Consider the following 112,094-nt stretch of genomic DNA (forward strand, 5'->3'; position numbering starts at 1 on the left):
TCTCGGCGTTCTCGCGTGGCTCTGGCGCCCCCTGCTCGCGGGCACGGTCAGTCCGGAAATCGCGCAGGCGGAAGGTTTGAACCCCGAGCGCAACACGCTGATTTTTACCGTGCTTCTGGCAGGATTGATCGCGATTGCGATGAAAATCCTCGGGGTCCTTCTGATCACGGCGATGATGATCATCCCCGCGACGGCTGCACGGAGGCTGGCGCGCACACCCGAAGCCATGGCACTATACGCCGTCCTCGGCGGAATCGCGGCGGTGCTCGCCGGATTGTGGGCGTCGTTCCATTTCGATACCCCATCCGGACCGACCATCGTCGTCGCGGCGCTCGGGGTTTTCGCAGTGACTTCGATGATACCGCTCGATTGGCGCAACAAGGAACTCAAGTCGTGACTCAGGAACTGACCCGCAATCAGGCACTGGTACTCGGCCAGCTCGAAAAGGCCGACGCGCCGATGAGCGCCTATGCCATTCTCGACGAGTTGCGCGATGACGGACTGCGGGCGCCTCTGCAGATCTATCGCGCGCTCGACAAGCTCCTCGACATGGGCCTTGCCCATCGGCTCGAAAGCCTCAATGCCTTCGTCGCCTGCGCGCATCCCCATTGCCACAGCTCGGGGCTCATCGCCTTCGCCATCTGCGAAAAATGTGGTCAGGTCTCGGAGTTTTCCGACGACGTGGTGCGTGACCGGCTCGCCCAATGGGCGGACCGCGAGGGCTTCGTTACCAGCCGCACCACCATGGAAATCCGTGGCGCGTGCAAGGCCTGTGCCGCTCAAGCGGCCTGACGCGCCACCGCATCCCAACCAGCAGGACGCCCGCGCGCGATTTCCTCTACCGCGCGCCATTTTGTCCTGCAAGGCTTGGCCAATGGTATTTTATTGGTATTATAGCGCGCAAGACCACAATGAGCCGGCCATCCCCACTGGAGACACGTAATGGAGGATACGATAGGCGACATCTTCCGGCGCAGCGCCGGCGGCGGCCCGCTCTATCTGCGCCTGCGCCGCGCCATTGCGGAAACCGTTGATGCCGGCCTTGCCGCGCCCGGACAGGCGCTGCCATCGGAACGTGAACTGGCCGCGAGCCTCGGCGTTTCCCGGGTCACCGTGCGCAAGGCGGTCGAAGATCTCGTGCGCGAGGGCGTGCTCGTCCAGCGTCACGGCTCAGGGACCTTCGTCGCCCCGAAGGTGACCCATGTCGAGCAATCGCTTTCGAGCCTCACTTCGTTCACCGAGGATATGGCACGGCGCGGGCTGGAGCTGCGCTCGACCTGGCTCGACCGGGGCCTTTACCCACCTTCGCCGGAAGAAACCGTCGTGCTGGGACTTTCCAATGACGAACGTGTCGCGCGCATCGCGCGGCTGCGCATCGCCGACGGCACGCCGCTGGCGGTCGAGCGTGCATCGCTTTCCGCCTCGATCCTGCCCGATCCGTCGATTGTCACATCGTCGCTCTATGCGGTGCTCGATGCGTCGGGGAACCGCCCCGTGCGCGCCATCCAGCGCATCGCCGCAATGAATCTCGGCGCGTCCGACGCCAGAATGCTGGAGACGGCGCCCGGCGCAGCGGCGCTCAGGATCGAACGCACGTCCTACCTCGCCTCGGGGCGGATCGTGGAGTTCACCCGCTCGATCTATCGCGGCGACGCCTACGATTTCGTCGCCGAACTGAGATTACAAAATTTGTGACCCACGGAGGCAATCCTTGTCCGAACACATGACCCATATGAAGCGCGAGATCACGGAAATCCCTGCTGTGACCGCCCGGCTGCTCGAGACTGGAGCGGACGCTTTCAAAGCCGCCGCCGGCGCGCTTGACTCTGCCGATCCACGGCTCGTCGCGACCATCGCGCGCGGGTCGTCCGATCACGCAGCGAGCTATCTCAAATATGCGTGCGAGCTGACAGCGGGCATCCCTGTCGCCTCCATCGGCCCTTCAATTGCCTCGATCTACGGTGTGGACCTCATACTCGAACGCGCCGGCGCCATTGGTATTTCGCAGTCGGGCAAGAGCCCGGACATCGTCGCGATGCTTGAAAGTGCAAAACGCAGCGGCGCGGTCGCCATCGCGATCACCAACACGCCCGCCTCGCCCTTGGCCGATACCGCCGATCATGTCATCGATATTTGCGCGGGCGAGGAAAAATCCGTCGCCGCGACCAAGACGTTCGTGACCTCCGCTGTGGCAGGGCTCGCGATTCTCGCGCAGTGGAAAAAGGATACGGCGCTGCTCAACGCCCTCGCCGCATTGCCCAGGGCGCTCGAAGCTGCGCTTGCGTGCGACTGGTCGGACCTTGTTGCTGCGCTCGAGGGCTCCAACTCGCTCTATGTCGTTGGCCGTGGACCTGGGGCGGCCATTGCCGCCGAAGCGGCGCTCAAATTCAAGGAAACCTCGGGGCTGCACGCGGAAGCCTATTCGGCCGCCGAGGTGCTGCACGGTCCCGCGGCCATCGTCCAGAAAGGGTTCCCTGTGCTGGCGCTATGCGCCAACGACAAAGCCCGAGCATCGATCCTCGAAACCTGCGGCAAACTTGCCGGCCAGGGCGGACAGGTGTTCGTTACCGATGATGCGCCGGATGCCGGAACCGCGCTTCCGGTTGCACGCACGCGCCATCCGCTGACGGACCCGATCGCGCTCGTCGTGAGCTTCTACGGCTTCATCGAAGCGCTGGCGCGTCATCGGGGCTTCAACCCCGATACACCCCCGCATCTGCGCAAGGTCACATCCACGCTATGAGTACCGGCAACATTCTTTCTGGCGCCGCGATCTTCGACGGCGAAAGCTGGCATCAAGGCCGCGCGCTCGTGCTGCGGGACGGAACCGTGGATCAGATCGCCTCCGACGAGGACGATTTCGGCAACTTCCTCCGAACCGAATTCGACGGCGGCATGATCGTCCCCGGGTTCGTCGACCTGCAGGTCAATGGCGGGGGAGGCGTGCTCTTTAACGAGCACACCGACGCCGACGACATCGCAACGCTCTGCGCGGCCCACTTCCCCTTCGGCACCACCGCACTTCTGCCCACGCTCATCACCGATACGCCCGAGGTAACGCAGAAGGCGCTGGAGGCTGGTATGGTAGCCCAGAAGCAGGGTGTTCCGGGCTTCGCCGGGTTGCATATGGAAGGCCCGCACCTTTCGGTTGCGCGCAAAGGTGCACATAACCCCGATTTCATTCGCCCCATGGCGCCTGAGGACGTTGCACGGCTGATCGCCGCCAAAGCAGGCCTCTCGACGCTCCTGACCACAGTCGCTGTGGAATCCGTCACGCCCGAACAAGTCATGGCGCTAGCCGAATCCGGGATTGTTGTCAGCATTGGCCACAGCGATGCGCGCCGCGACGATGCCCTTGCGCTTTTTTCCGCCGGCGCAACGATGGTGACGCATTTGTTCAACGCCATGAGCCAGTTAGGCAACCGCGAGCCCGGCCTCGTCGGCGCGGCGCTCATATCCGGCGTCTGGGCGGGACTCATCGCCGACGGCATCCATGTCGACGCTGCAAGTATCGGTATCGCGCTACGCGCCAAGGCCGGGCCGGGCCGCATCTTCCTCGTCACCGATGCGATGTCGACCATAGGAACCGATCTGGGTAGCTTCACCTTGAACGGGCGCGAGATCGTCCGCGCCAACGGCGCATTACGGCTCGCGGACGGCACGCTGGCAGGCGCGGATCTCACCATGATCGATGCGGTACGCTACTTGCATAAAATGTTGGATTTACCACTCGACGAGGTATTCAGAATGGCATCGCTCTATCCCGCCCAGGCTATCGGACGGCAGGGCGAAATAGGGCACTTGAAAGCCGGTGCCCGAGCGAACCTCATACATCTTACTGAGGATCTCGATATCACCGGCGTCTGGATCGATGGAGACAGGGTGGTCGGCTAGAGCTCTTCCTGTTTTGATAGAACCAATCTAGGAGCTCTAAGTCCTTGTTTTGTCGCCTTTCCGAACCGACTAAGTGGTACCCGCTTATTCTGGAAACGCTCTAGAGAGTCGTAACCCGATCCATCTTCGCGATCAGATCGATCTCACCCACCGCGTCGGCAAGCGTCGTCCGGTCGAGCACCGCGCGGGTCGCGTCGGTCACCTTAGCGAAGACGTGCCGGATTTCGCACTCGTCCTCGTCCTTGCAGTCCTTGCAGCGGCGGTAGGCGATCTTGGATAGGCACGGTAGCGGCGCAATGGGGCCATCGATGATGCGCAGGACTTCCCCGAAACTAATGTCCGCAGGCTCCTTGAGCAGAAGGTAGCCGCCGGATTTGCCGCGCTTGGACATGACGATCCCGTTGCGTTTCAATTCGAGCAAAATCTGCTCAAGGAACTTCTTGGGAATATCCTGGTCCACCGCGATCTCCGAGATCATGAGGCTGTTCCCGTGCCCGGCCCGCGTCAGCGCCACGAGGGCACGTAAAGCATAGCGGGACTTTTGGGAAATCATCGACACGCGCGGTCACCGATCCGGATGCATGGCAGGATGTAAGGCGTTTTGTCATACTCATAGACAGGACAGGGTTCAACTCCAATCCTTCCCGCCACGCCGTTGCTCCCTCCATGGGGGGGCACCGTATTGACGCGATCAACCGCTTGTGCGCCAAATAGCTTTCCTTCACCCACAAAGGGAACGACGATGGCCACAGTATCAGGCCTGGGTGGGGTGTTTTTCAGGGCCAGCGATCCAAAGGCCCTGGCATCCTGGTATCAGGACCATTTGGGCGTGACCGAGTTGTGGAGCCAGCAGGCTGGCCCCACGGTCTTTGCGCCCTTTAGGAAGGACACCGACTACTTCGGGCGCGACAGCCAGCAGTTCATGCTCAATTTCCGCGTTACCGATCTCGATGCGCTGATTGCCGATCTCGTCATCGCCGGAATTCCGGTGGAGACACGGGACGAGTGGGACTCGCCAGAAGTGGGCCGTTTCGCGCGAATCCATGACCCCGAAGGTAATCCGATCGAGCTTTGGGAGCCTGCAAATCCTGGCGGACTCCCATAATGAACCTGGCCCGTAGCGCCTCCTTCCATTCTCGCGAAAAGAGCGCACTGCAAAACGCCGGTACTGAACACACCTAGCACGCAACGTACAGGATATCTGACCGATCCCGTATCAATTCTCGGTCGGGAACGGCCACCCAGTTGCCCAAATTTACCTACAGCCCACTGCCCACCATACGTTCAACGAAAAAATCATGCCCTAATTTTCGGCAAATCGTACCGCACGGTACGCCGAACTTTCCCAGAAATCCTTGGCATTTTTGACCACACGGTCAAGAAAGGGCAGGAAAGTTGACGCAAAGGTCGCCCACATACCCATTGCGCAATTACAAAAAAGTCGCTTTGTTGCGGGCTCGGCATGCAACGTCGGATTCCCGGCGTTGCCGGCCCCAAGTCGCAGGGAGGATCATCATGCACAACGACTATCCCTGCACGTCGATCAAGAGAGCGCGTCTATTGGACTGACCGTACCGTCGACATCGCTGGCTCGTTGACACGGACCATTGAATTTCGATTTGGCCGGGCACACCGATAGCGTGCTCTTTTCGATTAACCGCCACCCGAGGCATGGGCAAACATGTCCGGGTGGTGGACCATCGGAAGGGGAAACATCATATGCAAATCAAACTGACCGGCATTGCGGCAGCGCTGCTTGCCTCGTCCATGCTCGTATCGGCCGCGAGCGCGGAGACCGTCCGCTGGGCGCGGGCCGCCGACGCTACAACGCTCGATCCGCACGCCCAGAACCTGGGCACCAACCACACCTTCAACCACCACATCTACGAAACGCTGCTGATCCGCGACCTCGAGGGCAACCTTATCCCGCGGCTAGCAACCGACTGGTATTTGAAGGACGGTGACGACACCGTCTGGGTGTTCGAATTGCGCGAGGGTGTCACCTTCCATAACGGGAATGATTTCACCGCCGAAGACGTTGTCTTCTCGCTTAACCGCGCGCGGTCGGAAAACTCCAACATGCGCCAGTTGCACGCCGATATCGCCGATGTACGCGCCGTCGACGACTACACCGTCGAAGTTCAGATGAACGGGCCGTCTCCGCTTTATCCCAATAACGTCACCAACACGTTTATCATGGATCAGGACTGGTCCGAAGAGCATGACGTGGTCGAGGTGCAAAACTATAGCGCGGGCGAAGATAATTACGCCGTCCGTAACACCAACGGTACCGGCCCTTATAAACTCGTCTCGCGCGAGGCGGACGTCGAATCCGTGCTCGAATATTACGAAGGCTGGTGGGGCGAAACCCCGGAGGTCACGGAGGTCGTCTATCTGCCCATTGCCGAGGCGGCGACCCGCGTTGCTGCGTTGCTTTCGGGCGAAGTTGACATCGTCCAGGACGTTCCTGTTCAGGACGTCGAGCGGCTTTCGTCTTCGGATGGGTTCAAGATCGTAACCGGCCCGGAAAACCGGACAATCTATTTCGGCTACAAAATGACCGACGAGCCGCTGGCTTCCTCGAACATCACCGACGCCAACCCGTTCGCAGACACGCGCGTGCTCGAAGCCATGTCGCTCGCTGTCGATCGCAATGCCATCCAGCAGGTGGTAATGCGCGGCCAGTCGATCCCGACCTGCGTCAACGTCCCGCCCTTCGTCAACGGCTGGACCGAGGAACTTGACGCCTGCCCGCCGACCGATCTCGATCACGCCCGCGAGCTGATGGCTGAAGCCGGTTATGCGGACGGGTTCTCGGTCACCCTCGATACCCCGAACGACCGCTATGTCAACGACGAAGCCATCGCGCAAGCTGTCGTCGGCATGCTCGGCCAGATCGGCATCGACGCGACGCTCGCCAGCCGTCCGATCGCCCAGCACGCGGAAATCATCCTCAATAACGAGACGGATTTCTATCTCCTGGGCTGGGGCGTACCGACCTTCGATTCGGCCTATAACTTCAACGATCTGGTGCACACCAAGGGCGAGGAGTATGGCGACTACAATATCGGGCTCTATTCCAATCCCGAACTCGATGAGAAGATCGAGCAGCTCGGCACGATGACCGATCTCGAAGCGCGCGATGCGCTCATCGCCGAGATCTGGGCGCAGGTTCAGGAGGACCACGTCTTCCTGCCGATTCACAACCAGGTATTGGCCTACGCCATGCGCGACGACATCACGCTGCCGGTGCATCCGGAAAACCAGCCTTCGATGACTTCGGTCACGTTCGAATAACGGCCTTGTCGCATTGAGCCGCCGCGCGCGCTGCTGCGCGGCGGTTCTTTTTTTCACGGAGACCACATTCCATGCTGGCCTTCATCCTGCGGCGGCTCGGGCAGTCGATCCTTGTCATGCTCGTCGTCGCGCTCATTGCCTTCATGATGTTCCGTTATGTCGGCGATCCCATCGCTTCGATGGTGGGGCAGGAAGCCTCCATCGCCGACCGCGATGCTCTGCGGCAGCAACTCGGGCTCAACGATCCGTTCTACGTCCAGTTCTTCCGCTTCATCGCCAATGCGGTGCAGGGGCAGTTCGGCATTTCCTACCGGCTCCAGCAGCCGGTGACCGAACTCATCCTCTCGCGCCTGCCCGCGACGATCGAGCTGGCCTTCGCCTCGGCGCTTCTGGCGCTCGTTTTCGGTCTCACCTTCGGCGTCTTCGCCGCGCTCCGGCCCAAGACACTCTCGACCGCCGCGATCATGACCGGGTCGCTGGTCGGCGTCTCACTGCCGACCTTTCTGATCGGCATCGCGCTCATCTACATCTTTGCGGTCGAACTGCAATGGCTACCCTCGTTCGGGCGCGGCGAGACCGTGCAGATTGGCTGGTGGCGAACAGGTCTCCTGACCGAATCCGGGCTGCGCTCGCTCATCCTGCCGGCGATCACGCTCTCGCTTTTCCAGATGACGCTCATAATGCGGCTTGTGCGCGCGGAAATGCTCGAAGTTTTGCGGACCGACTACATCAAATTCGCCAAGGCGCGCGGACTTTCGAGTCGCGCCATCAATTTCGGTCACGCGCTCAAGAATACGTTGGTGCCGGTCATCACCATTACCGGACTCCAGCTTGGCTCGGTCATCGCGTTTGCGATCATCACCGAGACGGTTTTTCAATGGCCGGGGGTCGGTTCGCTCTTCATCAACTCTGTCGCCGTCGTCGACGTGCCGGTGATGGCAGCCTATCTCATGTTCATTGCCTTCGTCTTTGTGGTGATCAACCTCACCGTGGATATCCTCTACTACGTCGTCGACCCGCGCCTGAGGATCGGCGGCACGGCACGGGGGCACTAGGAACCGCAATGACCTCTCCTTCGCCCACGCATTCTGAACCGACAGGCCTTTTCGCAAGGGCTCTCGATTCGGACATCTTCTATTCCTACCGCACCTCGCCGGTGACAATCGTCGCCTCGATCGTTCTGGCAGCACTTATCCTTGCTGCCGTCCTTGCACCTTGGGTCGCGCCCTACAATCCGTTCAACCCCGCCTCGCTCAACCTCATGGACGGCTACACGGCACCGCTCTCGACCTCGATGATGGGCAACTACTTCATTCTGGGCACGGACCATCAAGGCCGTGACGTCCTTTCGACCATCCTTTACGGCAGCCGCGTCTCGCTGTTCGTCGGCGTCTCGGCCACGCTCTTTGCGATGGTGCTCGGCGTGACGCTCGGGCTCTTTGCGGGTTATCGCGGCAAGACGACCGACGCAATCATCATGCGCATCGCCGACATCCAATTGACGTTTCCGGCGATCCTGATCGCACTTCTGATCTTCGGCTTCGCACGCGGCATCATTCCACCCGCGCAACAGGAAGCCGCCGCCGTCTGGGTGCTGATTTTCGCAATCGGGCTTTCCAACTGGGCGCAGTTCGCCCGCACCGTCCGTGGAGCGACCATGGTCGAGCGCCAGAAGGAATATGTCGCCGCCGCGCGCATCATGGGCGTGCATCCAGTGATGATTCTCGTCAGACACATTCTACCCAACGTCACCGGGCCGGTGCTGGTCATCGCAACCATCGGGCTCGCGCTCGCGATCATCGAGGAGGCAACGCTGTCGTTCCTCGGCGTCGGCGTGCCACCAACTCAGCCCTCGCTGGGCACGCTCATCCGTATCGGTCAGCAATTCCTCTTTTCGGGCGAATGGTGGATTCTGTTTTTCCCGGCCGTCACGCTGGTGCTGCTGGCGCTTTCGGTGAACCTTCTGGGCGATTGGCTGCGCGACGCGCTCAACCCGAGGCTGCGCAAATGACCCAGCCTGTTCTTTCGGTCGAGCACCTCACCGTTCAGTTCCCGACCCGTCGCGGTATCCTCACTGCCGTTGACGACGTATCGTTCGCCATCAACCCTGGTGAAGTCCTTGGCGTCGTTGGGGAATCCGGCGCGGGCAAGTCGATGACCGGGTCCGCGATCATCGGACTCATAGAGCCGCCCGGCCGCATTGCTTCGGGCGAGATCAAGCTTCACGGTGAGCGGATCGACACGCTCTCCACTGACCGCATGCGGAAGATCCGGGGCCGCAAGATCGGCATGATCTTTCAGGATCCTCTCACGAGCCTCAATCCGCTCTATACGATCGCCCAGCAGCTCATCGAGACCATCCGCACCCATCTGCCGCTCTCGCATGAGGAGGCGCGCAAACGCGCGATTGCACTGCTCGACGATGTCGGTATTCCCGACGCCGCGCGCAGGATCGACGATTATCCGCATCAGTTCTCGGGCGGCATGCGCCAGCGCGTGGTCATCGCGCTCGCGCTGTGCGCCGATCCGGATCTCGTCATCGCAGACGAACCTACGACCGCGCTCGACGTTTCAGTGCAAGCGCAAATCATCGATGTGATGAAGCGGCTGTGCGCCGAGCGCGGCGCGGCAATCATGCTCATCACCCACGATATGGGCGTGATCGCGGAAACCGCCGACCGCGTGGCGGTGATGTATGCGGGCCGGGTGGCCGAGATCGGCCCGGTCGAAAAAGTCGTCCGCCGCGCAGCGCATCCCTATACACAAGGCCTGATGGGCTCAATCCCCACGCTTTCGACCGACGAGGACCGCTTGACGCAAATCCCCGGCACCATGCCGCGCCTTTCGGCCATCCCGGCAGGATGCCCCTTCAATCCGCGCTGCCCTAAAGTGTTCGACCGCTGCTATCACGACCGCCCCGATCCCCTGGCTTACGAAGACCGTCGCGTCGCGTGCTGGCTTTATGACAAGGCGGAGGCCGAGGCATGAGCACGCCCCTTCTCGACGTCAAAAACCTTTCGGTCGCTTTCGATGTTTCCAAGCCATGGCTCAACCGGGTGATCGAACGGCAGGACAAGCTCTATCTCAAGGCCGTCGACGATGTCTCCTTTTCCATCAACAAGGGCGAGACCTTTGCGCTTGTGGGCGAATCGGGCTCGGGCAAATCGACCATCGCGAGGTTGATCGTGGGGCTCCTGAGCCCCTCGTCGGGCGATGTTCTCTTCGAAGGCAAGTCGCTTTCAGCCGGGCTCGAAGGTGCAGAAGCCCGCCGGCTGCGCCGCCGGTTTCAGATGATCTTCCAGGATCCCTTCGCGAGCCTCAACCCGCGCTGGCATGTGGGTGATATCATCGCCGAGCCCTTGCGCGTCTTTAGGACAGAGCGCGGCGCCAGCCGCCGTGAGCGCGTTGCCGAACTCCTCTCGCTCGTCGGCCTGTCCCCCGAAGATGCCGCGCGCTTCCCGCACCAATTCTCGGGCGGTCAGCGCCAGCGCATCGCGATTGCGCGCGCGCTTGCTGCCAATCCCGATTTCATCGTCTGCGATGAGCCGACCTCGGCACTCGACGTCTCGGTGCAGGCGCAGATTCTCAATTTGATGAAAGACCTGCAAAAGCAGCTCGGGCTCACCTACCTCTTCATCAGCCATGACCTCTCGGTCGTCCGGCACATGGCCGACCGGATCGGCGTGCTCTATCTAGGCCGCCTCGCCGAAGTCGCCGACGCCAAGACGCTCTTCACCGCCAAGCAGCATCCGTATACGCGGATGCTGCTCGATGCTGTGCCTGACCTTGAAATGACCGGGCGCAAGCGCAGACCGGTCGAAGGCGAAATCCCCTCGCCGCTCAACCCGCCCTCCGGCTGTGTCTTCAACCCGCGCTGCCCCCTTGCGAACGACCGATGCCGGATCGAACGGCCGGAACTGCGCGAATATGGCCCGACATGGTCGGCATGCCACGCGGTCGAAGAGGGGCGGGACAAGGCGGCTTAGGGTTCGAGCGAGAAAGACCATAATGCTTCCTTCCTCGCCCCCCCTCATCACCCCGCCTGTGTAGCGCAGCGGCGAAACACGCGGTGGGCGAGAGTGTGCTGTCGCCCTCAGATCTCTCCGCGAATATGCGGCCTAACCTCATTTTCGTAGTACGCCGCCACCTGCGCATGAATCTCGCCCTCAAGCGGCGGCACGCTGGCGGCCTCGACATTGGCGCTAATCTGCTCTGGCCGGGACACGCCGGTGATGACCGTCGAAACTGCCGGATGGTCCAAAATCCATCGCAGCGCGAAATCGGCCATGCTCATCGAGCCAGGAATGAATTGCCGCAGCCCCTCGGCCAGCTCGACACCCTTTTCGAACGGAATGCCCCCGAACGTCTCGCCGACCGAGAACGCGGTGCCGTCGCGGTTATAATTGCGATGGTCGGTGGGCTGGAATACCGTCTCTTTGGTGAATTTGCCCGAGAGCAGCCCCGAGGCGAGCGGCAGACGCACGATGATGCCGACATCCTTTTTTGTGGCAGCCTCGAACAATTCCTTGTTCGCGTCCTGCCGAAAGAGGTTGAAGATGATCTGCAGCGTTGCGAGCCCGTCATGCTCAAGACAGACGAAAGCTTCCTCTATGGTCTCGACGCTTGCACCATAGTGTCGGATGAGCCCCTCGGACTTGAAATCATCAAGCCAGTCGAAAATCTCGCCATCCTTGAGGATTTCGGGCGGCACGCAATGAAGCTGCACGAGGTCAATCGTTTCGACGCAAAGCCGGCGCGCGGACTCTTTGAGACATTCACGGACGCCAGAACAGGTATATTTATCCGGAAATAGCGCGCCTGATCGCCCGACCTTGGTGGCAATGACGAGCCCGTCGGGTTTGCCGTAATAGGTCCCGATCCGATGTTCGGACAATCCACCACCGTAAACGTCGGCGGTATCCCAGAAGGTGACGCCAAGCCGCGCGGCGTTGGCGAGGATCGCTCCGGCGTCCTCGTCGTCCATAGGTCCGAAGTCGCCTCCGAGCTGCCAGCAACCGAGCCCGATTTCGGTCACTTCGTATCCGGTTTTCCCCAGCCGCCGCATTTTCATCGCTGATGCCTCCAGTGCCGCAATGGTCTCTTGTCCTTGATAGGCAACCCAGGCGCACCATGCAATTGACTTGGTCCGCTGGCTCTGCCAGAGATTTAACCGTGTTGGTTCCCCAATCGTTGCAAGAAACGGGAGGGGACGCAAAAGGGAACACGGTGCGGACAACCTCTAGCAAGGGCCAAAGCCGTGGCTGCCCCCGCAACTGTAAGCCGCGATGGCTTTGCGCATAACCACTGGTCGAACAAAAGACCGGGAAGGCGCGCGAAAGACCGCTCGAGCGGCGAGCCAGGAGACCTGCCGGCACATCGGTCCGTTCCCGTGAGGGAGCCCTGTTTGTTCGCACACGGAGGGTGTTGCAATGACTTCAGCAAGCATTTCCGCGGCCAAGCCGCTTTCGATCTCCCAGCGCCTCGTTCTCGGCGCCGTGTTCCTTGTCCTCGGTTTCGTCTTCGTTGCGGGAACCGGTTTTGCGGGCGACTATCGCGCCCATAACGGTGCGCACGATTCGCGGCATGCCATGGGCTTCCCCTGCCACTAGTCCGGCGCAGGCAAGGATACTCCAATGTTTAAAAATCTATTTTTCGCTGCGATTCTCGCAGCCCTTTGTGCTGGGCTTTTGACCTCGGTTCTCCAGCAAGTGCGACTCACGCCGCTGATCCTTGCGGCGGAAACCTATGAGATCGATGAAGGCCATACGCATACCCACCAAGAAAGCGAAGCGATCGCGCCGCATAGTCATGACGAAGACGAATGGATGCCCGCAGACGGGCTCGAACGCACCGCGTACACGGTTCTCGCCAACCTGCTGCTGGCGGTCGGCTTTGCTTTCGTGATCGCGGCGGCATCCCTGATCTTCAACCTGCCGATTACGCCCGCAACCGGCCTTCTTTGGGGCCTGGGAGGGTTCGCAGCCTTCTCGCTCGCCCCCGCCTTTGGCCTGCCCCCCGGATTGCCAGGCATGCCGATCGCCGAGACCGGCGCGCGGCAATTCTGGTGGGTGTTCACCGCTGGTGCTACCGGCGCGGGCTTTGTGCTCGTGGCCAAGCTGCGGACATGGTGGGCCGCTATCATAGCCATCGCCCTCATCGCCCTGCCGCACCTTGTCGGCGCACCCCAGCCGCCGCTTGAGGAAACCGGCGTGCCCGCCGGCCTCGCGGCGGCCTTCGTTTCTGCGGTGCTGTTCAACGCTGCGGTCTTCTGGACCGTCCTCGGGCTGGCCTATGGCTATTTCAACCAGCAGATTTCGGGAGGTGCGCAATGAGCACGAAGATCCCAACCACCGTCATCACAGGCTTCCTCGGCGCGGGCAAGACGACGCTCGTGCGGCACCTGCTCGCCCATGCCAAGGGGAAGCGCATTGCCTTGATCATCAACGAGTTCGGCGATATCGGGGTGGATAAAGACGTCCTCGCCGGCTGCGGGGACGAGACCTGCCGCGAAGACGATATGATCGAACTCGCCAACGGCTGTATCTGCTGCACGGTGGCCGACGATTTCATCCCGACGATGAAGGCGTTGATCGCCCGTGAGGAACGCCCCGACCACATCGTTATCGAGACCTCCGGGCTCGCCTTGCCCCAGCCGCTGATCCGCGCCTTCAACTGGCCCGAGATCAAAGCCGAGGTCACAATCGACGGCGTGGTAACAGTCGCGGACGCTGCCGCGCTCGCGGAGGGCCGGTTTGCCGCCAATGAGGACGCCGTCGACGCCCAGCGCCGTCTCGACGCCATGCTCGACCACGAAACCCCGCTCGGGGAATTGTTCGAAGACCAGATGGTCGCTGCCGACATGATCGTTCTCAATAAGACCGATCTTGTGACAGAGGCCGATCTCCAAGCGGTAGAAACCCAGTTGCGCACCCAAATGCGCAAGGGTACGAGCATCATCCGTGCCGCCAATGGCGAGGTCGACGCCGCCGCGCTTTTGGGCCTCGGGATCGGCACCGAGGACGATCTTATGGGCCGCGAAAGCCATCACGAGCTCGAGCACGCGGGCGAGCCGCACGAGCACGACGATTTCGACAGCTTCTCGGTTACACTGCCCGCTGGCCCGGCCCGCGACACGCTGCTCGCCACCATCACCGAGACCATCGCCGCCTACGATGTGCTGCGCCTGAAGGGCTTCGCCGCCATCCCTGGTGCCAAGGCCCGCCTCGCTATCCAGGCCGTCGGTCCGCGCGTCAATGCTTACTTCGACAGGCCCTGGCGCGAAGGAGAGGTGCGCGAAACGCGGCTCGTCGTCATCGGCGAAAGCCCGCTCGACAGAGCCGGCATCGAGGCGCGGCTCAAGACGCTGGCCGAGGCGGCCTAGGCGCCGGGCGGGGATCATGGCCCAGCCCAATACACCAGCAGTGCGCCGGCGCCGTGTATCGGGCCAGCGGTTCGTGCTGATCGTTCTGGCCGGCCCGGTGGTGGGGATCCTCGTCTATCTCGCCGCGGTCCTCGCCCTCGATCCGCCGGACGATTTCGCGCGCGAGGCGCTGCCCGTCGCCGTGCTGGCGCTTTTCCTGGGCTGGCCAGTGGGCGCGATCCCTGCGCTTATCGCCGCGATCGCATGGCGCCTGCTGCCCCAGCCCGGCGGCATATGGTCCCGAACGGGGCTCGCGGCCCTCGTTGGCGCGTTGGCCGGGCTTGCGGGCGCCGCCGGTGCGATCGTCCTTTTCGACCTCAGGTTCCCGCCGCCATTTGTCTATCCCGTGATTGCCGCCAGCGGCGCCATTGCGCTTGTTGCAACTGCCATCCCCCTGAGCGCGAGGAGCAAGGACTGATGCACCTACTCGCCGCACAGGCCGGTGCCCTGCAGCAGGACGGCGAGGCCATCGACCTTGCCCAATCCCCCGGACGCATCGCCTTTGCATCCTCGGCGGACAGCGAACTGGCCATGCTCGCCGCCGCCGCCGACCGCGCGGGGGAAGACGGCTTGCGGCTCGCCAACATCATGCGGCTGGCGCACAATTTCTCCGTCGACCTCTGGTGCGAAAATACGCTGTGCCACGCAAAGCTCATCGTCCTCCGCCTGATCGGCGGGGCGGGCTATTGGCCCTATGGCTGCGACGAGATCGAAACCCTGGCGCGCTCCAAAGGCATTCCGCTCGCCTTCCTGCCCGGCGATGCACAGCCGGACCCGGTCCTTCTGTCGCGCTCGACGATCTCTGAAGACGATTGGCACAAGCTGCACGCCCTGTTCTTAACCGGCGGCCCGGACGCGGCGGACGCAATCCTAGGCGCGTTCAACGCGTTGGCGGGGGGCCGAGCCGTGCCAGAGATCGCACCGGACCCGCTGCCGAAATTCGGATTCTGGAGCAAGAAGGAGGGGATGGTACAAGACGCTCCCACCTCCCCGTCACCCGTCGTCCCCATTCTCTTTTACCGCGCCGTTCTCGAAGGCGCAGGCACGGCGACGCTCGAGGCGCTCATCGCGGCACTGAGTGACGCCGGTCTCACCCCCGTCCCCATCGTAATCTCCTCGCTCAAACAAGCCGACTGCGCGCAATTCGTCCGCGAGGCCCTCGGCGCCCTGCAACCCGCAGCGGTCTTCAGCCTCACCGGCTTCGCTCTCGGCGTCGGCGAACTTGCGCCCGAGGCCAACCCTTTCGCGCTCACCGACGCGCCGATCATCCAGCTCGTTCAAGGCTCGCGCCCGCCCGCACTCTGGGAAACCGACCCACAGGGGTTGACGCAGAAAGACCTCGCCATGCAGGTCGTCCTGCCCGAAATCGATGGGCGGATCGGCGGGCTCATCGTCGGGCATAAAGCCGAAGCGGTCTGGCACGCGCGCACCGAGTGCCCCTTGACCGCCTTCACCCCCGAGCCCGAAGGCATCGCCCGCGCGGTCAAGCTTGCAAAGAACTACGCAAGGCTGCGCGCTACCCCGCGCGCCGCGCGCAAGATCGGCATCGTGCTCGCCAACTATCCCCTGCGCGACGGCCGGCTCGCCAACGGCGTTGGATATGACGCGCCGCAATCGACTGTGGAGATACTACAGAGGTTGAGGAAGGAGGGCTACACGACAGGCACCTTCAGCGACGGCACCACGCTCGTAAACCACCTCCTCACTGGCCCCACCAATGCGCGCCCCCAAAACGGCACATCCGACGCCGTCCTCCCCCTCGCGCACTACCGCGAGCTCTTCGCCAACCTCCACCCCTGCATCCGCGAGGACGTTCCCGCACGCTGGGGCGTGCCTGAGGCCGATCCTTTCGTGCGCGGCAACGCCTTCCACCTCCCGGTCAAAATCCTCGGTAACACCGCCATCCTCCTCCAGCCCGCGCGCGCCTACGACCTTTCCGAGGAGGAAAGCTATCACGACCTCAACCTCGTGCCCCCGCATGGCTATGTCGCGGCCTATCTCTGGCTTACCGAAGCGTTCGGCGCCCACGCGCTCATTCACAACGGCAAGCACGGCAACCTCGAATGGCTGCCGGGCAAGGCCAATGCGCTCGACGGGGAATCCTACCCGTTGATCCTTTCGGGCCAGCTCCCCAACCTCTATCCCTTCATCGTCAACGACCCCGGCGAGGGCACCCAGGCCAAGCGCCGCACCGCCGCAACGATCATAGACCATCTCGTCCCGCCACTCACCCGCGCGGAGACCTACGGGCCGCTCAAGGAGCTCGAAGCGCTGCTCGACGAATATTACGCCGCTATGGGCATGGACCAGCGCCGGCTCGACACGCTCAAGCGCAGGATCCTCGATTTCACGCGCGATACCCGGCTCGACGCCGATATCGGCCTGCCTGAGGACGAAGCGAGCGCGCTCAACCAGATCGACAATTTCCTCTGCGAACTCAAAGAAGCCCAGATCCGCGACGGCCTGCACGTCTTCGGCCAATCTCCCACAGGCGACTATGAACGCGACCTCGTCGTTGCCTTCGCCCGCGTGCCGCGTGGTGAGGGGCGGGGCGGCGACGCCTCGCTCATCCGTGCGCTCGCCGAGGACCTCAAACTCGGTGCCGATCCGCTGGTGCTCGACCTCGGCGCGCCGTGGACCGGTCCCAAGCCCGAGGCGCTCGATACCGGCGGGGTCTGGCGCAGCTGCGGAGACACTGTCGAGCGGCTCGAAACGCTTGCCACCGAACTTGTTTCAGGGCACGCGCCCGGCCCTAGTTGGACCGCAACACGCGCCGTCCTCGACACCATCGACCGCGACATTCGTCCCCGTGTCGCAGCCTCCGGCCCCGCCGAAATGAACGCGCTCGTCGACGGGCTCGACGGCAAGTTCATCGCCCCGGGTCCTTCCGGCGCCCCCACGCGCGGGCGTCTCGACACGCTGCCCACGGGCCGCAATTTCTACGCCGTCGACAACCGCGCCATTCCCACGCAAACCGCATGGGCGCTCGGTCAGCGGGCGGCCGAAAGCCTCCTCACGCGCCATTTCCAGGACACAGGCACCTGGCTCACCTCGGTCGCCATGTCCGTCTGGGGCACGGCCAATATGCGCACCGGCGGCGACGACATCGCGCAAGCACTCGCCCTCATCGGCGCAAAACCCACCTGGCAGGGGGCATCGCTCACGATTTCAGGCTACGAAATTATCCCGCTCGCCAAGCTCGGTCGTCCGCGTGTCGATGTCACCCTGCGCATCTCGGGCTTTTTCCGCGATGCCTTCCCGGCGCAGATCGCGCTTTTCGATAAGGCGGTCCGTGCCATCGGCGCGCTCGATGAGCCCGAGGAGGACAACCCCATCGCCGCGCGCATGCGCACCGAGGCGCTTGGGATGATGGCCGAAGGGATCGCCAAGGACGACGCGGCATTGAGGGCCGGCCACCGTATCTTCGGTGCTGCGCCGGGCGGCTACGGCGCGGGAGTTGGCAAACGCATCGAAACCGCACGTTGGCAGGATCGCTCCGAACTCGCGCAAGCCGTGCTCGATGCCGGGCAATACGCCTATGGCGCACACACTCAGGGCAACGCCGAGCGCGGGTTGTTCTCCGATCGACTCAAGGCGTCGGATGCCGTACTGCACGTCCAGGACAACCGCGAGCACGATCTTCTCGATTCCGACCAGTACTACCAATTCGAAGGCGGGCTTTCCGCCGCGGTCGAAGCCCTCTCGGGCACACGCCCGGCGGCCTATCACACCGACACCTCTCGCCCCGAGCGTGTTGCCGTGCGCACGCTCGAAGAGGAAATCGCGCACGTGATGCGCGCCCGCGTCGTCAATCCCAAATGGATCGCCGGGGTCAAGCGCCACGGCTATCGCGGCGCCTTCGAAATCATCGCCACCGTCGATTACATGTTCGGCTTCGCCGCGACCACCGGCGCAGTCAAGTCGCATCATTTCGACCTCGCCTTCGAAGCCTATGTCGAAGACGAGGGCACGCGGGCATTTCTGATCGCCAACAACCGGTTCGGCTATGATGAACTGATCGCGCGGTTCAACGAAGCCCGCGAGCGGGGCCTGTGGTCGCCACGGTCGAATTCGGCGTATAGATTCCTCTCAATGAGCGACAAGGACACCTGATCATGCCCAAAGCCGTCAATCTTGCAGATAAGCTCCGCCTCTTTTCAGAGCACTGGTCGCCGAAGATCGTCTCGCAGTTCAACGGCCACGACGTGATGGTCGTGAAAATCGAAGGCCCGTTTGACTGGCACCATCATGACGATACCGACGATTTCTTCCTCGTGCTCTCGGGATCGCTGACCATCGAAACCGAAGACGGTGACGTCGATCTCGGACCGGGCGAGCTTTACGTCATTCCCAGAGGCGTCCGTCATAGACCAGTCGCGCATGGGGAGGTTCACGTGCTGCTGATGGAAGCCGCCGGCACGCCGAACACCGGCGACGAGACGACCGCCGCGACGAAGGAATGGATTTGATGGCAAAAAAAACCGACACGATGACCGACGACGAGCGCAACGCCTATCACGCGGAAAAAATGCGCAAGAAGAAGGCCGCTCGCGACAAGCTCGTCGCCGCCAACCAGGGCGAAAAAGGCCTCATCATCGTCCATACCGGCAAGGGCAAGGGCAAATCGACCGCCGCCTTCGGCATGGTCTTTAGGGGCATCGCGCACGGGTTCAAGGTTGGCGTCGTTCAGTTCGTCAAAGGCAAATTGACCACCGGCGAGCGCGATATCCTTGGGCACTTCCCCGATCAGGTCACCCTCAAGGCGATGGGCGAAGGCTTCACCTGGGAAACCCAGGACCGCCAGCGCGATCTTGCTGCCGCGCGCCAGGCCTGGGACGCCGCTAAAGCGATGATCATGGACGAAAGCTACAAGATGGTGCTCCTGGACGAGCTCAACATCTGCCTGCGCTATGACTATCTGCCGCTCGAGGAGGTCGTCGAGACGCTCAAGACGAAGCCGGCGGACACCCACGTGATCATAACGGGCCGTAACGCCAAGGACGAACTGATCGAGATCGCCGACCTCGTCACCGAAATGACGCTTGTCAAGCACCCCTTCCGCGAACAGGGCATCAAGGCGCAGGCTGGGATCGAGTTTTGATCCACTCAGCTGCCATTATCGCCATCGAGCCAAACGAAGAAGCACTCCTTCTCAGAGCTCATTTCGAGCATCTCGGGCTCGATGTGCGAATGTGGAGACTTGGTAAACCTAGCGATCTATTCAGAGCGCTGGATAATAAAATCAATTCGGTCGACTTAGCCTTGCTGTGCGGCCATGGCGACGAGCGCGGCTTCATCTTCCCAGAATTAGCGCCTGACATAGATTGGGTCAAGCTCGCTAACAATCGCCTGACAGCCCAAGATCTTGATCGGGCGGTAGAGAGCGTCCCACCAACGATCATTTCGACAGCCTGCGGAACGGGCACGAGCGCCATCGCAAATGCTTTCGCTAAAGCGGGTGCCGAACGTTTCATCGCTCCCGATGGTTATCCGAATGGTGCCGATATTCCCTTGGGCATTACTGCCCTCGTTCATGGTGTTGTCCGCGCGCAACTGTCTTGGAAACAGGCCATTGCCCGCGCCAACAGCCTTGTCGGCGCGGACAGCCAGTTCCGCCTTTTGGCCCGACCGGTTTAAGACAAACCACGGCCTTGGTCGCGGATATCCCGGAGGTGATCCCGGATCGAGAAAATCACGAGCCAGAATTCGACGACCACGCGCCATGCAATGATCGCGATAACACCGCCGACGAGAACAAACAGGAAGCCAAGGCCGCCCATCTGATTGCCCATCACATCGCTCCTGAACAGTGCGCCGAACGCGGAAGCCAGCGTTCCCAGAACGATCAACACGAGACCGATCCAATAGATGACGGTAGCGATTTTTGGAAAAATGAACGTATCGAAATTCAGAAATGACTTGATCATGTCTTGTCCCTAATCGCGGTGACAGACCGCGCTCCCGCCCCCCTGAGGACAAGACGACCACCATCGTGTGGCATTCTCATGGCCTGCTCTATGCCCGTACAATCCTGCATGTTAACATTACTGTGGGCATGATCAGGGGCTGACACTTATGCAATCGCCGTCCAATATCATTGCCGGGTTGTTCATCGCGCTCGGGGTTGTCGCCGCCTCCTGGCTCGGGGGGCAGGCATTGATCGAGAGCCGCTGGCCGGTCAGGACCGTTACGGTCAAAGGGCTTGCCGAGCGCAACGTCATGGCCGACCTCGCTAACTGGCCGATCAAGTTCGTCGCTACAGGTGCAACACTCGAAGAGGCACGCGCTGCGCTCGAGCAGTCGGATGCGGCGGTCCGCCGGTTTCTCGCTGACGCGGGCTTCTCCGAAGATGCAATGAACGTGCAGAACATCTTCGTCGAGGACAGATTGGCCGGCTATAATGCGTCGGCGACACCCGAAGAAGCGCGATTTGTTGTGACGGAAGAATTTCTTTTGACCTCGACCGATGTCGCGGCGGTCGCCGAAGCCGCCCGCAATATTGGGGATCTCCTGCGCGCGGGCGTCGTGTTCTCCTCGGACAGCTACAACGCAGGCCCGAGCTATATCTTTACCGGTCTCAACGATCTCAAGACCGACATGCTTGCCGAAGCCACCCAGCGCGCGCGGGATGCCGCCGCGGAGTTTGCGGTGCAGGCCGATGCGATGGTCGGTACCATACAAACCGCCAATCAGGGCGTCTTTGAAATCCTCGCGGCGGTCGATATTCCCGACCAACGGCCCGAAAAGCAGATCGAAAAGAAGGTGCGCGTCGTGACGACGATCACCTATTTCCTCCAATAGATCACAACAGCGCCTCGAGCTCCTGCCGCTGCGCGTGAAGCTTGAGAAACACCGCATAGTCCTTCTCGTAGCGCGCCGCGCGCGCCGGGTCAGGTATCCGGGTGACACTTTCTGCGCACATTGCGGTACCGGCGGTGGCGAGGTCAGGATAAAGCCCTGCCGCGGTGGCCGCACCGATGGCGCTACCGAGGATCATCGCGTCGGCGTGGGGTAATTCGCGCACGACGCAGCCGGTTACGTCGGCGTAAAGCTCCATGAGGAGCGGATTGCGCGTGTGCCCGCCGGTAACGTGCAGCGTGTCGATGGTATAGCCGGCGGTGCCGAGCGTTTCGAGGATTTGCCGCACCCCGAGCGCGACAGACACCGCTGTGCGCCAATAGAGCCGGCATAACCCGTCAAAGGAGGTGTCGAGGCTCAACCCCGAAATCACCCCCAACGCATCGGGGTCGGCATACGGCGTGCGGTTGCCGTGAAAGTCGGGCAGCACATGCAGGCGCGGCGCGATATCGGCAGCCCCTGCGGCCGCCCTCATCTCCGCGATACGGTCGATGACACTCGCATGCGTTCCTGCTGCACCGTGGGTCGAGAGGAGATAATCAAGCGCCGCACCCGAAGCCGATTGCCCACCCTCGTTGAGCCAGAACCCCGGTGCTACCGCGCCGCAATGCGGTCCCCACAGCCCTTTGGCGCGGCGCGGCTCATGCGATAGCGCGACGACCGCGCTCGAGGTGCCAGCAACGAGCCCCATATGCCGGTCGACACTGTCAGAATCCTTCGTATAAGGCCCGAGCACACCCAATGCACCTGCGTGCGCGTCGACCATCCCCGATGCAACCCGGCAGGTTCGCGGCAGATCGAGCGCATCCGCGGCTGCGGAGGTGAGCGTTCCGAGGTCGCTTCCGATCGGCACAGCGGTTTCGGGCAGTCTTGCCTTCACAACGAGGTCCCCAAGCCCCGCCATACGCAGGAAGTCCGGATCCCACCCGCATTCCTCGTGCGCGAGAAAACCCCATTTGCTCGTCAACGTCGATTGTGAGCGCGCCGCCGACCCACACGCTTTAAACGTCAGAAAGTCGGCGAGATCGTACATCGCCCCGGCACGCGCCCAGACTTCGGGCAGGTGGCGCTTGAGCCACATAAGCTTGGGAATTTCCATCTCCGGGGAAAACGAGCCGCCGAAATATTCCCGTACGTGCGTGCCTGACGCCGTGAGCGCCCGCGCCTCTTCGCGCGCGCGGTGATCAAGCCAGACGATGGTATCCCAGCCCGGCGCACCGTCGGGTGCCACCGAAAGCGGAGCGCCGGCCTCATCGCGCACCACTAGTGAACAGGTTGCGTCGAACCCGATGCCGGCGATCGTTGCAGGGTCAACATCGGCCTCGGTGACAGCTGTCCGCACCGCGGAGCACACCGCAGCCCAGATATCCTCGGACTGGTGTTCGGCCCTGTCTGCTCCCACCCGCTGAAGCTGGATCGGGTGCGTCGTACGTGCAAGCATGACGCCGTCGCGCGTCACCACACCGGCGCGCGCACTCGTCGTGCCGACATCGACCGCGATGAGATTCATGCCCTTGGACCGATCGATCTTTTTGTTTCTAGCGAGCTTAAAAGATCGGGAAGCGTATGCATATCGTCGAATATCGCATCGGGCGAAAGTTCGGCAACGAGCCGGTTGAGACCGGCCGGCCCGGCATGACCGCCCCCAGTAAACGCAAAAACCGCCATCCCCGCCGCTCGCGCCGCAGCGATGCCAGCCGGACTATCCTCCACAACAAGGCAGCGGTCCGGCGAAACGCCCATTTGCCGCGCAGCATAAAGGAACAAGTCCGGTGCGGGCTTGCCCTTTTTGACCATGGTGGCGGAAAAGACGTTTGGTGCAAAGCGTTTATAAAGCCCCGTCAATTCGAGACTGAGCTTTATGCGCTCGGGCTGGCTCGACGACGCAACGCAGACGCGTGGTTTCAGCCTGTCGAGCGCTCCAGCAATACCTGGAACGGGCTCGAGGGTTTTCCGGTAACGCGCGTATAGCGCGTGGCGCATGTCGTTGAGACGCTCGGGCGCGATATCAAGTCCGTATTCGGCCTGCAGCCGCTCACAGATCGCGCTCAGCGAGCGCCCCAGGAAGTCGCGGTAGGCTGCTTGCAACGGCACGTCTATGCCGTATCCGGAAAGTGTATCGCAGAGAACTTCGACGGCCAGAGGTTCGCTGTCGACGAGCACGCCGTCGCAATCGAAGATGACCAGCGCAACGTCCGTGTCAGGCGCGGCAGTGGCCATCACAGTGCATCATTAAGATATCGCGTCAGCGTTTCGCGGGCGCCTTCGGCCCATACGGTCTGGAGCGCGCGAGAGAAGGTGTCGACATAGGCCGGGCTCTTGGCGGCGGCGCCAAAGATATCGTCCATTGCAAGGAACGCCCGTGGATCGTCTTTGGCCTTGATCGAAGCCCGCTGAATACGGTCCCAATTCGGATCGTTAGGTGCGATGGTTCTGCCCGTATCGGTGACCCCGTAGCAGTAGCGACACCAGAGCGCGGACACGAGCGCGAGCCCTGTAACGGGTGCACCAACCGCCAGCCGGTCATGAGCTGAGGGCAGGATGAATTTCGGCTGGCGGTTGGAGCCATCCAGGCACAGGCGCTGGATGGTGTCTCCGATCTTGGGATTGGCGAAGCGCGATGCGATCAACGCGCGATAGGCATCCAGGTCGGTGCCGGGAACCGGCGGGACGACGGGAATGATCTCCTCTTTGGTGAGCTTTTCGAGGTAAGCTGAGATCAGCGGCTCCTCCATCGCCTCGTGGACGAAATGGATGTCCATCAGCGCCGCCGGATAAGCGATCGCAGCGTGCCCGCCATTGAGGATGCGCAGCTTCATCAATTCCCAGGGCGCGACGTCGCCAACGAAGGTGACGCCGACCTTTTCGAGCGCGGGACGCCCGAGCGGAAAAGTGTCCTCCATCACCCATTGGGTGAACTTTTCGCAAAACACCGGCCATCCGTCGGCAACCCCGAAATCCTTTTCCAGGATTGCGCGCTCGCGGTCGGAGGTCGCGGGTGTGATACGATCCACCATCGAATTGGGAAACGCCACGCTCTCGCGCACCCATTGCGCAAGTTCCGGATCGATCAGTTCTGCAAGCCCTGCCACCGCGTTCTCGGTGACGTGACCATTGCCCGGAATATTGTCGCAGCTCATCACAGTAAAGGGCGCGAGCCCTTTTTCCCGGCGCGCGACAAGCCCGGCAACGATCAGCCCGAATACGGTTTTGGGGATTTCAGGATCGGCCGCATCGGCGACGATCTCGGGATGGGTCGGGTTGAAATGCCCCTCCGAGTCGAGGAAATACCCGCCCTCCGTAATCGTCATCGAAACGATGCGGATCTCGGGGCTGGCCAGCGTTTCGATAAGCCGCGCGGTATCTCCGGGCGCAATATAATCGATCATCGGCGCGGTGACGTGGGCGGTCGTGCCCTGGGCCTCCTGCTCGACAATGGTTGTCAAAAAATCCTGACGCGCGAGCACCTCGCGCATCTGCGCATCCGCAGGCCGCACCCCTGCGCCGATCAAGCCCCAGTCGCGGTCCTCGCCCAGATTGAACAGCGCGTCGAGATAGGCCGCCTGATGCGCGCGATGGAAATTACCCACGCCGAAATGGACAATGCCGGGCGAGAGGTCGCGATGGCTGTATTTGGGCACGGCCACCGAAGGCGGCAGAGTGCGAAGCGATGATGCGGCCAGTTTGATAGTCATGGAATATTCCGAACCTTGGAAGGTATACGCACGCGTCCCGTCCCCTCAGATCGCCAGCCCTCTGGCGTCGAACTTATAGATGCGGCCTTCCTGCGGGGTGAGGTGTACCGTTTCACCATGCGTCACCGGCATGTCGCCAGGTAGCCGGGCGGTAATCTGCCCCACGCCCGCGACATTGACGTGCACGAAGGTGTCCGATCCCAGGTGTTCGGCGACCCCGACCGTGCCGGTCAGCATCCCGCCCTCGCGAGCAAGTTGCAGATGCTCGGGCCGCACGCCGATGGTTGCGGCGCCTTGCCCTTTAGCGATCTCGCCTTCGATGAAGTTCATCTTCGGGCTGCCGATGAAGCCGGCAACGAAAAGGTTGGCAGGCTTTGTGTAGAGCTCAATGGGCGAGCCCACCTGCTCGATTTTACCCGCGTTCAGCACCACGATCTTGTCGGCCATGGTCATGGCCTCGACCTGGTCGTGGGTGACGTAGACCATCGTCGTGTTGAGCTTTTTGTGCAGCTCGGAGATCTCGAGCCGCATGTTGACCCGCAAAGCCGCATCGAGGTTCGAAAGCGGTTCGTCAAAGAGGAACGCCTTGGGCTGGCGGACGATGGCGCGGCCGATGGCGACGCGCTGGCGCTGGCCGCCAGAGAGCTGGCGCGGCTTTCTATCGAGATAGTCGGTCAGGTTCAGGATCGACGCCGCGTTGGCAACGCTCTGCTCGATCTTTTCCTTGGACGCCTTCTCCATCTTCAAGGGAAAGGCAATGTTGCCGCGTACGCTCATATGCGGATAGAGCGCGTAGCTTTGGAACACCATCGAGAGCTTGCGCTGCGCCGGCGCGGTCTTGGTGATGTCGTCGCCATCGATGCTGATTTTGCCGCCGGAGACGTCCTCGAGCCCCGCGATCAGCCGCAAAAGCGTGGACTTGCCACAGCCCGAGGGGCCCACGAAGACGACGAACTCACCGTCCTTGATATCGAGGCTGACGTCGGGGATGACGGTGACGCCGCCGAAGCTCTTGTTGACATGGTCGAGTGTGATCGAGCCCATCTTAGTCTTCCTTTATTTGACGGCGCCGAAGGTCAGGCCACGCACAAGCTGTTTCTGGCTGAACCAGCCCATGATGAGGATCGGCGCAATGGCCAGCGTCGAAGCCGCCGAGAGCTTGGCCCAGAACAGTCCTTCGGGCGACGAATAGGACGCGATGAACGCTGTGAGCGGTGCGGCCTGGGTTGTCGTGAGGTTGAGCGTCCAGAACGCCTCGTTCCAGGCGAGGATGATGTTCAACAACAGCGTCGACGCGATGCCGGGCACGGCCATTGGGGTGAGCACGTAGATGATCTCCTCACGCAACCCCGCGCCGTCCATGCGCGCGGCCTCGAGGATGTCGTTGGGGATTTCCTTGAAATAGGTAAAGAGCATCCAGACGATGATCGGCAGGTTGATCATGGTCAAAACTATGATGAGTCCGATATGCGTATCGAGCAGCCGGAAATCCCGGAACAGGAGGTAGATCGGCACCAGGACGCCGACGGCGGGCAGCATCTTGGTGGAGAGCATCCACATCAAGACGTCCTTGGTGTGCTTGGTGGGTGAGAATGCCATGGCCCAGGCTGCAGGCACCGCGATCACGAGCCCGACCAGTGTAGAGCCGACCGCCGTAATTACCGAATTGGAAAAGTGCCGGAAATAGTCCGAGCGCTCCTGAACGGTGAAATAGTTCTCGAGCGTCCAATCGAAAAAGAGGAATTTGGGTGGCACGGAGATGGCCGTCCCCTCAGTCTTGAAGCTCGTTAGGAACGTCCAGAGGATCGGAAAGAAGATGATCAGTCCGATCGTCCATGCGATGATGGAAACGGTCACCTTACGGCGGGTGGAAATAGCGCGGGCCATCGCTTACGCCTCCAGGTTCTTACCGACGATGCGAAGCAGGAAGATGGCAACGATGTTGGCGAGGATGACCGCCACGATGCCGCCTGCGGATGCCAGGCCCACGTCGAATTGCAACAGGCTCTGGATGTAGATGAGGAAGGTCAAATTGGTCGTCGATGTCCCCGGCCCGCCATTGGTGGTGACGAGGATTTCCGCGAAGACCGAAAGCAGGAAGATCGTCTCGATGAGCATCACCACGGTGATCGCGCGCGCCAGGTGCGGCAACGTAATATAGAAGAACATCGAGAACGGACCGGCGCCATCAAGGCTCGCGGCCTCGCGCTGGTCCTCATCGAGCGATTGCAGCGCAGTGAGGATAATCAGCGTCGCGAACGGCAGCCATTGCCAGGCGACGATGATGATGATCGAGACGAGCGGCAATTGCGCCAGCCAATCGACCGGCTGAAAGCCGAAGACACGCGCGAGCCAGGCGAAGAAGCCGTTGACCGGGTGCATCAGCATGTTCTTCCAGACGAGAGCGGAGACAGTCGGCATCACGAAGAAGGGCGCGATAACGAGAAGGCGCACGATGCCCTGTCCGAAGATCGGCTGGTCGAGCAGAAGCGCCAGAAGCGTCCCGCCGACGAGCGTGATGATCAAGACGCCGCCCACGAGATAGAGCGTATTAAAGAGCGCCGTCCAGAAACTGGGGTTGGCAAAGAAATAGCGGTAGTTCTCAAAGCCGGTGAAATACTCCATCCCCGGCATCAAGAGATTATAGCGCTGGAAGGAGAACCACAGCGTCATCGAAAGCGGGACCAGCATCCATGCTAAAAGCAACAGAACCGCCGGCGCCATCATGAAGCGTGCCGCTGTTTGGGTATGAAGCGTTGCCATTTTTCTCCCTCGCGCCGCTCGTTGTTGTTTGAGGACAACTTTGACTGGCGCCGGTTGTCACGTTTGTTGGTCGGATCGGCTTCGCCGGTGCCCCGTCCTCACCCCCACATGGTGAGAGGGCAGGCCGGCGTGGGGCCAATATCGATTGCCGCCCGAAACAGCTAGGGGCCGGCACGGCGAACGCGCCGGCCCCTGCGGAGGAGCATGCCACCACTTACTCGTAGTAGCCGCTGCGTTCCATTTCCATGCGGGTCACCTGCTGGGCCGTCTGAAGCGCCTGCTCGACGGTTGTCTGCCCGGCAAGCGCGGCGGAGAAGGCTTGGCCGACCGCCGTGCCGATACCCTGGAATTCAGGAATGGCGACGAACTGACCGCCGGTATAGGGCGTTTCCTCCACCGAGGGGTGCTCGGGCGTTGCAGCGTTCATCGCCGCAAGGGTTTCGTCGGCAAAAGGCGCTGCTTCGAGATAAGTCGGGTTCTCGTAAAGCGAGGTTCGCGTTCCCGGAGGAACGTTGGCCCAGCCTTCTTCCTCGGCCACCATCTCGATATAGCTCTTGGACGTCGCCCAGTTGAGGAACTGCTTGGCTGCATCGACATTCTCTGAACTCGAGGGAATGGCGAGCGACCAGACCCACAGCCAGTTGCCGTGGTTGTCGAGATCCTCATAGGTCGGGAAGAGTGCGTAGCCGACGCTGTCGGCGACCTGCGATTCCTCGGGGTTGGAGACGAACGAAGCCGCGACCGTGGCGTCGATCCACATGCCGCATTTGCCCTGCTGGAAGAGGGCTAGGTTCTCGTTGAACCCGTTGGACGAGGCGCCCGGAGGGCCCGCATCGTTCATCAGGTCGACGTAGAATTGCAACGCGTTGCCCCATTCCTCGCCGTCGAATGTGGGCTCCCAATCCATATCGAACCAGCGGGCGCCCATCGAGTTGGCGAGCGCGGTGATAAACGCCATGTTCTCACCCCAGCCAGCCTTGCCACGCAGGCAGATGCCGTAAAGTTCGTTATCCTTGTCGGTGATCTGACGCGCCGCGTCGGCAATGAAATCCCACGTAGGTTCAGCGGGCATCTCGAGCCCGGCGCCTTCGAACAGGTCCGTGCGGTACATGATCATGGCACTTTCGCCATAGAACGGCGCCGCATAGAGCGTGCCCTCTACCGAAAGCGCGTCGCGCACGGCGGGCAGCAAGTCGTCGGTATCGTAGTCGGCGCCCATGTCGTCGAGCGGGGCGAGCCAGCCCTGCGCGGCCCAAATCGGCGTCTCGTAGGCACCGATGGTCATGATGTCGTATTGACCGCCCTGGGTGGCGATGTCGGTGGTGACGCGCTGGCGCAGAACGTTCTCTTCAAGCGTGACCCATTCGAGTTCGATGCCGGTTTCCTCGGTGAAGCGGTCCGAGAGCCCCTGCATACGGATCATATCGCCGTTGTTCACCGTCGCAATGGTGAGCGACTGGGCCTGCGCCGTCGCCGCCATAGCCACGAGCGACACCGACCCGAAAACGAGTGTGCGTAGTTTCATCAGGTAAATCCTCCCATATGCCCAACTTGAGCATTTGCTATACGCATGAGCAATTACTCAACATCTGCGCACGAATGTCAAGGGCATTTTCTCAACGCATGGGCAAATGCGCACCTTTGGCGTACAGGTCACCGGTCACCGGACCTGCAAATCGGATATGCCAATCCCGCGAGATCTGAAGAAAATGGACCTTATGCGAGCAGCGCCCGCGCGGTGTCCTCGTCGGTGATGAGCCCGTTGACCAGGCGCCTCCGCAGGGCGGCCCGGATCGCTTCCACCTTGCTCTCGCCCTTGGCGGCGGCGATGACGAGCGCATGCGCACGATCCGGTAGTGGCGCGCTGGCGACGCGCTCATTGATCATCCCGTCAACGAGTTGTCCGTCGGCATCGTAGGTCCACCCCAGAATCTCCCCTACGGCACCGACCTTCTGGAGTGCGGCGAGTTCGTCGTGGGTGATGAAGCCGTCATCGTAAAGCGGCGCGTCAGGCCCCAGATCGCCGACACCGACAATGGCAATCTGCACATTACCTGCGCGCTCGAGCGTACGTCCGATACCGGCCTGTTCATGTAAAAGCGCCCGCTCACCAGCACTTGCGGCGATCACCGGCAACGGCATCGGGAAGCTCGGCGCACTGACCTTGTCGGCGAGGGTGAAAACGACGTTATAGAAGGCCGCAGAGCCATCCGGCGCAATATTTCCGGTCAACGAAACGATGCTATGATGGGGGCAATCGATGAAGGGCAGTTGCTCGACAGCGGCCTTGAGGGTTCTGCCGGTACCGATCCCCATAGTCACCGGTTCGCTAGCGGAAAGCACCTTCTCAATCCGCGCGGCAACCGCTTGAGCAATGCCGAGCGTCGTATCGGGATGACCAGGATCGGAAGGAACGACCTCAACCTCATCGAGGCCGTACCGCTCCTGAAGCCTCGCAGCATAATCCATGCACTGGGCGATGGGATGATCGAGCCGAACCTTTACCAATTTCTCGCTGACCGCAAGCGACACCAGCCGCTGGGCGGTCTGGCGCGACACGCCGAGCTTCGCGGCGATTTCGTCCTGCGTGTTGCCAGCCACATAATAGAGCCAGCCCGCACGCGCCGCGTCGTCGAGCTTGGTTTTATTGACGTCTTTCGTCTTGCCGGAATCGGGTCGGCGGGCCATTGGCGATCCTCCAAGCCGACCTTTATACATCGCCAAGGTGCTTTGACCAGACGGCAAGGCTATCGCCGGCGCTTCCCCGTTCTCGTCAAGCCCAACGCCTCACAGATGGCAGCGCGGGCAATTGCGGCATCACGTGCAAGCGAAAAATGCTCGATATAGTCGAGGTCCAGGGCTCGCTGCGCTTCAGCGATTGGTGCCTTTGGCGTAAAGAGCCCTGGCCGCATCGTATGCGGCGCGCCCGGATCGCGGTTCGGTCGTGGGCCGATGAGGGACAGCTCTCCGCGCAAGACATTGAAAAGCAGCGGCATATCCTCCAGACCGGATTGGGCAAGAAATACCGAGAGCCGCCGCGCGAGCGGCGAGCGTGCCGCGGGCCTACCGAAACGGTATAGCCGGATCATACGCCCACTCTCGCCCATGCATGCCTCGCTCCTTATTGCCTGACCGCCAGTTATGAGAATGGCGATAATGACAAGAAGGATAAACGGGGCGAATGAGATGAGCGCCAAAAGGCTTACAACGCGGTCGAAGCCGTGTTTGATCAAGAGCTCCAACGCCCTTTGCCGTTTGGATTTCGCGGATAAAATACCGGCCGGTTGATTTCGGTCGATTGCCGTGCGCGCCCAGGCGCCAGAGTTTTCGTTTAGCATGCCCCCCGCCCGCGTTTTATTGCGAACTATTCAGCATGGAAGACCCCATGCTTCATACCAAAAAAAGTCTGCCACGAGTTTAATCAGAGAAACATATGTATCGGGCCGACCCATACAATCCCGAACCCTTTACACAACTCAATGGGCGCCAATTACCCTCACGTATATGATTGAAATAAAATACAAAACTTCACCCATACGGCATGTTATCCCCATAGTTATCAACAGGTCGTATTTGCACCAATAAGAATGCTTGCAAGCGGCGTCAGCTACGCCAGCGGCATTGCCGACCGCCATATGAACGCCTATTGATATCAAATAAAGCGGGCCGGAAAGACCCGATATACCGGAGAGATTTCGTTGGCCGAACCTCACATCGCCGAAGCCGACATCAGCATCATCGCCGAAACATTCAGGCTTTTAGGCGATCCTACTCGCCTACGGATCCTCCTCGTTTGCCTCGACGGGCCGCGCTCCGTGGGCGAGATTGCGCAGACGGTGGATGCATCGCAATCGCTGGTCAGCCACCATCTGCGGCTTTTGCGCGCCGCGCGGCTCGTGGTGGGTACACGCAAGGCAAAACAGGTCATCTATGAGGCGGCGGATGAACATATTCGGCACATGTTGACCGATATGATCGCGCACAGCGCGGAAGAGCCGGATCACTAAGCAGGTATTCTCGGCTTCACCAACGAATACCTGCTTAGAATACCCTTCGACACTTCCTCCGGCGGAGCTTTCCGCCGCGATCCAGGAGTTTTGCGACGTGGCAACAGCGAACGACAATATTGCACACCTTGATCTGGGCAACGGGTTCGCCCTGCGCCGGGCGCGGCGGGACGATCATCACACACTCAAGGAGATCTGCCTCAAGACGGGAGACTCGGGCGCCAACGCGAGCGAAATTGAAGACGACCCCGATCTTCTAGGGTTGATCTATGCCATACCCTATCAGGTTTTCGAGCCCAACTATGCCTTCGTCCTGGAAGATGTCGAGGGCGTATGCGGATATGTCCTTGGGACACCCGATACCGAGCGGTTCGAAAAGCGCCTGCTTGCCGAATGGTATCCGCCATTGCGGGCGCATCTACGCGATCCCGGGCCCGACCGGTCGGCGTGGCAAGGCAGTGATTGGGCGCGATATCACATCCACCATCCGCCCAATCTTACCCATCCCGCGCTCGCGGCCTATCCCGCGCACGGGCATATCGACCTGCTGCCGCGCGCGCAGGGGGCCGGGCTGGGTGCGCGAATGATCGACATTCTGACCGACCGGTTGCGCGCGGCCAATGTCGAGGGCATTCACCTGGGGGTCGCTCCGACGAATGCGCGAGCGGTCCGGTTTTACGAGAAGATCGGGTTTACACGCCTGCGGGGCACGGACGTGCCGGATGACGCGCTCTGGATGGTCAAACCCTTGCGATAACACGCGCGACCGAACATTCCCTCGAATGACCCGCCGCCCATTCAACATCGCACAGTACTTGCAAATGGTTCGCATTTGCATTGACAGACGCATACGAGTTCCGCTAAGCAAGCACCATTGACGACGAACCCGACAGAGGAAAAAAGCGCCGCCATGTCCCTTGCACGACCCCTTCTCGCCTCCGCTCTTCTTGCTAGTACGACTGCATTGCCGTTAACGGCCGTTGCGCAAGACGCCCCGCTCAACGTGGTCTCGACCATCGGCATGATTGCAGATGTGGTTGCCAATGTCGGCGGAGAATGCGTGGAGTCCATCGCGCTCATGGGCCCCGGCATCGATCCCCACCTTTATCAAGCCACGGCACGGGATGTTCAGACCTTCCAGGACGCCGAGTTGATCCTTTATTCGGGCTATTCGCTGGAAGGCCAACTCGGCGATGTGCTTGAAAGGTTCTCCGAACGCACGCCCACCGTTGCCGTATCGCCCGCGTCGATCCCGCCGTCGGACCTGATCTCGGTCGAGGATATTTACGGGATCGATCCCCACCTTTGGATGGACGTCTCGCTCTGGGCGAAGATCGCGCCGACCATTGCCGGAAAGATCGCGGAGTTGCGTCCGGGTTGCGCCGATGCGGCAAAGGCCAACGCCGAAGCTTACGTCTCCCAACTCGCGGCACTCGATGGTTGGGTCGAAGAAAGCATCGCGTCGATCCCCGAGGAGCAGCGCATTCTTGTAACCGCGCATGATGCGTTCAATTATTATGGACGCGCCTACGATATCGAAGTGGCTGGCATCCAGGGCATCAGCACCGAGTCCGAGGCCGGTATTGCCGATATCCGTGAGATGGCCGAAACCGTCGCAGAACGGGACGTGCCGGCCGTCTTTATCGAAAGCACGATTAATCCACGGACCATTCAGGCGGTGATCGATGCGGCGGCGGAACAAGGCCATACCATCGAGATCGGCGGCGAGCTTTATTCGGACGCGATGGGCGCAGCCGGGACCGCCGGCGGGACCTATATCGGGATGATCTATGAGAACACGCGGCACATCACCGAAGCCCTCGGTGGAACGCCCGCGCCCTTGCCCGAGGTGCTTTCGGACTGGGCCGAAACGTGGGGCGTTACCGAGTAGCGATGTCCGGCGCCATTTCAAGCCAATCGGAAGCGCAGGGCCCGTCTCTGCGCTTTCGTGTGAACGAAAAGGTACCCTCACCGTGACCCAACTGCACGAACCCGATCTCGCCGTCCATGTCGAAGACCTGACGGTCAGCTACCATTCCAAGCCGGTTCTCTGGGACATCGATTTCGACGTGCCCCCGGGGGTGATGGCGGCGATCGTGGGGCCGAACGGGGCAGGGAAATCGACGCTCATCAAATCGATCCTCGGGCTCGTACAGCCGACGGCAGGGCATGTGACGATCTTCGGACGGCCGTACAAAGCGCAACGTCGGCGGGTGGGGTACGTGCCGCAACGGTCGAGCGTGGACTGGGACTTTCCCACCACCGCACTCGATGTGGTGACGATGGGGCTTTACGGCCAGCTCGGCTGGCTCAGGCGTCCGGGCAAAGCCGAGCGTGCCGAAGCGCTCAATGCGCTGGAGATGGTCGGCATGCAGGATTTCGCTGACCGGCAGATCAGCCAGCTTTCGGGTGGCCAGCAGCAGCGGGTGTTCCTGGCGCGGGCGCTCGTGCAGCAGGCGGATGTCTATTTCCTCGACGAGCCGATGGCGGGGGTGGACGCGACGACGGAACGGGCCATTGTCGATATCTTGAGGACGCTGCGGGACCAGGGCAAGACCGTGATCGTGGTTCACCACGACCTGCAGACGGTCAAGAGCTATTTCGACTGGCTCTTGATCGTCAATGTGCGCGTCGTGGCGCAGGGGCCGGTTTCGGAGGTCTATACCGCAGCCAATCTGCGCAAGGCTTATGGCGGGCAGATCGCGCTTCTGGAGGCCGAGAGCTTTCTGGCGGACACGCCGCAGGCCGAGGTGGTGCCGATGAGCGGCGAGCGCCCGTGATGGACCTCCTCTTCGATTATACGATCCAGAACGTCGCCATGGGGGCCGCGCTTCTTGGGATCATATCGGGGGTTCTGGGCAGCTTTGCCGTTTTGCGCAAGCAAAGCCTTTTGGGCGACACGCTCTCGCACGCGGCGCTGCCGGGCGTATGCCTGGGGTTCATCATCGCCGGGACACGGGATATGGGCGCGATCCTTGCAGGAGCGCTCATAACCGGGGCGGCGGCGGCGCTCTTTATGTTGCTTTTGACCCGCAACAGCCGATTGAAGACCGATTCCGGACTCGGTACGGCGCTCAGCGTCTTCTTCGCGCTCGGGGTCGTGCTTCTGACCTTCATCCAGAATTCCGGCAATGCTTCGCAAGGCGGGCTCGACTCGTTCCTCTTCGGGCAGGCCGCGGCAATCCTAAGGAGCGATCTTTGGGTCATGGGCGGGGTGACGCTTGTCGCGTTGGGGCTGGTTGCCGCGTTCTGGAAGGAGTTCAAGCTCGTGTCCTTCGATCCGGTCTTCGCGCGTTCGCTGGGTTTTCCGGTCATCGCGCTCGAGGTAACGCTGACGGTGATGATCGCGCTTGCCGTCGTGGTCGGGTTGCAGATGGTCGGCGTCGTCCTGATGGCGGCGATGGTGATCGCACCGGCGGTCGCGGCGCGGCAATGGGCGAGCCGGCTCGAAACCATGGTGCTGCTCGCCGCGGCGATCGGGATGGCGTCGGGGATTTCCGGCGCAGTGATCAGCGCGATGGGGCGCGGGCTTGCGACCGGGCCTCTGATCATTCTCGCAGCGTCGGCCGCCGTCGTCGTCTCGCTTCTGATCGCGCCGGGGCGCGGGCTCCTCTGGGAGGCGATGCGGCAGGCGCAGAACCGCAAGACATTGCGCGGACAGCGCGTGCTCACCACGCTCTACCGCCTCGCCGCGCATCACGACAACCCGGACTATCCGGCGGAAGAAGCCATGGTCGACGCCTATCACGGGGTGGGCACGACGCGAGCGCTCAAGCGGCTCGAAGCGCGGGGCCATATCAAAAAGGTCCAACACGCGCCGGAAGCAACCCCGCACTGGGCGCTGACGCCTTCGGGAATCGCAGAGGCCGAACGGGTCCTCGCCGATCTCGGCAAGCAGGAGGGGTAGACGATGCTCGCAGCATTTTTCGACAACGTCCCCCTGATGATCATGCTCACCGGCGCGCTGGTGGGGATTGCGGCAACGCTTGTCGGCACCTTCCTGGTTCTGCGCGGGAACTCGATGCTGTCGGACGCGATCAGCCATTCGATCGTCTTCGGCATCGTCGTCGTCTGGCTTTTGACCCGCCAGCAAAGCGGGCCGGTGCAGATCCTCGGCGCGGCGCTGACGGGTGTTCTCACCGTGTTTCTCACCGAACTTCTGGCCAATACGCAGAGGGTCAAGAACGACGCGGCGATCGGGATCGTGTTTCCGGTGCTGTTTTCAATCGGCGTGCTTTTGCTCAACCTCTACGCGCGGGACATCCACATCGATGAACATACCGTGCTTCTGGGTGAGATCGGCTTCGTCTGGCTCGACACCTTCGACGTCTGGGGATTGCACATTCCCCAATCGCTCGTCTGGATGGGCGCGATGACGCTGGTCAACCTCGCCTTCGTCACGCTCTTTTACAAAGAGCTCAAGCTTTCGACCTTCGATACGGCGCTGGCCAAGGCGCTGGGGTTCGCGCCGGGCGTGATCTTTTATGCGCTGCTGGCTTTGACGAGCGCAACGGCGGTCGCGGCGTTCGACTCGGTGGGCGCGGTGCTGTTCATCGCCTTCGTTATCGTGCCGCCCTCGGCTGCCTACCTTCTGACTGACCGGTTGTGGCTGATGCTGGTCTACGGTTCGCTCGTTTCCATTCTTTCGAGCGTTTCGGGCTATTATCTGGCTGTCGTTCTCAATGTTTCGATCGGCGGGATGATGGCGGTGATGACGGGGGGTTTCCTCACCCTCGCCTTCCTCTTCGGACCGCGCTACGGGCTCATTGCGCAGGTGATGCGGCGGCGAAACCAGGCGCTCGTCAACGAATGCCGCACGTTGGCGGTACACCTTTTCAACCACGAGGGCCGGCCTGAAGCGGAAGAGGAGAACGTCACTGCGGCGTTACGCGAGCACCTTTTGTGGGGCGAAGCCAAGGCGCGCGCCGTGCTGATGCGCAGCTACGACCAGAAGCTCATCGAGCGGCAGGGCGAACTGCTTGCGCTTACCCCGCGGGGACGCGCGCTGGCGCGGGACATTCTCGAACCCTGGGCGCAAGGGACAGGCACGCAGACAATGCGATAAACGCCAGCGTTGGCCAGGCGCGCCGAAGCGCCCTCCGGCGGTTGCCTCGGGTTCAATCAGAATGGGCGGTATGCGGCGAGACGTGGCCTCATACTGTGTAGATATATAGATGCGAGGCACGCCTCGCCGCATACATCCGGGATTTTCGGCTTATGGGTACCCCGCCGGGGACGATCCCCTCCCTCTTTCGAGGGTATGGCGCGCTGAACTGACCGGGCGTCCCGGGGTCGTGTCGCCTTGGCGCGAGTGAGCACCCTTTGGGCCTCCGCTGGAGCGACCTCCATCGGACCCGAACCGGCCTACGGACACACCCGGAGCGCCGCGGGACCAAATGAGACCTTGGCCCGGCCCCACGCTTCCCGTCTCTCCGTTTCTGCCCTCACCGGAAGCTCGTATGCATCCTCGCCCTTGGTGCGGCCGTGAGAGGAAGTATGGCAGAGGTTTTAGGGGCGGGGATAAGTTTGGGGTAAAAATTTGAAATTTAAGGGATTTTTTTTGTTTCTCTAACTTGATGAAAAGGGGACCGGTGGCCGGCACAGCTGCTTGTGGTGCCCCACAGAGGATTTGACGGATTCACACGGCAATCGTAGCTGACGGGTCGGTCACAGGCACGGTCTTTCCTTCTCCCCTTGAGGGAGAAGGTGGGCCTTGCGCCGCGAGGGTCGGATGAGGGGTGCGCGCCAGCGACAAGGCACTGACGCCTATGTTTTTTAAAGCGCCGCAAGCACCCCTCATCCGACCGCTTCGCGGCCACCTTCTCCCTCAAGGGGAGAAGGGAAGCCGTGCGTGGGGCAAGCTCGTACCTCAAGGAGGCGGAAAACGTGCTATCCACGGGATCAGTCGAATCCGGCCCGCCAAAGGATACTGCCATGGCCAAGCCTTCCATCCGCTCCGTTCTCGCACGTCAGATCGATCGACCGGATATGGTCGTGATCGCGGCGAGCCGGATCGGTTTTCTTGCGGTTCTCGTCGCGCTGTGGTGGCTCGCCTCGATCAATGTCGCGCGCAATATCATCCCCTCGCCGGCCGCGACGCTGGAGGCGGCGGGGCGGCTTGTGTCAGACGGGGCATTGCAGAGGGCACTGTTCGAAAGCGTGTCGATCTATCTTTCGGGCTATGCGCTCGCTATCGCTGCCGCCATCCCGTTGGGGGTGGCGATGGGCGGGTTCAGACTTCTGGGCAGGACGCTCGAGGTTTACGTCTATGCATTGTCGGCAACCCCGCGGGTCGCGTTCATCCCGTTGATCATCGTGCTTCTGGGGCTCGGGGGCGAAGCCAAGATATTCATCGTGTTCCTCGGGGCGGTAATGCCGATCCTCATCAACACCTATGCCGGCGTGCGGCAGGCGGACCGCGACCTCGTCGAAATGGCACGGTCGGCCGGGGCGGGGCGGATGCGCATCTTTACCGCCATCGTGCTGCCCGGCGCGGTGCCCTACATCATCGCCGGGCTGAGACTGGGGGCGACGATCGGGCTGATCAATACCGTCGTTGCCGAACTCTACACGGCGGTTCAGGGGCTCGGCGGATTGCTGGCGATCTATGGCAACAGTTTTAGAATGGCGGAGTATTTCGTCATCGTAATCGCGCTCGCCGGGCTCGGCGTGATCGTGACTGAGGCGCTGCGCTACGTCGAATTGCGGTTCGCGCGCTGGCGGCGCCAAGAGCCTGACTCAAAAGTCTGACGGGTCGGCTTGGCGGGCCTTTATTGCCCAGAAGCAGGGGGGAATTTTAGCCAATATGTCCAATATTGCCCAAAATTCCCCCCTGCTTCTGACCAAAAATACCTCGCCAATCCTCAACCGCAGACTTTTGGGTCAGGCTCTAACGGCACATACAAAAAGGAGACAACCGCTCATGCTCAAACTCAAGCTCTTGCCGATGGTCACGGCACTGGTGCTTTTCACCGGCACCACGCAGGCGCAATCGGATGCGCCGTTCCGGCTGATCGTCACCCATCTCGAACCGCCGCTCGTGCCCAATTCGGTGATGGATCTGGCCGAGACGCTGGGCTATTTCGACGCCGAGGGGGTGGATGTGGAGCTGGTGCGGGTCCAGCAGACGCCCTCCGCGCTCGCCGCGCTGCAAGCCGGCGAGGGCGAGATGGCCAATGTCGGGGTCGATGCGCTCCTGCAGATCATCGCCGGCGGCGCCACGGATTTCCGCGCGGTGATGTCGCCCAACACATCCCTGCCCTTCCTGATCGCGGCCAAAGAGGAGATCGCAACGCCCGAAGACCTCGCTGGCGCGGTCTTCGGGGTCGGCCGCGTGGGAAGCCTCGACCATGCGCTTTCGACACTCGTGCTCGATAGCCTGGGCGTCGATATCGACGAGACCGAGATCGTCACCCTCGGCCAGCCCAGTGTTCGGGCGCAGGCGCTGGCGGCGGGCCAGGTCGATGCGACGACCATGTCCATCGGGGTGTGGAGCGAATTGCCCGACACCTCCGGCCTGCATGTGCTTGTCGATCAGGCGACCTATTTCGCGGGCGCGCCGGTGGTGAACAAGGTCAACGCGGTGTCCGGCGACGTGCTCGCGGAGCGGCCCGAGGATGTCGCGGCGGTCATTCGCGCGATCACCAGGCTCAGCCGCGATTTTGCAAACGACCCGCAGCTATGGGTCGATGCCATGGCCGAGGCGCGGCCCGATGTCGACCGGGACGTGCTCGCGATGTTGGCCGAGGCCTTTACCGGAAGCTGGCGCGTCAATGGCGGGATGAGCGCGGACGACCTCGCCTATACCGCCGATTGGCTGTATGAGACCGAGGATTTCGCCGGCCTGCCGCGCCTCGAACTGGACCAATGGGTGGCGTTCGGGCCGGTGGACGCGGTGCTCGAGGAGCTCGGCGTCGACGATGCCATGGACCCCGCCGACCGATGAGCGGCGGGCTGACCTTCGAGGGCGTGACCAAGCGCTTTGCCCGGCCCGATGGGGAGATGGTGACCGCGCTCGACGCGGTCTCGCTCACGGTTGAAGCGCAGACTTTCGTGGCGCTGATCGGACCGTCGGGGTGCGGCAAGACCACCGCGCTGCGCATGGCCAACGGGCTGATCCAGCCTGACGCGGGAACGGTGACGGTCGGCGGGGCGGCGCCCGAACCGGGTCCAGGCATGGGCTTCGTCTTCCAGGAATTCCGGCTGATGCCCTGGGCGACGGTTTTGGCCAATGTCGCATTCGCGCTTGAAGCGCTGCCGCTCTCAAAGCCCGAGCGGCGTGACCGGGCGCGGCACTATCTCGCGCTCGTGGGGCTCGGGCGTGTGGCAGAAAGCTATCCCGGCCAGCTTTCGGGCGGGATGAAGCAGCGCGTGGCGCTGGCGCGGGCGCTCGCGACCGAGCCGGGGGTGCTGTTGATGGACGAGCCCTTCGCCAGTCTCGACGCGCAGACGCGCGAATTGATGCAGGGCGAGCTTTTACAGATCTGGATGCGGCGCAAGCCCACCGTTTTGTTCGTGACCCACAGCGTTGACGAGGCGCTGATGCTGGCCGACAGCGTGGTTCTCTTGGGCCAGGGCCGTGTGCTCGAACGCTTCGATGTCGATTTGCCCCGGCCGCGCGGGCTGGCGGCGACACGGGCCGATGCGCGGTTCATCGCCATGCGCGACCACCTCTGGGCCCGCATCCGCGATCTCGTGCTGACCGATCCAAAATCGGAATTCTTCGGACGGGATCTCACGAGTTGATCCGCCCCGCCGTCTCGGCAGCGAGACGGCCCTCGATCCATTTGCGGAACTGCCTGATTTTTGCGGACTGGCCTTTGACCTCCGAGTGAACCAGCCAATAGCTGTACTCGCGTGTGGCGAGGATGTCGAAGGGCTGGACGAGGAGGCCCGAGGCAAGTTCTTCGGCGCAGGCCACTGGTTCGAGCCCGGCGGGATTGCGCCCCGGTCGCAGGACGGTAGACTCTGTGGGAATCACTTCGCCTCCCGGATGCTGCGCCGAACCATGTTTCACGCCGATCTGCATGTGCATTCGAAATATTCCCGCGCGACCAGTCGGAACCTCGATCTCGAGCATCTCGCCCTCTGGGCGGCGCGCAAGGGGATTGGCGTTGTGGGCACGGGCGATTGCGTGCATCCGGCCTGGCTCGCGGAAATCCGCGACAAGCTCGTGCCTGAGGGCAACGGGCTTTTCCGGCTCAAGCCGGAGATCGAAGCGGACATCGCGGCGCGGCTGCCCACAGCCTGCCGGGCGCCTGTCCGCTTCATGCTGTCGACCGAGATCTCGACCATCTACAAGAAGGGCGAGAAGACGCGGAAAGTCCATCACCTGATCTACGTGCCCGATTTCGACGCAGCCGACAGGCTGGCGGCGCGACTGGGGGCGATCGGCAATATCGCGTCGGACGGGCGGCCGATCTTGGGGCTCGACTCGCGAGACCTTCTCGAGATCGCGCTTGAATCGGGGCCGGATTCCTATCTCGTTCCCGCGCATATCTGGACGCCGTGGTTTTCCGCGCTCGGTTCGCAATCGGGGTTCGATTCGATCCAGGAGTGCTATGGCGATCTGGCCGAACACATCTTCGCGGTCGAGACAGGGTTGTCGTCAGACCCCGAGATGAACTGGCGGGTATCGTTTCTCGATAAATACCGGCTCACCTCGAATTCGGATGCACACTCGCCGGGCAAGCTGGGCCGCGAAGCGACGCGGTTTTCCTGCGCGCCGGATTATTTCGCGATTAAGCGCGCGCTCGAGACCGGCGATGGGTATGAGGGGACGGTGGAGTTCTTTCCCGAGGAGGGGAAGTACCACATGGACGGGCACCGCAATTGCGGGGTGCGCCTCGACCCCAAGGAAACGCTGGCGCGCGACGGGCTGTGCCCGGTCTGCGGCAAACGGGTGACGATCGGCGTGGCGCACCGGGTGGAGGTGCTCGCGGACCGGGACGACGCGGTGCGGCCCGATACGGCGGGCGCGGTCGCGAGCCTCGTGCCACTGCCTGAGATCCTTTCGGAAATCGTGGGGAGCGGGGTCGGCTCCAAAGCCGTTGCGCACGCCTATGAGCGTACGACAACGGCGCTGGGGGCGGAGCTTGCTATTCTCGACGACGTGCCGGTCGAGGACATCGCGCGGGCGGATGCGCTTTTGGGCGAAGCGGTAACGCGGCTACGCGAGGGCACGGTGATCCGGCACGCCGGGTATGACGGGGAATATGGCGTCATCCGGCTGTTTGCCGATGGCGAGCTCGACCGGTTCACGCGCGGCGACCTGCTGTTCGACGCGCCGGTGCAGCGGCGAGGGACGAAAACGGCACAGGTGGTTGGCCTGAGCGTGGAGGCCGCTACACCGCCCGAAGTGACGCCGAGCCCGTCGGAACCTTCGGGACGCACAGGCATTCTCGCGGCGCTCGATGCCGATCAGGCGCGGGCTGCAGAGATGACAGCAGGGCCGCTGACCGTCGTGGCCGGACCAGGGTCGGGCAAGACGCGGATGCTGACGCACAGGATTGCGCATCTTGTCGCCGAAATTGGCGTTCCGGCGGCCTCGTGCCTCGCCATCACCTTCACGCGCAAGGCGACCGAGGAGTTGCGGGCGCGGCTCGATGCGTTGCTTTCGGACGCGGGGCGCGATGTCGCGGTGCATAGCTTTCATTCGCTCGGGCTTGCGATTTTGCGGGCGCATGGACCGGAGCTCGGACTGGCGCAGGATTTCCGTATCGCGGGGGAAGCCGAGCGCGCCGCTGCGTTGGCGGAAGCACGAACGATCAGCGGACGCAAGGCGGCGCAGCTCATCAAGGCGGTCTCGGTGCTCAAACGGACCGGCGGCACGGATGATGGCGACGTGCGGGAAGCGCGGGTGCTGCTCGATAAACTGGGGCGCGAGCAGAACTGGATCGATTTCGACGACCTCGTGGCCCGGTCCGTGGAGCTGTTCGAGACGCATCCGGAGATCGTGGCGGTCTGGCGGGAGCGGTTTTCCCATATCGTTGCGGACGAATTTCAGGATGTCGACGAACAGCAATACCGCTTGCTGCGGTTGATGGCGGGGAAGACCGGCAACCTCTGCGTCATCGGCGATCCCGATCAGGCGATCTATGGGTTCCGCGGGGCGGATGCGCGCTGCTTTGCGCGTTTCGGTAGCGATTTCCCGGCGGCGCAAACGGCCAAGCTCGCTCGAAACTACCGCTCGAGCGGCACCATCGTCACGGCCTCGGCCCAATTGATGGGGCGGACTGCGGAGGGAATCACGCAGCCCATGGCCGAGCCGATCGTCTTGCACGCCGCACCCGACGAGAAGGCCGAGGCGGCCTTCGTCGCCGAAACGATCGAAAGCCTTTTGGGCGGCCACGATCTCCTGACCACAAAGAGTGGCGAGACACGCAAGGGCGGCCCCTTGAGCTTTGCCGATTTCGCCGTGCTCTACCGCACGGATGCGCAGGCCGGCGCATTGCGCGAAGCGCTCGATGCGGCAGGCATTCCGTTCAAGAAAAGCACGCCGGCGCCACTCGCGGGGCATGAAGGGGTCAAAGCGCTGCTGGCCGAGTTGGCGGAACAAGACGCTTCGGACGACGATCTCGCCGCGCGGATTGCCACGGCTGCGGAAACCGCGCGGCAGGCCGAGGATGCGGATAAGGCGGCGCTCGGCGAAGCGCGCAGCTGGCTTACTGCACTCGCTGCAGCGCGAACGGTCGCCGGCAATCTCGCAGCTTTGCGAGAGCAGGTTGCGCTTTCCACCGAAGCCGACTTCCGCGACGCGCGAGCCGACCGCGTCTCGCTTTTGACCATGCACGCCGCCAAGGGGCTGGAATTTCCCGTGGTTTTCATTGTGGGACTGGAAGACGGGCTGACGCCCTTTTCCTGGGGCGGCGATGACGCGCGCGACGCTGCCGCGCTCGCCGAGGAACGCCGGCTTTTCTACGTCGCGGTGACCCGGGCAAAGGACCGCCTGATCCTCTCGCGGGCCAACGAACGGCACTGGCGCGGCGCTGTCCGCACGCTGCCGCCATCGCCGTTCCTCGCCGATATCGCACCGGAACTCGTGACGCACCGTGCGCCGCGCAAACGCAGCCAGAAGCCACCGCAGCAGTACAGTTTGTTTTAGGGCGAAAAGGCCTGGCGCGAACGCGGCGAGCTCAATGCGTCTCTTTCCACACCTCATAGAGCGTGGAATGCAGCAATTGCAGGCCCTCACCGGCGCGATAGACGACAAGGTTCCGCTCGGGCATCAAATAGAGCGTCTGCCCGTTCTGTCCCAGGAAATAGCTGAAAGCCCCTTGCAGCGCTTCACCGGGGCGATCGAGGATGTTTTGGCGGACGTGATAGCCGTAATGATCCTGCCGGAGTGCGGATGCGTCGAGGTCAAGACCGAGAAATTCACGCCAAAGCGCCTCGGGGAGGAATACGCCCTTCGCATTCTCACGTCCAAGACGAATGCTGCCAGCCGGTATGACTACCAGGCCACCAGAGCGGCTCTCATAGCTCGGATCAATCGTGAGCACTCAACTCGGTTCCGGCTCGATTTTCTCCGCGAGCCGCGCCGTGATGACATCAGCGATGAAAACTGAGTACACCCCCGTTACCTCATCAGATGACATCACGCGACAATACACAGGCATTTAGTATGTCTTACGGACACATTGAGTTGGGTGCCGGTGTTTAAACGGTGTTTAAGCTCCCTTTAAAGCCGATTCTCACTTTAAAGGCTAAGGCCATTTTCCTATAATTCCGGACCATCTGATTAAAGGCAAGTTTGATGCGCACCACGGACTTTAGCGAAGCGGCCCCCGGGAAGCTAGTTCCGACAATTGAAGGCGCTCAGGCTTTTGTGCCACTACCTTTGCCGCCAGAAATCGAATTGGAAAAGATAGCGATTGCCATGGCAAACGCCATGCAAGCCATCGGAGAACTCAAGGGCGCGTGCCGACGGCTCGCCAACCCTTACATCTTAGTTAGGCCGCTTCAGCGCCAAGAGGCCCTGACCTCTTCCGCCATGGAGGGGACCTTTACGACCGATGACCACCTGCTGCTGGCAGAGGCTGGAGTGGATCGACAGAAGGACGAGTCGACAACCGAGGTTTATAACTATCTTGAAGCATTAAACGAGTGTTTGGAGCTTCTCCCTCATTTGCCGATTTCGCATCGCATGCTTAGACGGGCACACGAAATTCTATTGAGTGGGCTGAGCTCATCCCGCGGTGCACAAAAGCGTCCTGGCGAGTACAAGCGCGAGCAAAACTGGATCGGAGGGCGCACAATCGACATGGCGCGATATGTACCGCCTCCGCCGAAAGAAACGCAACGGTGTATGGACGAGCTCGAATCCTACATCAATCGTAGCGACACGGCGTTCCCGACACCGCTAATCGACTTAGCACTTGTCCACTATCAATTGGAGGCAATTCATCCCTTCGCTGATGGAAATGGGCGAGTAGGTCGCATGCTCATCTCTCTGATGGCCGTTCACAGCGGGTTGCTCGAAATGCCGGTACTTTACATCAGTCCCGTGATGGAGCGATGGAAGGACGAGTACATCGATCTAATGTTCCACGTCTCCGCCAAGGGCGACTGGGCAAGCTGGCTGAACTTCTTTTTCGACCGCGTCGCTGAGAGTTGCTCAGAAACCGTGTCAACGGTGGACCGTCTCTTAGCCCTTCAAGACGAGTATCGCTCAATAGCAGGCAAGCTGGGACGCACATCTAACGCCATCACATTGATCGACTATCTCTTCGAGCGACCAGCGATAACTGTCAACGATGCCGTGGAAAAGCTGGGCGTGACATATCCGGCCGCTAAAAACACCATCGACAAGCTCGCCGAAGCGGGAATCCTTGCTCCACTCGAAGGAAGCTATCCGAAAGTCTATTTTGCCCCGACCATAATGCGCGTATCACGGCCAATCGAATCGAGCAGCGATGGCTCCGCCAGCGGCGAAACAGAACCTGAGCTTCCGTTTGAGTAGCGGGCCGAATGGAAGCTCAGGTGGATATGGTTCATCTCAAGAACAGCAGCCTTTACGCAGGAAAGCCAATCCAGCTTTAGGGTGCTATTTAGGGCGCGAGTCGAAGAAAATCCAAAAATTTGTTGATAATCAATAAGTTAATGGAGGAAAATGGCGGAGAGAGAGGGATTCGAACCCTCGAGACGGTTGCCCGCCTACACGCGTTCCAGGCGTGCGCCTTCGACCACTCGGCCATCTCTCCGTATCCGTGACAGGGCATAGCATATCGCCGAAGCTGTCGCGTGGGCGCCCTATGGGACACCGTGTGCCCGATTATCCGGGTTTGACGCCGATGTGAAGAGCATGGATGCGATTTTCGTGAAAAATTCGGTGAGGAGGCCGCCTAAGCACGATCCACTTGCAAGTCTGGCGGCGGGATCGCATCGGCCTCCGGGTGCGTAAACCATTATAACGCTTGGGATTTGAACTTAAGTTGAAGCGCGCCTAAATGCTTCAGTACACCATTCCCCAAGGAATGGCCGCGTTTACGTTATGGAGAAGGAATGCGGACCTTTTTTCGGATTGTCGGTTTGATCTTTCTGGCGCTGGCGCTGATCCTGCTGGTCACCGATGGTACGCGGATGCTGGCCGCGAGCGGTTATGTCGCCACGCCGCTTGGCGACTGGATTGGGCAAGTCGCGCCCTTGACGCTCGAAAATGTGCGAACCGCCATTCAACAAAGCGTGCATCCCTTGCTCTGGAACCCGGGCCTGACCACATTACTCGCGTGGCCAGGGTGGGCCGTGCTGGGCGGCATCGCCGTTTTCTTCCTGCTTTTGGGGCGCTCGAAAACGCGCCGGCGCAATGTCGTCAGCATCGACCAGCTCTAGTGAGCTGTATCGTCAAAAATGACGATACAGCTCACTAGATTTTCTTTGACGTGGCCTTGTTATCCTCACCTTAAATGACGGGTTGAACCCGTCATTTAAGGTGAGGCAAGGCACTAGGGCCTGTTGACACTTATGGATAGGGGTTTGACGGCCCTACCCATCTCAAACAAGGAGGCGGCGCATGATCCTTTCGTACTTTTCCAAACCCAACACTCTGCCCGACCGCGAGACCGCGCTGCCCGGCCGCAGTACGGCGATGGATGTCGCGCCGGATCATTTCGTCTCCGGGCGCCCGCTCAAGGGGCCCTATCCCGAAGGGTGCGAGACGATCTATTTCGGGCTCGGGTGTTTCTGGGGCGCCGAGCGGCTCTTCTGGCAGATGCCGGGCGTCTATGTCACCGCCGCCGGCTATCAGGGCGGGATCACGCCCAACCCGACCTATGAGGAGGTTTGTACCGGCCAGACCGGACACACCGAGGCGGTGATGGTGGTCTACGATCCCGAGGCGGTTTCGCTCGATACGCTTCTCAAGACGTTCTGGGAAGAGCACGACCCCACCCAGGGTATGCGGCAGGGCAACGACGTGGGCACTCAATACCGCTCAGTGATCTATACGACCACCGACGAACAGCTTGCCGCAGTCAGAGCGAGCCGGGATGCCTATAACGCTGCGCTCGCGGCAGCGGGGCGCGGGGCGGTCACCACCGAGATCGCGCCGGCGGAGCCGTTCTATTTCGCCGAGACCTATCACCAGCAATACCTCGCCAAGAACCCCAACGGCTATTGCGGGCTCAAGGGGACGGGCGTTTCCTGCCCGGTTCCGGCAAGCGCATGAGCCTTTTCGAGCGCGGCGCATTCGAAAAAACGCTCACCGCGCTGCCCGCGGTCGAGATCGTGCACCAATGGGGCGATGCGTCCGTGGGCAAGGTCGGCGAGCCGGGAACGGGCAAGATTTTCGCCATCCTGTCGAGCTGGTCGACCGAGGCGCCAGCAATTTCCTTCAAGTGCTCGGATATGAGCTTCGAGATGTTGCCCACGCTCGACGGCGTTCGTCCAGCACCCTATCTGGCGCGCGCCAAATGGGTGCAGGTGCAACGCGACGGCGCGCTGAACGAGGACGATATCCGTGCCTATATCGTGCAGGCGCATGGCCTCGTCGCCGCCAAGCTGACGCGGGCGGCGCGCGCGAAGCTCGGGCTTTAGTACAAGCTTGCGCTCCCACCCGCGCTGGTCGTAACCTCCACCCCGGTCCGGGTTTGAGAGGCGCAATCCATGAAGCCAATTTTTCTTTTTCTCGCGGTGCTGATCGCAGGGGCCGTCCTGGCTTCCTGCGCGACGCTCTCGGAAGCCGAATGTCAAACGGGCGACTGGCGGGCCATCGGGATTGCCGACGGCGCCAAGGGGCGGCCAGCAAGCTACGTTCAGAACAACATCTCCGCGTGCTCGGAATACGGCATTACGCTCGACCGGCAGGCATACGAGGCCGGGCGGCGCGTGGGGCTTACCAATTACTGCCGGCTCGAGCGTGCGGAGAAAGAAGGGCTCGACGGACGGCGGTATTACGGGGTTTGCGAAGGCGAGCTGGGCGTGAGTTTCCAGCGGGTCTACGATGCAGCCATGGCGGTGTATGAACTCGAGGCAGAGTACAATTCGATCGAAAGCGATGTCGACAGCCTCATCCGCCGGATTACTCAGGATGGATTAAGCGAGGGCGAACGCGATGCGCTGCGGCTTCGGGCCATGATGCTGCAATCGGACCTGCGGCTTGTCCAGCTTCGGATCCGGGCGGCGGAACGGCGTCTGGCCGAAACCAGAATTTTCGAGCAGCAGCGGCTGGGCCGGTTGGGGATCAGCGCGTAAATAAAGAAAAGGGGCCTTGGCGGCCCCTTTTCCGTCTCTGGAGAGACGGTGACGCGTTACGCGCCGGGCTGTTTGACGATGCGCAGATAGGGGCGCAGCGCGGTCCAACCTTCGGGGAATTTTTCCTTCGCCTGCTCGTCGCTGACCGCAGGGACGATGATCACGTCCTCGCCGTGCTTCCAGTTAACCGGGGTGGCCACCTGGTGGTTTGCGGTCAGTTGCAGGCTGTCGATGACCCGCAGGACCTCATCGAAATTCCGGCCCGTGGAGGCGGGATATTCGATCTTGAGCTTCACCTTCTTGTCCGGCCCCACGACGAAAACCGAACGCACGGTCAGTGTATCGTTGGCGTTGGGGTGGATCATGTCGTAGAGCTTGGCGATCGAGCCGTCGTCGGCGATCAGCGGGAAGTTGAGCGCCGCACCCTGGGTTTCCTCAATGTCCCTGGCCCAGCCTTCGTGGTCCTCGAGCTTATCGACCGACAGGCCGAGCACCTTGACGCCGCGCTTTTCGAACTCGGGCTTAAGCTTGGCGGTGTAGCCTAACTCGGTGGTGCAGACCGGGGTGTAATTCTTCGGGTGCGAGAACAGCACAGCCCAATGGCCGTCGATATAATCGTGGAAGCGGATCGGACCTTCGGTGGTCTGCGCTTCGAAATCCGGGGCGGTATCGCCGATCAGAATGGGCATGATGATACTCCTTGTTCGTATCGCGCGGGCAATCGCGTTAGCCTCCGGGACCGCCGCGCGTCTGCCACACCATCATATGGTGAGCGGGCATCGCAAAGCCATCGTGACACGGGGAAACATTTTGGCCTTAATCGCGGCTTGCGCGCGAGTACTTTGCAGCATTTGCGACCAAAGCAGAAAAGGCTTATCGGCCCTCGTTTTCCGACCCTGCGACCACCCGGTCGACGTGCCCCAGATCGCGGCCGGGATCGATATGGTCGCGCACGAGCTGCTTTAAGGTCTTGATGTCAGGAAACCCGCCATCGCGCTTACGCTCCCAGACGAGCGCACCGTCGAGCGTGATTTCGAAAACGCCGCCCGTGCCGGGGACAAGCGTGACGCTGCCGAGGTCGGGGCCGAAGGTCGAGAGCAGTTCCTGGGCCATCCAGCCCGATCGCAAGAGCCAGTTGCATTGGGTGCAATAGGTAATGGTGATCACGGGTTTTCCGCTCATCGCTCAATGCTCCATGCCGGGGTTGAGATCGGACAGAGGGTTGCCTTGAACGGCGCATGTAATCAAACTGTAACCGGGCGCCACAACCCATGTTCCGCGGCGCGACAATACCGATTTGGAGTTTGAGAGAAAATGCACAAGTTCAAGATTGTCGACCGCAAGGACGACCAGTTCGGCGTTCAGTTCCTTTACAACAGCGAAATCATGGTCTGGTCGGAAAGCTACAAAGGCAAATCCAGCGCGATCAACTGCATCGAATCGATCAAGAAGAACGCACCGGGCGCGGCGATCGTCGACCTCAGTAAGGACGAGGAAGGCAAGGGCTATCGCTTCGAAATCGCGCCGTCGAAGAACGGCGAATTCTTCGTGCGCTTCGTCGCTTCCAATGGCGAGACCATGGTGATTTCGGAGACCTACACCGACAAACGCAATGCGATCAATTGCGCGGTCTCCGTGCAAAAGAACGCACCGGCCGCTCCGGTCGAAGACTAAACGCCGGGAAAAATCCCGCGAAATCGAACTGGACCGGAGCCCCGGTCAGGTCATAGTGTGGCGCGGTTGGTTCGCCGCGCCGCATATTGCGCATGTGCGACGGGCCAGGAATAATTTGGGGAGCACGACCATCATCATGAATACTTTCACCCGCCTTACGCTCACCGGCGCCGCGCTCGTCGGCCTTGCCGCTTCCGCGACCGCGCAGGAGCTGCCGGACCTTGAGGGCCGTACCATCGTCGCGGTCACCGAGAATGCCTATACGCCCCTCAATTTCGCCGATCCGGAAACGGGCGAGGGGATCGGGCTCGAATACGATCTCATGAACGAGATCGCCGCCCGGCTCAATGCGGAGGTTCAATGGGAACTCGCGAGCTGGGACGTGATGATCCAGGCGGTGCGCGAGGGCCAGTACGATGTCGGTATGGATGGCATCACGATCACCGAAGAGCGCGCAACGCAGATCGACTTCTCCGATCCGTATTTGACGAGCGAGCAGTTCATGCTCGTCCGCGCCGATGAGGACCGGTTCGAAAGCGCCGAAGAGTTTGCCGCCGACGAGAACCTCTTTGTTGGCGCGCAGGCCGGGACGACGAATTTCTATGTCGCGGTCTACGACCTGCTCGACGGCGACGAGGCCAATCCGCGCATCAAGCTCTTTGAGACCTTCGGGGCTTCGGTGGCGGCGCTGGCGGCGGGCGACGTCGATACCGTCCTCATGGATGCCACCTCGACCTCGGGCTATATGGGCGCCAATCCCGGGGCCTTCAAAGTCGCGGGCGAGCCGATGGGCACCGAGCAGTTCGGCTTCATCTTCACGCCGGATTCGGATCTCGTCGCGCCGGTCAACGCCGCGCTTGAGCAAATGCGCGAGGACGGTACGCTCGCCGCACTCGAGCAAAAGTGGTTCTTCGACTATAACGCGGCGCAGTAGCACGCCGCGTTCCTGACATATCGAGCCGCGGCGGAGCCTTCCGCCGCGGCATCTTTTTAGAGCGCGTTTAGAAAAAGTGGGTACCGCTTTTTCGCTTATGCGGCCCTTCGGGCCGGTTCGAACACGTGATCACTCAAGGATCTGAGCGCGTCGAGACGACGCGCTCCGGGACACGTCATGACGACACTCGAAAACCCCCGCGCCAATCCCAGCCGAAAGCGCCGCGAGATTGTCCCCTATTGGCTGCTCGCCATCATCCTTTTGGGTGTTTTGATCGGCTGGGCAATCGTTGCGGACAGCGATTACCGACAGATCTGGCGGACGCTTTCGGGCGGGGTGGCGACGACGCTTTACGTCACCTTCATTGCCTTCGCGCTAGCGTGCCTTTTGGGCCTGGCGGTGGCTATGGCGCGGACGTCCACGGTGCGGGTGCTGCGGGAGATTGCGACGTTCTATACTGAAATCGTGCGTGGGATTCCGATCCTCGTCCTCTTGTTCTACGTCGCCTTCGTTGGCGCACCGGCGATCATTGAGGCGGTCAACTGGCTTTTGACCCCGCTTATCGACGCGGGCGCGATCCCGGAGCTGACCGTGCGCAATTTCGACCTCACATGGCGGGCGATCTTCGCGCTCACCATCGGCTATTCCGCCTTTATCGCGGAAGTGTTCCGGGCGGGGATCGAGGCGGTCGACAAGGGCCAGATCGAGGCCGCGCGCTCGCTGGGGCTATCGCCCTGGCGCACCTTCCGGTTGATCGTCGCGCCGCAGGCCATCCGCACCATCCTGCCGCCGCTCGGCAATGACTTCGTGTCGATGATCAAGGATTCGGCACTCGTTTCCGCGCTCGGCGTTCAGGATATCACCCAATTGGGCAAGGTCTATTCAGCCTCCAATTTCAAGTTCTTCGAGACCTACAATGTGGTGGCATTCCTCTACCTCACCATGACGATCTCGCTTTCGCTGCTGGTGCGTGCTCTCGAACACCGGATGGCGCGGGAGGGGCGGGGGTAGCGGTATTTTTTCGAAGGCATGTCGGAATGGACGTCGGCGGATCGTCTATTTGAGGACAGCTTTTTCGAGGGAGACCGATCATGGAACGGAACTACGGCTGGGTCATCGTCGCGGCGGGCGCGTTGATCACCTGCGTGGCAATGGGCGGGATGTTCGCCCTGCCCGTATATCTCACCCCCATCGAGACGGAGACCGGATGGTCACGGGCGGGAATTTCCACCGCGATGACGGTGGGTTTTGTCGTGATGGGCGTGGCCGGGTTCGGCTGGGGGACGCTGAGCGACAGAATCGGCGCGCGGCCTGTCGTGCTGATAGCTTCGGGACTTCTGGTCGCCGGGCTTCTGATTGCAAGCCGGGCAACCGATCTCCTCGTTTTCCAGCTCGCCTATGGCGGTCTGGGCGGTGCGGCGGCCGGCGGGTTTTTCGCGCCCTTGATGGCGGCGACGGTCACATGGTTCGACAAGCACCGGAGCCTTGCGGTATCGCTCGTTTCGATCGGCGTCGGTGTGGCGCCGATGGTGGTGACGCCATTCGCCGCGCTCCTGATCGAAACCTATGACTGGCGGTCCGCGATGACCATGATCGCTATCGGCGCATTCGTCATCCTGCTCCCAGCGGGGTTCCTGATCCGCCGGGCGCCGGAGGCCAAGGCGGCGCCGGCGGGGAGCGGCGAAGCTGCCGCGCCGAGCCCGGGGCGTTCGGCATTCGCCGCGTTGCGGACGCCGCAATTCATTGTCCTGGCCACGGTGTTCTTTTTATGCTGCGCGGCGCATTCGGGGCCGATCTTCCATACGGTGAGCTACGCAATGATCTGCGGCGCGGCACCGCTCGCGGCAGCGAGCATCTATAGCGTCGAGGGTGTGTCGGGGCTGTTCGGGCGCCTGATTTTCGGCGTGCTGGCGGATCGGCTGGGCGTGAAGCGCGTCCTGATCGCGGGGTTGGCGCTGCAGGCGGTCGGCATCTACAGCTATATCTACGTCTCCGAGCTCACCGAGTTCTATATGCTCGCTGTCGTGCTGGGGATGGCCTATGGCGGGGTGATGCCGCTTTATGCGGTGCTGGCGCGCGATTATTTCGGGCCGCATGTGATGGGCACCGTTCTGGGTGCGGCGACGATGACTTCAGCCATCGGCATGGCGTTCGGGCCAGTGGGTGGCGGTTGGCTCTACGACACGTTCGGGACCTATCACTGGCTCTATATCGCGTCCGCCGCTGTGGGCATCGGCGCCGCTGCCATGGCGCTCGCTTTCCCGCGGCCGAAGACGGACACCGACGGGCAAAGCGGTGTGCCGCAGCCGGCGTGAAGCACAGGCTTTCAGACACGAATATGGGCCGGCGCAGACGCACCGGCCCATATTATTTTGGTCCGCACGATGTCGGGATAGAGTGCGCCTGGCCGTCCTATGATCAGGACGCGGACGATGGCCGTCCGTTCGAAATGGGAGAGAAACCATGCGTAAGCTGATTGTCGGTGCCATGACCAGCATTGATGGCGTGATGCAGGGGCCGGGCGGTCCGGATGAGGACCTTTCGGACGGGTTCGCATATGGCGGTTGGGTCGCGCCGCATTTCGACGAAACCGGGGGCGCGTGGCTGGATGACGTATTCAAAGCCCCCTTCGACCTGCTTCTGGGGCGCACGACCTATGAGATATTCGCCGGGTATTGGCCCAAACACGAGGACACGGATATCGGGAAGCGCTTCGGCGAGGTCAACAAATATGTCGTGACCCACGAGGCCGGCTATTCAAGCGACTGGCAGAACACGCATGTCGTCTCCGGCGACGCCGTGGCCGGGATCAATGCGCTCAAGGCCGGAGATGGCCCTCCCCTTCTGACGCAGGGATCGACGGTGCTTTTGAAGACGCTCTTTGCCCACGACCTCGTAGACGAGCTTTTCACGCTCACCTTCCCGGTGATGCTGGGCAAGGGCAAGCGGCTCTTCAATGAGGACGCGACGGCGGGCGGATGGACGCTCACCGCGTGCGAATCCTCGCCTTCGGGCGTGGTGATGAACCGATACGTGCGGGATGGTGCGGTGAAGACGGGGAGCTTTGATTAGGCGGGGTTAGTCATCCCCCATCCGCAGCGCCTTGATGAAGGCCTCCTGCGGAATTTCCACCTTGCCGAACTGGCGCATCTTCTTTTTCCCCTCTTTCTGCTTTTCGAGGAGCTTGCGCTTTCGGGTCGCGTCGCCGCCATAGCATTTGGCGGTGACGTCCTTGCGCATGGCGCGGACGGTTTCGCGCGCGATGATGCGCCCGCCGATCGCTGCCTGAATGGGGATGGTGAAAAGGTGGGGCGGGATCAATTCCTTCAATTTCTCGCACATCTGCCGCCCGCGATGTTCGGCCTGAGTGCGGTGCACCAGCATTGCGAGTGCATCGACGGGCTCGGCATTGACGAGGATACTCATCTTGACGAGGTCGCCGGCACGATAGTCGGCGATCTGATAGTCGAAGCTCGCATAGCCTTTGGAAATGGATTTGAGCCGGTCGTAGAAATCGAAGACGACTTCGTTCAGGGGCAGGTCGTATTCGACCATGGCACGCTGGCCAACATAGGAAAGGTTGGTCTGGATGCCCCGACGCTCCTGGCAAAGCTTCAAAATCGGGCCGAGATAGTCGTCGGGCGTCAGGATGGTCGCCTTGATCCAGGGCTCGTGGATCTCCTCGATCTTGACCGGATCGGGCAGGTCGGCGGGGTTATGGAGCTGGATGGTTTCACCATTGGTCAGCACCACATCATAGACCACCGACGGAGCGGTGGTGATGAGATCGAGGTCGAATTCGCGCGACAGGCGCTCCTGGATGATTTCGAGGTGCAAGAGCCCCAAAAACCCGCAGCGGAAGCCGAAGCCGAGCGCGGCGGAGGTTTCCATTTCGAACGAGAAGCTCGCGTCGTTCAATCGCAGCTTGCCCATCGCCGCGCGCAGATCGTCGAAATCGGACGCATCCACCGGAAAGAGCCCGCAAAAGACCACCGGCTGGGCCGGACGGAAACCGGGGAGTGGCTTGTCGGTGGGCTTTTTGTCGTCGGTGATGGTGTCGCCGACATTGGTATCGGCGACTTCCTTGATCGAGGCGGTGAAAAAGCCGATCTCGCCCGGCCCGAGTTCACCGACCTCGACGAGCTTGGGCGTAAAGACGCCGACCCTGTCGAGCTCGTAGCTGGCGCCGGCCTGCATCATCCGGATCTTCTGGCCTTTTTTTATGCGGCCATCGATGACGCGGATCAGGACGACAACGCCGAGATAGAGATCGTACCAGCTATCGACGAGCAGCGCCTTCAAGGGCGCGTTTTCCTCGCCCTTGGGCGCGGGCAGGCGCTCGACGATGGCGGCGAGGACCTTTTCGACGCCAAGGCCGGATTTGGCCGAGATTTCCACCGAGTCGGAGGCATCGATGCCGATGACGTCCTCGATCTGCTGTTTCACGCGCTCGGGTTCGGCGGCGGGCAGGTCGATCTTGTTGAGGACCGGGACGATCTCATGGTTGACCTCGATCGCGTGGTAGACATTGGCGAGCGTCTGCGCCTCCACGCCCTGCGCGGCATCGACGACCAGCAGCGACCCCTCGCACGCGGCCAATGAGCGGTTGACCTCATAGGCGAAGTCGACATGGCCCGGCGTGTCGATAAGGTTCAGGACGTAATGCTCGCCATCGGTGTGGGTATATTCGAGCCGGACGGTCTGCGCCTTGATGGTGATGCCGCGCTCGCGCTCGATATCCATGCTGTCGAGGATCTGCTCCTTCATCTCGCGCTCGCCCAGCGCACCCGTCATCTGGATGAGGCGGTCGGCAAGGGTCGATTTCCCGTGGTCGATATGAGCGACGATGGAGAAATTGCGGATGTGGCTGAGCGGGGTCTTTTGGGGTGTCTTCATGGCTTCGAGCGTTTAGCAGGAAAGCGAAGGCCCCAAAAGATGGTTTATTCAGCCTTAAGCGGGTTTATCGTCCCCTTGCGGTAGGCCCGGGCAACCGCTTTGCCAGCCGCCTTGGCGCCAGGCGCGAGGACATCATCCATCAACGGGTCGAGCCGACCGATCAGTTCACCCCGCCAGGCGGCGAGAAGGCCGGTGAGGACGAGCCGCTCATCCTCGGGGCCGGGCCGCTTGTCGGCGAGCAGACGCGTCAACTCGTCGATGTCGTGAACGAGGCCGAGGATTTCGCCGGCGGACGCCAGATCCTTGCGGATGCGCTTTTCGTCTCCGGGCCAGAAGTCCCTGAGGAGGCGCGTGGCATAGCCGGCATATTTCACCGCCTTGCGCCATTCGTGCAGGTTTTCGGCGCCTGGAGCCTTACGCGCAGTCTTGCGGGATGTACGCAAGGTTTTGAGGATTTTCGCAACACCCTCAGCGAGCGTATTGGCCGCGCCTTTGGGGGTCAGTGACCAGTTGACTGCAGAAAGGGCAAAGGCTGCTTCGCCCAGCCTTTCCTCCGTTTGCGCGAGCAGGCTTTCGGCGCCTTGGGTCTCGGCGTGCGCGGCAGGCGTCATGTTGGCCAGCGCGCGCTCGACGCCAAGGAAGGGCTCGTCGTCCAATTGGGCGGCAAAGCGGTCCTTGAGCGCCCCGATCAATTCATCGCGCGCACCCGTTTCGCGCAGGGGCGCAAGATCTCGGGCGATGTCGCGGTAGCGGGCATTCTCCGCGCGGTAGAAATCCTCATCGGCATAGCGGACAATACGCAGGAGCCCGCGCATGCGCTTCAGGCCCTTGCGAACGTCATGGATGCGTTCGGGCAAAGGACCCTCGGTGTCCCGCAAGTCCGCGACCATCCTGTCGATCTGGCCACGCGCGACGATGACCATGTCGGCGTCGAGGGGACGTTCGCCCGCGAGGCGATAGGGCGGCTTCTTCGCGAGGTTCATAAGACGGCCTTTTCATCGAACGCGCTTTGCCGGTTCAATCTAGGGCCTATTTGCCTTACGCCCAAGCGAATGTGCCTGCCCCGCATACGGGCCCAAGAATTCCGGACATGACTTCTGGACGAAACACGGAAGACTAGCTTAGAATAATTCTAAACTATTGGGGTGCACTCATGTTTTCGCGATTCCTTCAGTCCGGCAAACGGGATTTCTCGTCGCTCTCGGAAAAGGAGATTCTGGCCCTCGCCATCTCGACCGAAGAGGAGGACGGACGGATTTATGCCGCCTATGCCGACCGGCTTCGGGACGAGTTCCCCGCCTCCGCGGCGATCTTCGAGGGCATGGCCGCAGAAGAGGACGAGCACCGGCGACGCCTTATCGACACCTACACAGAGAAATTCGGCAGCCGGATCGTGCCGATCCGCCGCGAGCACGTGCGCGGCTTTTTCACCCGCAAGCCGGTATGGCTGATGGCCGAGCTCGATCTCGATACCGTGCGCGCACAGGCCCGCGACATGGAACAGGGTGCCGCGCGGTTTTATGCGCAGGCCGCCGCGCAGACGACGGACGCGTCCGTGCGCAAGCTCCTGGGCGATCTCGAAGTCGCCGAACGTGGGCACGAACGGGCCGCCGACGCGCTCGAGGATGCGCACCTGACCGACCGGATCCGCGACGAGGAAAAGGATGCGGCCCACCGCAATTTCCTGCTCACATACGTCCAGCCGGGCCTGGCGGGGCTGATGGACGGTTCGGTTTCCACGCTTGCTCCGATCTTCGCGGCGGCGTTCGCAACCGGCGATACATGGCAGACCTTCCTCGTCGGGCTGGCGGCCTCGGTCGGCGCGGGGATATCCATGGGCTTCACCGAAGCGGCGAGCGACGACGGCAAATTGACCGGGCGTGGCTCGCCCATCAAACGCGGGTTCGCCTCGGGGATCATGACCGCCCTTGGCGGGCTGGGGCACGCCCTGCCCTATCTCATCCCCGACTTCTGGACGGCAACCTCGCTCGCGATCACCATCGTGGTCATCGAATTGTGGGCCATCGCGTTCATCCAGAACCGGTATATGGACACACCATTCTGGCGCGCGGTGATGCAGGTGGTGTTCGGTGGTTCGCTGGTCTTTGCAGCGGGGATCCTGATCGGGAACGCTTAGAAATCCGTTCAAATCAACCGTACGCCGCGCCTGCGCTGGATCACAACGGCCATGCCCACGCCCGCGAGGACGGCGAGCGCCACAAGCCCCGCGGTGACCCCGCCATCTGCAAAAATGACTGCATGCATACGGCGACCAGGCAGCAGCGTGAAGCCGCCGGTCAGGAGCAACGCAAAAACATAAAGCGAGATCATCGTCGAGCGGTGCGCGATAAGGTTTCCCGTGCGGGCCGCCCAGAATCCACCGGCGAGCGAAAAGAGCGTGAAGATCGAGAGCCCGTGGAGAAGCGAATAGGGTCCGAACATCCGGATTTCGGTGATGCCGAACGAGGAGAGCGCCACCACGGCCATCAGCCCAAGCCAGACGCGGCCCATGGCCTTGTGGACGGACGTACCCTTTTTCATGAGCATCACGACCGTACCCAGAATGGTTGCGAGGAGCGCGGCACCGGCATGGAGCTGGACGGCGAGAGCGGAATGGGCAAGAGGCGATAGATCCATGGCGTCATCCTTGTCGTTTCTCGTTGGCGACGGGTGACGCCCTCGTCCGGTTTGGCTATCAACGCAAACGGGCTTTCGCCAAAACGAGGGAAAATTTCGTGAACTGGCCGCCGCTGCACTTGGCGCTTCGTGAAACGCAGGCCGTTTATCGCGACCGGCGGGCGCTCTCCGCCATCGCCCTGGTGGGCACGATCCTGGGGCTCGCGGGGCCGTTCGGGACGTTTGCCGAACTGAGCGCGCCGCTGCGCGTGCTTTACTGGCTGGTGATCGCCTTTTCGACCTACGGGTTGGGACAGTTCGGCGGCACGCTGCTCGCGCGCTGGATCGTGCCCGAGCGGCGGCCACTATGGGCCAGTGTTCTCGTCATGGCGCTGGGCGCGGCTGTGCCGGTGACCCTCATGGTCCTCGTTATCAACCGCGTGTTCTTTACGGACATCATCTTTTCGGGCTGGGGGAGCCTTGTGCTCCTTTTCTATTGCTTTTCGATCTCGCTGGTTCTCATCGCGATGATCGAATACGTCGTCGGACCGCTCGTCGTGAAGGCGCCCGAAGCGCCTCCGCGCGAAGGACCGCGCCTTCTGTCGCGCCTGCCCCACCACCTGCGCGGGCCGCTTTCGCATATGTCGATGGCGGACCACTATGTCGAGGTGCATACGGCCAAGGGGTCGGCACTGGTGCTGATGCGGCTCGCCGACGCAATTGCCGAGACCGAGGGCGTTGCCGGGCTGCAGATCCATCGCAGCCATTGGGTGGCGCTGGACGCCGTTTCGGGGCTGGAACGGCGCGACGGGAAGACGTTCGTCGCGCTCAAATCGGGTGTACTCTTGCCGGTGAGCCGGCGCTATCTCGATGCGGCGCGGGCCGCGTTCGGGTGATCGAGCCGGTTTTCAAGGATCGTCCCTAGCTTCGCGCACTCGACGGCGATCTCCCGCGCGAAATCCCGGACCATGTCGCGCTCGAGCGCGGATTTCGAAAGCGACACGACCGCGATGTCGCGGTGCAGCGGATCGAAATCGCGCGGTTTGATCTCCACGAGGTCGCCATTTGCCAATTGCTCGGCGATGGCCGAGCGCACGAAAAAGCCCAACCCCTCGCCAGCCAGCGCAAGCTTACGCGCGGGGCCAGTGGGGATTTCGACGCTGGTCTGCGCCCGCCTCACGAGCGCGGTGGCCCCTTCGGGATCGACCTGCCACCAGCGCAGCGAGATGACGCGCGGGACGAGAGCAAGCACTTCGCCAAGCAATGGACGCGGCGGCAGTTTGGCGGCGAGGTGCGGGGCGAGAACGAGCGGGACAGTCTCGCGCATGATCAAGAGCGGATAAAGCTCGGGCACCAGCGGATCGAGATTGGGCCAGGCGATGATGCCCAGTTCGACCGAGCGGTCGTGCAGCATACTCGTGACGTGGTGATGATGGCCCTCCATCACGATGACATCGACATCCCGGTGGCTGGCCTGAAAGCGCAGAAGCGCGTCGCTCAAGAGCGGGGTCACGAGCGAGCGCAGCGACCCCAGCGTAATCCGTCCGCGCTCGACCCGGCGAAGCGCCTCCCGGCCTTCCTGAACCGTATTGATGATGCGGCGGGCATAGGGCAGAAAGGTCATGCCCTGATCGGTCAGCGCGATCTTGCGGCCACGCGTGAAAAGCTGAACGCCCAGGATATCCTCAAGCACGCGCATGCGCATCGAGACGGTCGCCTGGGTGACGTTGAGCCGCGCGGCGGCCTTGGTGAAACTTAGGTCCCGGGCGATCCTGTCGAAGGTGCGGAGTTGGTCGATATCCATAAAAATTCTTTATTTTTAGGATTGATACTCATTGTGTTTTTCAGTTTAGCATCGGCATAACTGATTTGAAAAGGTGCATTCCCATGCGCGTTCGTTCCGCGACCGAAGCCGATCTTCCACAGATTCTGGACATTCATAACCACGCCGTACGCACTCTCGATGCGATCTGGACGGAGGCCGAAGAGACGCTTGAGGACCGCCGGGCGTGGCTCCTGGATCGGCAAGGCAATGGATTCACGGTGCTGGTGGCGGTCGAGGATGGGGACGTTCTGGGGGTAGCAAGCTACGGGACCTACCGTTCGCGCTCGGGGTATCGGAAGACCGTCGAGCATTCGATCTATCTGCGCGAAGACGCGCAGGGGCGCGGCGTCGGCAAAGCGCTGATGGAGGCACTGATTGCCGATGCGAAGGCGAAGGGATTTCACTTGATGGTCGCTGTGATCGACGCGAAGAACGCGGGTTCGATAAAATTCCACGAGCGGTTCGGGTTCACAGTCGCGGGAACCCTGCCGCAGGCCGGGTTCAAGCACGGCAAGTGGCTCGATCAGGTCAATATGGTGCTGCTTTTGGACGACGACCCGGCGCCGCCGAGGGGGTATTGATCCCTACTGGTGCATCAGGATGTTGACCAGCTTGCCGAAGGGGTCGCGCACGAAGAAGCGGCGGACGCCCCAGGGCTCGTCGGCGGGACCATATTCAACGGCAATGCCCATGGCCCTCGCCTTGTCGAGCACCGCATCGACGTCCTCGACCTCGATCGAAATATCGGGGACCGGTGTGTCCGAGCCGCCCTGGGTCATGACGCTCATCTGGACACTCATCCCCTCGCTCGACCCGTAGGTACGGATCCAGCCCATATCCATGCGGATGTCGAGCCCCAAGAGGTCGCCGTAAAAGGCTTGGGCCTTGTCCGGATCGCCGGCGATATTGGTAACGATACGCTTGACGGTCATGATCTTTCCCCCACCCGGCTGCGTTGCCGGTCGGCCTCACGGCGGGCTTTTCTGGCAAGGCGGCGAGCCGCGGCGTTTTGTGCCGCATCGGCGCCAATATGGGCTTCCCCGCGTGCTTTGGCGAGATCGATCTGGCGTTGGCGCTCGGCGGCTGCGGCGCGCTTTTCGTCCGTCATGGCTTTCGCGCAGTGATGGCACTGGACCCCATCGACGAACTCCGGCCGTTCGCGGTCGAGCGGCGTCAGGGGCTGACGGCAGGCGCGGCAAAGCGTGGCATCGCCGATCTTGAGCCCGTGACCGACCGAGACGCGCTCGTCAAAGACGAAGCACTCGCCCTGCCAACGGCTCTGCGCTTCCGGCGTCTTTTCAAGATAGGCGAGAATCCCGCCCTTCAAATGGTAAACTTCCGCGAATCCCTGCGCGAGCATGTAGGAAGACGCTTTCTCGCAACGGATTCCGCCGGTGCAGAACATGGCGACCTTCTTGTGTTTTTTGGGGTCCAGGTTCTCGGCGACGTAGTCCTTGAATTGGGTGAAGGTCTCCGTTCCGGGGTCGATGGCGTTTTCAAACGTGCCCAGACCAACCTCATAATCGTTACGCGTGTCGATAAGGACGATGTCGTCGTCCGCTATCAGCGCATTCCAGTCCTTGGGGTCGACATAGGTGCCCACCTGTTTCCCCGGATTAACCTCCGGCGCCCGCAGAGTGACGATCTCGTCCTTGAGCCGCACCTTCATCCGGTGGAACGGCATTGTCTCGGCTGTCGAATATTTGACCTCCGCGCCCCTGAACCGGCCGCCAAAGATATTGCCGGCTTCAAGCCAGGTTATGAGCGCATCGATCGCCTCCGGCGTACCCGCGACCGTGCCGTTTATCCCCTCGGGTGCCAAGAGGAGCGTGCCACGGATGCCCTTCGCGCAGCAGAATTGCGCAATAGGCTGCTGCAACGCTTCGAAGTCCGGCTGGTCCACGAACTTGTAAAGCGCAACGATTTTGACAGGCGAAAACTCGATCATGACGCCCCCATACACCAGCGGAACGCCGCGCAGCAAGCAGACCTTGCGTCAATCAGCACGCAGTTGCATAGTGATGAGGAGCGTACATCACTTGCCGCTCTCGCTGCGGCAGTCCATCCGGAGGAGATTTCAATGACTTATCGTGCTGATCCGGCGCGCTATGGCGCCATGTCCTATCGCCGCTGTGGGAAATCCGGACTCAAACTCCCAGCAATCTCGCTGGGGCTCTGGCAGAATTTCGGCGGCACGCGGGACTATCCCTCCGCCTTCGAAATCCTGGGCTATGCATTCGACAACGGCATCACCCATTTCGACCTCGCCAACAATTACGGCCCTCCGCCGGGGTCTTCCGAAGAGCTGTTCGGGCAGGTGCTGGCGCGCGATTTCCGGCCCTATCGCGACGAGATGATCATCTCGACAAAGGCTGGCTATCACATGTGGGACGGGCCCTACGGGGAGTTCGGCTCGCGCAAATATCTGCTTGCCAGCCTCGATCAGTCCCTCAAGCGGATGGGGCTCGATTATGTCGATATCTTTTATTCCCACCGCTACGACCCGGAAACCCCGCTCGAAGAAACAATGGGGGCGCTCGCTCACGCCGTGCGTTCGGGCAGGGCGCTCTATGTCGGAATTTCGAGCTACCCCGAGCACGAGACACGGGAAGCCCACCGTATCCTCAAGGAGATGGGTGTCGCGCTTACCATCCACCAACCGTCCTATTCGGTGCTCAATCGCTGGATCGAGGACGACAAGACGATCGATGCGTGCGGAGAATTGGGGATCGGGATGATCGCATTCTCACCGCTCGCACAGGGCGTGCTGTCGGGCAAGTACAACAGGGGCAAAAAGGAGGGGACGCGGGCGGGCGATACGCACTCCACGCTGCGCGAGAGTCATATCGAACCGCGTGTGCTCGACGCTGTCGAAAAGCTCGGCCCCATTGCGGAAAAGCGCGGCCAATCGATGGTGCAGCTCGCGCTCTCGTGGGTGCTGCGGCGGGACGAGATGACATCCGCGCTTGTGGGCGTGCGGACGCTCGATCAGCTTCGCGACAATCTCGGAGTTCTGAAAAATCTTGAGCTGACGGTGGAGGAAATCGCCGCCATCGACCAGGCAACCGCCGGCGGCCTGATGGAACTGCATCCGAGGCCAAGCGGGTGGTTGCGGTAAAAGGAGGGAGCTCCTTGCTGGGCCTTTTTCAAAGCCCGAAGCGCTTGAGTTCCCTGTCGATGAAGCTGCCAGGCTCGGGTGGCAGGGGATCGCGGCCATGCCGGTCGGTCAGCGCCGAATTCCAGATATGGACCGAAAGCGTATCGGGGGTGACGGTCCCCTCGATATCGCTCCCCGGGGCGAGCAGCGTCCGCGCATCCGCCCAATCGAGCGGATAGAATACATCCTTGGGTTTGATCTTGCCTGTTAACCCGAGTTCGCGCACGAAATGCCCCAAGGGTGAGGGACCCGTGGCACCGAACTGCATGTGATGGATCGGCAACTCCTCGCCGAACATCCGTCGCACGGCAACTTCCGCGTGCCGCCAAAACGGCAGACCGGGCGGAATTTCGCCAGTTTCGAAGACCGCAATGAGGCGGCGCACGAGTTCGCTGTCCGCGGGCATCCCCAGCACCGCGTTATTGATCTGCTTGCTCCAGAGGTTCCGCCAGTTCGGCTCGCCGGCGTAACCGAACAGGTAGTCGGCGTCGTTTGGGAACGGACGCACGCAATAGACGTCGCAATCGGCCCAGATACCCCGGTCCTGCGCGATCAATTCGAGCCTGAACAGATCGGCAAAGACAGCCGGACTGCGGTCGCCCTTGTAAAAGAAGATCCGGTCCTTCGGGATGATCTCGTCGGCGTCACGGAAGGTCACGCCATCGGGCAGGTTTTCCGGGCGTTCATAGGCGTAAAGCTCGACGGGATGACCGTGGTCGAGGAAAGAGGTCAGGCACAGCCTTTCGAGATAGCCCATGGGGCCGTGCCAGAACGAGACAATGGTCGGCAGTTCGGTCATGCGTCAGCTTACCTTGATGAAGGGCAGGAATTTCGCCAGCCGCTTCTTCATACGGAAGCGCCAGTAGCGGTAGAAGAGTTCGTTGGTCATGACGTGGCGGTAGGTCCGTGCGAAGGCCACGCTGGAAAGCAGGTTCCAAGGCTTGCGCTCGCCGGTATAGTGCAGGATGAACGGGTTGAACGCCTGATGCTCGGCGCGCGGGCTGATCAGATTCCATCGCTGATCGAGCAGAAACACATCGTTGTTAAAGACGATGTTGAGTAGGTCTTGATCGTAATAGATCCTGTCCATCGTACCGTCGGCGATATAGGTCGCAAGGCATTCGGGGATGCGGGCCGCGTGCCACTTGTTCATGTCTATGACAATGAGGCCAGCATTGAAATAAGGATCGGCCGGATCGATGAGGTCGCGATTTTCGTTGGCGTCGCGGCGGTTTGAAATCGTGAGCGCCGAAGGCTCCTCGACGGCGGCCACGGATTTACCTTCGAGATCAAGTTCGGCAAGTTGCTCTATGGGCGCCATCACCATCATGTCGCAATCAAGATAGATGAGGCGCTTGACGTCGCCGGGCAGAAAGCGATCAAGCAGTAGGCGCGCATAAACGATGTTGGTCATGCGCTTATGATAAGGCGCGTTTTCAACCAGCGACAGGAATTCGGCGTTCTCCGTGAGATCGTAGAATTTGAGCGTCGCGCCGAACTCGGTTTCGATCTTCAAAAGGTCGATTCGATGCTCTTCAGTCAGCGGACGGTGGCAGAGGTGAAAGACCAAATCGGTGCGGCGATGGGTATGCAGGCAGATCGAGCGCATGAGCGCGAAGGCGGGCGCCCAATAGCTGTCGTCGAATGTCAGGGCGATGTGGATCGGGGCGCCGGTTTGTGTTTCTTGCATGGGCTAAGTATGCCTTTTCGCCATCGCTTTTAAGGATAAGTGCTAGCGCGCCTTGAGGAACGGCGCAGATTTCGCAATGCGCTTTTTCATCCTGAAGCGCCAATAGCGATAAAAGAGTTCGTTGGTCATGACGTGGCGGTATAAGCGCGCATAACCGACGCGCGAAAACAGGTGCCAGGGCCGGCTTACGCCTGTGTAGTGCAGATTATAGGGATTGAGTGAAACGTGCGCGGGAGCGGGATCGACAACATTCCAAAGGGTATCGAGCCTGTGCCAATTCCCCTGGAAAATGAGGTTGAGCACGTTCTGGCTGCACTGCAGACGATCGGCAGTGCCGTCGGAAATATGAGTCTCGAGCTTTTCGGCAACATTCGCCGCACGCCAGCGCGCGATGTCGATCAGTAGCAGCCCGGCATTGAAATAAGGGTCGGCAGGGTCGAGCACGCCGTGCTGACGGATATCGCGGCCCGATCCGACCCATTTCCCCCAAGGGTCCTCAACCGCGCCGACGGGCTTGTCGCCCAGATCGGTCTCCCAAAGCGTTTCAATGGGCGCAACCACCATCATATCGCAATCGAGATAGATGAGCCGGGTAACGTCGTCGGGCAGAAAGCGATCAAGTACGAACCGGGCATAGACGATATCGCTGAGCCGCTTGTGGCGCGGTACGCGATCAGCAAGGTCGAGCAGCTGCCGGGACAAGGTCAGGTCGTAAAAGCGGAGCGATGCCCCAAACTCGGTTTCGATCTTCAAAAGGTCGGCGCGATGCCCATCGCTCAAGGGGCGATGACAAAGATGAAAGACGAGATCGGCCCGCCGGCGCGTCGCTAGACAGATCGAACGCATGGTGGCGTAGGCTGGCGCCCAGAAGCCGTCGTCGAAGGTCAGTGCGACATGGATAGGGCCTTCGCCGGGTGCAAATGGCATGGGCTTGCTTCCCTGGTTGACGGATATCACGCTGCTTTCCGGCGTGCCGGTACGTCCTTGCAATAGCCCAAAAGGACGGCGGTGGCGACAGGGCTGAAGCAAAGCAGCAGTTCGGCGCCGAAGGCCGTGTTGAAGAGCCCGTGCAGCGCGTAGCTGCCGGTGACGGTCAACGCCCCAAATACGCGCGCAGTATGCTGACTGTCGGCGACACTCTTAAGAGCGCCAACGACAGGTAGCAGGAGATAAAGTGCGTAAAAGGCGATGCCGAAAACACCGGCAAGCGCCGCGAAGTTGAGATAGTCGTTGTGAAAATGCGACCAGTTCTCGACCTCGGCGGCGATATCGGGCGTCATATACTGGCGCCCGGCCTCCACGTGATCGTACCAGCCGAAGCCGAATATAGGCGAATCGAGGAAGGCGCGGATGGCGCCGATATAGAGTTGAACGCGGATTTCTGTGGAACGGTCGGGCACTGTTCCGTCTGAAAGGAATTCGTAAATCGTGTTGAAGCCTGTCAGTGCGCGCATCTGATCGGCGAAAGCTACGAACACGAATACAGCGCATAGCGCCAAAGCCAGAACCACCCCACACCAGATCAGCCGCCATTTGAGGGGCAGCCTAGCGGCGATCAAGAGTGCGAAAACCGCCGCCAAACCGGCAGCTACGATCGGTGCGGAGCGAGTACCGGCAAGAACCCCGGCTGCCGTTCCCATGATTGGCCCAAGTAGAAAGACCAGCCGCCAAAGCCCTTTACCCGAAAGCAATCCCATGAGTGACAAAAAGCCCAGCATGACCGAAGCCATCGCGAAGGGGTTGGTGAGGTTGACGAACCCTTTCGCACGGTCGAGCCCCAGGCCCCAAATATCGTAGATCGCGCTTAGAAGCGCCACAGCGGCGCCGACGAGGGCGAAGCCGGCCACAATCTGTGCGGCATTCGCGTTCGCGTTGCGATTGAATAGCGCATAGGCGGGAAGAAACAGGATGAGCGGGAGAAAATTGCCCAGATTGGCAAGATCGTCCCAGCGTTCGGCCGAGCCGATAAAGCCTATAGCCAGACTCACGAACGCAACGAGATAGCCGATCCCAACGGGATGACGGAGGGCATCACGGCCATCCTGAGTACTCAAGAGGAACGGCCAGACCAGCAGTAAGGCGATCAGATATAGATAAGGCGCGGCATTGCCGATCGCGTTCGCCAGGACCAGAAGCGAGAACAGAACAAACGGCGCAATGAACCGGTCGGCGAATACGAGGCGTGACTCCATATCAGGCTATTTCGCTCCCGGTCATGTAGCGCTCGACCTGCTCATCGAGAGCGCGCAAACGTGTATGGGTCCCTTCATTGCGGGCTTTTGCCATATTCCGCTCCTCCTTCCAATTGGTATTGATCGCCTTGAAGTGGAAGAACGGCAGGCTTGGGGCACGCTTGTTGATGGCTTTCGAAAGTCCGTATATGCGGTGCATCATGGGAGTGTAGGCGAAATTCTGGGCCCAGGGCGCCTGCGGGCTGATGATCCATTTGTTGGCACAAATCGATTTGAGGCGATTCGCGTTCCGGTAGCGGTAGCGCAGATGGTGGGGGCAATCCGCATCCTTAGGGGCGACGGCGGTTTCCACCCAGGTGCCCTTGAGCGTGGCGAGGCCGTCATGGCCTTTGGCAAGTGCGGCGAAAGCGTCGCCATCGAGCCCGATGCCCACGAGCTCGTCGATGTCGCAATTGAGGATGCCCGCCGCACGCGGGGCGAGGCGGGAGACGGTGACGCGGAAACTCGCGACCTGGAGGAAATTGGCCCAGTAGGGGTGGAAGAGCACCGCAGGGTCGACGGGGCCATAGCGGTAGGGCCAGGAGGGAACGGCAACGGTTTTGATGCCAGGGACCGCTGCGAGCGTTTCGGCGACCGTGCCCGGAGCGTAGCTGGTCGAGGCGTTATCGAAGACGATGATGGCGTCGACACCGTGGAGTTTCGCGTGCCAGTCGGCCCAGAGCGTCATCCACTCGAGATCGTTGTCCTTATTCATGGTGAACATGACGCGCCGGTTGGCGAAGGTGTCGGCGAGGTTCGGGCGAACGGGAAGGTGGAAGGTTCCTTCGCCGAAATTGAGGATGACGCTTTCTGTGTGCGCAGGGGCATTTCCAAGCGCGATTGTCATAGTCGAGCGCGAAATGTAGAAGCGCGGCTCGAGAGCCTGCCCTGAAGGCTGCGCAGCGAAGCGCGCGGCCTCCCATTGCGGGGCAAGCGTGCAGGGTGGCGGGCAGACGAGGACGATTTCGTTGCCGTTTGCCGACCAGAAGCAATCGTAAACCAGCGCACGATCCTCGAACGCCGCCCAGAACGCCTCCGGCCTTTTGCGGCGCGGTGCGCGGGGGGAGCGGCGGAGTGGGCCGTCCTCGGGGAGGAAGGCCGCGCTGCTTTCGATCTCGATGATCTGCGCGTTAGCCCGCATTTCTCACACTCCCTGTGCCCTGCGCCGGTCCAAAATGGCGAGAGGGCAGGAAGAGAGCGCAGTGCGTATTGGACATACGTGCAAGCGCTCTGACGCCCCCTGTCGCCATATTCGCTGACGCGGACCTTCGGTTCGACCGGCCCTTCGGGTCGGATTTTGGCGGTCGCCTACGGGCACGGAGCGAGAAAACCGTATGCCCGATACGCTTTTTCGCTCCGCACCCGTATGCGACGCGCCAAAATCCGACGCAGGGCACAAGGAGTGTGAGAAATGCGGGCTAAGCACGCAGAGCGCCCCCGGTCGCCTTTTCGACAGCAGCGACGATCTTGCCGCCGACCGCTTCGATTTCCTCGTCGGTCAGGGTCTTTTCGCGCGGCTGGAGCGTGACTTCGATGGCGATCGACTTCTTGCCTTCGCCCACATGGGTACCCTCGAAGACGTCGAAGATGGAGACGTCGGTCACGAGCGCCTTATCGGCACCCTTCGCCGCGCGCAGGAGCGTTGCGGCCTCGACCGACTTGTCCACCACAAAGGCGAAGTCGCGGCTTAAAGGCAGCAATGCAGAAGCATCGAGGGCAGGCTTTGAGGTCGCCTTCTTGCGCGGCAAGGGTAGCGCATCGAGGTCGATTTCAAAGGCAGCAACGGGGCCATCGAGGTCGAGATCGGCGGCGAGTGCGGGGTGCAGTTCGCCGAACCAGCCCAGGATCAGCCTGGGGCCCAGTTGCACGCGGCCACCGCGGCCCGGATGACTCCAATCGGCAGGTTCGGCGACAACCTGTGCCTTTTCGATATCGACGCCCAGCGCATCGAGCGCGGCAGCAAGGTCGGCCTTGGCGTCGTACACTCCGACCTTTTCGGCCTTGCCCTGCCAGTGGCGGCCCGAGCCGGTGAGTTTTGCCGTTCCGGTGCGGATGCCGCTCGCATAGGTGTGCTGGCCCTCGGGCGCATCCGAAAGGAAGATCTGGCCGACCTCGAAGAGCGCCACATCCGCATACCCGCGATTGGCGTTGCGGGCGGCGGCGGTCAGGAGCCCCGGCAAGAGCGAGGGCCGCATGTCGGTCATGTCCGAGGCGATGGCGTTGGCGAGCCGGAGTTCGGGCTGGCCACCGCCAAAGCGGGTGGCGAGATCTTCGGAGATGAACGACCAGGTCATCGCCTCGTCCATGCCGCGGACCGCGAGCGCCCGGCGGACGATGCGACGGCGGTTCTGGATCGGGGTCAGCATGGTCTGGGCGACGTGGTCAGCGCGCGGGAGCGGTTCGACCGGCACGCTGTCGACGCCATAGATGCGCATCACCTCTTCAACGAGATCGGCCTTCATCGTGACGTCCGGACGCCAGGAGGGGACGGCGACCTTGACGCTCTCGCCATTGCCGGACACCCAGAAACCCAGCCCCGTAAGAATAGCCTTCACTTCCGGCAGCCCGACCCTGAGGCCGGTCAAACGCTGAACCTCGGAAATAGGGAAGGTGATAACCCGTTCGGGGATTTCCTCCTCGCCTGAGATCACCGGCTCGCAGGCCTCACCGCCGCAGATGTCGAGCACCATGCGGGTGGCGAGTTCGAGGCCGGGCTCGGTGAGCGCGGGATCGACCGAACGTTCGAGCCGGTAGCGCGCGTCCGAGACGATGCCGGTCTTGCGCCCGGTCTGGGCGATCAGGTCGGGGTCCCAGCCGGCACATTCCATGAAGATGTTGACGGTCTCTTCGGTGCACGAGCTGCGCTCGCCGCCGAGTATACCCCCAAGGCAGAGCGGGCCTTGGTCATCGGCAATGACGCACATGGTTTCATCGAGCACGTGGGTCTTGTCGTCCAGCCCATCGAGAGTTTCGCCCGGGCGCGCGTTGCGCAGGTGCGGGGTGCCGACGATCTTATCTGCATCATAGGCGTGGAGTGGTCGACCGCGGCCCTGTGAGATAAAATTGGTGATGTCAGCGAGCGCGTTGATGGGGCGCAGCCCCACGGCGCGCAAACGATCCTGCAGCCACTGGGGGGAGGGACCGTTCTTGACACCCTTGATCAGCCGGCCAGCGAATTTTCGGATCGTCTTGGGTTCGCCTTCGGCGAAGCGGTGTTCAAGCGGTGGAACCGGGCTCGGACCAGCCGTCGAAGGCACAGGCTGGATGGCTGCATCGTGAAGCCTACCCAACCCCGCGGCGGCAAGATCGCGCGCGATGCCATAAATGCCGGTGCAATCGCCCCGGTTGGGTGTGATGGCGACGTCGATCACCACGTCATCGAGTCCGGCATAGTCGGGATAGGCTACACCGACGGGCGCATCCTCGGGCAATTCGATGATGCCCTCATGGTCGTCGGAGATTTCAAGCTCGCGCGCCGAGCACAGCATGCCATTGGACGCCTGGCCGCGGATATTGCCCTTGGTGAGGGTGAAATCCGAACCGGGGATATAAGTTCCGACCGGGGCGAAGACGGCTTTCATCCCCGTGCGGGCATTGGGCGCGCCGCAGACGACGTCGATCAGTTCGCCCGCGCCCGCATCGACCTTGCACACGCGGAGCTTGTCGGCGTTGGGATGTTTTTCGGCGCTCACGACATGGGCGGTGACGAAATCCCTCAGCCGCGCGCCGGTATCGACAACATCCTCAACCTCGAGGCCAATGGTGGTGAGCGTCTTGACGATCTCGTCCGCCGTCGCGTCGGTTTCGAGATAGTCCTTAAGCCATTCGATGGTGAATTTCATTTCTCTTTTCCTCGCGGCGCGCGTTAGCTGGACAGCCCGCCGAACAGCGTCGGCAGGTCCAGCGGACGGAAGCCATAATGGTCCAACCAGCGCTGATCGGCGTCGAAGAATGCGCGCAAATCCGGCATGCCGTATTTGAGCATAGCGAGGCGGTCGATGCCGATGCCCCAGGCGAAGCCCTGGTAGACGTCGGGGTCGAGCCCGGCGTTGGAAATAACGTTGGGATGCACCATGCCGCAGCCGAGAATTTCCATCCAGTCGCTGCCCTGGCCTATCTTCACGTCATTGCCCGAGCGGTCGCACTGAACGTCGACCTCCATCGAGGGCTCGGTGAAAGGGAAGAAGCTGGGGCGGAAACGCGTGGCGACGCTTTCGACTTCGAAGAAGGCTTTGAGGAATTCTTCGAGCACCCAGCGCAATTGCCCGATATGGCTCGACTTGTCGATCACCAGCCCCTCGACCTGATGGAACATCGGGGTGTGTGTCTGGTCGCTGTCGTTGCGGTAGGTCCGGCCGGGGATAACGACGCGGATGGGCGGGTCCTGTGGTGGCGTCATGTAACCGGCGGCAGGCTTTTGATTGGTTTGCTGCATGACGCGCACCTGCACGGGCGAGGTGTGTGTGCGCAGGAGCTTGCGCTTGCCGTCGGGGCCCGGCTGGAAGAAGAAGGTATCGTGCATCTCCCGCGCGGGATGACCTTCGGGGAAGTTGAGCGCGGTGAAATTGTAATAATCGGTTTCGATGTCCGGACCCTCGGCGATGGAAAAGCCCATGTCCGAGAAAATCGCGGTGATTTCGTCGATGACCTGGGAAACCGGGTGAATGCGGCCCGCAGCGGCAGGGGCGGGGCGCAGGGGGAGCGTGACGTCGACGGTCTCGCTCGCGAGCCGTTTGGCGAGGGCTTCAGCCTTCAATTGCTCGCGGCGGGTCTCGATCTTGCCTATGATCTCGTTCTTGAGGCCGTTGATCGCGGGGCCCTGTTCCTTGCGCTCTTCGGGCGTCATCTTGCCGAGGCCGGCGAGACGCGCCGAGACGGCGCCTTTCTTGCCCAGCGCTTCGACGCGCACGGCGTCCAGCGCGGCTTCGGTGTCTGCGGCGTCGATCGCGGCGGTAAGGCGCGCCGAGAGGTCGGCGAGGGATTCAGACATTATCGTTCCAGCAAAAGGTCTTTCGGAATGCGGGTGAAGCGGTAGCAAACGAAAAAGCCCCGCGCCACCCCCAAACGATGCGGGGCGGCACAAGGCTTCGTTTTTCGGCCTCAGCTTGGGGCTCAGGCGGTGCGGACGACGCGTTTACGCGTTGATCCGCTCGTGGGTCGTTGCCTCGATCTCACCGAGATAGGCAAGCGCACCCTTGGCCTTTTCAACGAGCGCGGCGAAGGCCTGCGGCTCGTGAACGGCCAGATCGGCCAGGACCTTGCGGTCCACGGCGACCTCAGCCCGGCTGAGGCCGTCGATAAATCGGCCATAGGTCAGGCCGTGCTGGCGCGCGGCGGCGTTGATGCGCTGGATCCAGAGCGCACGGAAATTGCGCTTCTTGGCCTTGCGGTCGCGGTAAGCGTACTGGCCGGCCTTTTCGACGGCCTGCACGGCGGTGCGGAAATTGGTCGAGCGGCGGCCGTAGTAACCCTTGGCGGCCTTCAAAACCTTCTTGTGACGGGCGTGGGCGGTAACGCCCCTTTTCACGCGTGACATATCTTTAGTTCCTCAAATCTGGCAGATGCGCCTTTATCAGGTCGCGTTTTCGAACCGGAAAACCGGCTTCCACTTTTCCTGAAAACGCTCCTAGCGGGCGTAGGGCATGTACTTCTTGGCAATCTTGGCATCGGGCTCGGAGAGCACCTTGGTGCCGCGATTGGTGCGGATGTACTTGGCGTTGTGGCTGATGAGGCGGTGGCGCTTGCCGGCGACGCCGGACACAATCTTGCCGGACGCCGTCACCTTGAAGCGCTTCTTGGCGCCAGATTTGGTCTTCATTTTGGGCATTTTGCTTGTCCTTTTAGTCTAAAGGAGACCCCAAAGGGTCTTCGCATTCAGAACCGCCACGGCATGCCGTTTGGCCGGGCGGTCCGGTTGGAAGTGGGCGTTATAGGGATGCGGGCGGCGAAAGGCAAGCCGGAAGTTTGCCGCCGGCAGCATGGCCCGCGCGTTACCCTGCCCTGCGCTTCATGCTGACAACAGTGCTGTCTGTGTCGGCCTGCCAAATCTCAAGACCGGCCCCGCCGTCCGAAAGCTGGAATGCCGCGACAATGGTATCGAGTTCGGTGGCCTGCGCTTCGGTCTGCTCAATCGCCGCATTGGTTTCTTCCACCAGCGCCGCGTTGTGCTGTGTCATCTCGTCGAGCTGGCGCACCGCCGTACCAACCTCGGAGATGGCTGCGGACTGCTCGCGGCTGGCGTCGGAAATCGTGCGCATCAGTTCGGCGTTCTCGGTCACCGCGTTGCGGATCGAAAGAAGCGTCTCGGCCGCCTGCGCGACAAGCTTGGAGCCGCCATCGACCTCGCTTGCGGACTGTTCGATCAGCGCCTTGACCTCGCCCGAGGCTTCCGCGGCCGATTGGGCCAGCCGGCGCACTTCGACCGCGACCACGGCAAAGCCCTTGCCCGCTTCCCCGGCGCGCGCGGCTTCAACCGAAGCGTTGAGCGCCAGAAGATTGGTCTGGAACGCGATGTCGTCGATCATCTTGATGATGTCCGAAACCTTGGCCGAGGAGGTCGTGATCCGCTCCATGGCGGACGTCGCGTCTTCCATCACATGGCCGCCCTTTTCGGCCAGCGCAGCGGCGGACCGGGTTTTGCCCAGCGCGTCGCCAGCGGCCTCGGCATTGCGCTCGACCATGCCGGAGAGTTGCTCCATGGCGGCCGCAGTTTCCTCGATGGTCGCGGCCTGGCGTGTGGTGCGTTCGGACAGGTCGTTGGCGCCGGTGAGAATTTCGCTCGTTGCGGTTTTGAGGGCGCGCGAGGTGTCCCTGAGCCTGCCGACGACATCGGAGAAGGCTTCAGCCATGGCATTGGTGCTGTTTTTGAGTTCACCGAACGCACCCCGATAATCGCCCGTAACGCGGCTCGAGAGGTTCTGCTCGGCCATGTCGGCGAGGACCTTACTGGTCTCGGAAAGTCCCGCCTCGACGGTTTGCATCAGCGTGTTCACGCTTTCCGCGACGTTCTGCAACCCGGCTTCATCGTAAGTTTGATCGATGCGCGAGGTAAAATCGCCCGCAACGGCAGCGGAAACAACTCGCTGGATGCGCGTCTGCAGATCGTCGCGAATGGCATTGGCCTCCGCTTCGCGGCGCGCGAACGCAGCTTTTTCCGCGTCGGCGGCGACTACGGCCTTGCCGTTGTCGCGGAAGACAGCGAGGGCCTCGATCATCTGTCCGATTTCATGGCGCTGGTTTTCGTCGAGTTGAATATCCAGATCCCCATCGGCGAGTCGACGCATCGTTGCCGTCACCTGCTTGATGGTCTTCGACAACCAGCGACCGACAAGGATCGCCGTTATCAAACCGAACAAAATACCGATGCCCGAGACGATGAGAACCTGCAAGGTCATAACGCTGGCCTGGCCATCCACCTGAGATGCCAACGCATCCTGGACCTGCTGCTCGTATGCCAGGATCGTATCATAAGCGACCTGCATCTGGGGGCCGAGGACATCGAGTTCGTCGGAAACTATGGCGTCTGCTGTCTGGACGAGACCGGCATAAACTTCGAGTTGGGCATCGAACGTCGCCAGTTGAGCGGTGACCGACCGTGCGATCGTCTGGACGAGCGTCGAGACCCTGAGTTCGCTCAATTTCTCGCGCGCGCGTTCGACAGCCGCCGTAGCCGCCTCGAGTATTTCGGGTGACCCGGTACGACCGAACCGTTCGGCATAAAGCCTAACGCTCATCAGCGCTTCCATAGCTTCGCCAGCGCCAACCGCAGCCTCGGCATTATCGGCGGCGGCCAACCGGCCGATCAGCGAGGACAACTGGTCGCGCATCTCGATGGCCAAGGCTTCGATCTCTGCGTCGAGCGCTTCCATTTCGGTAGTGACCGCATGCAGCCGCGAGAATGCATCGCCATAAGCGACAGCGAGGCCTTCAACCTCGGCGATAGCTTCGAGGACGGCGTCATTGCCCTCGAATACGGCGAGACCATCGGCATCGGTTGTGGCGACATCTTCGATCAAGGTGACGACGGTATCAGCCGCGTCTGCACTCGGGTTCAGGCGGTATTTGAGGGCTGCCAGACGGCTGGCGGAGAGATCGTTCACATAGTCGCCGATTTCCAGCGTCTGGCGCGCTGTTCCCCGGTATTGATCGAAAAGGTTCGTGAGTTGCTGCACACCAATAAACGCAGCGACGCCGACAAAGGCCAGCAACAGGACTATGGCGCCGAAGCCACCATAAATCCGATGTACGATACTAAGGCGGGATATCATTGAAGTCGGGGCTCCTGGATCACCTATCCAACGTCTTGGTCGGAGTCCACTAAAGCCCAGACTGGTTAAATATGATTCAAGAGGATCTCAATAATGACAAATTCCCGCCATTCACCGCGGCCGGGAAGAAGACCAGATACAAAAAGGTGGCCTTGCGACCACCTCCTCGATTATTCCCGCGATGTCGGAAGCACTCAGCGCGGAGCCAGTACCATCACCATCTGACGGCCTTCGGCGCGCGGTGTCGATTCGACCTTGGAGATCTCCTCGAATTGGTCGCGAACCTTGTTCAAAAGCTCGAGGCCGATTTCCTGATGCGCCATTTCGCGGCCACGGAAGCGCATGGTGACTTTCACCTTGTCGCCTTCGCCGAGAAACTTCTCGACCGAGCGCATTTTCACATCATAGTCGTGCTGATCGATATTGGGCCGGAGCTTGATCTCCTTGACCTCGATCACCTTCTGTTTTTTGCGGGCCTCGGCCGCTTTTTTCTGGGCCGAGTATTTGTACTTTCCCAGATCGAGGATCTTGCAGACCGGCGGCTTGGCGTTGGGTGAAACCTCGACCAGGTCCATGCCGACATCCTCGGCCATGGCGATCGCCTCGGATGTGCGGACAACGCCTAGGTTTTCACCTTCGGCACCGATCAACTGCACTTCGGGGACGGTAATGTCATTGTTTGCGCGGGGCCCCTCCTTTTGGGGCTGCACAACTCTCATCGGACGACGAATGGGCTTACATCCTTTTGGTTGGTTGCGTTCGGGCGAACTCGGGCGCGACCCTCAACGGGATCGCGCGCATAAAATCTTGGTAATCGGGCGCAAAGTCAACAGGCAAACGGGGCAGAAGCTCTGCCCGTTTTGCACGTGCCTTGCCCTTTAGCAAAGGTATTGCTAGGCGTCCACAAATCAACTGATCGAAAGGGACCGGCTCAATGAGCGTGCGCGAACAAAACCTTGCCGTCGGCACCGGTGCGCAGGCCCGGGACATAGCCATCCTGCGCCGTGGCGGCAAAACGCCCGGGCTCTTCTGGCTGGGCGGGTTCAAATCCGACATGATCGGATCGAAGGCGCAAGCGCTTGATGCGCTGGGCGAGCGCGAGGGCCTCGCGGTCACGCGCTTCGATTATTCGGGACATGGGATATCCGGCGGGCAATTTCTAGAGGGGACGATCAGCCGCTGGCTCGAGGAAGCGCTCGCGGTATTCGATACTACGGATGGAGAACAGATCGTCATCGGCTCGTCGATGGGCGGTTGGCTGGCGCTTCTTCTGAACCGCGCCCTGCGCGAGCGGGGCGACAACCGCGTGCGCGGGATCGTCTTGATCGCTCCTGCGGTCGACATGACGCAGGATTTGATGCGTTCGACCTTCACCGACGCGGAGCTCCTGGATCTGTGGGAAAAGGGCCGCGTCGAGCAGCCCTCAGACTATTCGGACGAACCTTATGTCCTGACGCGGGAATTGATTGAGGATGGGGAAAAGCATCTTATGTTCGGCCAGCCGATCCGCACCCATTGCCCCGTCGCGATCTTGCAGGGCGGCAAGGATACCGACGTGCCGCCGGCGCATGCACTCAAGCTCGTGAGTCATCTGATTTCCGACCCGGTGACGTTTACGCTCATCCCTGATGGCGATCACCGGCTAAGCCGGGAGCCGGATTTGGAAAAGCTCAAACAGACAATATTGCGGCTGGTTTAGCCCATTAATCACACCTTTTTCATCCGCATCAGTTCGGCTTTGACCGCTTCGGTATCAGCGCCAAGCCGCGGCGCGGCTTTATCGAGCGCCAGGTCCGCGTCCGACATCACGATGGGCGTCCGCACGCCGGGCAAACCGTCGATGGACAATTCCATGCCACGCGCCTTGATCTGTGGATCGGCGAACACTTCGGCGACCGTGTGGATCGGGCCCGCTGGAATGCGTGCGGCTTCCAGTGCGGCGAGGAGATCATCGCGCGTCCAGGTGCGGGTGCGGATTTCGAGCGCTTCGGTCAACGCCGCCCGATTGGCGACCCGGTCGGCATTGGTGGCAAAACGAGGATCGGCGGCGAGGGCAGGCTGGCCCAGCACAGTGGCGAGCCGGGCGAATTGCGTGTCGTTGCCCACCGCGATGATGAAATGCCCATCGGCGACAGGAAGTGTTTGATAAGGCGCGATGTTGGGGTGGGCGTTGCCGAGCCTCGTGGGCGACAGGCCAGTGGCGAAATAATTGAGCGCCTGATTGGCAAGGACGCCGGTCATGGCGTCGTAGAGCGCCATGTCGATAAACTGCCCCCTCCCCGTTACCGCGCGCTGGGCGAGCGCCGCCTGGATGGCGACCACGCTATAGAGCCCGGTGAAAATGTCGGCAAAGGCTACGCCGATCTTTTGCGGTTCGCCCTCGGGGTCACCGGTCAGGTCCATGATGCCTGAGAGGCCCTGGATGAGGAAGTCATAGCCCGCACGGGTGCTATAAGGACCGGTCTGGCCGAAGCCGGTGATCGCACAGTAGACGAGGCGGGGATTGGCGGGCGCGAGGCTTTCATAGTCGAGCCCAAATTTTGCGAGGCCGCCGAGTTTGAAATTCTCGATGACGACATCGGCGGTGCCGATCAGCTCTTTGACGAAATCGAGATCGTCCGGAACGTTGAAATCGGCAACGACAGAACGTTTGCCACGGTTAGTCGCGTGGAAGTAAGCCGCCGCGCGTTCGCCGTCATGGTCGATAAAAGGCGGCCCCCATTGGCGCGTGTCGTCGCCCTTTGGGCTCTCCACCTTGATGACGTCCGCACCGAGATCGGCGAGCACCTGCCCGGCCCAGGGTCCCGCGAGAATGCGGGCGAGTTCGACAACGCGGAGGCCGGTGAGCGGGTGTGCCATTAGGGCCTGTCAACACTATGGATAGGGGTTTGATGGGTCACAGTCCGAGAACCTTTCGTGGAAAATACGCCGCCGTAGGCTGGCGTCTGCAAGGCGGATTTTTCGCGGCAAGGAGCCGGACTATGACCCGTCCGGTAGGTTTTGCATAAATCGCCCACTGCCGGCGCGTTTCCTGCAGCACGGGGGATAACCCCGCCCCGCGGAAAACGCTTGGCATCGAACGATATATGCAAAATCAAACCCTTATCCATAGTGTTAACAGGCCCTACATAAAGGCCTGCAATCCAGTCTGGGCGCGCCCGAGGATCAGCGCGTGAACGTCGTGCGTGCCCTCATAGGTGTTGACCGTTTCAAGGTTCTGAGCGTGACGCATGACATGGTATTCGATCTGGATGCCGTTACCGCCATGCATGTCGCGCGCGGCCCGGGCGATGTCGAGCGCCTTGCCGCAATTGTTGCGCTTGATGAGCGAAATCATCTCGGGCGCGGCTTGCCCTTCATCCATCAGCCGCCCGACCCGGAGCGCGGCCTGGAGCCCGAGCGCGATCTCGGTCTGCATGTCGGCGAGCTTTTTCTGGTAGAGTTGCGTGCCCGCGAGGGGCTTATTGAACTGCTTGCGGTCGAGCCCGTATTGGCGGGTACGCAGCCAGCAATCCTCCGCCGCGCCCATGACGCCCCAGGCGATGCCGTAGCGGGCACGGTTGAGGCAGCCGAAAGGGCCCTTGAGGCCCGAGACGTTGGGCAGCAGCGCGTCTTCGCTCACTTCCACGCCATCCATGACGATTTCTCCCGTGATCGAGGCGCGCAGGGAGAGCTTGCCGCCGATCTTGGGGGCGGAGAGGCCCATCATGCCCTTTTCGAGGACGAAGCCCTTGATCGCGCCGTCATGGGCGTCGGATTTGGCCCAGACGACGAAGACGTCAGCGATGGGGGAATTGGAGATCCAGGTCTTGGCACCCGAGAGCCGATAGCCGCCCTCGGTCTTTTGCGCGCGGGTCTTCATCGCGCCGGGGTCCGAGCCCGCGTCGGGCTCGGTCAAGCCGAAACACCCGATCCACTCGCCGGTGGCGAGTTTGGGGAGATATTTGTGCCGCTGGCCGTCGGTGCCATAGGCGTATATGGGATACATGACGAGCGAGGACTGGACGCTCATCATCGAACGGTAGCCCGAATCGATGCGCTCGATCTCGCGCGCGATGAGCCCGTAAGCGACATAGCCCGCGCCGAGCCCACCATAGGCCTCGGGAACGGTGGCGCCCAGAAGTCCGACTTCACCCATCTCGCGGAAGATGTCCGGGTCGGTTTCCTCGTTGAGATAGGCGTTTTCGACGCGCGGCATCAGTTTGTCGGCAGCGAAGGCCCGAGCCGACTCGGCGATCATCTGCTCTTCGCTGTCGAGCTGATCGGCAAAGCGTAACGGATCGTCCCAGACGAAGTCCGAAAGCGAGGGGCTATCTTTTTTTGCGCGCGCCTTATCCATTGGCGATCCTCCCATTGCGCCTATTCAAGCAGGTTCAGGCGACCGCTGTCATCCTGTCGCGTTCGGAAAATGCACGACCGAAACGGTTGGCGAGGAAATCCTCCAGCGCGATGCTCTCCTGCTCGACGAACCCTTTTTGCGGCAGCTTGCCCTCGGCCAGCATATCCAGAACCGTCGAAACGCCCGAGGCGGTCGTGATCTGGATGGCGCTGCGCTTGCGCCGGCCGACATAGCCCGACAGGATGGCGCGCGAGAAGGTTTCCTTCGCCGGCTTGCCGTCCTTTATGCCAGTCACCTCGACGTAGATTACGACAACGTCCTGATCGGTTGGTTTGACGGCGTGCCGCATGATTTCGAGCGCAAGATCGCGGCGGTCTTCGAGGTGCAGGTCCTTCAAAAGGAGCTTCATAATCTTGGCGTGACCGGGATAGCGTATGGTGCGGTAGTTGAGGTTTTTGACCTTGCCGAGCATGGCGTGCGGGGTCGAACCCAGTCCACCGGAGGTATTGAAGGCCTCGTATTTGATGCCGTCGATTTCGAGTTCCTCGACGTCTTCGAGCGGCGCGACTTCGGTCAGTTTGCCGTCGACGATAGCCTCACAGGGTTCGCAGTATTCGTTGATGACACCTTCGGGCGACCAAGTGAGGGCATAGTTGAGCGCGTTGTCAGGGAATTGCGGTAGCGCGCCGACACGCATCTTGACGTCTTCGAGCGTGTCGAAGCCACGCGCAAGCGAGTTTGCGGCAATGGCGATGAAGCCCGGTGCAAGGCCGCATTGGGGGATAAAGGCAGTTTGAGCCATCGCCGCGATTTCCTTGACGCGACGGGTGCTTTTGACGTCCTCGGTCAGATCGAGATAGTGCACCCTGGCCGCAGCGGCGGCCTCGGCGATGCGGGTCGTGAGATGGTAGGGTGCGGCGCTGATCACCGCGAATTTACCCTTGAGTAAGGTTTCGAGCGCGCCCGGCGTCTCGACTTCGACCTTCTCGGCTTTAACGGTGCTGCTCACCGCAAGTGTCGCAAGCTGTTCGGCGCTTTTATCAGCGATGGTGACGGCATAGTCGCCGGATGAATCGAGCATATCCGCGATAGTAGCCCCGATCCGCCCGGCGCCGACGATAACGATCTCTTTCATGGCTCATCCCTCTGAATTCAGGTTCCCCAACCTTGAACCGCTAGAATGCCAGAAATTTTCGTTGATTTGCATTCGGTAGATCGTGTGAAATAGTATTCAGATACTGCAATGTGCCGAAAATTAACGCCAGAATGACGAAAGTTAACTCGGATCGCAAACTTGTGGCGCTTTTGCGCGAGAACGCACGCATGCCCGTAACCGAACTGGCGCGCAAACTCGGGGTGTCGCGCTCGACCGTGCAGAGCCGGTTGGAAAAGCTTGAGCGCAACGGAACGATCGTCGGGTATACAGCGAAGCTTTCGGGCGACTATCTTGCCGCGCAACTCCGGGCGCACCTTATGGTGACCGTGTCGCCGAAATATTCGGGTGCGGTGGTCAAGGCGCTCGAAGCGATCATGGACGTCAAGACGGTGCATTCGGTGAGCGGGAGTTTCGACATGATCGTTATCGTCGAGGCGCCCTCGGTGGCCGAGCTCGACGCGGTGATCGACGAGATCGGCGCGCTTGAGGGCGTCGAGCGGACGATGAGTTCGATCGTGCTCTCGACGCGGATCGACCGTTGAACGGCTACCGCCGTATCTCGTAGAGCCGATACCGCCCTTCATCCGGCGCAAAAGCCATCATGAAATGGTCCGAGCCGAGTTTGTAGACGCGGGCGATAGCGTCCATGGCGCGGTTAGCGTTGGGTGCGTCCTCGCCCATATGCGCCGAGTACATGCGTTCCTGTTCGTAGCCGTAATAAAGCGCACCAGCGAAAAAATAATACCGATGCTCCGGCTCAAGCGCCATCAGGCCGCGATGGCGCTGGGAACCGCTATCCTTGTCAAAGACCAGCGCGCGGGCTTCCCTGAAAACGCGCGCCGGGAACCACGAATAGACGAAGGCGCCCAGGTCGTCGACCTGCATCGAGCGGACCTTCCAGTCCCCCAGAAGCCCCGCCTCATCCACGATGGGGACCCGTTCGGCGTCGAGCAGCGCGCGAATCTCCTCGGCCCAGACCGCGATTTCTGCGTCCATCGGGTCCGCCGCGACCGCTTCGAGCTGAGCGCGCATCCGCTCTTCCCAGCCCTTCATCGCGTTGCGGTCGTCCGCATGAAGCGTATCGACAAGGATGTCGTAGTAGGCTGGCGCGCCGGCAGGCACAGTCTCGGTGCTGAACGCTGCAGCCGACGCGAGGGCCATCACAAGGGCGAGGGTAGCGGTCCTGAACATTGGCGGCTCTCCTTTCGGGTTAACACTCTGCCCGGATTTTTCGCCGCCGCCAATGCGGACCGTCTTAGGCCGCCTGCTGCGCCGCCACCTTTCGGCCCGTCGCCTGATCGAAGCAGTGCAACGCGCTATGGGACACGTGCAGGGCCAGTACGTCGCCGGGTTCGCCCGGGTGAATGCCCGGCGCGCGGACGACGATGTCCTTTTCGATGCCTTGCGCGCGCGCATAAATGAGGCTTTCAGAACCCACGAGTTCGACCGCATCGAGGGTGGCGCTAATTGTCAGGTGCGGCTCGGCCGGAGCTTCCAGCGTCACGTCTTCGGGTCGCAGGCCAAGCGTTCCGGTGTTCGCCGGAACAGTGCCGGGGAGATCCGCACCGATCGCCCGCAATGCGTCGACCTCAATGAGGTTCATCCCCGGCGACCCCATGAACGCGGCGACGAAAAGCGATTGAGGGTTGGAATAGACATCCAGCGGTTTGCCCATCTGCTCGATCTGCCCGCCATTCATAACGACGAGCTTGTCGGCCAGCGTCATGGCTTCGAGCTGGTCGTGGGTCACATAGACGGACGTCGTCCTGAAGGAGCGTTGCAGGCGGCGGATTTCGACCCGCATATGGCCGCGCAACTTGGCGTCGAGGTTCGAGAGCGGCTCATCGAACAGAAACGCCTTGGGCTGACGCACGATAGCGCGGCCCATGGCGACGCGTTGGCGTTGTCCGCCAGAAAGCTGGCGGGGTTTTCTGTCGAGGAAAGGCGTGATTTCGAGGACGCGCGCGGCCTCCTCGATGCGCTCGGCGATCTCGGCCTTGGGGGTGCCGCGGTTTTTCAAGCCGTATTCGAGGTTCCCGCGCACGGTCATGTGGGGGTAAAGCGCATAGTTCTGGAACACCATGGCGATGTCACGCTCGGCGGGCTCAAGCTTGTTGACGATCTTGTCTCCGATCTCGATGGTGCCATCGGTGATGGTTTCAAGCCCCGCGATCATACGCAAAAGCGTGGACTTGCCGCAGCCCGAGGGGCCAACGAGCACGACCAGTTCGCCATCGGGGATCGTAAGGTCGATGCCTTTGATCGCCTCAACGCCGCCGGCATAGGTTTTTCTGACGTTTTTGATCTCGATACCGGCCATGGATCATTTCTCCGTTTCGACCAGGCCTTTGACGAAAAGGCGTTGCATAAAGATGACGACGAGCACGGGGGGCAGCATGGCCAGCACGACCGCAGCCATGACGACGTTCCATTGGGGAATCGCGTCGGCCACGTCGGCCATGCGCTTTATGCCCATGACAACGGTGTAGTAGCGCTCGTCGGTGGTGATCAGAAGCGGCCAGAGATACTGGTTCCAGCCGTAGATGAAGAGGATGACGAACAACGCGGCGATATTGGTGCGCGAGAGCGGCAACAGGATATCGCGGAAGAATTTGAGCGCGCCGGCGCCATCGACACGCGCAGCCTCCATCAACTCGTCCGGGACCGTCAGGAAAAACTGGCGGAAGAGGAAAGTCGCGGTTGCCGACGCGATCAGCGGGATCGACAGGCCGGCATAGGAATTGAGCATTTTCAAATTGGCGACGACCTCGAAGGTCGGCACGATGCGCACCTCGACTGGCAGCATCAGGGTGATGAAGATCGCCCAGAACGCCGTCTGGCGGAACGGAAACCGGAAATAGACGATGGCGAAGGCCGAGAGGATCGAAATCGCGATCTTACCGATGGCGATGGTGAGCGCCATGATGAGCGAATTCCACATCATCAGCCCGAGCGGCGGCGCGCCCGAGGTGGAGACGCCTGACGAGAGCATTCTGCCATAGTTGTCAAGCATATGCGGTCCGGGCAGGAGCGGGATCAGCCCGGACATGAAATCGGTGGGCCCTCGGGTCGAGGCGATCAGCGCCAGATAGACCGGAAACGCGACGATCAGAACGCCGATGATCAGAACAAGGTGCGAGAGAAAATTGAGAAAGGGTCTGTTTTCGACCATGATCAGTACTCCACGCGCCGTTCGATATAGCGGAACTGGATGACGGTGAGCGTGATCACGATCGCCATGAGGATCACCGACTGGGCCGCCGAGGAGCCGAGATTGAGCCCGATGAACCCGTCATTGAACACCTTGTAGACGAGGATGTTCGTCGACTGCGCCGGCCCGCCTTCGGTCGTGGCGTGGATGACGCCGAAGGTGTCGAACATGGCGTAGACCACGTTGACGACCATTAAGAAGAACGTGGTGGGCGACAGCAGCGGCAGAATGATCGTGAAAAAGCGTTTGACCGGCCCGGCACCGTCGATGGCCGCAGCTTCCGAGAGCGAGTGCGGAATGGCCTGCAGTCCGGCAAGGAAAAACAGGAAATTGTACGAAATCTGCTTCCAGCTCGCGGCGATGACGACAAGGATCATGGCGTCGGTGCGCGAAAGCCCGTGGTTCCAATTATAGCCGAACTGATCGAGGATATAGGGCAGGATGCCGATGGTGGGGTTGAACATGAACCACCACATGATGCCCGCCACCGCCGGGGCGACGGCATAGGGCCAGACCAGAAGCGTCGTATAGGCCTGCGCGCTGCGCACCATGCGGTCGGCGGCGACCGCGAGCACGAGCGCAAAACCGATGGAGAGCACCGTCGTGCTGACCGCGAAAATGACGGTTACCGAGAGCGAATTGAGATAGGAAGCGCTTGCGAAGAGCCGCGTGTAGTTTTCGAACCAGACAAAGCTCGTCTTGAGCCCAAAAGCGTCCTCGCGCAGGAAGCTCTGGTAGAAGGCCTGCCCGGCCGGCCAGAGAAAGAAAATGGCGGTGATCGCCAATTGCGGAAGAAGGAGCGCGTAAGGCAGCCCGCGATTGGAAAAGATCGTGCGCTTTGTCTGCATGATGTGACCCGCGTCTTGTTATGGCAAAGTCCGCGTCCCCTGAGGAACGCGGACTTTTTCGGTCTTTCGAGCGGTTAGCTGTTCGCCGCTTCGAACTCGCGGATCAGCGCATTGCCACGTTCGACGACGGCGTCGAGGGCCTGCTGGGCGTCTTTGTTGCCCGAGAGCAGCTGCTCGAACTCCTCGTCGATGATCGTGCGGATCTGAACGTAGTTGCCGAAGCGCAGGCCCTTGGAATTTTCCGTCGGGGCGTTGAGCGTGATCTGCTCGATGGCGACATCGGAACCTGGATTGGCTTCATAATAGCCCTGCTCCTGACCAAGCTCATAGGCCGCCTGGGTGATTGGCAGATAGCCCGAGAACTGGTGCCAATCGGCCTGAACTTCCGCCGAGGAGAGGTAGGAGAAGAAGTCCGCGACGCCAGCATATTCTTCCGCCGGCTTGCCCTGCAGGGTCCAGAGCGTGGCCCCGCCGATGATCGAATTCTGCGGCGCGCCGTCAACGTCGGCGTAGTAAGGCAGCATGCCGTAGCCGACTTCGAAGTCCGTGGCGTTAGCGATGACGCCGGCGCGCGAAGCCGAAGAGTTCATATACATCGCACATTCCTGCGCATAGAACATCGGAGGCGCATCGTCACCGCCGACCGGACCGCCGTACTGGAAGATGCCTTCGTCCTGCCAGTCCTTGAGGTTGGCCCAATGTTGAACCTGGACGGGGCCATTGACGGTCAATTCGGTTTCAAGGCCACCGAAGCCGTTTTCCAGCGTGCCGATGGGCTGGTTGTGCCAGGCCGAGAAGTTCTCGAGCTGTACCCAGGAAATCCAGCCGGAGGTGAAGCCGCACTCGGCAGCGCCCGATTCCATGATCTGACGCGAAAATTCTTCAACTTCTTCCCAGGTGGCCGGTGCGGTTTCGGGGTCGAGACCGGCCGCTTCGAACACGTCCTTGTTGTAGTAAAGAATAGGGGTCGAGGAGTTGAACGGCATCGACAGCATGTTGCCGTTGGTGTCGGTATAATAGCCGACAACGGCGGGCAGGAAGGCATTGGGGTCGAAATCTTCGCCGGTGTCTTCCATGAGCTGATAGACCGGATAGATGGCGCCCTCGGCGGCCATCATGGTGCCGGTGCCCACTTCGAAGACCTGCACGATATGCGGCTGCTCGTTGGCCCGGAAGGCCGCGACCGCGGCTGTCATGGTTTCGACATAGGAGCCCTTGTAGGTCGGAACGACCTCGTATTCGTCCTGGCTGGCGTTGTAGCCCGCGACGATTTCCTCGAGTTTGGTGCCAAGCTCGCCACCCATGGCGTGCCACCAGTTGATTTGCGTTTGGGCGAATGCCGAGCCGGCGCCTGCGAAAAGCGCCAGGGCGGCTACGCCTGAAGCCAGAATATGTTTATGCATGATTTTCTCCCGATTATTGCCTTGTCGCGACCGCATGCCGGCCGGTGGACCAAACCACGAGCCGATGCCTAGACTGGGCGTGCAAAGCTTCCGTGACGGTATCGTGATGATTGCATGACTGTGAAAACGCCCGCTGCAAAGGCGATAGCGCGTCGGCAATCGATCGATGCCCTCCCTTTGGCTTCTCCTCCGCGCCCCAATCCGAATGTCGATCACCGCACATTTTTGCGTCAGTGACAAAGTCATTGTGACAATATTGTCATAATTGACAAGCGCGTAATGCACCCGCGTGCATTATCGATGGAAAACCGCGACAAGCTCAACGTGTGCGCTGTGGAGAAACTGATCGACCGGGGTGACCATTCCCATTCGGTATTCGCCAGCGGCGAGGATGGCGGCATCCCGCGCAAAGCTCTGGGGGTCGCATGAGACATAAACGATGCGCTCTACCTTTGAGCGGGCGAGTTCGCGGGCCTGCGTCTGGGCGCCGGCCCGTGGCGGATCGAGCACCACTGTGTGGAAGCGGTTGAGCTCGAAGGGAGACAGCGGATCGCGGAAGAGGTCACGCTTCTCGGCGGTGACCGCCTTAAGTCCCTTGGTTTTGCGCTTTGCCGCGTCGAGCGCTGCAATGGCCGGGGCGTCGCTGTCCGCCGCGTAGACCGGAGCGCTCTCGGCCAGACGAAGGGCGAAAGGGCCGACGCCGCAGAAAAGGTCGGCTATCGATTTCGCACTTTCAGCTGCATCGGTCACGAACGCGGCAAGTGTCGCCTCGGCCAGCGCCGTAGCTTGCAGGAAGCTCCCGGGAGGAATGGCTACATCGGCCCTACCCATGCGGATAGTGGGCGCGCGATAGCTGAGGACCACCTCGCCGTTTACGGCGACACGGGCGAGGTCGAACCGGGTGGCGGCTTTGGTCAGCGCGGCATTGGGCTTGATGCCTTTGCCGCGTATGGCCACGTCGAGGCCGAGGTCGGTCGCGGTGAACGAGACGTCGCACGGGCCAACAGCGGCAGCGATTGTCGTTGCGATCTCCGGAGCACGGCCCAGGGCAGGCACGAGGATCGGGCAGCTATCGAGCACATGGATCTCGTGGCTGCGCAGCCCCATGAACCCGGCACCGGCTTTCGTTGCGTGCAGGGTGGCGCGGCGCCGACCTTCGCCATGGGCAGGGACAAGGTCGGAAACCTCGGTCGCGATGCCAGCGCGATCGAGCTGGCTCGTTACAAGGCCACGCTTCCATGCGCGGTATTCGGTGTCGGCAAGATGCTGAACCTGGCATCCGCCGCAGACGCCGAAATGCGGGCACGGCGGGGCGACGCGGTCCGGGCTCGGCGTCAGCAGTTCGATAAGCCTGCCGCGATTGCCATCGATTTCGGCCCTGACGGTCTCGCCGGGCAGCGTGAAAGGGATGAAGACACGGTTTCCGTCCGCAAGAGCGACGCCCTCGCCGCGATACCCCAGCGCGGAAATCTTGATCGTCCTCTCTTCCGCCATCAGCCGGCGCGTTTCTCGTCGACCACGTCGCGCGTCGGGATGGCGGGCTGGGCGCCCGGTTTGAGGCAGGCGAGGCCCGCAGCGGTTGCTGCCAGTTCGAGCGCCGATTTGAGTGCCTTGCCCTCGGCGAGGCCAGCGGCGAGATATCCCACGAACGTGTCGCCGGCACCGACGGTATCGACGGGCTTGATCTTCAAGGCCGGTACCTTGACGATTTCCCCTGCCTCGCAGGCGATGGCACCCTTGCCACCCAGGGTCGCGACGACGATCAGGTCCAGTTCCCCGGCCAGCCACGCGACGGCCTTCTCCGGCGTCATTGCCGGAGCGCTGAGCTTCTCGAGAAGCCCGGCCATCTCGCCTTCGTTGACGACGAGCACGGAGACGTCCTCGAGCATCGCGGCTGGGAAGTCGCGATAGGGCGCTAGGTTGAGGACAACCTTTGCACCTGCGGCTCTGGCCGCCGCCGCTGCGGCTGCAACGCCTTCGAGCGGCGTTTCAAGCTGGAGCAACAGCGTATCTTCGGCAGAGATACCCGCCTGATCGAGCGCTGCGGCGCTGAGGCGGCCGTTGGCGCCCGGAAGCACGGTAATCATGTTCTCGCCTGTGTCGTCGACGACGATCATGGCAACGCCGGTATGCCGATCCATGCGGCGGACGGATGACAGATCGATTTCGGCCTCGCGCAAAAGTTCGAGCGCACGGCCGGTGAATTCGTCATCGCCAACGCAGCCGACCATCTTCACCTCGGCGCCCGCGCGCGCGGCGGCCAGTGCCTGATTCGCGCCTTTCCCTCCGGGTGCGAATTCGAGCGTCGAGCCCAGAACGGTCTCGCCGGGACGCATGAGCGTTGGCGCGTGGCCGATGAGATCGATATTGATGGACCCGTAAACTACGATCATTTTTGGTTCCCTCATTTTTTGCGTTCTTGTGCCAGAGTGCCGTGGCGCAGTTCAAACGTTTTCGACCGACGCCAAGCGGAAACGTTCAGGCGCGGTTCATAGGCGGCATGGCAAGACGCCGTCGAACCTATCCCGATCGAGGAGAAAGGCATATGAGGGCGATCACGATTTTCGGCACTACTGCCCTTACCGCGGCGCTGTTCGCCGGTATCGCGTTTTCAGAAGGCAATGGTGCGCATCCGCTCATCGATACGCAGTGGACGTTGACCACGCTCAATGGGAGCGCAACGCCCGAAGGCGTCACCTCGACGCTCCGCTTCGGCGAGGACGCTATTGGCGGTAATGGCGGATGCAACACATTTGGTGGGTCGGTGGCGTTCGAAGGCGAGACCGGGCTCGACATCTCGCAGATCTTTTCCACAATGATGGCCTGCGAGCCGCCCAAGCAGGATCAGGAACACGCCTTTTTTCGTGCGCTCGAGGCCACGACCCGTTTCACGCTCGAAGACGACACACTGACACTCCTCAGCGAGGACGGGGAAACGCTGGCAGCGCTTAAGCCAGCGTCAGACTAGCGGCGTTTGCCCCGGCCCGGGATCCATAAGTCCATGGACCCTGTCAGCGCCGATGCGTGCGAGCCTGAGCATCAGCGCTTTACGCCGTGCGCCAGCCAGGGCATCGAGCGGGGCGGGGCGCAGAATCGCCCCTTCATGTCCGTCAGCAACCATCAACCCTTCCTCGGCTGGAAAGATGTCGTCGAGCTCGGGGGGCTTACAGAAGAAGAATCGATCGCAAAATTCGCGGTATTCGTGCCATTTGGTGTCGACGCGGAAATCCTGAACCGAGGACTTGATCTCAACGATCCAGATCTCGCCCTTGGGCCCGACCCCCAGAACATCAGCGCGCCGACCGTTCGTCAGCGGCACTTCCGCGTAGCACGCCATGTCGTGAACGCCGCGCAAAAAGCGCATGACCCCGCGCTGGACGCGCAGTGCGGTGGTGGACTGGCGGCCATCGACGAGAACAGGAGTGCGTTCGGAATCGGCTGAACTCATAAGACGATTTTACGCCTCATCGCCCGACTGTGAAACCTGGTTGGGGCGCTCGCCTGCAAAAAGCGGAGTCTGCTCGGCCATGAGCGTGGCAATGCGCTCGAGGGTCCGGCGGATGGCGGGTGTATGCCGTTCGTCGTGATGCGCGACCAGCCATTGTTCGGTCGTCAAGGCCTCGATGAGCCCGCTCGCACGCTTGAGCCGCGCATCGCTATCACCCACAAAACATGGCAATACCGATATGCCCTCGCCTTGGGCGACGATCTCGCGCACGGCATAGACGCTGTTGCCCTTCAAAATAATGCGATGGCCATGGGTGGCGCTAAGCCAGCGCGCCGAAGGCGTCGTCGATGTATCGCCCGAAAGTCCGACGACCGGTGTTTCCTCGCCGGCATCGATATCGGCGGCGCAATAGAGCGCATAGGCGACCGTACCGATGCGGCGGCCGGCGAGCGCCGTATCCTCAGGCCGCGTGTTCCGGATGCCGATATCGGCAGCACGGTGCCCGATATCGATACGCGCATTGGCGGCAACGAACTCGATCGCCGGTTCGCCCTCATGCCAAAGGGCTCTGATATGGCGTGCGAGGAAATCTGTCGTCCAATTGCCCGCCGAAAGACGAACCGAGCGCTGGGATTGCGTCCCCTCCTTCCAACGCTCCACCGCGACCATGGCGCGCTCAACCTCTTCGGCAACCCCGAACAATTCCTCACCCGCCGCGGTCATCCGGTAACCGGTCTGGAGCCGGGTGAAAAGGGGCACGCCGACGCGCCGCTCGAGGGCGGTGATCCGGCGCCCGAGAGTTGCCGCTGACAGCCCCGTCGCAGTGCGGGCCGCCGAAAGCCCGCCCAGACGGCTCACGGCCAGAAAGAGGCGTAGATCGTCCCAGTCCATCTGCTATTGCATTTTTGAAAAATGAGTTGCGATCCCGGTCGTAGCATGGGCTCCAGAGATTTGGCAAACTCCAAACATGCGCTGCACCGGTTCAGCCGATGTATGGCGCACCATACTTTTTCATTCACACAACTACCGGCGCCTGCGTACCGCACCCCCTTGCGTGGACCTGCCGCGCCGGTGCTTATGGAGACATCCGATGCTCACGACCTTATTGGCCTGGCTCGCCGAATGGCGCGCCTATCGCAAGACCTATGCAACCCTGCGGCAACTGGACCCCATCCTCCTCGCCGACCTCGGTCTAGCTGACATCGACCTCTCGCGCATCAGCCGTGCCGCAGCGCGGCAGAGGGGAGCGGTCGTTTCGGTCTACGAACTCGTCGACGGGTATTTCGACGAGGACATCCGCAAGCCGGTCAAGTTCAAAGTGCGCAGCACCGAGCGCTGCGCGCCGGCGGAGACGAGGCGATATGCGGAGGTGTGCTAAACGCCTCCTCCTACCTCACCCCCGTTCGTCCTTGGGCGATCCCATAACCACATAAGTCGTGATCGCCGTCACCTGCGGCAGGGTGCCCAGGACATCGGTATGGAAGAATTTGTAGGCCGCAATGTCAGCGACCTCGACGCGGAGCAGATATTCCACCGTACCGGTGATGTTGTGGCACTCAACGACCTCGGGGGCGCGGGCGATGGCACGTTCGAAGGCTTCCTGGCTGGCCTTTGTGTGGTCTGAAAGTCCCACGGCAATATAGGCGAGGAAGCCGCCGCCGACGCGTGTGCGGTCAATGCGCGCGCGATAGCCCTTGATGATCCCCGAGCGCTCGAGCTCCTGCACACGGCGCAGGCAGGCCGAAGGCGAGAGCCCGACGCGCTCGGCCAGATGCACGTTGGGCTGCCGCGCGTCGCGCTTCAGCTCTCGCAATATATGCTCGTCAATTGTATCAATCTTCGACATTAATTGCAGAAATAGTGTGCTTTGGAGGCAATATGCAATCCTGTGTCGCGTGGACACGCTAGGCTCAGGACCTATTAATTTGATGTGAGATGTGATTCAGGGTCTCCGATGAAGGAGGTCCTGATGAGTGATTTGTTTCTGTTGAGCGAGCGCCAGATGGCGCGGATATCACCGTATTTCCCGCTTTCCCACGGCATTCCGCGGGTTGACGACCGGCGGGTGGTTAGCGGCATCATCTACGTGATCAGGAACGGCCTGCAGTGGAAGGACGCACCAAGCGGGTATGGCCCGCACAAGACGCTCTACAATCGCTTCATTCGCTGGAGCCGGCTGGGCGTGTTCGACAGGATCTTTGCAGCGCTGGCCGGCGAAGGGCCGCAACCCGAGCGCATCATGATCGACGCCACGCATCTGAAGGCCCACCGCACCGCGGCGAGCCTTCTTAAAAAGGGGATGTTCCCCGTCGTATCGGGCGGACGAAAGGCGGGCTGAACTCCAAGCTGCACGCCGTTTGCGACGCCGAGGGCCGGCCGCTGATACTGCTTTTGAGCGAAGGCCAGATGAGCGACCACAAGGGCGCCAGGCTCTTGCTCGACGTGCTGCCGTCCGCCGACAGCCTGCTTGGCGACAAGGGTTACGACAGCAATTGGTTCCGCCAAGCTCTCGCTGACAGGGGCATCGAGCCATGCATTCCGCCGACCAAAAGCCGCAAGCAGCCGATCGACTACGACAAAGCGCTCTATCGCCAGCGCCATAGAATTGAGAACATGTTCGGCAAGCTCAAGGACTGGCGGCGCATCGCTACCCGCTACGATCGATGCGCTCACACCTTCTTTTCAGCCATCTGCATCGCCGCAACCGTCATCTTCTGGCTCTGATTAACGAGTCCTGAGCCTAATATTGCACGCATGACCGACCTTGCCACACTCCTCCCCTATCTCGCATTCTGTATCGTTATGACCGGCACACCCGGCCCCAACAACACGATGGCACTTGCCTCGGGTGTGCGGGTTGGGCTTTTACGGTCGATGCCGCTCGTTGCCGGGATCGCAGTCGGCGTCGCGCTGCAGCTTATGGCCGTCGGGCTGGGGCTGGGTGCGATCTTCGAGGCCATTCCGGCGCTCCATGATGTCCTGCGCGTTGGCGGCGCGCTCTATCTCCTGTGGCTCGCCTATAAGATTGCCCGCAGCGGCCCGGTCCGTCCGGCGACGGAAGACCGGCCACCCGTCGGATTTGCCGGAGCGGCGGCATTCCAATGGATCAATCCCAAGGCCTGGGCGATCACGACGAGCGCGGCGGCGGCCTATGTGCCGACGGGCAATTACCTTGCGAATGTGGGCGTCGCGGCAATCGTCATTGCGCTTGTCGCGATTCCGTGCGTATCGGCGTGGGCCGCCGGCGGCACGGTCCTCAGGCGCTTTCTGGTACAGCCGACTTACGCGCGCGCATTCAACGTCGTCGCGGCGCTGCTGCTGGTTACAGCAATCGGGCCGATCGTTATGAGCGTCTAGCTCATAATCGTCAGGCATACATCGGCAACCCCGGCGGTGCGGAAACCAAGCTGGTTCGCCGCCGCGCGGGAAACATCGATGATACGGCCGGAGATAAACGGGCCGCGATCGTTGATCCGCAAGGTCAGTTCTTCACCATTGTCCCGGTTGAGGACATTGACCATCGTGCCGAAGGGCAGCGTGCGGTGCGCTGCGGTTAGGGCATCGGGATTCATCATTTCGCCCGACGCGGTCGTATTGCGGATGGCGTACCACGATGCATCGCCGCATTGAGTGGCGGTTTGGGCCGAAAGGGCAGAGGAGAGGGAAAGGGCCGCAAAAGCGGCAGTTATGACCATAAAACACAAAGGCAGGACGCGGCGCGTCATCATTAGGACTTATCCGTTGCAGTTGATACTGAACGGGCGCGCTAGTTAGGACTTGGGGCAAAAATGTGTCCGCCTATGCAAGTTGAATGCAAGTCGATCATCTCGCCCACCACGCTGTTGCATCAACGCAACGATTCCGCATCCTCGGAACAACTTTCCTGATTATTTTACAGGAACCATTCCACGCTTTTTATAAAATTGAATAGCGCCATTATTTACGCGATCAACTTTGAGGTCGAGATAGGGATGGTATCGGTTCCGGCACGCTTGGAAGCTGCGCAACAACAAGGCCTCGCCGATCCCTATGCGGCGCCAGCCGGGTGAGACGACGAGGTCTTTCAAAAAGCTCGAATTCCAGCAATGGGCGAACCCCACGAACGCACCATCCGCCGCCTGGGCGACGAAGAACAACTCGGCGTCGTATTCGGGGTCGGACAAGAGCCGCGCGCGCCAATCGGCATAGGGTGGAACCGAGAGGCCGTTCTGCCCATAACCGTCCTGCATCACGGCGTGCAGCTCTTCAGCCATCGATACGGCGAAAGGCACAAGCGCTATGCCTTCGGGCCAGACCGGCTCGGGGAAAGGGCGCGTCAGATCGCGTCTCATGCGCAATGGGCCGTTCATAATGGCCCTGAGCTTACCAGCTTTCGGCGGCGAACTTAAGGCATGCGCCCTAGAGCGCTATAGCGCCAGCTCCGCCCGCGCGAGCCCACCATGCTTTTCGAGAAACGCAACGATCTCCTCGACGCCCTTGCCGCGCTTGAGGTCTGTAAACACATGCGGTTTGCCACCGCGCCCGCGCCTGGCATCGGCATCCATCACATCGAGATCGACTTCGACATAAGGCGCGAGATCAGCCTTGTTGATCACCAGCATGTCCGAGCGTGTGATGCCCGGCCCGCCCTTGCGCGGAATCTCCTCCCCCTGACAAACGGAGACGACGTAAAGCGTCAGGTCGGCAAGATCGGGTGAAAAGGTCGCCGCGAGGTTGTCGCCGCCACTTTCGATGAAGACGACGTCGAGATCGGGGATACGGGCGTTGAGCTCGGCGATGGCGCGCAGGTTGATCGAAGCGTCTTCGCGGATGGCGGTATGCGGGCAACCGCCAGTTTCCACTCCAACGATGCGATCTTCGGGCAATGCCTGGAGCCGCGCCAGCATCATCGCGTCTTCTTTCGTATAGATATCGTTGGTGATCACACCGACCGAATAGTACTCGCGCATGGCCTTGCAGAGTTTCTCGGTCAAAGTCGTCTTGCCCGACCCGACCGGGCCCCCGATGCCGACGCGCAAGGGTCCGTTCTTGCTCATGATCGAAATATCCTCACTGGCAAATCTTCGTGCCTCAGGCTTGCAATATCGGTGCCAAGGCCGAACGATCCAATATCGTCAATCTGCGCCCCCGCAGCCCAATCGGCAAGCTCCGCAATGTTCGGTTCGAGTTGCGCTTGCAACGTGACGCCTTCGGTTTGTCCCAGCGGCACAAGACGAATGGCGACGGAAATCTGTTGGCCGACATAGGCATTCACAAACCCTGCGATGACCGAAGGCGCCTCGATCCCGTGCAGGCCCGCCATAGCGCCTATGGCGACAGGCAAGGCCATCGGATTTTCGAAGGCCACCGCGAGCCAATCGGACACCTCGACTGGCCAGGCGTTGGCGGCCTCGAGAAAGGATTGCGCCTGCTCGCGGGTTTCCTTGTCGCGTTCCGCAGAACTTTGCAAGGCGAGTGCAAGATCGTTGACCATTTGCAGCGAGTCTGCATCACCCTTGGCTACTGCGCGGGCAGCAATGCCTACAAAAGCGGCATCATTGCGAATAGCCCCCGCGTGGAGTTGTCCTTCCAGCCAGGCTTTGACGTCCCCGATGGTAGCGATGCGATGTTCGGCGATTGCAGTTTCGAGGCCTTGGCTATAGGCAAAACCGCCAATGGGAAAGGCTGGGGACAGCCAGGTCAAAAGCCGGACGAGTACGGCTGTTTCAGCCATGATGATGGTGGTGCCGCTCGTGGTGATGGCCATGCCCTTCGCCCGAATAGGCCCCGCGCACGGGCGAGAACGGCTCGATAACGTCGCGGACGGTCGCGCCCAGACCTTCGAGCATGTCTTTGATGACGTGGTCGCGGCCGATCAGAATGCGCTTGGGTCCGTGCGCTTCACCTTCGATCTGGCAGGGCAAGTGCCGGTTTCCGATATGCCAGCACAATTGCATGATATGCAGAGTATCGCGCGCCGTGATTTCGTACAGCTCTTCTTCGGCAGCGACGATCTCGACGATGCGGCCGTCTTCGAGCACGAGCACGTCCCCTGTCTCGAGTGCCACCGTCTGCGGCAGGTCTACGAGGACCTCATCCCCTTGGGCCAGCGTTATGAGCTTACGGCGAACGGCGCGCTCGTCATGGGCGAGCACCGCAACGTCGAACGGCGTGCCGCGGGTGTGGCCCTTGTGGTCGTGATCTATGGCGCGCATGGCGGCAACAACCTCTTTGGATCGGATTTTCAGTCGCCCGATCCAAGCAGGAAGCGTGCCAGCGGGCAAGCCTTGATCAGGGCGTATCGGTCGCCGCGATGCACGAGAGCGATGCGGCGTCCTCCCCGGCCATCTCGTCGATCAGTTGCGCTTCGTTGCCAGTCGTCCACCAGATGTACTGGCCGGACGCATAGCGGGCGCCAGAGCCCGAGATGACATTGACGAATATGAGCTTTTCGCCCTCGATGGGGACAAGCGCAAGGAAGATCGGGTGGGCATTCACGTATTCGACCGTGAGTTGTTCGTCGAGCCCATCGCAGGTGTAGCTGACCACATCGCGCTGAGCATTGCCTTCGAGTTCGAGCACAAGCTGCATGGACGTTTCGACGGCGAAGGCCGGGGCGGCGGTAAGCGCCGCCACGGCGGCAAGGGCTAGGGGCTTGAGCGTCATCTGCGGGTCTCCCGGGATGCAAATCACCTTCGATGAGTCTAGCACCGGATTTGCGGAACGAGAATGACGGCGGCTCACATCGCGATCAGTGCATAGGCAATCCCATAGGCTATCGCGCCGATGAAGGTGGCAAGCGCAACATCGCGCTTGAAGATGAAGCCTGCGACCGTCGCCGCGATACCGACGGCAATCGGCGCCAGCACTGTGATGTCCGGTTCGAGCATCGGCAGGAACGAAACCGCAAAGAGCGCGGCAATAGCGGCCGGGCCTGTGGCGGCGAGGAACCGGCTTACCGGACCGCCAGGATTGCCCGCCGAAAGATCGATCTTGGTGGGCAGCACGCGGAAGACCCATGTGCCGATGCCGACGATGAGCGTGATGATGACCAGATCGATATTCATCGTTCGAGCCCACGGATGCGGATCAACCCCACCAGCGAACCGGCGATCATGCCCGTAACGATGCCCACCGTCGTCGAAAACATGAGGCTTGCCGGGACGGTGACGACGATGGACGCCACGATGACGGCAAGCTGCTTGCGGGAGAGGACCGCGAGCAGCATGGCAAGAAACAAGGCCGGCAACAGGAACCCCAGCGCCGCATCGACAGCCGGAAAATCTTCCACCGCGCCGCCACCGAAGACGGCGCCGGTGCCCGTGCCGAGTGCCCAGGAGAAATATGGTCCGATCCCGAGCCCAAGCATCCAGCGCTCAGAAAAATTCTCCTTGGACCGGCTGACCCCTACTATCGCCGCCCCGAACGCGCCATCGGACAGCCATCCGCCCCATAGCCAGGAGAACCGCGTCGCGGCTCTATCCTTGGCCGCTTCGAGTATGGCGGGCCCATAAAGCACGTGGCGCAAATTCATCGCGAGCACCGAAAGCGCCGATACGATGACCGGCGCGCCGCCGGTCAGCAGTGCCAGCGCGAGGAATTGCGCGGCGCCGGCATAAATGACCGCAGACACGAAGACGGCTTCAAGCGGCGAAAGCCCGGCTCGCGCCGCGGCAATGCCGAAGGAAATGCCGATGGGGAAATAACCCAGCGTGATGGGCAGGGATTCACGGAAACCGGCGCGGAAGGTAGCGGTGGGAATAGGCATGTTGGTTTGTGGCGTTTTGACTAGACCGAGCTGCCGCTAGTAAGTCGCGATAAGCGAAGGTAGGGGAGACACCAACGGTTGCATGTCCGTCGTGCCACGGTTTTTTTTGGCACGTCGCTTTTATTACCGTCGACGCTGCAGCAGACACAATATCTTGCATGATCTCATTGGCTGCCCTCTCTTCGCATTGGTATAAAGCTTGCATTGAGCAGCAAGCTTGTTGGCCAGACGTCGACGACATCACTTCCGGCGTTCAGAAAGAAGATGTGCTTATCCGTCTGCAGAAGGACCCGCCATTCGGCACCATCCAATACCGTTCCATTCGAAAAACGGTATGAGCTGGTAACGTCAGTGTTCTCCAGAGTGTTTAATACCACGCCACGGGCATCAAGAATCGCCACTATGATTGCTGAAAAACAAACGACGCTCAGAGCAAGCAATGGCGAGAAATCAATTCTGAAAACGGCTGCAGACGCATATATGAACGCAAGGATTACACTAACCAAAAATATGATAGCGGCAACGGCGCTACCGAAGTAAATAATTTCGGTTAGCTCGAGCCCTTCTAGCCAGGCCCTTAAGCTGGCGTAGAAAAATGAAAATATGGCAACGCCCACCGCAAGCATTAAGGCAACTATAAATTGCTTCGCCGCCTGCTTCAATACAGCTTCACGTCGGCACGATGGCGCAAGCTCGAACAAAGGAAACATGAATAAAATCACAGTGATTGAAATAAGTGCAACCGTCATGAACATGTTCCATGCGAATCCAATCTTCACATAGTCACCAACGGACAACCACATCGCGACATCAATTCCAAACCACCCGAGAATAATACTACTTCGTATATACCCTATTACTACGATGAACGCGGAATATAACGTTAAACCCTGCAGGACAGTTTGAACAGAAGGCCTCTTGAAGCCTCGCATACGGATTTTATTCTCAGTTTCTGGCAACATACTTCGGCGCCCCCAAGTGCGCCAACGCTACACTCAATTGCCGGGCAGAGAAACTATGCCAACGCGTCAGAACAGGAAATACCGCTGCGCCATTGGCAGAACCTCCGCCGGCTCGCACGTCAGCAGCTCCCCGTCGGCGCGCACCTCGTATGTTTCGGGATCCACGCTCACCTCAGGCGTTGCGCTGTTGTGAATCATGGAAGCCTTGGAGATGCCGCCGCGCGTGTTGTTGACCGCAAGCATGGCCTTTTCGACACCGAGCGTATTCCCGATCCCAGCATCGAGCGCGGCCTTGGAGACAAACGTCACCGATGTGTTGGTGATGGCCTTGCCGAAGCCGCCGAACATATAGCGGTAGTGCTGGGGCTGGACGGGGATGGAGCCGTTGGGGTCGCCCATGGGCGCGGCGGTGATCATGCCGCCCATCAGGATCATCTCGGGCTTCACCCCGAAAAAGGCTGGGTTCCAGACGACGAGGTCGGCGCGCTTGCCGACTTCAATCGAACCGATGTGATCGGAAATCCCGTGCGCGATGGCCGGGTTGATTGTGTATTTTGCGACGTAGCGCTTGACGCGGAAATTGTCGTTGTCGCCCATTTCCTCGGCAAGCCGCCCGCGCTGGCGCTTCATCTTGTCGGCGGTTTGCCAGGTACGGATGATGACTTCGCCCACACGGCCCATCGCCTGGCTGTCGGACGAAATGATCGAGAACGCGCCCATGTCGTGCAAGATATCCTCGGCAGCAATCGTCTCCTTGCGGATACGGCTTTCGGCGAAGGCCACGTCTTCGGGGATCGAAGGGTCGAGATGGTGGCAAACCATGAGCATGTCGAGATGCTCGGCGAGCGTGTTGACCGTATAGGGGCGCGTGGGGTTGGTCGAGGACGGGATGACGTTCTCAAGCCCGCAGACCTTGATGATATCCGGCGCGTGTCCGCCACCGGCGCCTTCGGTGTGATAGGCGTGGATCGTGCGGCCCTTGAAGGCGGCGATGGTGTCCTCGACGAAGCCGGATTCGTTGAGCGTGTCGGTGTGGATCATCACCTGCACGTCGTAGTCGTCGGCGACCGACAGGCAGTTGTCGATGGCGGCGGGGGTCGTGCCCCAATCTTCGTGAAGCTTCAGTGCCGCCGCACCGCCCATGATCTGCTCGATCAGCGCTTCCGGACGCGATGCATTACCCTTGCCGGCGAGCGCAATGTTCATCGGGAAAGCATCGAAGCTCTGGATCATCTTGCCCGTATGCCAGGGCCCGGGCGTCACCGTCGTTGCCAGCGTGCCATGCGCCGGACCAGTGCCGCCGCCGAGCATGGTGGTAACCCCGCTCATCAGCGCTTCCTCGATCTGCTGGGGGCAGATGAAGTGGATGTGGGAATCGAACCCACCGGCGGTGACGATCTTGCCCTCGCCTGCGATGATTTCCGTTGTCGGGCCGATGATGATGGTGACGCCGGGTTGGGTGTCGGGGTTGCCCGCCTTGCCGATAGCAGCGATCAGCCCGTCCTTCAGCCCGATATCGGCCTTGTAGATGCCCGTATGGTCGAGGATCAGCGCGTTGGTGATGACAGTATCGACCGCCCCACCCGCGCGGGTCACCTGCGATTGACCCATGCCGTCCCGGATCACCTTGCCGCCGCCGAACTTCACCTCCTCGCCATAGATCGTGAGATCCTTTTCCACTTCGACGAAAAGCTCGGTATCCGCGAGGCGGACCTTGTCGCCGGTCGTCGGGCCATACATGTCGGCATAGAGCGCACGGGTGATTTTGGCGGACATGACTTAATTCCTCATTCTTGCAGATAAATTCCGCACCCCTTAAAAGCGCCGGATTTCAGGGGTTTGCGGCCTGCCTTGAAAATACCTTGAAACCGGACGCTGCCGGCAACGTTTTTAGCCTCCAGAGGGGCGGTACAACCTAACCCGACACGGAGGATATTCCGATGAAAACACTGTCTGTTCTTGCTCTTGGTACGGCTTTGACGCTGACCGCACCGTTCGCGCTCCCGGCCTACGCCGCCGGGCTCGACGCCAAGGTGGGCCTTGGTGTGGACGCCGACGTCGATGCCGGCGCAGATGCCGGTACGAACGGAAGCATCATCGTTGGCCAGGACACCGGTGTGGATGCCGAGGTCGATACCGACATGGATGCCGAAGTCGATGCCGATGCGGATGTCGAGGCCAGTACCAGCCTGGGCGGAGATGACACCTACACCTATGACGACGCTGTCGCCGCAATCGAAGGCTCCGCCAGCGCCGCGGCGATTCTCGAAAGCGCCACGGCCTTCGAAATCGTCTCGCTTGCCGAGCTCACTGCCGGTGAAACGGCCGATATGGCGGCCGTCGCCCAAGCCCAGGCGGCGGCCGAGGCCGATCTCAGCGCGCTGCACAGCGCGGTCGCGGCCAATGCCGAACTGATGGCGGCGCTCGAAGCCGAAGAATACGCCGATACCGATGTCGTCGGCATCTCGAGCGGGGCGAATGGCGTGGTTACCGTTTTTGTCGACGGGTAAAAGGCTGCCCAGCAAACGAGTCTCCGGGCGGAGCGCGACAGCGCCCCGCCCTTTTTGCATCGCATGCCTTCTGTGCACGGCGCCAATCATGGGAAGCCTAAAGCGCTCCCATGATCTTCTGGTTGAACCCGTAGATGACCCTATCGCCCGAAATCGGGATCAACATCACCTCGCGGGTCTGACCCGGCTCGAACCGCACAGCGGTGCCCGCAGGGATATCGAGCCGCATGCCGCGGGCCTTGTCACGGTCGAAGGCGAGCCCGGCATTGGTTTCGTAGAAATGATAGTGGCTGCCGACCTGGATCGGTCGGTCGCCGGTGTTGGCAACCTCGAGCGTCACAGTCTCACGACCGGCATTGAGTTCGATTTCGCCCGTAACGGTCGTGACTTCCCCAGGGATCATCCTAGCCTCCGATCGCGAGCCAAAGCCCGCCTAGCCCTGTCAGCATGCCGGCGACACGCATAATCGTCCTGCCATACGCACCCTTCATGAGCCCCGCGATGGCGACACCCATTGCGATGCCTGCAGCGTGCAGAAGGGCCGTTGCCAGGATGAAGCCCAGTGCGAAATCGAGTGCGCCCGCAGCGCCAAGTTCACCCCCGTGGGCGTGGCCGTGGAACAGTGCAAAAAACGCAACGATGCCAGAAACCCCAACCGTCGGGATCGGCAGCGCCAACGCTATCATGATGCCAATGAAGATCACCGAAGCGAGGATGACCGGCTCGACGAAGGGCAGCGGCATACCGGCAATCGCAGCGCCGAAACCGACAGCCATCATGGCAACGAAGGCGAGCGGTACCGTCCAGAGCGCGCGTCCGCCGATGCTTGCGGCCCAGAGCCCGACGGCAACCATTGCCAAGATGTGGTCAAGCCCGAAGAGCGGGTGCGAGAATCCGGCGGCAAACGCGCCGTGCGTTGCAGGGTCGAGATGGGCGAAGGCCGGGGCCGTGGCGGCGAAGACAGCAAGGGCCGCAAGTGCAATGCGCTTGATCATAAGAAATACTCCTAGCGGATCGGATCGTGGACGGTGACGAGCTTGGTGCCGTCGGGAAATGTGGCTTCGACCTGGATGTCGCCGATCATCTCGGCGACGCCTTCCATGACCTGGTCGCGGGTGAGCACCTGTGCACCCGCTTCCATCAGGTCCGGTACAGCACGCCCGTCGCGGGCGCCTTCGACGACGAAATCGGTTATGAGGGCCACGGCCTCGGGGTGATTGAGTTTCACCCCGCGTTCGAGCCGGCGCCGCGCGACCACGGCGGCCATCGCGACCAGAAGCTTGTCTTTCTCCCTGGGTGTCAGGTTCATGCCCTATTCTTCCCCTTTATAGTGTCCAAAGCCGCGGCACCGCATTGCCCGTTGCGAGCGCCGCAATGGCCGGCATGATGATCTTGCGCAGACGATAGCCCGAAGACGCCGCCGCGCGCATGACGATTTTGTCCCCGATCCGGCTCGCGCCGGCGGTTTTGAACGGCGCGAGGATCGTTTTCAGCGTTTCGATCTGCTGTTCGGCGTCGGTTCCGGCATATAAGAGGGTGGCATAGGCTCGCGCACCGTCGAGCAGCGCGATATTGGCGCGCGCGAGCACGTCGTTGGCGTTCAGCCGGCTTGCTTCGGCGTGGATCAGGTGTCCGCCGCGTCGAATGTGCCAGGTGTCGGAAATCGCTGCGGAAACCGCATCCTCGCCGGAAGCCTCGCGTCCGAGTATAACGGCCTCGAGCCCGAGAAACGTCGCGTCCTCGGCCAGATCGACGGCCAAGGTGCGGTCGAGCCGCGCGCCTTCAAAGAGGATCGTTTCCTGCGGCAGCCAGTCGAGGCGTGCGCCAGGGCCGGCAGCGAGCGTCGTACGGACCCTCGCTGTGCCGCCTGCAGAGCGGTAGATACGTTCGCACGCCTGGGTCGTCGCAACGAGGTGCGCGCCCTCTCCGGCAGTGCAGGACCAGTCCATAACGTCGCCGCCGGTCAACCCGCCTGAAGAGTTAATCAGCACTGCGTCGAGCCAATCGCCGTGGGTTTTTGGCGCGCGGATTTTTGCGCACCCTTCCTGGTAGAGCGTATCGAGCGCAGAGACGCCACCGCGCGTCTTTGCAGAGACACGGCCCGCGCCATAGGCCCGCTGGAGCCCGCCCGGTATCGGTGTGTCGGTTTCAGGCTCGTGCAGCATCAGACCATCAAGTGCCGTTTGACGTCCGGGTCATCGAGATCGCTCGCGGGTCCTGAATGCATGATCTCGCCCCGGTCCATGACGTAGATATCGTCGGACAATTCGCGGCAGAAATCGAGATATTGTTCGACCAGAAGGACGGTCATCCCCATCTCGTCGCGCAGAAACTGCAGGGCGCGCCCGATATCCTTGATGATCGAGGGCTGGATGCCCTCGGTCGGCTCGTCGAGCACCAGCACCTTGGGCCGTGTCACCATCGCCCGCCCGATGGCCAGTTGCTGCTGCTGCCCGCCCGATAGGTCGCCGCCGCGGCGCGAGAGCATGGATTTGAGAACCGGGAAGAGTTCGAACACAGTCTCGGGGATCGAGCGGTCTTTCGGCTTCAGCGGCGCAAAGCCCGTGAGAAGGTTTTCCTTGACCGTCAGGAGCGGGAAGATTTCCCTGCCCTGCGGGACGTAGCCGATGCCCATGCGCGCCCGGGTGTAGGGTGCGGATTTTTTGAGCGGGATATCATCGAGCGCGATGCTGCCGCCGGCGATCGGCTGTACGCCGGTGATCGCGCGCAGGAGCGAGGACTTGCCGACGCCGTTGCGGCCGAGCACAGAGGTGATGCGATTGGGCCTGACCTCGATGGTGACCCGGCGCAGTGCCTGCGCGGCGCCGTAGAAGAGATCGACATCGGTGACGGTGAGATGTGTCATGGTGCGCTACCTCCCCAGATACCGCTCGATGACTTTCTCGTCCGCGCTCACATGCGCGAGCGAACCTTGCGCGAGCACAGAGCCTTCGGCCAAGCAGGTCACCCGGCACTCGAGGTCGCGCACAAAGCTCATATCGTGCTCTACGACCACCACGGAGTGGTTCTTCGCAATTGTCTTCAACAGCTTCGAGGTCTCCTCTGTCTCCGCGTCGGTCATTCCCGCGACCGGCTCATCCACAAGCAGGAGCTTGGGATCCTGCGCGAGTAGCATGCCGATCTCGAGCCATTGCTTCTGCCCATGGGAGAGATTGGCCGCGTAATCGTCCTTGCGATGGGAGAGCCGCACGGTTTCGAGGATCTCCTCGATCCGGCCGGTATCCGCGTTCCCGCGCGCATAGAACCAGGAGGCGAAAACGCCGCGCGGGTTTTTCAGCGCCAGTTCGATATTGTCCCAGACCGTATGGCTTTCGAAGACGGTCGGCTTTTGAAACTTCCGCCCGATGCCCAGATTGGCGATTTCGGACTCGTCCTTTTTGGTGAGGTCGACCTTGCCTTCGAAGTAGACCTCACCTTTGTCGGGCTTTGTCTTACCGGTGATGATGTCCATCATCGTCGTCTTGCCCGCGCCATTGGGACCGATGATCGCCTGCAATTCACCCGGCTGGACGACGAGTGAAAGCGCATTTAAGGCCTTGAAGCCATCGAAGGAGACGGTGACGTCATCGAGATAGAGCAGCGAGGAAGCCAGTTCGGATGTCATTTGGGGCTACTCCGCGGGTTTGGGCTCGGCACCCTCAGGCGTGGTATCGGTATGGTCATCGGCCGATACGCGCGGGGTGGAGAGATCGTCGGGGCCGGGACCGGCGGTTCCAATCCCCTTTTGCGCCCGCGCCGAGGCGCGGCGCGCCCTCAGCGCCGTCCATGCCGAAACGAAGACACCGACGATACCCTTGGGCATGAAAAGCGTGACGAAAACGAACAGCCCACCCAGCGCGAAGAGCCAGAAATCGGGGAAAGCGCCGGTGAAATAGGATTTCCCGGCATTGACGAGGATCGCGCCGATGATCGGCCCCAAAAGCGTGCCGCGGCCACCCACCGCCGTCCAGATGACGATCTCGATCGAGTTGGCCGGGGAAAACTCGCCCGGATTGATGATGCCGACCTGCGGCACGTAAAGCGCGCCGGCAACGCCAGCGATCACGGCGGAAACGGTGAAAGCGAAGAGTTTAACATTCTCCACCCTGTAGCCAATGAACCGCGTGCGGCTTTCCGCGTCGCGGACGGCGACCATTACCTTGCCGAGCTTGGATTTGACGACCATCGAACAGAGGAGGAAGGAAACCGCGAGCGCAATCGCGGTCGCCGCGAAGAGCCCCGCGCGGGTCGCGGGGGCAGCGATGGGCGCACCGAGGATGTCCTTGAAATCGGTCAGTCCATTATTGCCGCCAAAGCCCATATCGTTGCGGAAGAACGCGAGCATCAACGCGAACACCATCGCCTGCGAGATGATCGAGAAATAAACACCCGTGACCCGGCTTCTGAAGGCGAACCAGCCGAAGACGAAGGCCAAAAGCCCGGGAACGAAGACGACCATCAACGCCGCAAACCAGAACATGTCCATGCCCTGCCAGTACCAGGGCAGCTCGTTCCAGCCGAGGAACACCATGAAGTCCGGCAGCGTCGCATTGGCGTAAACGCCCCGGTCGCCGATCTGGCGCATCAGGTACATGCCCATCGCGTAGCCGCCCAGCGCGAAGAATGCGCCGTGGCCAAGTGAGAGAATGCCCGCATACCCCCAGATGAGGTCGAGTGCGAGGGCGAGCATGGCATAGGAGAGGTATTTGCCCAGAAGCGAAACGAGATAGTTGGGCACGCGCAACGGGTGACCGGCGGGCAGAAACAGGTTCGAGAGCGGCACGAGGATCGCGACCGCGATCAGGATCGCGATGACGATGACCGCCTTGGTGTCGAGCGCGCGGAAGATGGCCTTGGTGATCATTGGGCGGGCCTCCCCATGCTGAATCTGTATGCGGACTTTCGCACCCGCAGCAGGGCCGAGATCCGCTTGGCGGCGCCGGGCTGGGGCGTTCGGCGCGGAAGGGGTGAAAAACCGACAAGCCCGGTGCGCGTTATCATCATGCGTCCACCGCCCGTCCCTTGAGCGCGAACAGCCCGCGTGGGCGGCGCTGGATGAAGAGGATGATCAGGACGAGGATCACGATCTTGGCGAGCACCGCGCCGGCGAAGGGTTCGAGAAACTTGTTGGCGACCCCGAGCGTCAGGGCGCCCACGAGCGTGCCCCAGAGATTGCCCACGCCCCCGAAGACGACGACCATGAACGAATCGATGATGTAGTTCTGCCCGAGATTGGGCGAGACATTGTCGATCTGCGAAAGCGCGACGCCAGCGAGCCCCGCGACGCCCGAGCCGAGCCCAAAGGTCATTGCATCGACCCAGGGCGTGCGGATACCCATCGCCGAGGCCATGCGGCGGTTCTGCGTCACCGCCCGCATCTGGAGACCCAGGGATGTGCGGTTGAGGACCAGGAGCAGCAGCGCGAAGACGACAGCGGCGAAGATAACGATCCAGAGCCGGTTCCACGTGATCATGAGCCCCATGAACTCGAACGTGCCCGACATGAACGAGGGATTGCCCACATCTCGATTGGTCGGCCCGAAGATCGTGCGCACCCCCTGCTGGATGATGAGCGAAAGCCCCCAGGTGGCGAGCAAGGTTTCGAGCGGCCGGCCATAGAGCCAGCGGATGATCCCGCGCTCGATGGCGACGCCGACAAACCCCGTGACGAGGAAGGCCAGCGGGATCGCGATGGCGAGCGAATAGTCGAACGCCCCTGGGAAGGAGGTCCGGATCACCTCCTGCACCATGAAGGTGACATAGGCGCCGATCATCACCATCTCGCCATGCGCCATGTTGATGACCCCCATCACCCCGAAGGTGATGGCGAGCCCGATGGCCGCGAGCAGCAGCACCGAGCCGAGCGAGATGCCGTACCAGACGTTCTGGGCGACATCGCGCAGCGCGAGGGCTTGGTTGATCCGGTCGATCCCGGCAGTGATCGTTGCGCGCTGCGCGTCGGTCGTCGCATTGGCGAGGTTGCGGTTAAGAATGGCGAGGGATTCGCGGTCCGATCGCGATGCTATGGCTGCGATGGCTTCGGAGAACTGGTCTTCTGAGAGCTGATCGCCGGAGGCGAGCAGCGCGGCGGCGCGGGCTTGCTCCATGACCGCACGTACACGGACATCCTCTTCTGTGGCGATGGCCTCTTCGAGGAGCGGGATGTTGTCCGGATCTGCGGTCGAGAACATTTCCCGTGCCGCGCTCATGCGCGTCTGCGCGTTCTCGCTCATCAGCGTCAGATTGCCGATGGCGGCGGCGACGTCGCGGCGCAGCGAATTGTTGATGCGGATGCGTGAGAGATCGTCTTCAACGACGCCCTCGACCGGCTCTCCGGTCACCGCATCGCGGATCGGCCCAGAACCTGAAAAGATATAGATGCCGCCGGCGTCCGTCTCATAGAGATTGCCTTCCCCCAGCGCGCGCAGCACCGGGACCACCGCCGGATCGCCCGTCGCAACCAGCGCGGCGACGGCATCCTTGAGCTCATTGAGGCTCGCATCATACATCGAGGGAACGATCTCGGCAGCGTCCTGCGCGCGGGCGGGCGCAAGCCCTACGCAAAAAAGAGCGAGAAGGATGAAGAGGATGGCAAACGGACGGAGCAGGGGCATCGTGTCTTAAAGCGTTCCGTTGTGCGGGTTTCGATGTGGATGGGGGCGGCGAACCGTCCCCGTCCGGCTTGGAGGAAAGGAGCCTTATTCGGCGGAACCGCCACAGGTCTCTGTTTCGGTGTTGTAGTTCCCGCAGTTGATGGGATCGGTCCAATCGGCCGTCAGCGGCGCGGATTCGGGCAGGTAGTCGCTCCAGGCGTCGCCCGGGACGAGGTCCTCGGTCTCCCATACGACGAAGAACTGGCCATCGTCCTGGATTTCGCCGATCAGCACCGGCTTGGTGATGTGGTGGTTGGGCAGCATTTCCGCGACGCCGCCAGTGAGGTTCGGCACTTCGATGCCAACGATCGAGTCGATCACCGCATCGGCATCTGTCGTGCCAGCCGCCTCAACGGCTTCGACCCACATGTTGAAGCCGATATAATGGGCTTCCATCGGATCATTGGTCACGCGGTCCTCGTTGCCGATGAAGTCATGCCAGGCGGCGATGAATTCTTCGTTCTCGGGCGTTTCGACGCTCATGAAGTAGTTCCAGGCGGCGAGGTGGCCGACCAGCGGAGTCGTATCGAAGCCCGAAAGCTCTTCCTCGCCCACCGAGAAGGCGACAACCGGGATATCGGCCGCATCGACGCCCTGGTTGGCGAGCTCGCGGTAGAACGGCACGTTGGCGTCGCCGTTGATGGTGGAGACCACCGCCGTCTTCTTGCCCTCGGACCCGAAGGCGACGATGTCGGAAACGATCGTCTGCCAGTCAGAGTGTCCGAAGGGGGTATAGTTGATCATGATGTCTTCTTCAGCGACACCGGAATCCTTGAGGTATTGCTCGAGAATCTTGTTGGTCGTCTGGGGGTAGACGTAGTCGGTGCCCGCGAGCACCCAACGCTCGACGCCCTCCTCGTTCATGAGGTAATCGACGGCGGGAATGGCCTGCTGGTTGGGGGCGGCGCCGGTATAAAAGACGTTGCGCTGGGATTCCTCGCCCTCGTACTGGACGGGATAAAAGAGCAGCGAGTTGAGTTCTTCGAAGACGGGCAGAACGGACTTGCGGCAGACCGAAGTCCAGCAGCCGAACACAACGTCGACATCGTCGACTTCAACGAGGCGTCGCGCCAGCTCGGCGGCCAGCGGCCAGTCCGAAGCGATATCGACCACCACGGGCTCGAGCGGCCGGCCGAGCACGCCGCCAGCTTCGTTCTGCTGCTCGATGAGCATCAGCATGGCGTCCTTGAGCGTGGTTTCGGAAATCGCCATCGTGCCCGAAAGCGAATGGAGAATACCGACTTTGATCGGCTCGCCTTCTTGCGCGAGAGCCGGTGCGGCGATCAACGACGCCCCCATGGCCCCGGCCACAATCGCGCCCCCGATGCGCTTGGTCCAGTCTTTCATAATTGTCCTCCGACAGTTGCAGTTTGCACTGCCGGCAAGATTCGCAAGAAGCGTGCCAAGGGTCTGGGGCTGTGCGAAGCGGAAAGATTAATGAATTGTAAAGGCTTGCGAATCCCCGAGTCAGGCATGCTGTTCCGTTTAAAGCCGCACACGGAAAGTCCGGCCCATCAGACAAACAACCTCTCCGGAATGACTCGTTATGGTCAAGTAATAGGCAAGTCTGTTATGGCTGTCGCGTTTATGTGCACAATTTTCAGGCAATATCCCGATGACAGAGTCACGACACTGTCGTAAAGTGGCCGATGCCGGAGTCCTCCGGCAGAGGTTGTTTGCACCACAATCTCGTGCCCCGCGCCGTACTCGGCCGGGGCACATTGTTTTTTGGGGGTGGGAGCCGCTCTGGAGGAACCTGGGCTATTGACGTCCAAACCGATCCGCCCGCTCCCCACCCAGCGCGTCAAAGTGATGACGCGCGTGAGGAGACGTTGACGCCCCTCCCCACTCCCGGCAACTCTTGAACCTACGTGATTCGCCCAAGCGGGAGTTGGCCACACGCGATGACGCCTTTGGCGAATTTCACAATGTTGAGTTACGGTTGGCGCCGCGCGGTGCTGATGATGCTTGCGGGCGCCATCGGTGCGCTCTCGATGCCGCCGCTCTTCATTCTGCTCGCGCTGTTCATCGCCCTGCCCATGCTGGTCTGGGCGCTCGATGGTGCCGAGCACCGCGACGGGGTTCTTGGCAAGCTCTTCGGCCCGGCCTTTCGCATCGGGTTCTTTTTCGGGCTGGGCTATTTCCTTGCCGCCATCCACTGGATCGGCGCGGCGTTCTTCGTCGATGGCGGATGGATGCTTGTGGCCATGCCCTTTGCCGTATTGGCGCTGGCGGCGGGTCTTGCTATTTTCTGGGCATTCGGCATCGCGTTCGCACATCTTTTCTGGAGCACCGGCACTGCGCGCATCTTCGCGCTTGCGGCGGGCCTGTCGCTTGCGGAATTTGCGCGCGGCACGCTCTTTACCGGATTTCCCTTCGACCTTTTGGGCTATGCGCTCACCGCCAATGTCGAAATGATGCAGGCGGCGAGTCTCGTCGGCGTTTACGGGCTGACCGTTGTTGCGATCCTGATCGCGGCGACCCCGGCGCTCGTCTGGCCCGCCGCCGACCGCAGCCTCGTTACCCGCCTTGTTCCGCTTTTCGCGGCCATCGCGGTCATCGCCGTGCAGATCGGGTGGGGGTACCAGCGCGTGCAGAGCACCGCGGTCGTGCCGCAAGACGGCATGGTGATGCGCATCGTCCAGCCGGTGATCCCGCAGGACGTCAAATGGCAGGCCTTTGCGCGCGAGGAAACCGTCACCCGCCTCATTGACCTTTCGACAATGCGCACGCACCCCGAAGACCAGGGGCTCGACGACGTCACGCATCTCGTCTGGCCCGAAGCGGCGTTGCCCTTTTTCCTTTCGGAAGAACCCGAATATCTCGCGCGTATCGCACGGGCCCTGCCGGACGGCATCATCTTGCTCTCCGGCGCGCCGCGCGAACCTTATGGCACCGATGACCAGATCGTGCAGGGCGCCAAGCCGTATAATTCCATCTTTGCCTTCAATTCCGAAGGCGAGGTCATCTCGAGCTACGACAAAACCCATCTCGTCCCCTTTGGCGAATTCCTGCCGTTCGACGACCAACTCCGGGCGGTGGGCTTTTCGCAAATGGTCGCAGGCACCGACGGCTGGGCACACGGCGACGCGCGCAGGCTGATGACGCTACCCGGCACGCCACCCTTCCTGCCACTCATCTGTTACGAGGCGATCTATTCGGGCGGCCTTGGCGCCACGGTCGAGAACGCGGAGTTCATTTTCGTCGTCACCAACGACGCGTGGTTCGATGGATCGTTCGGCATCTCCCAGCTCTTCCATCACTCGCGCGTCCGGACGGTCGAGGAGGGGCTGGCGATGGTGCGCGCGGCCAATTCCGGCATTTCGGCGATCATCGATCCACTCGGGCGCATCACCGCGCGGATGGAAGCCGGTAAGGTCGGTGCCATCAAGGGCACACCCGCCCAACCCATCGCAAAACCGCTCTTTGCGCAGGTGCGGCATGTGCCGTTTTACGGACTAGCCGCTGCGTGCGCACTGATCGGACTTGGCGGATTTCTGGCTGGACGGAACAAAAGGCGCAAGCGCCGCTAGCCCGCACACCTTCCTCTGAGGGAGAAGGAAGGAGTGCTCATCACCGCCGTAACATAAAGATTGCTTTATATCCCGCTTGCAATATGGCTGCAGTCCTGTCACAAGCAATCCTGAAAGTGCGTGGAACTTTTCAATAGGTCGCGCGTCCGCACCGAAAAAGTGGGTCCCACTTTTCTGGACACGCTCCCGGCCCACGCACGCGCACTCCCGCGTGCGCCCTCGCCAACGACACATGAGGTTTAACGTGGCCAGTTCTTCCTATCTCTTCACCTCGGAATCCGTCTCCGAGGGGCACCCCGACAAGGTTTGCGACCGGATTTCCGACGGGATCGTCGATCTGTTCTTTGCAAAAGACCCCCATTCGCGCGTCG

Annotated in this window: 118 protein-coding genes, 1 tRNA gene and 1 riboswitch (2 of these 120 cut by a window edge); of the genes, 53 read left to right on the forward strand and 66 right to left on the reverse strand. The window is 61.5% G+C overall.

Going from position 1 to position 112,094, the window contains the following annotated elements:
* From LG281_RS09775 to nagA, 5 genes are all read left to right on the forward strand, one after another.
* Positions 1-397 carry the 3' portion of a metal ABC transporter permease gene (locus LG281_RS09775; RefSeq protein WP_404400146.1) on the forward strand. Its footprint begins 413 nt before the window's first position, so 397 of the gene's 810 nt are visible here — the last part of the coding sequence; its start codon lies off the left edge, out of view; it ends in the stop codon at positions 395-397.
* Positions 394-792, forward strand: coding sequence for a Fur family transcriptional regulator (locus tag LG281_RS09780; RefSeq protein ID WP_404400148.1), 399 nt, complete (start codon positions 394-396; stop codon positions 790-792). Before LG281_RS09775 ends, LG281_RS09780 begins: the two co-directional genes overlap by 4 nt.
* Before the next feature lie 150 nt (positions 793-942).
* The gene (locus LG281_RS09785) at positions 943-1,695 is read left to right on the forward strand and encodes a GntR family transcriptional regulator (protein WP_404400150.1); all 753 of its coding nucleotides are present in this window, start codon (positions 943-945) and stop codon (positions 1,693-1,695) included.
* 16 nt (positions 1,696-1,711) lie between these two features.
* Entirely contained in the window at positions 1,712-2,743 is a 1,032-nt protein-coding gene (locus LG281_RS09790) for an SIS domain-containing protein (RefSeq protein ID WP_404400152.1), read from the forward strand.
* Entirely contained in the window at positions 2,740-3,894 is a 1,155-nt protein-coding gene (gene nagA, locus LG281_RS09795) for an N-acetylglucosamine-6-phosphate deacetylase (protein ID WP_404400154.1), read from the forward strand. The genes LG281_RS09790 and nagA overlap by 4 nt, the downstream gene beginning before the upstream one ends.
* 100 nt (positions 3,895-3,994) lie before the next feature.
* Here nagA and LG281_RS09800 read toward each other — a convergent pair whose 3' ends face one another.
* On the reverse strand, positions 3,995-4,447 hold the full coding sequence (locus LG281_RS09800) for an RrF2 family transcriptional regulator (protein ID WP_404406691.1): 453 nt from the start codon (positions 4,445-4,447) through the stop codon (positions 3,995-3,997).
* A 189-nt stretch (positions 4,448-4,636) separates the two neighbouring features.
* On the opposite strand from LG281_RS09800, the gene LG281_RS09805 reads away from it, so the two are divergent.
* From LG281_RS09805 to LG281_RS09830, 6 genes are all read left to right on the forward strand, one after another.
* Positions 4,637-4,999, forward strand: a complete 363-nt coding sequence (locus tag LG281_RS09805; RefSeq protein WP_404400156.1) for a VOC family protein — start codon at positions 4,637-4,639, stop codon at positions 4,997-4,999.
* A gap of 614 nt (positions 5,000-5,613) precedes the next feature.
* A complete protein-coding gene (locus LG281_RS09810) occupies positions 5,614-7,191 on the forward strand; it encodes an ABC transporter substrate-binding protein (RefSeq protein WP_404400158.1) in 1,578 nt (525 codons plus the stop codon).
* A gap of 71 nt (positions 7,192-7,262) precedes the next feature.
* Positions 7,263-8,246: an ABC transporter permease gene (locus tag LG281_RS09815; protein ID WP_404400160.1), complete on the forward strand. Its 984-nt coding sequence runs from the start codon at positions 7,263-7,265 to the stop codon at positions 8,244-8,246.
* A gap of 8 nt (positions 8,247-8,254) precedes the next feature.
* Positions 8,255-9,202 carry an ABC transporter permease gene (locus tag LG281_RS09820; RefSeq protein WP_404400162.1) on the forward strand — a complete coding sequence of 316 codons (948 nt, stop codon included), beginning with the start codon at positions 8,255-8,257 and terminating at the stop codon, positions 9,200-9,202.
* Complete coding sequence (locus tag LG281_RS09825) at positions 9,199-10,179, forward strand: ABC transporter ATP-binding protein (RefSeq protein WP_404400164.1); 981 nt, start codon at positions 9,199-9,201, stop codon at positions 10,177-10,179. Before LG281_RS09820 ends, LG281_RS09825 begins: the two co-directional genes overlap by 4 nt.
* A complete protein-coding gene (locus LG281_RS09830; RefSeq protein WP_404400166.1) occupies positions 10,176-11,177 on the forward strand; it encodes an ABC transporter ATP-binding protein in 1,002 nt (333 codons plus the stop codon). Before LG281_RS09825 ends, LG281_RS09830 begins: the two co-directional genes overlap by 4 nt.
* A gap of 107 nt (positions 11,178-11,284) precedes the next feature.
* Here the strand turns inward: LG281_RS09830 and LG281_RS09835 are convergent, their stop codons facing one another.
* Entirely contained in the window at positions 11,285-12,262 is a 978-nt protein-coding gene (locus LG281_RS09835; protein WP_404400168.1) for an aldo/keto reductase, read from the reverse strand.
* 88 nt (positions 12,263-12,350) lie between these two features.
* Positions 12,351-12,579: riboswitch (cobalamin riboswitch) on the forward strand.
* Positions 12,580-12,620: 41 nt separating this feature from the next.
* On the opposite strand from LG281_RS09835, the gene LG281_RS09840 reads away from it, so the two are divergent.
* The 8 genes from LG281_RS09840 to LG281_RS09875 are packed head-to-tail and all read left to right on the forward strand — an operon-like array spanning position 12,621 to position 20,248.
* Positions 12,621-12,800: a CbtB domain-containing protein gene (locus tag LG281_RS09840; protein WP_404400170.1), complete on the forward strand. Its 180-nt coding sequence runs from the start codon at positions 12,621-12,623 to the stop codon at positions 12,798-12,800.
* A gap of 24 nt (positions 12,801-12,824) precedes the next feature.
* Entirely contained in the window at positions 12,825-13,523 is a 699-nt protein-coding gene (locus LG281_RS09845; RefSeq protein ID WP_404400172.1) for a CbtA family protein, read from the forward strand.
* Positions 13,520-14,572 (forward strand): cobalamin biosynthesis protein CobW, encoded by a 1,053-nt coding sequence (cobW, locus tag LG281_RS09850; RefSeq protein ID WP_404400174.1) that lies wholly within the window; start codon positions 13,520-13,522, stop codon positions 14,570-14,572. The genes LG281_RS09845 and cobW overlap by 4 nt, the downstream gene beginning before the upstream one ends.
* Before the next feature lie 16 nt (positions 14,573-14,588).
* Entirely contained in the window at positions 14,589-15,029 is a 441-nt protein-coding gene (locus LG281_RS09855) for a hypothetical protein (RefSeq protein WP_404400176.1), read from the forward strand.
* Complete coding sequence (gene cobN / locus LG281_RS09860; protein WP_404400178.1) at positions 15,029-18,724, forward strand: cobaltochelatase subunit CobN; 3,696 nt, start codon at positions 15,029-15,031, stop codon at positions 18,722-18,724. The genes LG281_RS09855 and cobN overlap by 1 nt, the downstream gene beginning before the upstream one ends.
* A gap of 2 nt (positions 18,725-18,726) precedes the next feature.
* Complete coding sequence (locus tag LG281_RS09865) at positions 18,727-19,080, forward strand: cupin domain-containing protein (protein WP_404400180.1); 354 nt, start codon at positions 18,727-18,729, stop codon at positions 19,078-19,080.
* On the forward strand, positions 19,080-19,712 hold the full coding sequence (gene cobO / locus LG281_RS09870; RefSeq protein ID WP_404400182.1) for a cob(I)yrinic acid a,c-diamide adenosyltransferase: 633 nt from the start codon (positions 19,080-19,082) through the stop codon (positions 19,710-19,712). The genes LG281_RS09865 and cobO overlap by 1 nt, the downstream gene beginning before the upstream one ends.
* A complete protein-coding gene (locus LG281_RS09875; protein WP_404400184.1) occupies positions 19,709-20,248 on the forward strand; it encodes a hypothetical protein in 540 nt (179 codons plus the stop codon). The genes cobO and LG281_RS09875 overlap by 4 nt, the downstream gene beginning before the upstream one ends.
* On the opposite strand, the gene LG281_RS09880 is transcribed toward LG281_RS09875, so the two are convergent.
* The gene (locus LG281_RS09880) at positions 20,245-20,538 is read right to left on the reverse strand and encodes a DUF4282 domain-containing protein (RefSeq protein WP_404400186.1); all 294 of its coding nucleotides are present in this window, start codon (positions 20,536-20,538) and stop codon (positions 20,245-20,247) included. The genes LG281_RS09875 and LG281_RS09880 overlap by 4 nt on opposite strands.
* 148 nt (positions 20,539-20,686) lie before the next feature.
* On the opposite strand from LG281_RS09880, the gene LG281_RS09885 reads away from it, so the two are divergent.
* Positions 20,687-21,412, forward strand: coding sequence for an SIMPL domain-containing protein (locus tag LG281_RS09885; RefSeq protein ID WP_404400187.1), 726 nt, complete (start codon positions 20,687-20,689; stop codon positions 21,410-21,412).
* Position 21,413: 1 nt separating this feature from the next.
* Here LG281_RS09885 and LG281_RS09890 read toward each other — a convergent pair whose 3' ends face one another.
* The 9 genes from LG281_RS09890 to LG281_RS09930 form a co-directional block, all read right to left on the reverse strand.
* On the reverse strand, positions 21,414-22,979 hold the full coding sequence (locus LG281_RS09890; protein WP_404400189.1) for an FGGY-family carbohydrate kinase: 1,566 nt from the start codon (positions 22,977-22,979) through the stop codon (positions 21,414-21,416).
* Entirely contained in the window at positions 22,976-23,689 is a 714-nt protein-coding gene (locus LG281_RS09895) for an HAD family hydrolase (protein ID WP_404400191.1), read from the reverse strand. The genes LG281_RS09890 and LG281_RS09895 overlap by 4 nt, the downstream gene beginning before the upstream one ends.
* Entirely contained in the window at positions 23,689-25,164 is a 1,476-nt protein-coding gene (locus LG281_RS09900) for a mannitol dehydrogenase family protein (protein ID WP_404400193.1), read from the reverse strand. Before LG281_RS09900 ends, LG281_RS09895 begins: the two co-directional genes overlap by 1 nt.
* A 45-nt stretch (positions 25,165-25,209) precedes the next feature.
* Positions 25,210-26,208: an ABC transporter ATP-binding protein gene (locus tag LG281_RS09905; protein WP_404400195.1), complete on the reverse strand. Its 999-nt coding sequence runs from the start codon at positions 26,206-26,208 to the stop codon at positions 25,210-25,212.
* Between the two features lie 12 nt (positions 26,209-26,220).
* A complete protein-coding gene (locus tag LG281_RS09910; RefSeq protein ID WP_404400197.1) occupies positions 26,221-27,051 on the reverse strand; it encodes a carbohydrate ABC transporter permease in 831 nt (276 codons plus the stop codon).
* Positions 27,052-27,054: 3 nt separating this feature from the next.
* Entirely contained in the window at positions 27,055-27,927 is an 873-nt protein-coding gene (locus LG281_RS09915; RefSeq protein WP_404400199.1) for a carbohydrate ABC transporter permease, read from the reverse strand.
* Between the two features lie 214 nt (positions 27,928-28,141).
* On the reverse strand, positions 28,142-29,452 hold the full coding sequence (locus tag LG281_RS09920; protein WP_404400202.1) for an ABC transporter substrate-binding protein: 1,311 nt from the start codon (positions 29,450-29,452) through the stop codon (positions 28,142-28,144).
* Between the two features lie 191 nt (positions 29,453-29,643).
* Positions 29,644-30,615: a sugar-binding transcriptional regulator gene (locus tag LG281_RS09925; RefSeq protein WP_404400204.1), complete on the reverse strand. Its 972-nt coding sequence runs from the start codon at positions 30,613-30,615 to the stop codon at positions 29,644-29,646.
* A gap of 59 nt (positions 30,616-30,674) precedes the next feature.
* A complete protein-coding gene (locus LG281_RS09930) occupies positions 30,675-31,160 on the reverse strand; it encodes a sugar transferase (RefSeq protein ID WP_404400206.1) in 486 nt (161 codons plus the stop codon).
* Positions 31,161-31,625: 465 nt separating this feature from the next.
* On the opposite strand from LG281_RS09930, the gene LG281_RS09935 reads away from it, so the two are divergent.
* The 9 genes from LG281_RS09935 to LG281_RS09975 all read left to right on the forward strand — a co-directional run bounded on the left by LG281_RS09935 (position 31,626) and on the right by LG281_RS09975 (position 40,679).
* Positions 31,626-31,934, forward strand: coding sequence for an ArsR/SmtB family transcription factor (locus LG281_RS09935; protein ID WP_404400208.1), 309 nt, complete (start codon positions 31,626-31,628; stop codon positions 31,932-31,934).
* 97 nt (positions 31,935-32,031) lie between these two features.
* Positions 32,032-32,691 carry a GNAT family N-acetyltransferase gene (locus tag LG281_RS09940; protein ID WP_404400210.1) on the forward strand — a complete coding sequence of 220 codons (660 nt, stop codon included), beginning with the start codon at positions 32,032-32,034 and terminating at the stop codon, positions 32,689-32,691.
* A 153-nt stretch (positions 32,692-32,844) separates the two neighbouring features.
* Positions 32,845-33,825: a metal ABC transporter solute-binding protein, Zn/Mn family gene (locus LG281_RS09945; protein ID WP_404400212.1), complete on the forward strand. Its 981-nt coding sequence runs from the start codon at positions 32,845-32,847 to the stop codon at positions 33,823-33,825.
* 82 nt (positions 33,826-33,907) lie between these two features.
* Positions 33,908-34,714: a metal ABC transporter ATP-binding protein gene (locus LG281_RS09950; protein WP_404400214.1), complete on the forward strand. Its 807-nt coding sequence runs from the start codon at positions 33,908-33,910 to the stop codon at positions 34,712-34,714.
* On the forward strand, positions 34,714-35,841 hold the full coding sequence (locus LG281_RS09955; RefSeq protein WP_404400216.1) for a metal ABC transporter permease: 1,128 nt from the start codon (positions 34,714-34,716) through the stop codon (positions 35,839-35,841). Before LG281_RS09950 ends, LG281_RS09955 begins: the two co-directional genes overlap by 1 nt.
* Before the next feature lie 3 nt (positions 35,842-35,844).
* Entirely contained in the window at positions 35,845-36,999 is a 1,155-nt protein-coding gene (locus tag LG281_RS09960; RefSeq protein ID WP_404400218.1) for a metal ABC transporter permease, read from the forward strand.
* 869 nt (positions 37,000-37,868) lie between these two features.
* On the forward strand, positions 37,869-38,684 hold the full coding sequence (locus tag LG281_RS09965; protein ID WP_404400220.1) for an ABC transporter permease: 816 nt from the start codon (positions 37,869-37,871) through the stop codon (positions 38,682-38,684).
* Positions 38,685-38,856: 172 nt separating this feature from the next.
* Positions 38,857-39,879 (forward strand): ABC transporter substrate-binding protein, encoded by a 1,023-nt coding sequence (locus tag LG281_RS09970; protein ID WP_404400222.1) that lies wholly within the window; start codon positions 38,857-38,859, stop codon positions 39,877-39,879.
* Positions 39,876-40,679 (forward strand): ABC transporter ATP-binding protein, encoded by an 804-nt coding sequence (locus tag LG281_RS09975; RefSeq protein ID WP_404400224.1) that lies wholly within the window; start codon positions 39,876-39,878, stop codon positions 40,677-40,679. Before LG281_RS09970 ends, LG281_RS09975 begins: the two co-directional genes overlap by 4 nt.
* Here the strand turns inward: LG281_RS09975 and LG281_RS09980 are convergent.
* Entirely contained in the window at positions 40,669-40,914 is a 246-nt protein-coding gene (locus LG281_RS09980) for a hypothetical protein (protein ID WP_404400226.1), read from the reverse strand. The two genes, LG281_RS09975 and LG281_RS09980, sit on opposite strands and share 11 nt — an antisense overlap.
* A gap of 27 nt (positions 40,915-40,941) precedes the next feature.
* On the opposite strand from LG281_RS09980, the gene LG281_RS09985 reads away from it, so the two are divergent.
* Positions 40,942-44,037 (forward strand): UvrD-helicase domain-containing protein, encoded by a 3,096-nt coding sequence (locus LG281_RS09985; RefSeq protein WP_404400228.1) that lies wholly within the window; start codon positions 40,942-40,944, stop codon positions 44,035-44,037.
* 31 nt (positions 44,038-44,068) lie between these two features.
* Here LG281_RS09985 and LG281_RS09990 read toward each other — a convergent pair whose 3' ends face one another.
* Positions 44,069-44,434, reverse strand: coding sequence for a hypothetical protein (locus LG281_RS09990; protein ID WP_404400230.1), 366 nt, complete (start codon positions 44,432-44,434; stop codon positions 44,069-44,071).
* A gap of 254 nt (positions 44,435-44,688) precedes the next feature.
* Between LG281_RS09990 and LG281_RS09995 the strand changes: the two genes are divergently transcribed.
* Complete coding sequence (locus LG281_RS09995; RefSeq protein ID WP_404400232.1) at positions 44,689-45,894, forward strand: Fic family protein; 1,206 nt, start codon at positions 44,689-44,691, stop codon at positions 45,892-45,894.
* A 151-nt stretch (positions 45,895-46,045) separates the two neighbouring features.
* Here LG281_RS09995 and LG281_RS10000 read toward each other — a convergent pair.
* Positions 46,046-46,135, reverse strand: a tRNA-Ser gene (locus tag LG281_RS10000).
* Positions 46,136-46,436: 301 nt separating this feature from the next.
* Here LG281_RS10000 and LG281_RS10005 point away from each other — a divergent pair.
* From LG281_RS10005 to LG281_RS10020, 4 genes are all read left to right on the forward strand, one after another.
* Positions 46,437-46,763 carry a hypothetical protein gene (locus tag LG281_RS10005; protein ID WP_404400234.1) on the forward strand — a complete coding sequence of 109 codons (327 nt, stop codon included), beginning with the start codon at positions 46,437-46,439 and terminating at the stop codon, positions 46,761-46,763.
* A 181-nt stretch (positions 46,764-46,944) separates the two neighbouring features.
* Entirely contained in the window at positions 46,945-47,598 is a 654-nt protein-coding gene (gene msrA, locus LG281_RS10010) for a peptide-methionine (S)-S-oxide reductase MsrA (protein WP_404400236.1), read from the forward strand.
* The gene (locus LG281_RS10015; protein ID WP_404400238.1) at positions 47,595-47,966 is read left to right on the forward strand and encodes an MmcQ/YjbR family DNA-binding protein; all 372 of its coding nucleotides are present in this window, start codon (positions 47,595-47,597) and stop codon (positions 47,964-47,966) included. Before msrA ends, LG281_RS10015 begins: the two co-directional genes overlap by 4 nt.
* Before the next feature lie 69 nt (positions 47,967-48,035).
* On the forward strand, positions 48,036-48,623 hold the full coding sequence (locus tag LG281_RS10020; protein WP_404400240.1) for a DUF2799 domain-containing protein: 588 nt from the start codon (positions 48,036-48,038) through the stop codon (positions 48,621-48,623).
* 56 nt (positions 48,624-48,679) lie between these two features.
* Here the strand turns inward: LG281_RS10020 and LG281_RS10025 are convergent, their stop codons facing one another.
* Together LG281_RS10025 and LG281_RS10030 are read right to left on the reverse strand one after the other, a co-directional pair.
* A complete protein-coding gene (locus tag LG281_RS10025; RefSeq protein ID WP_404400242.1) occupies positions 48,680-49,312 on the reverse strand; it encodes a peroxiredoxin in 633 nt (210 codons plus the stop codon).
* A 184-nt stretch (positions 49,313-49,496) separates the two neighbouring features.
* Positions 49,497-49,805 (reverse strand): SelT/SelW/SelH family protein, encoded by a 309-nt coding sequence (locus LG281_RS10030; RefSeq protein WP_404400244.1) that lies wholly within the window; start codon positions 49,803-49,805, stop codon positions 49,497-49,499.
* 132 nt (positions 49,806-49,937) lie between these two features.
* On the opposite strand from LG281_RS10030, the gene LG281_RS10035 reads away from it, so the two are divergent.
* From LG281_RS10035 to LG281_RS10055, 5 genes are all read left to right on the forward strand, one after another.
* A complete protein-coding gene (locus tag LG281_RS10035; RefSeq protein ID WP_404400246.1) occupies positions 49,938-50,297 on the forward strand; it encodes a YegP family protein in 360 nt (119 codons plus the stop codon).
* 136 nt (positions 50,298-50,433) lie between these two features.
* Positions 50,434-51,231 (forward strand): transporter substrate-binding domain-containing protein, encoded by a 798-nt coding sequence (locus tag LG281_RS10040; protein WP_404400248.1) that lies wholly within the window; start codon positions 50,434-50,436, stop codon positions 51,229-51,231.
* A gap of 177 nt (positions 51,232-51,408) precedes the next feature.
* Positions 51,409-52,242 carry an amino acid ABC transporter permease gene (locus tag LG281_RS10045; protein WP_404400250.1) on the forward strand — a complete coding sequence of 278 codons (834 nt, stop codon included), beginning with the start codon at positions 51,409-51,411 and terminating at the stop codon, positions 52,240-52,242.
* Positions 52,243-52,322: 80 nt separating this feature from the next.
* A complete protein-coding gene (locus LG281_RS10050; protein ID WP_404400252.1) occupies positions 52,323-53,546 on the forward strand; it encodes an MFS transporter in 1,224 nt (407 codons plus the stop codon).
* A 148-nt stretch (positions 53,547-53,694) separates the two neighbouring features.
* Positions 53,695-54,303 (forward strand): dihydrofolate reductase family protein, encoded by a 609-nt coding sequence (locus tag LG281_RS10055; RefSeq protein WP_404400255.1) that lies wholly within the window; start codon positions 53,695-53,697, stop codon positions 54,301-54,303.
* A 6-nt stretch (positions 54,304-54,309) separates the two neighbouring features.
* Here the strand turns inward: LG281_RS10055 and lepA are convergent, their stop codons facing one another.
* Together lepA and LG281_RS10065 are read right to left on the reverse strand one after the other, a co-directional pair.
* Positions 54,310-56,127 (reverse strand): translation elongation factor 4, encoded by a 1,818-nt coding sequence (gene lepA, locus LG281_RS10060; RefSeq protein ID WP_404400258.1) that lies wholly within the window; start codon positions 56,125-56,127, stop codon positions 54,310-54,312.
* Positions 56,128-56,171: 44 nt separating this feature from the next.
* Entirely contained in the window at positions 56,172-57,110 is a 939-nt protein-coding gene (locus LG281_RS10065) for a CHAD domain-containing protein (RefSeq protein ID WP_404400260.1), read from the reverse strand.
* Between the two features lie 170 nt (positions 57,111-57,280).
* On the opposite strand from LG281_RS10065, the gene mbfA reads away from it, so the two are divergent.
* Positions 57,281-58,264: an iron exporter MbfA gene (mbfA, locus tag LG281_RS10070; protein WP_404400263.1), complete on the forward strand. Its 984-nt coding sequence runs from the start codon at positions 57,281-57,283 to the stop codon at positions 58,262-58,264.
* 8 nt (positions 58,265-58,272) lie between these two features.
* On the opposite strand, the gene LG281_RS10075 is transcribed toward mbfA, so the two are convergent.
* The gene (locus LG281_RS10075) at positions 58,273-58,764 is read right to left on the reverse strand and encodes a DUF2306 domain-containing protein (RefSeq protein ID WP_404400265.1); all 492 of its coding nucleotides are present in this window, start codon (positions 58,762-58,764) and stop codon (positions 58,273-58,275) included.
* Positions 58,765-58,862: 98 nt separating this feature from the next.
* On the opposite strand from LG281_RS10075, the gene LG281_RS10080 reads away from it, so the two are divergent.
* Positions 58,863-59,639, forward strand: a complete 777-nt coding sequence (locus LG281_RS10080; RefSeq protein ID WP_404400267.1) for a LytTR family DNA-binding domain-containing protein — start codon at positions 58,863-58,865, stop codon at positions 59,637-59,639.
* Here LG281_RS10080 and LG281_RS10085 read toward each other — a convergent pair.
* Positions 59,606-60,547 carry a LysR family transcriptional regulator gene (locus tag LG281_RS10085; RefSeq protein ID WP_404400269.1) on the reverse strand — a complete coding sequence of 314 codons (942 nt, stop codon included), beginning with the start codon at positions 60,545-60,547 and terminating at the stop codon, positions 59,606-59,608. The two genes, LG281_RS10080 and LG281_RS10085, sit on opposite strands and share 34 nt — an antisense overlap.
* An 83-nt stretch (positions 60,548-60,630) precedes the next feature.
* Between LG281_RS10085 and LG281_RS10090 the strand changes: the two genes are divergently transcribed.
* Positions 60,631-61,149, forward strand: a complete 519-nt coding sequence (locus tag LG281_RS10090; protein ID WP_404400271.1) for a GNAT family N-acetyltransferase — start codon at positions 60,631-60,633, stop codon at positions 61,147-61,149.
* Positions 61,150-61,152: 3 nt separating this feature from the next.
* Here LG281_RS10090 and LG281_RS10095 read toward each other — a convergent pair whose 3' ends face one another.
* Both LG281_RS10095 and LG281_RS10100 read right to left on the reverse strand, forming a co-directional pair.
* Positions 61,153-61,500, reverse strand: a complete 348-nt coding sequence (locus LG281_RS10095; RefSeq protein ID WP_404400273.1) for a VOC family protein — start codon at positions 61,498-61,500, stop codon at positions 61,153-61,155.
* Entirely contained in the window at positions 61,497-62,516 is a 1,020-nt protein-coding gene (locus LG281_RS10100) for a rhodanese-related sulfurtransferase (protein WP_404400275.1), read from the reverse strand. The genes LG281_RS10095 and LG281_RS10100 overlap by 4 nt, the downstream gene beginning before the upstream one ends.
* 132 nt (positions 62,517-62,648) lie before the next feature.
* Between LG281_RS10100 and LG281_RS10105 the strand changes: the two genes are divergently transcribed.
* Positions 62,649-63,686, forward strand: coding sequence for an aldo/keto reductase (locus LG281_RS10105; protein WP_404400277.1), 1,038 nt, complete (start codon positions 62,649-62,651; stop codon positions 63,684-63,686).
* Between the two features lie 28 nt (positions 63,687-63,714).
* Here LG281_RS10105 and LG281_RS10110 read toward each other — a convergent pair whose 3' ends face one another.
* The 11 genes from LG281_RS10110 to infC all read right to left on the reverse strand — a co-directional run bounded on the left by LG281_RS10110 (position 63,715) and on the right by infC (position 76,644).
* Complete coding sequence (locus tag LG281_RS10110) at positions 63,715-64,524, reverse strand: hypothetical protein (protein WP_404400279.1); 810 nt, start codon at positions 64,522-64,524, stop codon at positions 63,715-63,717.
* A gap of 3 nt (positions 64,525-64,527) precedes the next feature.
* Positions 64,528-65,415, reverse strand: a complete 888-nt coding sequence (locus tag LG281_RS10115; protein WP_404400281.1) for a glycosyltransferase family 8 protein — start codon at positions 65,413-65,415, stop codon at positions 64,528-64,530.
* A gap of 42 nt (positions 65,416-65,457) precedes the next feature.
* The gene (locus LG281_RS10120) at positions 65,458-66,342 is read right to left on the reverse strand and encodes a glycosyltransferase family 8 protein (protein ID WP_404400283.1); all 885 of its coding nucleotides are present in this window, start codon (positions 66,340-66,342) and stop codon (positions 65,458-65,460) included.
* Between the two features lie 26 nt (positions 66,343-66,368).
* Entirely contained in the window at positions 66,369-67,607 is a 1,239-nt protein-coding gene (locus tag LG281_RS10125) for an O-antigen ligase family protein (protein ID WP_404400285.1), read from the reverse strand.
* Between the two features lies 1 nt (position 67,608).
* Entirely contained in the window at positions 67,609-68,787 is a 1,179-nt protein-coding gene (locus tag LG281_RS10130; RefSeq protein ID WP_404400288.1) for a hypothetical protein, read from the reverse strand.
* Between the two features lie 277 nt (positions 68,788-69,064).
* The gene (pheT, locus tag LG281_RS10135; RefSeq protein ID WP_404400290.1) at positions 69,065-71,488 is read right to left on the reverse strand and encodes a phenylalanine--tRNA ligase subunit beta; all 2,424 of its coding nucleotides are present in this window, start codon (positions 71,486-71,488) and stop codon (positions 69,065-69,067) included.
* Between the two features lie 23 nt (positions 71,489-71,511).
* Positions 71,512-72,636 (reverse strand): phenylalanine--tRNA ligase subunit alpha, encoded by a 1,125-nt coding sequence (gene pheS, locus LG281_RS10140; RefSeq protein ID WP_404400292.1) that lies wholly within the window; start codon positions 72,634-72,636, stop codon positions 71,512-71,514.
* A gap of 144 nt (positions 72,637-72,780) precedes the next feature.
* Positions 72,781-73,182, reverse strand: coding sequence for a 50S ribosomal protein L20 (gene rplT / locus LG281_RS10145; protein WP_404400294.1), 402 nt, complete (start codon positions 73,180-73,182; stop codon positions 72,781-72,783).
* Positions 73,183-73,272: 90 nt separating this feature from the next.
* Positions 73,273-73,473, reverse strand: coding sequence for a 50S ribosomal protein L35 (gene rpmI, locus LG281_RS10150; protein WP_231800994.1), 201 nt, complete (start codon positions 73,471-73,473; stop codon positions 73,273-73,275).
* Between the two features lie 163 nt (positions 73,474-73,636).
* Complete coding sequence (locus LG281_RS10155) at positions 73,637-75,913, reverse strand: methyl-accepting chemotaxis protein (RefSeq protein ID WP_404400297.1); 2,277 nt, start codon at positions 75,911-75,913, stop codon at positions 73,637-73,639.
* A gap of 194 nt (positions 75,914-76,107) precedes the next feature.
* A complete protein-coding gene (infC, locus tag LG281_RS10160; RefSeq protein WP_404406693.1) occupies positions 76,108-76,644 on the reverse strand; it encodes a translation initiation factor IF-3 in 537 nt (178 codons plus the stop codon).
* Between the two features lie 203 nt (positions 76,645-76,847).
* Between infC and LG281_RS10165 the strand changes: the two genes are divergently transcribed.
* On the forward strand, positions 76,848-77,612 hold the full coding sequence (locus LG281_RS10165; protein ID WP_404400299.1) for an alpha/beta hydrolase: 765 nt from the start codon (positions 76,848-76,850) through the stop codon (positions 77,610-77,612).
* A gap of 8 nt (positions 77,613-77,620) precedes the next feature.
* Here the strand turns inward: LG281_RS10165 and LG281_RS10170 are convergent, their stop codons facing one another.
* The 3 genes from LG281_RS10170 to LG281_RS10180 form a co-directional block, all read right to left on the reverse strand.
* The gene (locus LG281_RS10170) at positions 77,621-78,772 is read right to left on the reverse strand and encodes a CaiB/BaiF CoA transferase family protein (RefSeq protein ID WP_404400301.1); all 1,152 of its coding nucleotides are present in this window, start codon (positions 78,770-78,772) and stop codon (positions 77,621-77,623) included.
* 265 nt (positions 78,773-79,037) lie between these two features.
* Positions 79,038-80,153 (reverse strand): acyl-CoA dehydrogenase, encoded by a 1,116-nt coding sequence (locus LG281_RS10175; RefSeq protein WP_404406695.1) that lies wholly within the window; start codon positions 80,151-80,153, stop codon positions 79,038-79,040.
* A 133-nt stretch (positions 80,154-80,286) separates the two neighbouring features.
* The gene (locus LG281_RS10180; protein WP_404400303.1) at positions 80,287-81,387 is read right to left on the reverse strand and encodes a saccharopine dehydrogenase C-terminal domain-containing protein; all 1,101 of its coding nucleotides are present in this window, start codon (positions 81,385-81,387) and stop codon (positions 80,287-80,289) included.
* Positions 81,388-81,518: 131 nt separating this feature from the next.
* Here LG281_RS10180 and LG281_RS10185 point away from each other — a divergent pair, with 131 nt between their 5' ends.
* On the forward strand, positions 81,519-81,950 hold the full coding sequence (locus tag LG281_RS10185; RefSeq protein WP_404400305.1) for an Lrp/AsnC family transcriptional regulator: 432 nt from the start codon (positions 81,519-81,521) through the stop codon (positions 81,948-81,950).
* Positions 81,951-81,954: 4 nt separating this feature from the next.
* On the opposite strand, the gene LG281_RS10190 is transcribed toward LG281_RS10185, so the two are convergent.
* The 7 genes from LG281_RS10190 to LG281_RS10220 form a co-directional block, all read right to left on the reverse strand.
* Positions 81,955-82,599 (reverse strand): DUF4893 domain-containing protein, encoded by a 645-nt coding sequence (locus tag LG281_RS10190; protein WP_404400307.1) that lies wholly within the window; start codon positions 82,597-82,599, stop codon positions 81,955-81,957.
* A 64-nt stretch (positions 82,600-82,663) separates the two neighbouring features.
* Positions 82,664-83,728 carry a sn-glycerol-3-phosphate import ATP-binding protein UgpC gene (locus LG281_RS10195; RefSeq protein ID WP_404400309.1) on the reverse strand — a complete coding sequence of 355 codons (1,065 nt, stop codon included), beginning with the start codon at positions 83,726-83,728 and terminating at the stop codon, positions 82,664-82,666.
* A 3-nt stretch (positions 83,729-83,731) separates the two neighbouring features.
* A complete protein-coding gene (ugpE, locus tag LG281_RS10200) occupies positions 83,732-84,580 on the reverse strand; it encodes a sn-glycerol-3-phosphate ABC transporter permease UgpE (protein ID WP_404400311.1) in 849 nt (282 codons plus the stop codon).
* 2 nt (positions 84,581-84,582) lie between these two features.
* A complete protein-coding gene (ugpA, locus tag LG281_RS10205; protein WP_404400313.1) occupies positions 84,583-85,467 on the reverse strand; it encodes a sn-glycerol-3-phosphate ABC transporter permease UgpA in 885 nt (294 codons plus the stop codon).
* 74 nt (positions 85,468-85,541) lie between these two features.
* Positions 85,542-86,870 carry a sn-glycerol-3-phosphate ABC transporter substrate-binding protein UgpB gene (gene ugpB, locus LG281_RS10210; RefSeq protein ID WP_404400315.1) on the reverse strand — a complete coding sequence of 443 codons (1,329 nt, stop codon included), beginning with the start codon at positions 86,868-86,870 and terminating at the stop codon, positions 85,542-85,544.
* Positions 86,871-87,164: 294 nt separating this feature from the next.
* Positions 87,165-88,364, reverse strand: coding sequence for a class I SAM-dependent RNA methyltransferase (locus LG281_RS10215; protein ID WP_404400317.1), 1,200 nt, complete (start codon positions 88,362-88,364; stop codon positions 87,165-87,167).
* Positions 88,364-89,263 carry a ribokinase gene (locus LG281_RS10220; protein WP_404400319.1) on the reverse strand — a complete coding sequence of 300 codons (900 nt, stop codon included), beginning with the start codon at positions 89,261-89,263 and terminating at the stop codon, positions 88,364-88,366. Before LG281_RS10220 ends, LG281_RS10215 begins: the two co-directional genes overlap by 1 nt.
* Positions 89,264-89,415: 152 nt before the next feature.
* Here LG281_RS10220 and LG281_RS10225 point away from each other — a divergent pair, with 152 nt between their 5' ends.
* A complete protein-coding gene (locus LG281_RS10225) occupies positions 89,416-89,838 on the forward strand; it encodes an META domain-containing protein (RefSeq protein WP_404400321.1) in 423 nt (140 codons plus the stop codon).
* Here LG281_RS10225 and LG281_RS10230 read toward each other — a convergent pair.
* A complete protein-coding gene (locus LG281_RS10230; protein WP_404400323.1) occupies positions 89,830-90,318 on the reverse strand; it encodes an MmcB family DNA repair protein in 489 nt (162 codons plus the stop codon). The genes LG281_RS10225 and LG281_RS10230 overlap by 9 nt on opposite strands.
* Before the next feature lie 9 nt (positions 90,319-90,327).
* Positions 90,328-91,209, reverse strand: coding sequence for a LysR family transcriptional regulator (locus LG281_RS10235; RefSeq protein WP_404400325.1), 882 nt, complete (start codon positions 91,207-91,209; stop codon positions 90,328-90,330).
* Between the two features lie 199 nt (positions 91,210-91,408).
* Here LG281_RS10235 and LG281_RS10240 point away from each other — a divergent pair, with 199 nt between their 5' ends.
* On the forward strand, positions 91,409-91,696 hold the full coding sequence (locus LG281_RS10240) for a DUF1127 domain-containing protein (protein ID WP_404400327.1): 288 nt from the start codon (positions 91,409-91,411) through the stop codon (positions 91,694-91,696).
* Between the two features lie 15 nt (positions 91,697-91,711).
* On the opposite strand, the gene LG281_RS10245 is transcribed toward LG281_RS10240, so the two are convergent.
* Positions 91,712-92,221 (reverse strand): Lrp/AsnC family transcriptional regulator, encoded by a 510-nt coding sequence (locus tag LG281_RS10245; protein ID WP_404400329.1) that lies wholly within the window; start codon positions 92,219-92,221, stop codon positions 91,712-91,714.
* A gap of 66 nt (positions 92,222-92,287) precedes the next feature.
* Between LG281_RS10245 and LG281_RS10250 the strand changes: the two genes are divergently transcribed.
* A protein-coding gene (locus LG281_RS10250; protein WP_404400331.1) for an IS5 family transposase occupies positions 92,288-93,042 on the forward strand; the annotation gives its coding sequence in 2 pieces (ribosomal slippage) (positions 92,288-92,621 and positions 92,621-93,042; 756 coding nt in all).
* Between the two features lie 30 nt (positions 93,043-93,072).
* A complete protein-coding gene (locus LG281_RS10255) occupies positions 93,073-93,675 on the forward strand; it encodes a LysE family translocator (RefSeq protein WP_404400333.1) in 603 nt (200 codons plus the stop codon).
* On the opposite strand, the gene LG281_RS10260 is transcribed toward LG281_RS10255, so the two are convergent.
* The 10 genes from LG281_RS10260 to ureC form a co-directional block, all read right to left on the reverse strand.
* On the reverse strand, positions 93,672-94,046 hold the full coding sequence (locus LG281_RS10260; protein ID WP_404400335.1) for a septal ring lytic transglycosylase RlpA family protein: 375 nt from the start codon (positions 94,044-94,046) through the stop codon (positions 93,672-93,674). The genes LG281_RS10255 and LG281_RS10260 overlap by 4 nt on opposite strands.
* A gap of 159 nt (positions 94,047-94,205) precedes the next feature.
* On the reverse strand, positions 94,206-94,649 hold the full coding sequence (locus LG281_RS10265) for a GNAT family N-acetyltransferase (RefSeq protein ID WP_404400337.1): 444 nt from the start codon (positions 94,647-94,649) through the stop codon (positions 94,206-94,208).
* 75 nt (positions 94,650-94,724) lie between these two features.
* Positions 94,725-95,357, reverse strand: coding sequence for an urease accessory protein UreG (ureG, locus tag LG281_RS10270; protein ID WP_404406697.1), 633 nt, complete (start codon positions 95,355-95,357; stop codon positions 94,725-94,727).
* Complete coding sequence (locus tag LG281_RS10275) at positions 95,351-96,064, reverse strand: urease accessory protein UreF (protein ID WP_404400339.1); 714 nt, start codon at positions 96,062-96,064, stop codon at positions 95,351-95,353. Before LG281_RS10275 ends, ureG begins: the two co-directional genes overlap by 7 nt.
* Positions 96,024-96,512, reverse strand: coding sequence for an urease accessory protein UreE (locus tag LG281_RS10280; protein ID WP_404400341.1), 489 nt, complete (start codon positions 96,510-96,512; stop codon positions 96,024-96,026). Before LG281_RS10280 ends, LG281_RS10275 begins: the two co-directional genes overlap by 41 nt.
* Before the next feature lie 76 nt (positions 96,513-96,588).
* On the reverse strand, positions 96,589-96,963 hold the full coding sequence (locus LG281_RS10285) for an MliC family protein (protein WP_404400343.1): 375 nt from the start codon (positions 96,961-96,963) through the stop codon (positions 96,589-96,591).
* Between the two features lie 74 nt (positions 96,964-97,037).
* Positions 97,038-97,364 carry an AzlD domain-containing protein gene (locus LG281_RS10290; RefSeq protein ID WP_404400345.1) on the reverse strand — a complete coding sequence of 109 codons (327 nt, stop codon included), beginning with the start codon at positions 97,362-97,364 and terminating at the stop codon, positions 97,038-97,040.
* Positions 97,361-98,065, reverse strand: a complete 705-nt coding sequence (locus LG281_RS10295; protein WP_404400347.1) for an AzlC family ABC transporter permease — start codon at positions 98,063-98,065, stop codon at positions 97,361-97,363. The genes LG281_RS10290 and LG281_RS10295 overlap by 4 nt, the downstream gene beginning before the upstream one ends.
* Positions 98,066-98,229: 164 nt before the next feature.
* Complete coding sequence (locus tag LG281_RS10300) at positions 98,230-98,814, reverse strand: hypothetical protein (protein WP_404400349.1); 585 nt, start codon at positions 98,812-98,814, stop codon at positions 98,230-98,232.
* Between the two features lie 279 nt (positions 98,815-99,093).
* Positions 99,094-100,803, reverse strand: coding sequence for an urease subunit alpha (gene ureC, locus LG281_RS10305; RefSeq protein WP_404400351.1), 1,710 nt, complete (start codon positions 100,801-100,803; stop codon positions 99,094-99,096).
* A 164-nt stretch (positions 100,804-100,967) separates the two neighbouring features.
* Between ureC and LG281_RS10310 the strand changes: the two genes are divergently transcribed.
* Positions 100,968-101,537, forward strand: a complete 570-nt coding sequence (locus LG281_RS10310) for a hypothetical protein (RefSeq protein ID WP_404400353.1) — start codon at positions 100,968-100,970, stop codon at positions 101,535-101,537.
* 97 nt (positions 101,538-101,634) lie between these two features.
* Here LG281_RS10310 and LG281_RS10315 read toward each other — a convergent pair whose 3' ends face one another.
* The 9 genes from LG281_RS10315 to urtA all read right to left on the reverse strand — a co-directional run bounded on the left by LG281_RS10315 (position 101,635) and on the right by urtA (position 109,489).
* A complete protein-coding gene (locus LG281_RS10315; protein WP_404400355.1) occupies positions 101,635-101,940 on the reverse strand; it encodes an urease subunit beta in 306 nt (101 codons plus the stop codon).
* 1 nt (position 101,941) lies between these two features.
* Entirely contained in the window at positions 101,942-102,532 is a 591-nt protein-coding gene (locus LG281_RS10320) for a HupE/UreJ family protein (RefSeq protein WP_404400357.1), read from the reverse strand.
* Between the two features lie 11 nt (positions 102,533-102,543).
* A complete protein-coding gene (locus tag LG281_RS10325) occupies positions 102,544-102,846 on the reverse strand; it encodes an urease subunit gamma (RefSeq protein ID WP_404400359.1) in 303 nt (100 codons plus the stop codon).
* 16 nt (positions 102,847-102,862) lie between these two features.
* A complete protein-coding gene (locus tag LG281_RS10330; protein ID WP_404400361.1) occupies positions 102,863-103,702 on the reverse strand; it encodes an urease accessory protein UreD in 840 nt (279 codons plus the stop codon).
* Positions 103,702-104,403: an urea ABC transporter ATP-binding subunit UrtE gene (gene urtE / locus LG281_RS10335; protein WP_404400363.1), complete on the reverse strand. Its 702-nt coding sequence runs from the start codon at positions 104,401-104,403 to the stop codon at positions 103,702-103,704. The genes LG281_RS10330 and urtE overlap by 1 nt, the downstream gene beginning before the upstream one ends.
* A 6-nt stretch (positions 104,404-104,409) precedes the next feature.
* Positions 104,410-105,162, reverse strand: coding sequence for an urea ABC transporter ATP-binding protein UrtD (urtD, locus tag LG281_RS10340; protein WP_404400365.1), 753 nt, complete (start codon positions 105,160-105,162; stop codon positions 104,410-104,412).
* A gap of 6 nt (positions 105,163-105,168) precedes the next feature.
* Positions 105,169-106,401: an urea ABC transporter permease subunit UrtC gene (gene urtC / locus LG281_RS10345; protein ID WP_404400367.1), complete on the reverse strand. Its 1,233-nt coding sequence runs from the start codon at positions 106,399-106,401 to the stop codon at positions 105,169-105,171.
* A 136-nt stretch (positions 106,402-106,537) separates the two neighbouring features.
* Positions 106,538-108,151, reverse strand: coding sequence for an urea ABC transporter permease subunit UrtB (gene urtB / locus LG281_RS10350; protein WP_404400369.1), 1,614 nt, complete (start codon positions 108,149-108,151; stop codon positions 106,538-106,540).
* 84 nt (positions 108,152-108,235) lie between these two features.
* The gene (gene urtA, locus LG281_RS10355) at positions 108,236-109,489 is read right to left on the reverse strand and encodes an urea ABC transporter substrate-binding protein (protein ID WP_404406699.1); all 1,254 of its coding nucleotides are present in this window, start codon (positions 109,487-109,489) and stop codon (positions 108,236-108,238) included.
* Between the two features lie 629 nt (positions 109,490-110,118).
* Here urtA and lnt point away from each other — a divergent pair.
* Both lnt and metK read left to right on the forward strand, forming a co-directional pair.
* The gene (gene lnt / locus LG281_RS10360; RefSeq protein ID WP_404400371.1) at positions 110,119-111,723 is read left to right on the forward strand and encodes an apolipoprotein N-acyltransferase; all 1,605 of its coding nucleotides are present in this window, start codon (positions 110,119-110,121) and stop codon (positions 111,721-111,723) included.
* A 244-nt stretch (positions 111,724-111,967) separates the two neighbouring features.
* A protein-coding gene (metK, locus tag LG281_RS10365) for a methionine adenosyltransferase (RefSeq protein WP_404400373.1) crosses the window boundary here: on the forward strand, positions 111,968-112,094 show its 5' portion. 1,043 nt of this gene lie beyond the right edge of the window; only the first 127 of its 1,170 coding nucleotides appear in the window; the start codon lies at positions 111,968-111,970; the stop codon falls past the right edge of the window.

This window comes from Pelagibacterium halotolerans (assembly GCF_044811015.1).
GTDB classification, from domain to species: domain Bacteria; phylum Pseudomonadota; class Alphaproteobacteria; order Rhizobiales; family Devosiaceae; genus Pelagibacterium; species Pelagibacterium halotolerans_A.

Bases quoted from the DNA above. Each gene is read 5' to 3' on its own strand.
- LG281_RS10175 (WP_404406695.1), bottom strand. From the start codon at position 80,153: ATGATCGCCGAGTCGGCTCGGGCCTTCGCTGCCGACAAACTGATGCCG.
- LG281_RS10065 (WP_404400260.1), bottom strand. From the start codon at position 57,110: ATGAACCTCGCGAAGAAGCCGCCCTATCGCCTCGCGGGCGAACGTCCC.
- LG281_RS10180 (WP_404400303.1), bottom strand. From the start codon at position 81,387: ATGAAAGAGATCGTTATCGTCGGCGCCGGGCGGATCGGGGCTACTATC.
- LG281_RS09845 (WP_404400172.1), top strand. From the start codon at position 12,825: ATGTTTAAAAATCTATTTTTCGCTGCGATTCTCGCAGCCCTTTGTGCT.
- LG281_RS09815 (WP_404400160.1), top strand. From the start codon at position 7,263: ATGCTGGCCTTCATCCTGCGGCGGCTCGGGCAGTCGATCCTTGTCATG.
- LG281_RS09865 (WP_404400180.1), top strand. From the start codon at position 18,727: ATGCCCAAAGCCGTCAATCTTGCAGATAAGCTCCGCCTCTTTTCAGAG.
- cobO (WP_404400182.1), top strand. From the start codon at position 19,080: ATGGCAAAAAAAACCGACACGATGACCGACGACGAGCGCAACGCCTAT.
- LG281_RS09925 (WP_404400204.1), bottom strand. From the start codon at position 30,615: ATGGCCCGCCGACCCGATTCCGGCAAGACGAAAGACGTCAATAAAACC.
- ugpB (WP_404400315.1), bottom strand. From the start codon at position 86,870: ATGCATAAACATATTCTGGCTTCAGGCGTAGCCGCCCTGGCGCTTTTC.
- LG281_RS10095 (WP_404400273.1), bottom strand. From the start codon at position 61,500: ATGACCGTCAAGCGTATCGTTACCAATATCGCCGGCGATCCGGACAAG.
- LG281_RS10020 (WP_404400240.1), top strand. From the start codon at position 48,036: ATGAAGCCAATTTTTCTTTTTCTCGCGGTGCTGATCGCAGGGGCCGTC.
- LG281_RS09905 (WP_404400195.1), bottom strand. From the start codon at position 26,208: ATGGGCTCGATCACACTCGACCATGTCAACAAGAGCTTCGGCGGCGTC.
- LG281_RS09975 (WP_404400224.1), top strand. From the start codon at position 39,876: ATGAGCGGCGGGCTGACCTTCGAGGGCGTGACCAAGCGCTTTGCCCGG.
- LG281_RS09895 (WP_404400191.1), bottom strand. From the start codon at position 23,689: ATGGCCACTGCCGCGCCTGACACGGACGTTGCGCTGGTCATCTTCGAT.
- LG281_RS10195 (WP_404400309.1), bottom strand. From the start codon at position 83,728: ATGGCCGGTATCGAGATCAAAAACGTCAGAAAAACCTATGCCGGCGGC.
- LG281_RS10225 (WP_404400321.1), top strand. From the start codon at position 89,416: ATGAGGGCGATCACGATTTTCGGCACTACTGCCCTTACCGCGGCGCTG.
- LG281_RS09920 (WP_404400202.1), bottom strand. From the start codon at position 29,452: ATGAAACTACGCACACTCGTTTTCGGGTCGGTGTCGCTCGTGGCTATG.
- LG281_RS09835 (WP_404400168.1), bottom strand. From the start codon at position 12,262: ATGAAAATGCGGCGGCTGGGGAAAACCGGATACGAAGTGACCGAAATC.
- LG281_RS10290 (WP_404400345.1), bottom strand. From the start codon at position 97,364: ATGAATATCGATCTGGTCATCATCACGCTCATCGTCGGCATCGGCACA.
- LG281_RS10085 (WP_404400269.1), bottom strand. From the start codon at position 60,547: ATGGATATCGACCAACTCCGCACCTTCGACAGGATCGCCCGGGACCTA.
- LG281_RS10220 (WP_404400319.1), bottom strand. From the start codon at position 89,263: ATGATCGTAGTTTACGGGTCCATCAATATCGATCTCATCGGCCACGCG.
- ureC (WP_404400351.1), bottom strand. From the start codon at position 100,803: ATGTCCGCCAAAATCACCCGTGCGCTCTATGCCGACATGTATGGCCCG.
- LG281_RS10120 (WP_404400283.1), bottom strand. From the start codon at position 66,342: ATGCCATTTGCACCCGGCGAAGGCCCTATCCATGTCGCACTGACCTTC.
- urtE (WP_404400363.1), bottom strand. From the start codon at position 104,403: ATGACACATCTCACCGTCACCGATGTCGATCTCTTCTACGGCGCCGCG.
- rpmI (WP_231800994.1), bottom strand. From the start codon at position 73,473: ATGCCCAAAATGAAGACCAAATCTGGCGCCAAGAAGCGCTTCAAGGTG.
- LG281_RS09805 (WP_404400156.1), top strand. From the start codon at position 4,637: ATGGCCACAGTATCAGGCCTGGGTGGGGTGTTTTTCAGGGCCAGCGAT.
- LG281_RS10230 (WP_404400323.1), bottom strand. From the start codon at position 90,318: ATGAGTTCAGCCGATTCCGAACGCACTCCTGTTCTCGTCGATGGCCGC.
- LG281_RS09810 (WP_404400158.1), top strand. From the start codon at position 5,614: ATGCAAATCAAACTGACCGGCATTGCGGCAGCGCTGCTTGCCTCGTCC.
- mbfA (WP_404400263.1), top strand. From the start codon at position 57,281: ATGTTTTCGCGATTCCTTCAGTCCGGCAAACGGGATTTCTCGTCGCTC.
- LG281_RS10215 (WP_404400317.1), bottom strand. From the start codon at position 88,364: ATGGCGGAAGAGAGGACGATCAAGATTTCCGCGCTGGGGTATCGCGGC.
- LG281_RS09985 (WP_404400228.1), top strand. From the start codon at position 40,942: ATGTTTCACGCCGATCTGCATGTGCATTCGAAATATTCCCGCGCGACC.
- LG281_RS09885 (WP_404400187.1), top strand. From the start codon at position 20,687: ATGCAATCGCCGTCCAATATCATTGCCGGGTTGTTCATCGCGCTCGGG.
- LG281_RS10170 (WP_404400301.1), bottom strand. From the start codon at position 78,772: ATGGCACACCCGCTCACCGGCCTCCGCGTTGTCGAACTCGCCCGCATT.
- LG281_RS09800 (WP_404406691.1), bottom strand. From the start codon at position 4,447: ATGATTTCCCAAAAGTCCCGCTATGCTTTACGTGCCCTCGTGGCGCTG.
- LG281_RS09855 (WP_404400176.1), top strand. From the start codon at position 14,589: ATGGCCCAGCCCAATACACCAGCAGTGCGCCGGCGCCGTGTATCGGGC.
- urtA (WP_404406699.1), bottom strand. From the start codon at position 109,489: ATGGGGGCGTCGTTGATCGCCGCACCGGCTCTCGCGCAAGAAGGCGAG.
- LG281_RS10330 (WP_404400361.1), bottom strand. From the start codon at position 103,702: ATGCTGCACGAGCCTGAAACCGACACACCGATACCGGGCGGGCTCCAG.
- cobW (WP_404400174.1), top strand. From the start codon at position 13,520: ATGAGCACGAAGATCCCAACCACCGTCATCACAGGCTTCCTCGGCGCG.
- LG281_RS10025 (WP_404400242.1), bottom strand. From the start codon at position 49,312: ATGCCCATTCTGATCGGCGATACCGCCCCGGATTTCGAAGCGCAGACC.
- lnt (WP_404400371.1), top strand. From the start codon at position 110,119: ATGTTGAGTTACGGTTGGCGCCGCGCGGTGCTGATGATGCTTGCGGGC.
- LG281_RS10240 (WP_404400327.1), top strand. From the start codon at position 91,409: ATGCTCACGACCTTATTGGCCTGGCTCGCCGAATGGCGCGCCTATCGC.
- LG281_RS09890 (WP_404400189.1), bottom strand. From the start codon at position 22,979: ATGAATCTCATCGCGGTCGATGTCGGCACGACGAGTGCGCGCGCCGGT.
- pheS (WP_404400292.1), bottom strand. From the start codon at position 72,636: ATGTCTGAATCCCTCGCCGACCTCTCGGCGCGCCTTACCGCCGCGATC.
- msrA (WP_404400236.1), top strand. From the start codon at position 46,945: ATGATCCTTTCGTACTTTTCCAAACCCAACACTCTGCCCGACCGCGAG.
- LG281_RS09970 (WP_404400222.1), top strand. From the start codon at position 38,857: ATGCTCAAACTCAAGCTCTTGCCGATGGTCACGGCACTGGTGCTTTTC.
- LG281_RS10325 (WP_404400359.1), bottom strand. From the start codon at position 102,846: ATGAACCTGACACCCAGGGAGAAAGACAAGCTTCTGGTCGCGATGGCC.
- LG281_RS10130 (WP_404400288.1), bottom strand. From the start codon at position 68,787: ATGCGGGCTAACGCGCAGATCATCGAGATCGAAAGCAGCGCGGCCTTC.
- LG281_RS09840 (WP_404400170.1), top strand. From the start codon at position 12,621: ATGACTTCAGCAAGCATTTCCGCGGCCAAGCCGCTTTCGATCTCCCAG.
- LG281_RS10190 (WP_404400307.1), bottom strand. From the start codon at position 82,599: ATGTTCAGGACCGCTACCCTCGCCCTTGTGATGGCCCTCGCGTCGGCT.
- LG281_RS10265 (WP_404400337.1), bottom strand. From the start codon at position 94,649: ATGAGACGCGATCTGACGCGCCCTTTCCCCGAGCCGGTCTGGCCCGAA.
- LG281_RS09960 (WP_404400218.1), top strand. From the start codon at position 35,845: ATGCTCGCAGCATTTTTCGACAACGTCCCCCTGATGATCATGCTCACC.
- cobN (WP_404400178.1), top strand. From the start codon at position 15,029: ATGCACCTACTCGCCGCACAGGCCGGTGCCCTGCAGCAGGACGGCGAG.
- LG281_RS10185 (WP_404400305.1), top strand. From the start codon at position 81,519: ATGACGAAAGTTAACTCGGATCGCAAACTTGTGGCGCTTTTGCGCGAG.
- LG281_RS10055 (WP_404400255.1), top strand. From the start codon at position 53,695: ATGCGTAAGCTGATTGTCGGTGCCATGACCAGCATTGATGGCGTGATG.
- lepA (WP_404400258.1), bottom strand. From the start codon at position 56,127: ATGAAGACACCCCAAAAGACCCCGCTCAGCCACATCCGCAATTTCTCC.
- LG281_RS10050 (WP_404400252.1), top strand. From the start codon at position 52,323: ATGGAACGGAACTACGGCTGGGTCATCGTCGCGGCGGGCGCGTTGATC.
- LG281_RS10100 (WP_404400275.1), bottom strand. From the start codon at position 62,516: ATGATCGAGTTTTCGCCTGTCAAAATCGTTGCGCTTTACAAGTTCGTG.
- LG281_RS09945 (WP_404400212.1), top strand. From the start codon at position 32,845: ATGTCCCTTGCACGACCCCTTCTCGCCTCCGCTCTTCTTGCTAGTACG.
- rplT (WP_404400294.1), bottom strand. From the start codon at position 73,182: ATGTCACGCGTGAAAAGGGGCGTTACCGCCCACGCCCGTCACAAGAAG.
- LG281_RS09820 (WP_404400162.1), top strand. From the start codon at position 8,255: ATGACCTCTCCTTCGCCCACGCATTCTGAACCGACAGGCCTTTTCGCA.
- LG281_RS09955 (WP_404400216.1), top strand. From the start codon at position 34,714: ATGGACCTCCTCTTCGATTATACGATCCAGAACGTCGCCATGGGGGCC.
- ugpE (WP_404400311.1), bottom strand. From the start codon at position 84,580: ATGGTCGAAAACAGACCCTTTCTCAATTTTCTCTCGCACCTTGTTCTG.
- LG281_RS10315 (WP_404400355.1), bottom strand. From the start codon at position 101,940: ATGATCCCTGGGGAAGTCACGACCGTTACGGGCGAAATCGAACTCAAT.
- LG281_RS10260 (WP_404400335.1), bottom strand. From the start codon at position 94,046: ATGATGACGCGCCGCGTCCTGCCTTTGTGTTTTATGGTCATAACTGCC.
- LG281_RS10105 (WP_404400277.1), top strand. From the start codon at position 62,649: ATGACTTATCGTGCTGATCCGGCGCGCTATGGCGCCATGTCCTATCGC.
- LG281_RS10235 (WP_404400325.1), bottom strand. From the start codon at position 91,209: ATGGACTGGGACGATCTACGCCTCTTTCTGGCCGTGAGCCGTCTGGGC.
- LG281_RS10090 (WP_404400271.1), top strand. From the start codon at position 60,631: ATGCGCGTTCGTTCCGCGACCGAAGCCGATCTTCCACAGATTCTGGAC.
- LG281_RS10165 (WP_404400299.1), top strand. From the start codon at position 76,848: ATGAGCGTGCGCGAACAAAACCTTGCCGTCGGCACCGGTGCGCAGGCC.
- LG281_RS09965 (WP_404400220.1), top strand. From the start codon at position 37,869: ATGGCCAAGCCTTCCATCCGCTCCGTTCTCGCACGTCAGATCGATCGA.
- LG281_RS10320 (WP_404400357.1), bottom strand. From the start codon at position 102,532: ATGATCAAGCGCATTGCACTTGCGGCCCTTGCTGTCTTCGCCGCCACG.
- LG281_RS10115 (WP_404400281.1), bottom strand. From the start codon at position 65,415: ATGCAAGAAACACAAACCGGCGCCCCGATCCACATCGCCCTGACATTC.
- LG281_RS10030 (WP_404400244.1), bottom strand. From the start codon at position 49,805: ATGAGCGGAAAACCCGTGATCACCATTACCTATTGCACCCAATGCAAC.
- LG281_RS09900 (WP_404400193.1), bottom strand. From the start codon at position 25,164: ATGACTATCAAACTGGCCGCATCATCGCTTCGCACTCTGCCGCCTTCG.
- LG281_RS10045 (WP_404400250.1), top strand. From the start codon at position 51,409: ATGACGACACTCGAAAACCCCCGCGCCAATCCCAGCCGAAAGCGCCGC.
- nagA (WP_404400154.1), top strand. From the start codon at position 2,740: ATGAGTACCGGCAACATTCTTTCTGGCGCCGCGATCTTCGACGGCGAA.
- LG281_RS10005 (WP_404400234.1), top strand. From the start codon at position 46,437: ATGCGGACCTTTTTTCGGATTGTCGGTTTGATCTTTCTGGCGCTGGCG.
- LG281_RS10295 (WP_404400347.1), bottom strand. From the start codon at position 98,065: ATGCCTATTCCCACCGCTACCTTCCGCGCCGGTTTCCGTGAATCCCTG.
- LG281_RS10275 (WP_404400339.1), bottom strand. From the start codon at position 96,064: ATGGCCATCACCACGAGCGGCACCACCATCATCATGGCTGAAACAGCC.
- LG281_RS10075 (WP_404400265.1), bottom strand. From the start codon at position 58,764: ATGGATCTATCGCCTCTTGCCCATTCCGCTCTCGCCGTCCAGCTCCAT.
- urtC (WP_404400367.1), bottom strand. From the start codon at position 106,401: ATGATCACCAAGGCCATCTTCCGCGCGCTCGACACCAAGGCGGTCATC.
- urtB (WP_404400369.1), bottom strand. From the start codon at position 108,151: ATGCCCCTGCTCCGTCCGTTTGCCATCCTCTTCATCCTTCTCGCTCTT.
- LG281_RS09995 (WP_404400232.1), top strand. From the start codon at position 44,689: ATGCGCACCACGGACTTTAGCGAAGCGGCCCCCGGGAAGCTAGTTCCG.
- LG281_RS10040 (WP_404400248.1), top strand. From the start codon at position 50,434: ATGAATACTTTCACCCGCCTTACGCTCACCGGCGCCGCGCTCGTCGGC.
- LG281_RS09825 (WP_404400164.1), top strand. From the start codon at position 9,199: ATGACCCAGCCTGTTCTTTCGGTCGAGCACCTCACCGTTCAGTTCCCG.
- LG281_RS10015 (WP_404400238.1), top strand. From the start codon at position 47,595: ATGAGCCTTTTCGAGCGCGGCGCATTCGAAAAAACGCTCACCGCGCTG.
- LG281_RS10035 (WP_404400246.1), top strand. From the start codon at position 49,938: ATGCACAAGTTCAAGATTGTCGACCGCAAGGACGACCAGTTCGGCGTT.
- urtD (WP_404400365.1), bottom strand. From the start codon at position 105,162: ATGACATCCGAACTGGCTTCCTCGCTGCTCTATCTCGATGACGTCACC.
- LG281_RS10125 (WP_404400285.1), bottom strand. From the start codon at position 67,607: ATGGAGTCACGCCTCGTATTCGCCGACCGGTTCATTGCGCCGTTTGTT.
- LG281_RS09910 (WP_404400197.1), bottom strand. From the start codon at position 27,051: ATGGCCCGCGCTATTTCCACCCGCCGTAAGGTGACCGTTTCCATCATC.
- ugpA (WP_404400313.1), bottom strand. From the start codon at position 85,467: ATGCAGACAAAGCGCACGATCTTTTCCAATCGCGGGCTGCCTTACGCG.
- LG281_RS10300 (WP_404400349.1), bottom strand. From the start codon at position 98,814: ATGACGGTTGCACTTATTTCAATCACTGTGATTTTATTCATGTTTCCT.
- LG281_RS09880 (WP_404400186.1), bottom strand. From the start codon at position 20,538: ATGATCAAGTCATTTCTGAATTTCGATACGTTCATTTTTCCAAAAATC.
- LG281_RS09915 (WP_404400199.1), bottom strand. From the start codon at position 27,927: ATGGCAACGCTTCATACCCAAACAGCGGCACGCTTCATGATGGCGCCG.
- LG281_RS10310 (WP_404400353.1), top strand. From the start codon at position 100,968: ATGAAAACACTGTCTGTTCTTGCTCTTGGTACGGCTTTGACGCTGACC.
- LG281_RS10285 (WP_404400343.1), bottom strand. From the start codon at position 96,963: ATGACGCTCAAGCCCCTAGCCCTTGCCGCCGTGGCGGCGCTTACCGCC.
- LG281_RS10155 (WP_404400297.1), bottom strand. From the start codon at position 75,913: ATGATATCCCGCCTTAGTATCGTACATCGGATTTATGGTGGCTTCGGC.
- LG281_RS10110 (WP_404400279.1), bottom strand. From the start codon at position 64,524: ATGACCGAACTGCCGACCATTGTCTCGTTCTGGCACGGCCCCATGGGC.
- LG281_RS09785 (WP_404400150.1), top strand. From the start codon at position 943: ATGGAGGATACGATAGGCGACATCTTCCGGCGCAGCGCCGGCGGCGGC.
- pheT (WP_404400290.1), bottom strand. From the start codon at position 71,488: ATGAAATTCACCATCGAATGGCTTAAGGACTATCTCGAAACCGACGCG.
- LG281_RS10280 (WP_404400341.1), bottom strand. From the start codon at position 96,512: ATGCGCGCCATAGATCACGACCACAAGGGCCACACCCGCGGCACGCCG.
- LG281_RS10255 (WP_404400333.1), top strand. From the start codon at position 93,073: ATGACCGACCTTGCCACACTCCTCCCCTATCTCGCATTCTGTATCGTT.
- LG281_RS09830 (WP_404400166.1), top strand. From the start codon at position 10,176: ATGAGCACGCCCCTTCTCGACGTCAAAAACCTTTCGGTCGCTTTCGAT.